Origin of the sequence: Acidovorax sp. (assembly GCF_034519795.1) — a bacterium.
GTDB lineage: Bacteria > Pseudomonadota > Gammaproteobacteria > Burkholderiales > Burkholderiaceae_C > Acidovorax.
In genome coordinates this window covers 110,665-222,600 of record NZ_JAXHOB010000014.1, presented here as the reverse complement: position 1 = coordinate 222,600, position 111,936 = coordinate 110,665, and the positions used below count along the sequence as shown (strand labels likewise).

106 protein-coding genes and 3 pseudogenes (2 of these 109 cut by a window edge) are annotated in these 111,936 nt (G+C 68.4%); 61 read left to right on the top strand and 48 right to left on the bottom strand.

Annotated elements, in window-relative coordinates; all coding sequences use genetic code 11:
• The 4 genes from U5N23_RS17730 to U5N23_RS17715 all read left to right on the top strand — a co-directional run.
• Positions 1-70 carry the 3' portion of a DUF6176 family protein gene (locus U5N23_RS17730; protein ID WP_305743670.1) on the top strand. The gene continues 263 nt to the left of window position 1, outside the view, so the window shows 70 of its 333 coding nt (coding positions 264-333); the start codon falls outside the window, past its left edge; it ends in the stop codon at positions 68-70.
• Between the two features lie 95 nt (positions 71-165).
• The gene (locus tag U5N23_RS17725; RefSeq protein WP_322594094.1) at positions 166-621 is read left to right on the top strand and encodes an SRPBCC family protein; all 456 of its coding nucleotides are present in this window, start codon (positions 166-168) and stop codon (positions 619-621) included.
• 98 nt (positions 622-719) lie between these two features.
• Positions 720-1,346 carry a LysE family translocator gene (locus tag U5N23_RS17720; protein WP_322594093.1) on the top strand — a complete coding sequence of 209 codons (627 nt, stop codon included), beginning with the start codon at positions 720-722 and terminating at the stop codon, positions 1,344-1,346.
• On the top strand, positions 1,343-1,864 hold the full coding sequence (locus U5N23_RS17715) for a GNAT family N-acetyltransferase (protein ID WP_416208641.1): 522 nt from the start codon (positions 1,343-1,345) through the stop codon (positions 1,862-1,864). Before U5N23_RS17720 ends, U5N23_RS17715 begins: the two co-directional genes overlap by 4 nt.
• A gap of 21 nt (positions 1,865-1,885) precedes the next feature.
• On the opposite strand, the gene U5N23_RS17710 is transcribed toward U5N23_RS17715, so the two are convergent.
• Positions 1,886-2,896 carry an NAD(P)-dependent alcohol dehydrogenase gene (locus U5N23_RS17710; RefSeq protein ID WP_322594091.1) on the bottom strand — a complete coding sequence of 337 codons (1,011 nt, stop codon included), beginning with the start codon at positions 2,894-2,896 and terminating at the stop codon, positions 1,886-1,888.
• Between the two features lie 102 nt (positions 2,897-2,998).
• On the opposite strand from U5N23_RS17710, the gene U5N23_RS17705 reads away from it, so the two are divergent.
• The 4 genes and pseudogenes from U5N23_RS17705 to U5N23_RS17690 all read left to right on the top strand — a co-directional run bounded on the left by U5N23_RS17705 (position 2,999) and on the right by U5N23_RS17690 (position 6,730).
• Entirely contained in the window at positions 2,999-3,925 is a 927-nt protein-coding gene (locus tag U5N23_RS17705; RefSeq protein ID WP_322594090.1) for a LysR family transcriptional regulator, read from the top strand.
• Positions 3,926-4,009: 84 nt separating this feature from the next.
• A pseudogene (locus U5N23_RS17700) lies at positions 4,010-4,618 on the top strand (TetR/AcrR family transcriptional regulator); the annotation flags it as partial.
• Positions 4,619-4,844: 226 nt separating this feature from the next.
• A pseudogene (locus U5N23_RS17695) lies at positions 4,845-6,007 on the top strand (iron-containing alcohol dehydrogenase).
• Positions 6,008-6,046: 39 nt separating this feature from the next.
• The gene (locus tag U5N23_RS17690) at positions 6,047-6,730 is read left to right on the top strand and encodes a type 1 glutamine amidotransferase domain-containing protein (RefSeq protein ID WP_322594089.1); all 684 of its coding nucleotides are present in this window, start codon (positions 6,047-6,049) and stop codon (positions 6,728-6,730) included.
• A gap of 31 nt (positions 6,731-6,761) precedes the next feature.
• Here the strand turns inward: U5N23_RS17690 and U5N23_RS17685 are convergent, their stop codons facing one another.
• Entirely contained in the window at positions 6,762-7,664 is a 903-nt protein-coding gene (locus U5N23_RS17685; protein WP_322594088.1) for a LysR family transcriptional regulator, read from the bottom strand.
• A gap of 184 nt (positions 7,665-7,848) precedes the next feature.
• Between U5N23_RS17685 and U5N23_RS17680 the strand changes: the two genes are divergently transcribed.
• The 5 genes from U5N23_RS17680 to U5N23_RS17660 all read left to right on the top strand — a co-directional run bounded on the left by U5N23_RS17680 (position 7,849) and on the right by U5N23_RS17660 (position 13,298).
• On the top strand, positions 7,849-8,574 hold the full coding sequence (locus U5N23_RS17680) for a pirin family protein (RefSeq protein WP_322594087.1): 726 nt from the start codon (positions 7,849-7,851) through the stop codon (positions 8,572-8,574).
• A 44-nt stretch (positions 8,575-8,618) separates the two neighbouring features.
• A complete protein-coding gene (locus U5N23_RS17675; protein ID WP_322594086.1) occupies positions 8,619-9,272 on the top strand; it encodes a hydrolase in 654 nt (217 codons plus the stop codon).
• A gap of 93 nt (positions 9,273-9,365) precedes the next feature.
• On the top strand, positions 9,366-11,255 hold the full coding sequence (locus tag U5N23_RS17670) for an amidohydrolase (RefSeq protein WP_322594085.1): 1,890 nt from the start codon (positions 9,366-9,368) through the stop codon (positions 11,253-11,255).
• Positions 11,255-11,665 (top strand): DoxX family protein, encoded by a 411-nt coding sequence (locus tag U5N23_RS17665; RefSeq protein WP_322594084.1) that lies wholly within the window; start codon positions 11,255-11,257, stop codon positions 11,663-11,665. Before U5N23_RS17670 ends, U5N23_RS17665 begins: the two co-directional genes overlap by 1 nt.
• Positions 11,655-13,298, top strand: coding sequence for an MFS transporter (locus U5N23_RS17660; protein WP_322594083.1), 1,644 nt, complete (start codon positions 11,655-11,657; stop codon positions 13,296-13,298). Before U5N23_RS17665 ends, U5N23_RS17660 begins: the two co-directional genes overlap by 11 nt.
• A gap of 4 nt (positions 13,299-13,302) precedes the next feature.
• On the opposite strand, the gene U5N23_RS17655 is transcribed toward U5N23_RS17660, so the two are convergent.
• Entirely contained in the window at positions 13,303-15,384 is a 2,082-nt protein-coding gene (locus tag U5N23_RS17655) for a molybdopterin oxidoreductase family protein (protein WP_322594082.1), read from the bottom strand.
• Positions 15,385-15,505: 121 nt separating this feature from the next.
• Here U5N23_RS17655 and U5N23_RS17650 point away from each other — a divergent pair, with 121 nt between their 5' ends.
• Positions 15,506-16,654, top strand: coding sequence for an ABC transporter substrate-binding protein (locus U5N23_RS17650; protein WP_322594081.1), 1,149 nt, complete (start codon positions 15,506-15,508; stop codon positions 16,652-16,654).
• 13 nt (positions 16,655-16,667) lie between these two features.
• Here U5N23_RS17650 and argE read toward each other — a convergent pair whose 3' ends face one another.
• Positions 16,668-17,825: an acetylornithine deacetylase gene (gene argE, locus U5N23_RS17645; RefSeq protein WP_322594080.1), complete on the bottom strand. Its 1,158-nt coding sequence runs from the start codon at positions 17,823-17,825 to the stop codon at positions 16,668-16,670.
• 79 nt (positions 17,826-17,904) lie between these two features.
• Between argE and U5N23_RS17640 the strand changes: the two genes are divergently transcribed.
• Both U5N23_RS17640 and U5N23_RS17635 read left to right on the top strand, forming a co-directional pair.
• The gene (locus tag U5N23_RS17640) at positions 17,905-19,113 is read left to right on the top strand and encodes a M20 aminoacylase family protein (protein ID WP_322594079.1); all 1,209 of its coding nucleotides are present in this window, start codon (positions 17,905-17,907) and stop codon (positions 19,111-19,113) included.
• Between the two features lie 95 nt (positions 19,114-19,208).
• Complete coding sequence (locus tag U5N23_RS17635; protein ID WP_322594078.1) at positions 19,209-20,306, top strand: M14 family metallopeptidase; 1,098 nt, start codon at positions 19,209-19,211, stop codon at positions 20,304-20,306.
• 1 nt (position 20,307) lies between these two features.
• On the opposite strand, the gene U5N23_RS17630 is transcribed toward U5N23_RS17635, so the two are convergent.
• Complete coding sequence (locus U5N23_RS17630) at positions 20,308-20,775, bottom strand: nuclear transport factor 2 family protein (RefSeq protein WP_322594077.1); 468 nt, start codon at positions 20,773-20,775, stop codon at positions 20,308-20,310.
• Between the two features lie 98 nt (positions 20,776-20,873).
• On the opposite strand from U5N23_RS17630, the gene U5N23_RS17625 reads away from it, so the two are divergent.
• Positions 20,874-21,449 (top strand): TetR/AcrR family transcriptional regulator, encoded by a 576-nt coding sequence (locus tag U5N23_RS17625; RefSeq protein ID WP_322594076.1) that lies wholly within the window; start codon positions 20,874-20,876, stop codon positions 21,447-21,449.
• A 6-nt stretch (positions 21,450-21,455) separates the two neighbouring features.
• On the opposite strand, the gene U5N23_RS17620 is transcribed toward U5N23_RS17625, so the two are convergent.
• Together U5N23_RS17620 and U5N23_RS17615 are read right to left on the bottom strand one after the other, a co-directional pair.
• Entirely contained in the window at positions 21,456-22,016 is a 561-nt protein-coding gene (locus tag U5N23_RS17620) for a DUF922 domain-containing Zn-dependent protease (RefSeq protein ID WP_322594075.1), read from the bottom strand.
• A gap of 4 nt (positions 22,017-22,020) precedes the next feature.
• Positions 22,021-23,514: a wax ester/triacylglycerol synthase family O-acyltransferase gene (locus U5N23_RS17615; RefSeq protein WP_322594512.1), complete on the bottom strand. Its 1,494-nt coding sequence runs from the start codon at positions 23,512-23,514 to the stop codon at positions 22,021-22,023.
• Positions 23,515-23,815: 301 nt separating this feature from the next.
• On the opposite strand from U5N23_RS17615, the gene U5N23_RS17610 reads away from it, so the two are divergent.
• Both U5N23_RS17610 and U5N23_RS17605 read left to right on the top strand, forming a co-directional pair.
• A complete protein-coding gene (locus U5N23_RS17610; RefSeq protein WP_007860945.1) occupies positions 23,816-24,070 on the top strand; it encodes an acyl-CoA-binding protein in 255 nt (84 codons plus the stop codon).
• A 147-nt stretch (positions 24,071-24,217) separates the two neighbouring features.
• Entirely contained in the window at positions 24,218-24,949 is a 732-nt protein-coding gene (locus U5N23_RS17605; RefSeq protein ID WP_322594074.1) for an IclR family transcriptional regulator, read from the top strand.
• 10 nt (positions 24,950-24,959) lie between these two features.
• Here the strand turns inward: U5N23_RS17605 and U5N23_RS17600 are convergent, their stop codons facing one another.
• Entirely contained in the window at positions 24,960-25,379 is a 420-nt protein-coding gene (locus U5N23_RS17600) for an Lrp/AsnC family transcriptional regulator (protein WP_322594073.1), read from the bottom strand.
• A gap of 129 nt (positions 25,380-25,508) precedes the next feature.
• Between U5N23_RS17600 and U5N23_RS17595 the strand changes: the two genes are divergently transcribed.
• Positions 25,509-26,615 carry an ornithine cyclodeaminase gene (locus U5N23_RS17595; RefSeq protein WP_322594072.1) on the top strand — a complete coding sequence of 369 codons (1,107 nt, stop codon included), beginning with the start codon at positions 25,509-25,511 and terminating at the stop codon, positions 26,613-26,615.
• Positions 26,616-26,723: 108 nt separating this feature from the next.
• Here U5N23_RS17595 and U5N23_RS17590 read toward each other — a convergent pair whose 3' ends face one another.
• The 3 genes from U5N23_RS17590 to U5N23_RS17580 are packed head-to-tail and all read right to left on the bottom strand — an operon-like array spanning position 26,724 to position 28,921.
• Positions 26,724-27,401, bottom strand: a complete 678-nt coding sequence (locus tag U5N23_RS17590) for a nitroreductase (RefSeq protein WP_322594071.1) — start codon at positions 27,399-27,401, stop codon at positions 26,724-26,726.
• 7 nt (positions 27,402-27,408) lie between these two features.
• Positions 27,409-27,798, bottom strand: a complete 390-nt coding sequence (locus tag U5N23_RS17585; RefSeq protein WP_322594070.1) for a polyhydroxyalkanoic acid system family protein — start codon at positions 27,796-27,798, stop codon at positions 27,409-27,411.
• The gene (locus U5N23_RS17580; protein ID WP_322594069.1) at positions 27,791-28,921 is read right to left on the bottom strand and encodes an aminopeptidase; all 1,131 of its coding nucleotides are present in this window, start codon (positions 28,919-28,921) and stop codon (positions 27,791-27,793) included. Before U5N23_RS17580 ends, U5N23_RS17585 begins: the two co-directional genes overlap by 8 nt.
• Positions 28,922-28,985: 64 nt before the next feature.
• Between U5N23_RS17580 and U5N23_RS17575 the strand changes: the two genes are divergently transcribed.
• Complete coding sequence (locus tag U5N23_RS17575) at positions 28,986-29,645, top strand: DNA-3-methyladenine glycosylase I (RefSeq protein ID WP_322594068.1); 660 nt, start codon at positions 28,986-28,988, stop codon at positions 29,643-29,645.
• On the opposite strand, the gene phnN is transcribed toward U5N23_RS17575, so the two are convergent.
• Genes phnN through phnF form a run of 3 tightly spaced genes read right to left on the bottom strand, consistent with a single transcriptional unit; the run spans position 29,626 to position 31,716 of the window.
• A complete protein-coding gene (gene phnN, locus U5N23_RS17570) occupies positions 29,626-30,216 on the bottom strand; it encodes a phosphonate metabolism protein/1,5-bisphosphokinase (PRPP-forming) PhnN (RefSeq protein ID WP_322594067.1) in 591 nt (196 codons plus the stop codon). The genes U5N23_RS17575 and phnN overlap by 20 nt on opposite strands.
• Complete coding sequence (locus U5N23_RS17565; RefSeq protein ID WP_322594066.1) at positions 30,213-30,950, bottom strand: DUF1045 domain-containing protein; 738 nt, start codon at positions 30,948-30,950, stop codon at positions 30,213-30,215. Before U5N23_RS17565 ends, phnN begins: the two co-directional genes overlap by 4 nt.
• The gene (phnF, locus tag U5N23_RS17560; protein ID WP_322594065.1) at positions 30,937-31,716 is read right to left on the bottom strand and encodes a phosphonate metabolism transcriptional regulator PhnF; all 780 of its coding nucleotides are present in this window, start codon (positions 31,714-31,716) and stop codon (positions 30,937-30,939) included. The genes U5N23_RS17565 and phnF overlap by 14 nt, the downstream gene beginning before the upstream one ends.
• A 75-nt stretch (positions 31,717-31,791) precedes the next feature.
• On the opposite strand from phnF, the gene phnG reads away from it, so the two are divergent.
• The 12 genes from phnG to U5N23_RS17500 all read left to right on the top strand — a co-directional run bounded on the left by phnG (position 31,792) and on the right by U5N23_RS17500 (position 41,501).
• Positions 31,792-32,313 (top strand): phosphonate C-P lyase system protein PhnG, encoded by a 522-nt coding sequence (phnG, locus tag U5N23_RS17555; protein ID WP_322594064.1) that lies wholly within the window; start codon positions 31,792-31,794, stop codon positions 32,311-32,313.
• Positions 32,310-32,948: a phosphonate C-P lyase system protein PhnH gene (gene phnH / locus U5N23_RS17550; protein WP_322594063.1), complete on the top strand. Its 639-nt coding sequence runs from the start codon at positions 32,310-32,312 to the stop codon at positions 32,946-32,948. The genes phnG and phnH overlap by 4 nt, the downstream gene beginning before the upstream one ends.
• Before the next feature lie 5 nt (positions 32,949-32,953).
• A complete protein-coding gene (locus U5N23_RS17545) occupies positions 32,954-34,069 on the top strand; it encodes a carbon-phosphorus lyase complex subunit PhnI (protein ID WP_322594062.1) in 1,116 nt (371 codons plus the stop codon).
• Positions 34,066-34,983, top strand: coding sequence for an alpha-D-ribose 1-methylphosphonate 5-phosphate C-P-lyase PhnJ (locus U5N23_RS17540; protein WP_416208627.1), 918 nt, complete (start codon positions 34,066-34,068; stop codon positions 34,981-34,983). Before U5N23_RS17545 ends, U5N23_RS17540 begins: the two co-directional genes overlap by 4 nt.
• Positions 34,980-35,438 carry a GNAT family N-acetyltransferase gene (locus tag U5N23_RS17535; protein WP_322594061.1) on the top strand — a complete coding sequence of 153 codons (459 nt, stop codon included), beginning with the start codon at positions 34,980-34,982 and terminating at the stop codon, positions 35,436-35,438. The genes U5N23_RS17540 and U5N23_RS17535 overlap by 4 nt, the downstream gene beginning before the upstream one ends.
• Before the next feature lies 1 nt (position 35,439).
• Positions 35,440-36,231, top strand: a complete 792-nt coding sequence (gene phnK / locus U5N23_RS17530) for a phosphonate C-P lyase system protein PhnK (protein WP_057199862.1) — start codon at positions 35,440-35,442, stop codon at positions 36,229-36,231.
• The gene (gene phnL / locus U5N23_RS17525; RefSeq protein ID WP_322594060.1) at positions 36,228-36,959 is read left to right on the top strand and encodes a phosphonate C-P lyase system protein PhnL; all 732 of its coding nucleotides are present in this window, start codon (positions 36,228-36,230) and stop codon (positions 36,957-36,959) included. The genes phnK and phnL overlap by 4 nt, the downstream gene beginning before the upstream one ends.
• On the top strand, positions 36,956-38,113 hold the full coding sequence (locus U5N23_RS17520; protein ID WP_322594059.1) for an alpha-D-ribose 1-methylphosphonate 5-triphosphate diphosphatase: 1,158 nt from the start codon (positions 36,956-36,958) through the stop codon (positions 38,111-38,113). Before phnL ends, U5N23_RS17520 begins: the two co-directional genes overlap by 4 nt.
• Before the next feature lie 92 nt (positions 38,114-38,205).
• Positions 38,206-39,069 carry a phosphonate ABC transporter ATP-binding protein gene (gene phnC, locus U5N23_RS17515; protein ID WP_322594058.1) on the top strand — a complete coding sequence of 288 codons (864 nt, stop codon included), beginning with the start codon at positions 38,206-38,208 and terminating at the stop codon, positions 39,067-39,069.
• A 67-nt stretch (positions 39,070-39,136) separates the two neighbouring features.
• Positions 39,137-40,084, top strand: coding sequence for a phosphonate ABC transporter substrate-binding protein (phnD, locus tag U5N23_RS17510; RefSeq protein WP_322594057.1), 948 nt, complete (start codon positions 39,137-39,139; stop codon positions 40,082-40,084).
• Positions 40,085-40,125: 41 nt separating this feature from the next.
• The gene (phnE, locus tag U5N23_RS17505) at positions 40,126-40,932 is read left to right on the top strand and encodes a phosphonate ABC transporter, permease protein PhnE (protein ID WP_322594056.1); all 807 of its coding nucleotides are present in this window, start codon (positions 40,126-40,128) and stop codon (positions 40,930-40,932) included.
• A gap of 11 nt (positions 40,933-40,943) precedes the next feature.
• Positions 40,944-41,501, top strand: a complete 558-nt coding sequence (locus U5N23_RS17500; RefSeq protein ID WP_322594055.1) for a phosphonate degradation HD-domain oxygenase — start codon at positions 40,944-40,946, stop codon at positions 41,499-41,501.
• A 127-nt stretch (positions 41,502-41,628) separates the two neighbouring features.
• Here U5N23_RS17500 and U5N23_RS17495 read toward each other — a convergent pair whose 3' ends face one another.
• The 3 genes from U5N23_RS17495 to U5N23_RS17485 all read right to left on the bottom strand — a co-directional run bounded on the left by U5N23_RS17495 (position 41,629) and on the right by U5N23_RS17485 (position 44,598).
• Positions 41,629-42,495: a VOC family protein gene (locus tag U5N23_RS17495; protein ID WP_322594054.1), complete on the bottom strand. Its 867-nt coding sequence runs from the start codon at positions 42,493-42,495 to the stop codon at positions 41,629-41,631.
• Between the two features lie 42 nt (positions 42,496-42,537).
• Positions 42,538-43,566, bottom strand: coding sequence for a tripartite tricarboxylate transporter substrate binding protein (locus U5N23_RS17490; RefSeq protein WP_322594053.1), 1,029 nt, complete (start codon positions 43,564-43,566; stop codon positions 42,538-42,540).
• A 111-nt stretch (positions 43,567-43,677) separates the two neighbouring features.
• Entirely contained in the window at positions 43,678-44,598 is a 921-nt protein-coding gene (locus U5N23_RS17485) for a LysR family transcriptional regulator (protein WP_322594052.1), read from the bottom strand.
• Between the two features lie 82 nt (positions 44,599-44,680).
• Here U5N23_RS17485 and U5N23_RS17480 point away from each other — a divergent pair, with 82 nt between their 5' ends.
• From U5N23_RS17480 to U5N23_RS17455, 7 genes and pseudogenes are all read left to right on the top strand, one after another.
• Positions 44,681-46,816 carry a xanthine dehydrogenase family protein molybdopterin-binding subunit gene (locus U5N23_RS17480; RefSeq protein WP_322594051.1) on the top strand — a complete coding sequence of 712 codons (2,136 nt, stop codon included), beginning with the start codon at positions 44,681-44,683 and terminating at the stop codon, positions 46,814-46,816.
• 31 nt (positions 46,817-46,847) lie between these two features.
• On the top strand, positions 46,848-47,828 hold the full coding sequence (locus tag U5N23_RS17475) for a dihydrodipicolinate synthase family protein (protein ID WP_322594050.1): 981 nt from the start codon (positions 46,848-46,850) through the stop codon (positions 47,826-47,828).
• A gap of 25 nt (positions 47,829-47,853) precedes the next feature.
• A complete protein-coding gene (locus U5N23_RS17470) occupies positions 47,854-48,345 on the top strand; it encodes a (2Fe-2S)-binding protein (protein WP_322594049.1) in 492 nt (163 codons plus the stop codon).
• A pseudogene (locus tag U5N23_RS33160) lies at positions 48,342-49,151 on the top strand (FAD binding domain-containing protein); the annotation flags it as partial. The gene U5N23_RS17470 and the pseudogene U5N23_RS33160, both read left to right, overlap by 4 nt.
• The gene (locus U5N23_RS33155; protein WP_416208640.1) at positions 49,125-49,769 is read left to right on the top strand and encodes a CoxG family protein; all 645 of its coding nucleotides are present in this window, start codon (positions 49,125-49,127) and stop codon (positions 49,767-49,769) included. The pseudogene U5N23_RS33160 and the gene U5N23_RS33155, both read left to right, overlap by 27 nt.
• 8 nt (positions 49,770-49,777) lie before the next feature.
• Positions 49,778-50,380 (top strand): 3-hydroxyanthranilate 3,4-dioxygenase, encoded by a 603-nt coding sequence (locus U5N23_RS17460; protein WP_322594047.1) that lies wholly within the window; start codon positions 49,778-49,780, stop codon positions 50,378-50,380.
• The gene (locus tag U5N23_RS17455) at positions 50,377-51,204 is read left to right on the top strand and encodes an aspartate dehydrogenase (protein WP_322594046.1); all 828 of its coding nucleotides are present in this window, start codon (positions 50,377-50,379) and stop codon (positions 51,202-51,204) included. Before U5N23_RS17460 ends, U5N23_RS17455 begins: the two co-directional genes overlap by 4 nt.
• 144 nt (positions 51,205-51,348) lie before the next feature.
• Here the strand turns inward: U5N23_RS17455 and U5N23_RS17450 are convergent, their stop codons facing one another.
• Positions 51,349-51,837 (bottom strand): Lrp/AsnC family transcriptional regulator, encoded by a 489-nt coding sequence (locus U5N23_RS17450; protein WP_322594045.1) that lies wholly within the window; start codon positions 51,835-51,837, stop codon positions 51,349-51,351.
• 70 nt (positions 51,838-51,907) lie between these two features.
• On the opposite strand from U5N23_RS17450, the gene U5N23_RS17445 reads away from it, so the two are divergent.
• Positions 51,908-52,864: an EamA family transporter gene (locus U5N23_RS17445; protein WP_322594044.1), complete on the top strand. Its 957-nt coding sequence runs from the start codon at positions 51,908-51,910 to the stop codon at positions 52,862-52,864.
• Positions 52,865-52,897: 33 nt separating this feature from the next.
• Here U5N23_RS17445 and U5N23_RS17440 read toward each other — a convergent pair whose 3' ends face one another.
• From U5N23_RS17440 to U5N23_RS17415, 6 genes are read right to left on the bottom strand one after another with little or no spacing between them, the layout of a single operon-like run.
• Positions 52,898-53,296: a RidA family protein gene (locus U5N23_RS17440; protein WP_322594043.1), complete on the bottom strand. Its 399-nt coding sequence runs from the start codon at positions 53,294-53,296 to the stop codon at positions 52,898-52,900.
• Positions 53,293-54,957, bottom strand: a complete 1,665-nt coding sequence (locus U5N23_RS17435) for an AMP-binding protein (RefSeq protein WP_322594042.1) — start codon at positions 54,955-54,957, stop codon at positions 53,293-53,295. The genes U5N23_RS17440 and U5N23_RS17435 overlap by 4 nt, the downstream gene beginning before the upstream one ends.
• A gap of 28 nt (positions 54,958-54,985) precedes the next feature.
• Positions 54,986-56,185, bottom strand: coding sequence for an acyl-CoA dehydrogenase family protein (locus U5N23_RS17430; RefSeq protein ID WP_322594041.1), 1,200 nt, complete (start codon positions 56,183-56,185; stop codon positions 54,986-54,988).
• Positions 56,186-56,188: 3 nt separating this feature from the next.
• Positions 56,189-57,043, bottom strand: a complete 855-nt coding sequence (locus U5N23_RS17425) for an enoyl-CoA hydratase family protein (protein ID WP_322594040.1) — start codon at positions 57,041-57,043, stop codon at positions 56,189-56,191.
• Entirely contained in the window at positions 57,040-57,531 is a 492-nt protein-coding gene (locus tag U5N23_RS17420; RefSeq protein ID WP_322594039.1) for a MarR family transcriptional regulator, read from the bottom strand. Before U5N23_RS17420 ends, U5N23_RS17425 begins: the two co-directional genes overlap by 4 nt.
• A gap of 3 nt (positions 57,532-57,534) precedes the next feature.
• The gene (locus U5N23_RS17415) at positions 57,535-59,886 is read right to left on the bottom strand and encodes a bifunctional salicylyl-CoA 5-hydroxylase/oxidoreductase (protein ID WP_322594038.1); all 2,352 of its coding nucleotides are present in this window, start codon (positions 59,884-59,886) and stop codon (positions 57,535-57,537) included.
• 124 nt (positions 59,887-60,010) lie between these two features.
• On the opposite strand from U5N23_RS17415, the gene U5N23_RS17410 reads away from it, so the two are divergent.
• Both U5N23_RS17410 and U5N23_RS17405 read left to right on the top strand, forming a co-directional pair.
• Positions 60,011-61,375, top strand: coding sequence for a class I SAM-dependent methyltransferase (locus U5N23_RS17410; protein ID WP_322594037.1), 1,365 nt, complete (start codon positions 60,011-60,013; stop codon positions 61,373-61,375).
• Positions 61,336-61,662, top strand: coding sequence for a DUF1840 domain-containing protein (locus U5N23_RS17405; RefSeq protein WP_322594036.1), 327 nt, complete (start codon positions 61,336-61,338; stop codon positions 61,660-61,662). The genes U5N23_RS17410 and U5N23_RS17405 overlap by 40 nt, the downstream gene beginning before the upstream one ends.
• Before the next feature lie 289 nt (positions 61,663-61,951).
• Here U5N23_RS17405 and U5N23_RS17400 read toward each other — a convergent pair whose 3' ends face one another.
• The 9 genes from U5N23_RS17400 to U5N23_RS17360 all read right to left on the bottom strand — a co-directional run bounded on the left by U5N23_RS17400 (position 61,952) and on the right by U5N23_RS17360 (position 73,251).
• Positions 61,952-62,968, bottom strand: a complete 1,017-nt coding sequence (locus tag U5N23_RS17400; protein WP_322594510.1) for a tripartite tricarboxylate transporter substrate binding protein — start codon at positions 62,966-62,968, stop codon at positions 61,952-61,954.
• A gap of 313 nt (positions 62,969-63,281) precedes the next feature.
• Positions 63,282-64,268 carry a tripartite tricarboxylate transporter substrate-binding protein gene (locus tag U5N23_RS17395; protein ID WP_322594035.1) on the bottom strand — a complete coding sequence of 329 codons (987 nt, stop codon included), beginning with the start codon at positions 64,266-64,268 and terminating at the stop codon, positions 63,282-63,284.
• A 343-nt stretch (positions 64,269-64,611) separates the two neighbouring features.
• On the bottom strand, positions 64,612-65,862 hold the full coding sequence (locus tag U5N23_RS17390) for a phenylacetate--CoA ligase family protein (RefSeq protein ID WP_322594034.1): 1,251 nt from the start codon (positions 65,860-65,862) through the stop codon (positions 64,612-64,614).
• A gap of 36 nt (positions 65,863-65,898) precedes the next feature.
• Entirely contained in the window at positions 65,899-66,708 is an 810-nt protein-coding gene (locus U5N23_RS17385; protein WP_322594033.1) for an ABC transporter ATP-binding protein, read from the bottom strand.
• A 160-nt stretch (positions 66,709-66,868) separates the two neighbouring features.
• Positions 66,869-68,200: an ABC transporter substrate-binding protein gene (locus tag U5N23_RS17380; protein ID WP_322594032.1), complete on the bottom strand. Its 1,332-nt coding sequence runs from the start codon at positions 68,198-68,200 to the stop codon at positions 66,869-66,871.
• A 130-nt stretch (positions 68,201-68,330) separates the two neighbouring features.
• Entirely contained in the window at positions 68,331-69,407 is a 1,077-nt protein-coding gene (locus tag U5N23_RS17375; protein ID WP_322594031.1) for a branched-chain amino acid ABC transporter permease, read from the bottom strand.
• Between the two features lie 29 nt (positions 69,408-69,436).
• A complete protein-coding gene (locus U5N23_RS17370; protein WP_322594030.1) occupies positions 69,437-70,366 on the bottom strand; it encodes a branched-chain amino acid ABC transporter permease in 930 nt (309 codons plus the stop codon).
• A 28-nt stretch (positions 70,367-70,394) separates the two neighbouring features.
• Complete coding sequence (locus U5N23_RS17365) at positions 70,395-71,180, bottom strand: ABC transporter ATP-binding protein (protein WP_322594509.1); 786 nt, start codon at positions 71,178-71,180, stop codon at positions 70,395-70,397.
• Positions 71,181-71,304: 124 nt separating this feature from the next.
• Positions 71,305-73,251 (bottom strand): AMP-dependent synthetase/ligase, encoded by a 1,947-nt coding sequence (locus tag U5N23_RS17360; protein WP_322594029.1) that lies wholly within the window; start codon positions 73,249-73,251, stop codon positions 71,305-71,307.
• Positions 73,252-73,486: 235 nt separating this feature from the next.
• Between U5N23_RS17360 and U5N23_RS17355 the strand changes: the two genes are divergently transcribed.
• Both U5N23_RS17355 and U5N23_RS17350 read left to right on the top strand, forming a co-directional pair.
• Positions 73,487-75,235, top strand: coding sequence for an AAA family ATPase (locus U5N23_RS17355; protein WP_322594028.1), 1,749 nt, complete (start codon positions 73,487-73,489; stop codon positions 75,233-75,235).
• Between the two features lie 5 nt (positions 75,236-75,240).
• A complete protein-coding gene (locus tag U5N23_RS17350) occupies positions 75,241-76,002 on the top strand; it encodes a general secretion pathway protein GspB (RefSeq protein WP_322594027.1) in 762 nt (253 codons plus the stop codon).
• Between the two features lie 12 nt (positions 76,003-76,014).
• Here U5N23_RS17350 and U5N23_RS17345 read toward each other — a convergent pair whose 3' ends face one another.
• Positions 76,015-77,187 (bottom strand): ABC transporter substrate-binding protein, encoded by a 1,173-nt coding sequence (locus U5N23_RS17345; RefSeq protein WP_322594026.1) that lies wholly within the window; start codon positions 77,185-77,187, stop codon positions 76,015-76,017.
• A gap of 155 nt (positions 77,188-77,342) precedes the next feature.
• Here U5N23_RS17345 and U5N23_RS17340 point away from each other — a divergent pair, with 155 nt between their 5' ends.
• Positions 77,343-78,071, top strand: coding sequence for a Crp/Fnr family transcriptional regulator (locus U5N23_RS17340; protein WP_322594025.1), 729 nt, complete (start codon positions 77,343-77,345; stop codon positions 78,069-78,071).
• 161 nt (positions 78,072-78,232) lie between these two features.
• Here U5N23_RS17340 and U5N23_RS17335 read toward each other — a convergent pair whose 3' ends face one another.
• Entirely contained in the window at positions 78,233-79,903 is a 1,671-nt protein-coding gene (locus U5N23_RS17335; RefSeq protein WP_322594024.1) for a methyl-accepting chemotaxis protein, read from the bottom strand.
• A 389-nt stretch (positions 79,904-80,292) separates the two neighbouring features.
• On the opposite strand from U5N23_RS17335, the gene U5N23_RS17330 reads away from it, so the two are divergent.
• The 6 genes from U5N23_RS17330 (at position 80,293) to U5N23_RS17305 (ending at position 87,763) form a co-directional block, all read left to right on the top strand.
• Positions 80,293-81,192 (top strand): DUF4394 domain-containing protein, encoded by a 900-nt coding sequence (locus U5N23_RS17330; protein WP_322594023.1) that lies wholly within the window; start codon positions 80,293-80,295, stop codon positions 81,190-81,192.
• A gap of 68 nt (positions 81,193-81,260) precedes the next feature.
• Positions 81,261-81,827, top strand: coding sequence for a methylamine utilization protein (locus U5N23_RS17325; protein WP_416208639.1), 567 nt, complete (start codon positions 81,261-81,263; stop codon positions 81,825-81,827).
• Entirely contained in the window at positions 81,824-84,178 is a 2,355-nt protein-coding gene (locus U5N23_RS17320) for a putative bifunctional diguanylate cyclase/phosphodiesterase (protein WP_322594021.1), read from the top strand. Before U5N23_RS17325 ends, U5N23_RS17320 begins: the two co-directional genes overlap by 4 nt.
• Positions 84,179-84,614: 436 nt before the next feature.
• The gene (locus U5N23_RS17315) at positions 84,615-85,409 is read left to right on the top strand and encodes a pseudouridine synthase (protein WP_416208626.1); all 795 of its coding nucleotides are present in this window, start codon (positions 84,615-84,617) and stop codon (positions 85,407-85,409) included.
• 54 nt (positions 85,410-85,463) lie between these two features.
• Entirely contained in the window at positions 85,464-86,723 is a 1,260-nt protein-coding gene (locus U5N23_RS17310; protein ID WP_322594020.1) for an alpha/beta hydrolase, read from the top strand.
• A gap of 104 nt (positions 86,724-86,827) precedes the next feature.
• A complete protein-coding gene (locus tag U5N23_RS17305; RefSeq protein WP_322594019.1) occupies positions 86,828-87,763 on the top strand; it encodes an exopolyphosphatase in 936 nt (311 codons plus the stop codon).
• 164 nt (positions 87,764-87,927) lie between these two features.
• On the opposite strand, the gene aqpZ is transcribed toward U5N23_RS17305, so the two are convergent.
• The gene (aqpZ, locus tag U5N23_RS17300) at positions 87,928-88,623 is read right to left on the bottom strand and encodes an aquaporin Z (RefSeq protein ID WP_322594018.1); all 696 of its coding nucleotides are present in this window, start codon (positions 88,621-88,623) and stop codon (positions 87,928-87,930) included.
• A 294-nt stretch (positions 88,624-88,917) separates the two neighbouring features.
• Between aqpZ and htpG the strand changes: the two genes are divergently transcribed.
• Positions 88,918-90,894: a molecular chaperone HtpG gene (gene htpG / locus U5N23_RS17295; RefSeq protein WP_322594017.1), complete on the top strand. Its 1,977-nt coding sequence runs from the start codon at positions 88,918-88,920 to the stop codon at positions 90,892-90,894.
• A gap of 70 nt (positions 90,895-90,964) precedes the next feature.
• On the opposite strand, the gene U5N23_RS17290 is transcribed toward htpG, so the two are convergent.
• The 8 genes from U5N23_RS17290 to U5N23_RS17255 all read right to left on the bottom strand — a co-directional run bounded on the left by U5N23_RS17290 (position 90,965) and on the right by U5N23_RS17255 (position 96,981).
• Positions 90,965-91,270, bottom strand: a complete 306-nt coding sequence (locus tag U5N23_RS17290) for a hypothetical protein (protein ID WP_322594016.1) — start codon at positions 91,268-91,270, stop codon at positions 90,965-90,967.
• A 158-nt stretch (positions 91,271-91,428) separates the two neighbouring features.
• On the bottom strand, positions 91,429-92,460 hold the full coding sequence (locus U5N23_RS17285) for a serine/threonine protein kinase (RefSeq protein WP_322594015.1): 1,032 nt from the start codon (positions 92,458-92,460) through the stop codon (positions 91,429-91,431).
• A gap of 34 nt (positions 92,461-92,494) precedes the next feature.
• Positions 92,495-93,589: a DUF2855 family protein gene (locus tag U5N23_RS17280; RefSeq protein ID WP_322594014.1), complete on the bottom strand. Its 1,095-nt coding sequence runs from the start codon at positions 93,587-93,589 to the stop codon at positions 92,495-92,497.
• Between the two features lie 123 nt (positions 93,590-93,712).
• Complete coding sequence (locus U5N23_RS17275; protein WP_322594013.1) at positions 93,713-94,093, bottom strand: DUF1304 domain-containing protein; 381 nt, start codon at positions 94,091-94,093, stop codon at positions 93,713-93,715.
• Between the two features lie 3 nt (positions 94,094-94,096).
• Positions 94,097-94,513 (bottom strand): organic hydroperoxide resistance protein, encoded by a 417-nt coding sequence (locus U5N23_RS17270; RefSeq protein WP_322594012.1) that lies wholly within the window; start codon positions 94,511-94,513, stop codon positions 94,097-94,099.
• 65 nt (positions 94,514-94,578) lie between these two features.
• On the bottom strand, positions 94,579-95,046 hold the full coding sequence (locus U5N23_RS17265; RefSeq protein WP_322594011.1) for a MarR family transcriptional regulator: 468 nt from the start codon (positions 95,044-95,046) through the stop codon (positions 94,579-94,581).
• Positions 95,047-95,230: 184 nt separating this feature from the next.
• Complete coding sequence (locus tag U5N23_RS17260) at positions 95,231-96,049, bottom strand: crotonase/enoyl-CoA hydratase family protein (RefSeq protein WP_322594010.1); 819 nt, start codon at positions 96,047-96,049, stop codon at positions 95,231-95,233.
• A gap of 83 nt (positions 96,050-96,132) precedes the next feature.
• Positions 96,133-96,981, bottom strand: a complete 849-nt coding sequence (locus U5N23_RS17255) for a 3-hydroxybutyryl-CoA dehydrogenase (RefSeq protein WP_322594009.1) — start codon at positions 96,979-96,981, stop codon at positions 96,133-96,135.
• 129 nt (positions 96,982-97,110) lie between these two features.
• On the opposite strand from U5N23_RS17255, the gene U5N23_RS17250 reads away from it, so the two are divergent.
• Complete coding sequence (locus U5N23_RS17250) at positions 97,111-98,700, top strand: choline dehydrogenase (protein ID WP_322594508.1); 1,590 nt, start codon at positions 97,111-97,113, stop codon at positions 98,698-98,700.
• A 168-nt stretch (positions 98,701-98,868) separates the two neighbouring features.
• Complete coding sequence (locus U5N23_RS17245; RefSeq protein ID WP_322594008.1) at positions 98,869-99,624, top strand: hemerythrin domain-containing protein; 756 nt, start codon at positions 98,869-98,871, stop codon at positions 99,622-99,624.
• A 73-nt stretch (positions 99,625-99,697) separates the two neighbouring features.
• On the opposite strand, the gene U5N23_RS17240 is transcribed toward U5N23_RS17245, so the two are convergent.
• Together U5N23_RS17240 and U5N23_RS17235 are read right to left on the bottom strand one after the other, a co-directional pair.
• Positions 99,698-100,453, bottom strand: a complete 756-nt coding sequence (locus U5N23_RS17240; protein WP_322594007.1) for a GGDEF domain-containing protein — start codon at positions 100,451-100,453, stop codon at positions 99,698-99,700.
• 289 nt (positions 100,454-100,742) lie between these two features.
• On the bottom strand, positions 100,743-101,189 hold the full coding sequence (locus U5N23_RS17235; protein ID WP_322594006.1) for an ATP-binding protein: 447 nt from the start codon (positions 101,187-101,189) through the stop codon (positions 100,743-100,745).
• A gap of 95 nt (positions 101,190-101,284) precedes the next feature.
• On the opposite strand from U5N23_RS17235, the gene U5N23_RS17230 reads away from it, so the two are divergent.
• The 3 genes from U5N23_RS17230 to U5N23_RS17220 are packed head-to-tail and all read left to right on the top strand — an operon-like array spanning position 101,285 to position 106,117.
• Positions 101,285-102,079, top strand: coding sequence for a hypothetical protein (locus U5N23_RS17230; protein WP_322594005.1), 795 nt, complete (start codon positions 101,285-101,287; stop codon positions 102,077-102,079).
• Complete coding sequence (locus U5N23_RS17225) at positions 102,076-104,043, top strand: hypothetical protein (RefSeq protein WP_322594004.1); 1,968 nt, start codon at positions 102,076-102,078, stop codon at positions 104,041-104,043. The genes U5N23_RS17230 and U5N23_RS17225 overlap by 4 nt, the downstream gene beginning before the upstream one ends.
• A complete protein-coding gene (locus U5N23_RS17220; protein ID WP_322594003.1) occupies positions 104,033-106,117 on the top strand; it encodes a PP2C family protein-serine/threonine phosphatase in 2,085 nt (694 codons plus the stop codon). Before U5N23_RS17225 ends, U5N23_RS17220 begins: the two co-directional genes overlap by 11 nt.
• Here U5N23_RS17220 and U5N23_RS17215 read toward each other — a convergent pair.
• A complete protein-coding gene (locus U5N23_RS17215) occupies positions 106,096-106,845 on the bottom strand; it encodes a GNAT family N-acetyltransferase (RefSeq protein ID WP_322594002.1) in 750 nt (249 codons plus the stop codon). The genes U5N23_RS17220 and U5N23_RS17215 overlap by 22 nt on opposite strands.
• Positions 106,846-106,970: 125 nt before the next feature.
• Between U5N23_RS17215 and U5N23_RS17210 the strand changes: the two genes are divergently transcribed.
• From U5N23_RS17210 to U5N23_RS17200, 3 genes are all read left to right on the top strand, one after another.
• Positions 106,971-109,589 (top strand): MFS transporter, encoded by a 2,619-nt coding sequence (locus U5N23_RS17210; protein WP_322594001.1) that lies wholly within the window; start codon positions 106,971-106,973, stop codon positions 109,587-109,589.
• Positions 109,590-109,612: 23 nt separating this feature from the next.
• Complete coding sequence (locus tag U5N23_RS17205; protein WP_322594000.1) at positions 109,613-110,680, top strand: ABC transporter substrate-binding protein; 1,068 nt, start codon at positions 109,613-109,615, stop codon at positions 110,678-110,680.
• A 94-nt stretch (positions 110,681-110,774) separates the two neighbouring features.
• Complete coding sequence (locus U5N23_RS17200; RefSeq protein WP_322593999.1) at positions 110,775-111,107, top strand: STAS domain-containing protein; 333 nt, start codon at positions 110,775-110,777, stop codon at positions 111,105-111,107.
• 19 nt (positions 111,108-111,126) lie between these two features.
• On the opposite strand, the gene U5N23_RS17195 is transcribed toward U5N23_RS17200, so the two are convergent.
• Positions 111,127-111,936, bottom strand: partial view of an ABC transporter permease gene (locus tag U5N23_RS17195; protein ID WP_322593998.1) — the 3' portion only. 36 nt of this gene lie beyond the right edge of the window; the window shows 810 of its 846 coding nt (coding positions 37-846); the start codon falls outside the window, past its right edge — the gene reads right to left on this strand; the stop codon is at positions 111,127-111,129.

Genomic DNA, 111,936 nt, shown 5'->3' with positions numbered 1-111,936 from the left:
CTTCAAGCGGGACACCTGGGCACAGGTGCGGCGGCTGGATTTGCTGCTGGACCTTGCACGCACTCCGTGACCTGGGGTTTTCCCTGGTTTGAACCGTGTCGATATCCGCCATGGTCGAACGTCGTAGGTTCTAGAGGGCCGTCCTCTGCTTCACAGGCACCAACCATGACCACCACCGGCACCGTTCGTCTCCACCGCGTGATCCGCTCCACGCCCGACCGCATCTACCGCGCCTTTCTCACGCCGCAGGCCCTGGTCAAGTGGTTGCCGCCGCACGGCTTTACGGCCGAAGTGCATGCGCTCGATGCCCGCGTGGGGGGGGAGTACCGCATGTCGTTCACCAACCACGGGGCGGGCGGCAGCCATTCGTTCGGCGGCACCTACCTGGAGCTGGTGCCCGGCGAGCGCCTGCGCTACAACGCGCGCTTCGATGACCCCAACCTGCCGGGCGAGATGACCACCACCGTCACCCTGACACCCGTGTCCTGCGGCACCGAGATGAGCGTGGTGCAAGAGGGCATCCCCGCCGTGATCCCCACCGAGTCCTGCTACCTGGGCTGGCAGGAGTCGCTGACCTTGTTGCTCCAGCTGGTCGAGCCCGATATCCCGGCCGGGTACTGAGCCGCCGCTTGCTGCCGTCCAGGCTGGCGGCAGGCTTTTTGACATACTGGCGCTTTGCATGGCCCGTGATGGGGCATGCGTCCCAAGGAGCCAACCCCATGTCCCTCGAAGTCTGGTTCGCCTTCGTCGCCGCCTGTGCGGTGATGCTCATCATTCCCGGTCCCACCATCCTCACGGTGATCAGCTATTCCATGGCCCACGGGCGCCGCGCCAATGTGCCGCTGGTCGCGGCCGTGGCGCTCGGTGACTCGACGGCGCTCGCCGTGTCGCTGCTGGGCCTGGGCACGCTGCTGGCTACCTCGGCCTTCTGGTTCACGGTCATCAAGTGGGCCGGCGGCCTGTACCTGCTGTACCTGGCCTTCAAGATGCTGCGTGCCGGCGTGGGTGTGGCGGAGATCACGGCGCCCAAGGCCCCGGGCTCGCGCTGGAAACTGTTCGCCAATACCTACCTGGTCACGGCGCTCAACCCCAAGGGCATCGTGTTCTTCGTGGCGTTCTTGCCGCAGTTCATCCGCCCCGGTGCACCCATCGCCCAGCAGCTGTGGATTCTGGCGGCCACCTTCGTCACGCTGGCGGCGCTCAATGCCACGGCCTACGCCGTGTTCGCCGGTTCGGCCAGCCGGCTGCTGGCCTCGCCGCGTGCGCAGCGCCGCTTCAACCTCGCCGGGGGCTCTCTGCTAGGGGCTGCGGGCCTGTGGGCACTGATGGCGCGCCGCCCGGCCTGAGCGCGGGGAGTGCAGTGACCGGCTTTCGCTTTGACCTGCTGCGCGCGCAGGACCTGCCCCTGTTGCATGGCTGGCTGCTGCAGCCCCATGTCGCGCAGTGGTGGGAGCCGCCCGATAGCATCGACGAGTTGCACGCGGACCTGGTAGCGGAGCAGGGCGCCCCTGGCGCCACTCTGGCCTATATCGCTTCGCTCGACGGAGCCCCCATCGGCTTCATCCAGTCCTATGTCGCCATGGGCTCGGGCGATGGCTGGTGGGAGGACGTCACCGACCCCGGCGTGCGCGGCATCGACCAGTTCCTCGCGCATGCCGACCAGGTGAACCAGGGCATCGGCCGCGCGATGGTACGGGCCTTCGTCCAGCAACTGCTGGCCGACCCGACGGTGACCCTGGTGCAGACCGACCCACGCCCGGACAATGCGCGCGCCATCCGCTGCTATACCCATGCGGGCTTTTGGCCGGTGGGGGAGGTCGTCACCCCGGATGGGCTGGCACTCCTCATGCATTGCACGCGGTAGGCGGGCACCTGCCGCGCAGCCTCAGAACCGCACGACCACCTTGCCAAAGGCCCCGCGCTCCAGGTGCGCAAAGGCCTCCGGCACCTGGTCGGCGCCATACTCGGCCGCGATCACGGGCTGCAGCGCGTTCACGTCGATGGCGCGCACCATGTCCTCCAGCGCGCGCCGGTGGCCCACGCTCAGGCCCTGGATGGTGGCCCGGCTGCGGATGGCGTCATAGGCCGATCCGCTGATCTCGCCGCCTGCCAGCACGCCGATCACCGACAGCCGGCCCCCTTGCGCCAGCGCATGCAGCGAACGGCCCAGGTTGGCGCCGCCCACGGTCTCCAGCACGTGGTCGGCCCCGCGTCCGCCCGTGAGTTCGCGCACGGCGGCAGGCCAGTCCGAGTCGCGTGCCAGCACATGGCTGGCGCCCATGGCCAGGGCCTTGTCGCGCTTGTCCCCGGCGCCCGAGACGACGATGGTCTGCGCACCGTGCATGCGGGCGAACTGCAGGCCGAACAGTGCGACGCCACCGGTGCCGTGGATCAGCACCGTCTGGCCGGCGCGCAACGATCCCTGCTCGGCCAGCGCGAACCAGGCCGTGAGTGCCGCGCAGGGCAGGGTGCTGGCCTGCGCGGCGCTGAGCGTCTGGGGCGCGGCCACCGCCCACTGGGCGTCGAGCAGCACATGCGAAGCCAGCGTTCCGGGGCCCGGGCCGCCCAGCGCGAATGCGTCGGGTGGCATGGCACCATCGATCCAGCCGGCCATGAAGGTGCTGATCACCCGCTCTCCACCGCGCCAGCGCGTGACCCCGTCGCCCACGGCCAGCACCGTGCCGGCGAGGTCGGAGCCCGGCACGAAGGGCAGCGGCGGCGTCCAGCCGTAGGCGTTGTCGGTGATCATCAGGTCGCGGTAGTTGAGCGAGGCGGCTTCCACGCGCACCAGGATCTGGCCGGGACCGGGCTGAGGGATCGGCAGCTCGGCGTGTTGCAGGTGCTGGCGGCCGAAATCGGTGATCTGCCAGCGGTGGGAAAGAACGGCGTCTGCCATGTCGGGATCCTTGCAGTTCGTGAAGAGATGGGCCATGCTATTGGCTATTTCAATTCCGCAGTGAAGCCATTCATTCCGCAGAATGGCAACCAAAAAGAACCAATGAGCGAGCGCCTGGTGGGTATCGAAGCCTTTGTCGCAGCCGTCGAGGCCGGCAATTTCGCGCTGGCCGCGCAGCGCCTGCAGCTCACGCGATCGGCTGTGGGCAAGGCCGTGGCGCGGCTGGAGGAGCGCCTGGGCACGCGGCTGTTCCACCGCACCACACGCAGCCAGAGCCTCACCGAGGACGGCCAGGCCTACTACGAGCGCTGCCGCCGCGCGCTGGACGAGCTCGACGCAGCCGATGCCGCAGTGGAGGCCGGGCGCCACGTGCCCAGTGGCCGCGTGCGCATCACGGCGCCCGAGCTGATCGGCCGGGTGCGCCTGGCGCCACTGGTCATGGAACTGGGCCAGCGCCACCCCCAGGTGGCTTTCGAGCTGGCCTTCAGCGACCGCCGCATCGACCTCATCGAGGAGGGCATTGACCTGGCGGTGCGCAGCGGCCCGCTGGGCGACAGCGCCGTGCTCGCGGCCCGGCGGCTGGGCCACCAGTGGATGGGCGTGTATGCCTCGCCGGCCTACCTTGCCGCGCATGGCCGGCCGGCGGACATGCGGGCGTTGATCGCCGAGCCGGCGGCGCACAGCTTTGTCGGCTATGCGCGCGAGACCGGGCCGCACCCCTGGCAATTCAACGACGCCGCAGGGCGTGTGGTCGACTTCATCGCGCCTTCGCGCTTTCACTTCAGTTGCAACAGTCTGGAGGTCGCGGCCATGGCGGCCACTCAGGGCGTGGGCATGGCACGCCTGCCCGCCTGGCTGGTGGCCGATGCGGTTGCCGAGGGTCGGCTGCAGAAGGTGCTGGAGGAGCCCCAGCCCTTTGGCTACGTGCTCAGCGCGGTGTGGCCGCAGGCACGGGCACTGCCCCTGAAGACGCGGGTGGTCATCGACATGCTGGCCGAGCGTTTGCCGCAGTTGCTCGATGCGCGCTAGCCCGCAAGGCGAAGACACTGCTGCCGACAAGGTCGGTGCGGCAGGGGACTAGACGACCGGTCTAATCGGCGCACAATAGCCCCCGTGACGACCGACCAACCCTCCGCCAAGACCCACATCCTTCGCTGTGGCGAGCGCCTCATCGCCACCAAGGGCTTTGTGGGCGTGGGGCTGGCCGAGATCCTGGCTGCGGCCGGCGTCCCCAAGGGCTCGTTCTACCATTACTTCAGCTCCAAGGAGCGCTTCGGCGAGGCCCTGCTGGCCAGCTACATGGAGCGCTACCTGTCCCACCTCGAGCAGATGCTGGCCCCCGATGGCCAGCCGGCCCGCGCGCGGTTGATGCGCTACTGGGCCTACTGGAACGTATCGCAGTGCGGGTTGGACGGCCCGGCCTGCGATGCGGGTGCAGGCGAAGGCAGCAAGTGCCTGGTGGTCAAGCTCAGCGCCGAGGTGGCCGACATGTCGGACACCATGCGCATCGCCTTGCGCGATGGCACCACGCAGATCGTGGCGCGGCTCGCCCGCTGCCTGCAGGAGGCCGTGCAGGACGGCTCGGTGCCAGCGGCCACCGACCCCGAGGCCATGGCGCTCACGCTCTACGAAATGTGGCTGGGCGCCAGCCTGCTGGCCAAGCTGCGGCGCGATGGCTCATCGTTCGAGCATGCGTTGCGCGCCACGGATGCCTTGCTGGGCGGCGCGGATACCGGGCCGGGCGCTCCGCTGGCACCAGTCAGGCCGCAAGCCGCACATGCGCAGGGGGCCGGGCGGCGCCTCGCGCGGGCAAAGGCAAGGCGCCGCGCTTGCCCGCCTGAAAGCCGTCGTGTCAGTATCGTGCCATGTCCATTTGAATAACTAGCCGACCGGTCTACTTTGACCGAATTCCTTCCCACCCTTCACCACCACAACCCACGGAATCCCCATGCTCAATTTCGACTTCCACAACCCGACCCACATCGCCTTCGGCAAGGACCGCATCGCCGACCTGGACAAGCTGGTGCCGCCCCATGCCAAGGTGCTGATCCTGGTGGGCGGCGCCAGCGCCGAGAAGACCGGCACGCTGGCCGAGGTGCGCACGGCACTCGGCGCGCGCCAGCACGCCACCTTCAGCGGCATTGAGCCCAACCCGAGCTACGAGACCTCGATGAATGCCGTGGTGCAGATCCGCGAGGGGGCTTCGACTTCCTGCTCGCCGTGGGCGGCGGCTCGGTGATCGATGCGGTGAAGTTCATCGCCGCTGCCGTGAAGTTCGAGGGTGGCGATCCCTGGGCCATTCTGGAGCAGCATGGCCGCAACGTCACCGGTGCGCTGCCCTTCGGTTCGGTGCTCACGCTGCCCGCCACGGGCTCGGAGATGAACAACGGCGGCGTCATCACGCACCGCGCCAAGGGGGCCAAGCTGGCCTTCGGCAGCCAGCACACCTACCCCGTGTTCTCGGTGCTCGACCCGACCAAGACCTATACCCTGCCGCCGCAGCAACTGGCCAATGGCGTGGTCGATGCCTTCGTGCATACGGTGGAGCAGTACCTGACCTACCCGGTGGACGGCGCGGTGCAGGACCGGTTTGCCGAAGGCATCCTGCAGACGCTGATCGAGGTGGGCCCACGCATTCTGGCCGCACCCGAGCCGGTGTATGCCGACCGCGCCAACCTGATGTGGACCGCCACGCTGGCGCTCAACGGCCTGATCGGTGCCGGTGTTCCGCAGGACTGGGCCACGCACATGATCGGCCACGAGCTGACCGCCCTGCACGGCATCGACCACGCGCGCACGCTGGCCGTGGTGCTGCCCTCGCTGCTCGACGCGCAGCGCGCGACCAAGGCCGCCAAGCTGCTGCAGTACGGCGAACGGGTCTGGGGCATCCGCACCGGCACCGACGACGAGCGCATCGACGCCACGATTGCCGCCACGCGCGATTTCTTCGAGCGCATGGGCATCCCCACGCGCCTGTCGGCCTATGGCGTGGGCGCGGACAGCGTGGACAAGCTGGTTGCGCAGCTCGAAGCGCACGGCATGGTCACGCTGGGCGAGCACCGCGACGTGACACCGGCGGTGAGCCGTCGCGTACTCGAAGCCGCGCTGTAAGCCTTTTCTCCTCCCTCCATCCAACCTGAAAGCCACACCATGACAAAGAAAATCCTGATGGTCCTGACCTCCCACGACCAGCTGGGCGACACCGGCAAGAAGACGGGCTTCTGGCTCGAAGAGTTTGCCGCGCCGTACTACGTGTTCAAGGACGCGGGCGTGCAGATCACCCTGGCATCGCCCAAGGGCGGCCAGCCGCCGCTGGACCCCAAGAGCGACGACCCGAGCGCGCAGACCGATGCCACGCGCCGCTTCAAGGCCGATGCCGACGCACAGAACGTGCTGGCGAAAACCGTGGTGCTGGCCAGCGTGCGCGCCGAGGACTTCGACGCCGTGTTCTACCCCGGCGGCCATGGCCCGCTGTGGGACCTGGCCGAGGATGCGCAGTCGATTGCGCTGATCGAGCAAACCTTTGCCGCCGGCAAGCCCCTGGCCCTGGTCTGCCATGCCCCCGGCGTGCTGCGCCACGCCAAGGCGCCGGACGGCAAGCCGCTGGTCGAAGGCAAGAAGGTGACGGGCTTCACCAACACCGAGGAAGAGGCCGTGCAACTGACCAAGGTAGTCCCCTTCCTCGTGGAAGACATGCTCCAGGCCAACGGCGGCCAGTACTCCAAGGGGGCCGACTGGGCGCCCTATGTGCTGACCGATGGCAACCTGATCACGGGCCAGAACCCGGCCTCGTCGGAGCAGGGCGCACACGCCGTCCTCCAGCAACTGGGCTGAAGCCCGGCCCGGGGCTTTGGCCCCGGCCGGATCAGTGCGGCAGGATCCCGGGCAGCAGCGGCCGGGCCAGCCGCTGGCGCCACCACTTGAGCGCCTCGCCCATGTGCTCGGGCCTCCAGGCCAGCCAGAAGGTTTCGTCGGCACGGGGCTCCTGCACCACCAGCTCCACCAGAATGCCGGTCTCCAGTTCGTGGCGCACGCAGGCGCGCGGCACGAAACCGTGGCCCAGGCCGGCAGCCTGGCAGGCGATCTTGGCCTGCATCGAGGGCACCGTGATGCGCCGCTGCCCCGCCAGCAGGCCCACCGTGCGGTCCGACAGCGAGCGCGCCCCGTCGCCCACCACCACGGCCGTGTGCTCCAGCAGGTCGCTGCGCGCCAGCGGGCGTTTGAGCTGCGCCAGCGGGTGCGTGGCCGTCACGCAGAACGCGAACTCCAGGCTGCCCACGGCCACCGCCTTGTAGCCACCGCCGGCCGGGCCCTCGCCTGCGGCCACCACGATGTCGGCCCGTCCTTCGCGCAGCGCCTCCCAGGTGCCCGTGAGCGCCTCGCAGCCAATGCGCAGGCGCGTGCCGCAGTGCAGGTCCTCGAAGGCGCAGATGTCGTCGTTGAAGGCGCTGGTGGGGATCAGCGAGTCGTGCACCAGCCGCAGCTCGGACTCGAAACCGGTGGCGATCTGGCGCATGCGCGATTCCAGGTGGCCCGCCGCCACCAGCAGCCAGCGCCCCTCCTTGAGCATCTCCTGCCCCGCAGGGGTCAGCGCCACGCGCGGACCGTTGCGCGTGAACAGGGCAAAGCCCAGCTGTTCCTCCAGCTTGCCGACGGCGTACGAGATGGTGGACGGCACCTTGTGCAACTGGTCCGACGCGCCCGCGAAGGAGCCGTGCCGGGCGATGGCGTCCACGAGTTCGATGGCTTCGAGGGTCAGTTTCAGCATGGCAAAACGGGTGAAATTTTCATCATCGAAATTATCGATCATGGAGTCGTTGATGTTTCAACCTAAGGCCCCCTCTGCGGCGAGATACTTTCTTCACCCGAGCACTGAAGCCCTCTAAAAACTGCCCGCAGGCAGGCCAGGAGCTCAGTGTGAACCCCATCGAATCTGAAGAAAGGACATCCCCATGCTCGACATCCGCAAAGCCCACCAACGCGGCAACGCCAACCACGGCTGGCTGCATTCGCGCCACACCTTCTCGTTCGGCCACTACCGTGACCTTAAGCAGCAAGGCTTCTCGGACCTGCTGGTGATCAATGACGACCGCGTGGCCCCTGCCAAGGGCTTTGGCACCCACGGCCACCGCGACATGGAAATCTTCTCCTACGTGCTTGAAGGCGCGCTGGAGCACAAGGACTCCATGGGCACGGGCTCGGTCATCCGCCCCGGCGACGTGCAGATGATGAGCGCCGGCACCGGCGTGGAGCACAGCGAGTTCAACCATTCGGCCGACACCTCTGTGCACTTCCTGCAGATCTGGATCGTGCCCGGCGTGCGTGGCGCCGCCCCCCGCTACCAGCAGGTGCACTTCAGCGAGGCCGACAAGCGCGGCCGGCTGCGCCAGATCATCTCGCCCGAAGGCACGGACGGCTCCCTGGCCGTGAACCAGGACGCCCGGGTCTATGCCGGCCTGTTCGATGGCGACGAGACCGCCACGCTGGATGTGGGTGCCGACCGCCATGTGTATGTGCATGTGGCCCGCGGCAGCCTCACGGTCAACGGCGAGCGCCTGTCCGAAGGCGACGGCGCCCGCATCCGCGAGCCCGAGGCGCTGCGCTTTGCCGATGGCGAGCAAGCCGAGGTGCTGGTGTTCGACCTGCGCCCCAATGAGCTGCCCGCGATGCCCCGCTGAGCTCGATCCTTTTCAACGTTTTTTTCAATTTTCAGGAGATTCCCATGACGCCCATTGCCAAGCCCACCGCCGGTTCCACGCTGCTGACCCCGAACGACCACACCCTGGTGATGATCGACTTCCAGTCGCAGATGGCCTTTGCCACGCACTCCATCGATGCGATCACGCTGCGCTCCAACGCCGGCCTGGTGGCCAGCGCAGCAGCAGGCTTCAAGGTGCCGACCATCCTCACCACCGTGGCCGAAAAGAGCTTCTCGGGCCCGATGTTCGAGGAAGTCACGGCCCCGTTCCCGGGCGAGGCGCTGCTGGACCGCACCTCCATGAACACCTGGGAGGACGTGGCTGTGATCGAGCGCATCAACGCCATCGGCAGGCCGCGCATCGTGCTGGCCGGCCTGTGGACCAGCGTGTGCATCGTCGGGCCGGCCCTGTCGGCACTGGACCAGGGCTTCGAGGTCTACGTGATCGCCGATGCCAGCGGCGACATCTCCACCGAGGCCCACAACCGCGCCATGGAGCGCATGGTGCAGGCCGGCGCACGGCCCATCACCGCGCTGCAGTACCTGCTGGAACTGCAACGCGACTGGGCCCGCACCGACACCTATGACATGACGACGGGCATTGCGAAGAAGTTTGGCGGCGGCTACGGCTTGGGCATCACCTACGCGAAAAGCATGTTCAATGCGCACGAAGGTTGATGGGCTGCGCTTTCCCCGAGTCACCCAACAGCCCCGAGGGGTGCCCGATACTGCGGCACCTCGCCATCTCCCGCCTCTGAAGGAACCCCTCCCATGGCCCAGACCAGCACGCCCGACCTGATCCTGCACCACGGCCGCTTCACCACGCTCAACCGGGCCCAGCCCACGGCCAGCGCCGTGGCCATCGCGGGCGGCCGCTTCACCCAGGTCGGCGCGGACCGCGAGATCCTGCCGCTGGCCGGCCCCGGCACGCGCGTCATCGACCTGCAGGGCCGTTCGGTCCTGCCTGGGCTCATCGACAACCACCTGCACATCATCCGCGGCGGCCTGAACTTCAACATGGAGCTGCGCTGGGACGGCGTGCGCAGCCTGGCCGACGCCATGGCCATGCTGCGCCGCCAGGTGGCGGTGACGCCCGCGCCGCAGTGGGTGCGCGTGGTGGGGGGCTTCACCGAACACCAGTTCGCCGAGAAGCGCCTGCCCACCATTGCCGAGCTCAATGCCGTGGCGCCCGATACGCCGGTGTTCATCCTGCACCTGTACGACCGCGCCCTGCTCAATGCTGCCGCGCTGCGCGCCGTGGGCTACACGCGCGAGACGCCCGCGCCCCCGGGCGGCGAGATCGTGCGCGACAGCGCGGGCAACCCCACGGGCCTGCTGCTGGCCAAGCCCAATGCCGCCATCCTGTACGCCACGCTGGCCAAGGGCCCCAAGCTGCCGCACGAGTACCAGGTCAACTCCACGCGCCACTTCATGCGCGAGCTCAACCGCCTGGGCGTCACGGGCGCCATCGACGCGGGCGGGGGCTTTCAGGCCTACCCCGACGACTACGCGGTGATACAGGAGCTGGCCGATGCCGACCAGCTCACCATCCGCCTGGCCTACAACCTGTTCACGCAAAAGCCCAAACAGGAGAAAGAGGACTTCCTGCACTGGACCGCCACCTCGCAGTACAAGCAGGGCACGGACTACTTTCGCCACAACGGCGCTGGCGAGATGCTGGTGTTTTCAGCCGCCGACTTCGAGGACTTCCGCCAGCCCCGGCCCGAGATGGGCCCGGAGATGGAGGACGACCTGGAGGGCGTGGTGCGCATCCTCGCGCAGAACCGCTGGCCTTGGCGCATGCATGCCACCTACGACGAGACCATCACCCGCGCGCTCGACGTGTTCGAGAAGGTGAACCGCGACACGCCGCTCGCAGGCCTGAACTGGTTCTTCGACCATGCCGAGACGATTTCGGAGCGCTCCATCGACCGCATCGCCGCGCTGGGCGGCGGTGTGGCCGTGCAGCACCGCATGGCCTACCAGGGCGAGTATTTCGTCGAGCGTTACGGCGCAGGCGCCGCCGAGGCCACGCCGCCGGTCAAGCGCATGCTCGAAAAGGGCGTCAAGGTCTCTGCCGGCACCGACGCCACGCGCGTGGCCTCATACAACCCCTGGGTGTCACTGTCCTGGCTGGTCACGGGCAAGACGGTGGGCGGCCTGCAACTGACCCCGCAGCGCAACTGCCTGGACCGCGAGGCCGCGCTGCGCATGTGGACCGAGAACGTGACCTGGTTTTCCAACGAGGAAGGCAAGAAGGGCCGCATCGAGGTGGGCCAGCTGGCCGATCTGGTGGTGCCCGACCGCGACTTCTTCGCCTGCCCCGAGTCCGACATCGCCGACACCACGGCCCTGCTCACCGTGGTGGGCGGCAAGGTGGTCTATGGCGTGGGCGACTTCGCCGCGCACGACGGTGCCGCACCACCCCCGGCCATGCCCGACTGGTCGCCCGTGCGCACCTTCGGCGGCTACGCCGGTTGGGGCGACCAGGAAGGTGCGCCGCTGCAGGCTGTGGTGCGCCGCGCGGCGGCCGCCTGTGCCTGCGCCAACGATTGCAATGTGCATGGCCACCAGCACGCCACGGCCTGGAGCAGCCAGCTGCCGATTGCCGACCTCAAGGGCTTCTGGGGCGCGCTCGGTTGCGCCTGCTGGGCGGTGTGATGCTGGAGGCCCTCCATTGCGCAGCGACCGCACCTTGGGTGCAGTCGCTGGCACTGCTGTGCCTGTGCGCAGCCTACCTGCAGGGTGGCCTCGCCAAGGCGCGCGACTTCGCTGGCGCCGTGGCCGAGATGCGGCACTTCGGCCTGGCACCGGCCGCGCCGCTGGCGGCTGCCACCATCGCGCTGCAGATCGGGGCCTCGGCTCTGGTGGTCTCGGGCTGGTATCGGTGGGCCGGGGCGTTGGCGCTCGCGGGCTTCACGGTGCTGGCAGCATTCCTGGCCGACCGCTTCTGGCAGGCGGCACCGGCAGAGCGCCGGGCCACTGCCAACGCATTCTTTGAACACTGGGGGCTGGCGGGCGGTTTCGTGCTCGTGGCCTGGCACGACCTGGGAGGCCTGCATGGCGCATGAACACGAGCACGATCACCCTGACACCCCTGCGCCGGCGGCCGTGCCCGCAGCGCAGTCCGGCAGCTTCGCACCGTTGCGCCTGCCGGTGTTCGCGGTGCTCTGGGCGGCCACGGTGCTGGGCAACATCGGCAGCTTCATGCGCGACGTGGCCAGCGCCTGGATGGTGACCGAGCTGTCCACCAGCCCCACCGCCGTGGCGCTGGTGCAGACGGCGGCCACGCTGCCGATCTTCCTGCTGGCGCTGCCGGCGGGCGTGCTTTCGGACATCCTGGACCGCCGGCGCTTTCTGATCGGCGTGCAGATTCTGCTGGCCGGAGTCAGCGGTGCCCTGCTGCTGTTGGCCCACACCCACACCCTCACGGTGGAGTACCTGATCGCGCTGACCTTCCTGGGCGGCGTGGGCGCGGCCCTGATGGGGCCCACCTGGCAGTCCATCGTGCCCGAGCTGGTGCCGCGCAGCGAGCTGCGCAACGCCGTGGCGCTCAACTCGCTGGGCATCAACATCGCACGCGCCGTGGGCCCGGCGGTGGGCGGCCTGTTGCTGGCCAGCTTCGGTGCGGCCGCGGCCTATGGCCTCGACGTGCTGAGCTATGTGTTCGTGGTCGCGGCATTGCTGTGGTGGCGCCGGCCGCCCGCCGTGGACACGGGGCGCAACGAACAGTTTTTCGGCGCCTTCCGCGCTGGCGTGCGCTATGCCCGTGCCAGCCGCGAGCTGCACGTGGTGCTGCTGCGCGCGGCGGTGTTCTTTCTGTTCGCGAGCTCCGTGTGGGCGCTGCTGCCGCTGGTGGCCCGGCGCATGCTGGGCGGCTCGGCCGGCTTCTATGGCGTGCTGCTGGGCGCCGTGGGGGCGGGTGCCATCCTCGGCGCTGTTCTGTTGCCCCGGCTGCGCCGCCGGCTCGATACCGATGGCCTGGTGCTCACGGCCTCGCTGCTCACGGCGTTCGTCATGGGCGCATTGACCCTGGCGCCGCCGCAGTGGGCCGCCGTGGCGCTGATGCTGGTGCTCGGTCTGGGCTGGATCATCGCGCTCACCACGCTCAACGGCGTGGCCCAGGCCGTCTTGCCCAACTGGGTGCGCGGGCGTGGCCTGGCCATCTACCTCATGGTGTTCAACGGCGCCATGGCCGCCGGCAGCCTGGGCTGGGGCCTGGTGGCGGGGCAGGCCGGCCTGGCCACCACGCTGCTCATCGGCGCGGCCGGGCTGGTGCTGGTGGCTTTCGTGTTCCACCGCGTGAAGCTGCCCGCGGGCGAGGCGGACCTGCAGCCCTCGCGCCACTGGCCCGAGCCCCTGCTGGCCGAGCCCGTCGCGCATGACCGTGGCCCCGTCATGGTGCAGGTGGAGTACCGCATCCGCAAGGAGGACCGGCCGGCCTTTCTGGCCGCCATGCAACTCGTGGCCACGGAGCGCTGGCGCGACGGGGCCTATGCCTGGGGCGTGGCCGAGCACACGGGCGAGCCGGAACGCGTGATCGAATGGTTCCTGGTCGAATCATGGGCCGAGCACCTGCGCCAGCACGATCGGGTCTCCCAGGCCGATGCCGACCTGCAGGCCCAGGCGCTGCGCTTTCACCAGGGGCCCGGCAAGCCCGTGGTGCACCACTTCCTGGCGCTGGCGCCAGGGGCTGCGGGCTGAAGGCTCAGGCCGCTGTTGCGTCCACGGCCTCCACCTCGACCAGGCAGTCGTAGAAGGTGGGCGCGCGGCCCAGGTCGGTCAGGGCCTGGCTGGTGATTTCGTTCACGTTGGTGCCGTCCAGGCCCAGCTTGCGCCACCAGATGCCCATGCCGTTGACCACGCCGGGGCGGGCACGGCGCGACACGCTGGCGTGGCAGCGGTAGCTGCCCCGGGCGTTGAACACGCGCACGATGCTGTGGTTGGCAATGCCGCGCGCTTCGGCGTCGTCGGGGTGGATCTCAAGCAGCGGCTGGCCTTCGATGTCGCGCAGGCTCTGCACGTTGACGAAGCTGGAGTTCAGGAAGTTGCGCGCCGGCGGCGAGATCATGGCCAGCGGGTACTGGGCCGAGCTGCCCTGCAGCTCGTAGTTGGGCAGGTGGTCGGGCAGGCCGTCCAGGCCCTGGGCTGCCAGGCGCGCGCTGTAGAACTCGCACTTGCCCGAGGGGGAGGGGAACTGCCCCTCGGCAAACGGCGCATCGGGCATGGCCAGCGTGGCGAAGCCCTGGGATTCGAGCAGCGCAAAGTCCACCGCATCGCCGAAGGCCTGGCGGCACAGGGTTGCGTCGTCGTCGGCAAAGCAGGCGTCGGTGTAGCCCATGCGGGCGGCCAGGTCGCGGAAGATCTGCGCGTTGGAGCGCGCCTGGCCCAGCGGCGCGATGGCCGGGCGGTTGAGCACCACATCGGTGTGGCCGTAGGACAGGTGCACGTCCCAGTGCTCCAACTGCGTGGTGGCCGGCAGGATGTAGTCTGCATAGTCGGCCGTGTCGGTGTGAAAGTGCTCCAGCACCACCGTGAACAGATCCTCGCGCGCAAAGCCCTGCACCACCTTGCCCGATTCGGGCGCCACGGCCACCGGGTTGCTGTTGTAGACCACCACGGCCTGCACCTGCGGGCCGAAGGCCGGCGAGGCCGCGCGCAGCAGGTCGTCGCCGATGGTGGACATGTTGATGGTGCGTGGTTGGCGGCCCGCGAGCAGGTCGGGGCGCTGCAGCACGGCGCGCTGCACCGGGTACTGGCCGGAGCTCGACAGCAGCATGCCGCCCGCACGGTGGCGCCAGGCGCCCGTGAGCGCGGGCAGGCAGGTGACGGCGCGCACGGCATTGCCGCCGCCGCGCACGCGCTGCATGCCGTAGTTCAGGCGGATGGCGGCGGGTTGGGTCGTGCCGTAGTCGCGGGCCAGTTGGCGGATCTGCTCCACGGGCACGCCGCAGACCTCGGCCGCGCGCTCGGGCGGCCATTGCAGGGCGCGCTCGCGCAGGCCCTCCCAGCCCAGGGTGTAGCGGGCGATGTAGTCGTGGTCCAGCCAGTCGTGGGCGATCAGTTCGTGCATCAGCGCCAGGGCCAGCGCGGCATCGGTGCCGGGGCGCAGGGCGATGTGCTCGTGGCACTTGTCGGCCGTCTCGGTCTTGCGCGGGTCGATGCACACCAGCCGGGCGCCGTTGCGCTTGGCCTGCTGGGCGTAGCGCCAAAAGTGCAGGTTGCTGCCGATGGAGTTGCTGCCCCAGATCAGGATCAGCTGCGCCTCGGCGAAGAACTCCACCTTCATGCCCACCTTGCCGCCCAGGGTCTGCACCAGGGCCTCGGCGCCGGCCGAGGCGCAGATGGTGCGGTCCAGCAGCGAGGCACCGAGCTGGTGGAAGAAGCGCCGGTCCATGCTCTCGCCCTGCACCATGCCCATGGTGCCGGCGTAGCTGTAGGGCAGGATGGCCTGGGGGTCGTGCGCTGCAATCGCCGTCAGGCGCTGCGCGATGTCGCCCAGGGCTTCGTCCCAGCTGACGGGGGTGAACTGCCCGCTGCCTTTGGGGCCGCTGCGCTTGAGCGGGGTGAGCACCCGCTCGGGGTGGTAGCTGCGCTCGGTGTAGCGCGAAACCTTGGCGCACAGCACGCCGTCGGTGTGCGCATGTTCAGGGTTGCCCTGGACCCGCGTGGCCACGCCGTCGACCACGGTGGTGATCAGCGCGCAGGTGTCGGGGCAGTCGTGGGGGCAGGCGCCGCGGACCCCGATGGGCTCTGGCGCAGTGGGGGCGGCTTCGGAAGTCGTGGGCATTTGTAAGGCTGGTCGTTAAACTGGCATGCAGGGCTTGGGGGGAACGCGCTCGTGGCGCGGGCCTTCCGGGGAGCATCAAAGGCACAGAGCCCTTGGATTTTCTTCAAACCGGGATTTCACCATGAACCACGCTGTATTGGGGCGCAGGCAATTTTCCGCAGGCTTGGGCGCCGTAGCGCTCGCCGGCTTTCAGACCGCTCGGGCGCAGGGCGAAGGGCGCATCGTGCTGGGCCAGTCGGCCGCCTTCACCGGGCCGGCGGCGCAACTGGGCATCCAGTTCCACCAGGGCGCCAAGCTGTTCTTCGACCAGCTCAATGCCCAGGGCGGTGTGGGCAAGCGGCAGATCGAGATCCGCACGCTCGACGATGGCTACGAGCCCGACCGCTGCGCCGAGAACACCAGAAAGCTCATGGCCGACGATGTGTTTGCGCTGTTCGGCTACATCGGCACCCCCACCAGCCTGGCCGCGCTGCCGCTGTTCACCAAGGAGAAGGTGCCGTTCTTCGGCCCCTTCACGGGGGCCGAGGCATTGCGCCAGCCGTTCAACCGGCTGGTGTTCCATGTGCGTGCCTCGTACTACGACGAAACCGCGCTCATCGTGCGCCAGCTCACCAACCTGGGGATCAAGAAGATCGCGGTGTTCTACCAGAACGATGCCTACGGCAAGGCCGGGCTCGACGGCGTGGTGCGTGCGCTGACCGAGCAGAAGCTGGCGCCCGCCGCCACGGCCACGGTGGAGCGCAATTCGGTGGACGTGAAGGCCGCGGTGGACAAGCTGGTGGCCGCCAAGCCCGACGCGGTGGTGCAGATCGCCGCCTATGCGGGCAGCGCCGCCTTCGTGCGCGCCGCGCGCAAGGCGGGGTTTGGCGGCACGTTCTACAACGTGTCCTTCGTGGGCACGCAGGCCCTGGCCGACGAACTGGGCAAGGACGGTGCCGGGGTCGTGGTCTCGCAGGTCATGCCCTCGCCCTACCAGCCCTCGCGCCAGATCACGCGCGAGTTCCTCGAAGCCATCAAGAAGGGTGGCGACAAGGTGCAGGCCAACTACTCCAGCATGGAAGGCTATGTCGCTGCGCGCGTCTTTGCCGAGGGCCTGCGCCAGGCCAATGGCAGCGGCAAGATCACCCGCGATGGCCTGATTGCCGGGCTCGAAGGCCTGGGCTCGCAGGCCATCTCGGGCTTTCAGGTGTCGTACAGCGCCACGGACCATGCCGCATCGCATTTCGTGGAAATGTCGATGCTGACCGGTGATGGGCGCGTGAGGACCTGACCGCCTTGCTGCTTCAGCCGAAGGCCTTGGTGCGTGCCAGCCCCTGCATGAAGGCCTCGCAGCGGCCCAGTTGCTCCAGGCTCACGTACTCGTCGGGCTGGTGCGCCTGCTGGATGCTGCCGGGGCCGCACACCACCGTGGGGATGCCGGCGTTCTTGAACAGCCCGGCCTCGGTGCCGAAGGCCACCAGCGTGGTGCCCTTTTCGCCGCTGAGCTCCTGCGCCAGGCGGGTCACTGCGTCGTCCTTGCTGCCCAGAAAGCTCGGGATCTCGCAGATCGTCTCGAAGCTGAAACCGGTCTGCGGCGCCACCTTCTGCATGGCGGGTTCGAGCGAGCGCGCATAGGCCAGCACCTCGGACTGCATCTGGGCGGCGTTGGCCGTGGGCAGGTCGCGGAATTCATAGCGGAACTCGGCGTCGCGCGGCACCACGTTGTCGGCAATGCCGCCATGGAACTGGCCCACGCTGGCGGTGGAAAACGGCACGTCGAAGCCCTCGAAGCGCGGCTCGCTGCGCTCGAAGCCCTCGGCCATGTCGCGCACCCGGCCCACCACACGCGCTGCCATCTCGATGGCGTTGACCGATTGCGGCGTGAGCGAGGAGTGTGCCTCCTTGCCGCGCACGCAGCACTTGTAGCGGTACACGCCCTTGTGGGCGATGGCCGGCACCATGCTCGTGGGCTCGCCCACGATGCAGGCCAGCGGGCGGATGCTGGCGTCGCGCAGGTCGGCGATCAGCTCCTTGACGCCGAAGCAGCCCACCTCCTCGTCGTAGCTGAAGGCAAAGTGCAGGGCAAACGGCGCGTCGCTGGCCAGGAACTGCTCGGCATGCGACACCGCGATGCCGATGAAGGCCTTCATGTCGGCACTGCCGCGGCCGTACAGATTGCCGTCCTTGACGAGGGCGCTCAGCGGGTCCATCGTCCAATCCTGGCCATCCCATGGCACGGTGTCGGTGTGGCCCGAGAGGATCACCCCGGCGGGCTTGCCCTCGCCCAGCGTGGCGAACAGGTTGGCCTTGGTCTTGTCGGCGTTGTAGGTCAGGCGGCTTTTCACGCCCAGTTGGCCCAGGTGGTCGCGGATGAAGTGGATCAGCTCCAGATTGGAGTTGTGGCTGACGGTGTTCATGCGCACCAGGGTCTGCGCAAGTTCGAGGGCGTGGGAGGAAATCATGGGCGTGGATTGGTGAATAACCCGGGTTGGCACATAGGTTGCTCTCGGGCTAGACTGTGAAATCGTAAGGACACATATCATGAACGTTATCGACTCCATCGTCACCCAGGCGGCCAGTATTGCAGCGGTGCGCCGGGACATTCACGCCCACCCCGAGCTGTGCTTCGAAGAGGTGCGCACGGCCGACGTGGTGGCCAACAAGCTCACCGAGTGGGGCATTCCCATCCACCGCGGCCTGGGCACCACGGGCGTGGTCGGCATCGTCAAGGGGCGCGACGGGGGCGCCAGCGGCCGCGCCATTGGCCTGCGCGCCGACATGGACGCGCTGCCCATGCAGGAGTTCAACACCTTCGCCCATGCCAGCAAGCATGCCGGCAAGATGCACGCCTGCGGGCACGACGGCCACACGGCCATGCTGCTGGCGGCGGCGCAGCATTTCGCCAAGCACCGCAATTTCGACGGCACCGTGTACCTGATTTTCCAGCCGGCCGAAGAGGGCGGCGGTGGCGCGCGCGAGATGATCACCGACGGCCTGTTCGAGCAGTTCCCCATGCAGGCCGTGTACGGCATGCACAACTGGCCCGGCATGCCCGTGGGCCAGTTCGCCGTGAGCCCCGGCCCGGTGATGGCGTCGAGCAACGAGTTCAAGATCACCATCCGCGGCAAGGGCAGCCACGCGGCGCTGCCGCACAACGGCATCGACCCGGTGCCGATCGCCTGCCAGATGGTGCAGGCCTTCCAGACCATCATCAGCCGCAACAAGAAGCCGGTGGATGCGGGTGTGATCTCGGTGACCATGGTGCACGCCGGCGAAGCCACTAACGTGGTGCCCGACAGCTGCGAGCTGCAGGGCACGGTGCGCACCTTCTCCATCGAGGTGCTGGACATGATCGAAAAGCGCATGAAGCAGGTGGCCGAGCACACCTGCGCCGCGCACGACGCCACCTGCGAATACCACTTCCACCGCAACTACCCGCCCACCGTGAACTCTGCGCCCGAAGCGGATTTCGCCCGCAAGGTGATGGCGAGCATCGTTGGCGAGGCCAATGTGCTGGTGCAGGAGCCCACCATGGGCGCGGAAGACTTCGCCTTCATGCTGCAGGCCAAGCCCGGCGCCTACTGCTTCATCGCCAACGGCGACGGCGCGCACCGCGAAATGGGCCATGGCGGCGGGCCCTGCACGCTGCATAACCCGAGCTACGACTTCAACGACGACCTGATCCCGCTGGGCGCGACCTACTGGGTCAAGCTGGCCGAGGAGTGGTTGGCGCAGCCCACGACGGCCTGACACCCCTGTTGTCCTCTCTTTCCTGAAGCCCCGGGTGCCCTCGCGCGCCCCGGGCTTTCTTTTGCTACCGACCCCATCCACGAAAGCAACCGCCCATGATCGGCATCGTCGACGCCTTTTCGCCCAGCTACGCCCAGGCCCGCAAGAAGTTTCTGGAGGGCGCGGCGGCGGCCGGCCTGCCCATCGAGTCGCATGCCCATCCGCTCAAGGGCCGCGACGGTGAAGACCTGGCCATGGACGTGGTGCGCGACGGGCCGGCCGATGCGACCAAGCTGCTCATCGTGAGCAGCGCCTGCCACGGCGTGGAAGGCTACTGCGGCACTGGCGTGCAGGTGTTTGCGCTGCATGACCAGGAATGGCGCGACAAGGCGCATGCCGCGGGCGTGGCCACGCTCTACATCCATGCGCTCAACCCCTACGGTTTTTCGCACGTGCGCCGCTTCACGCACGAGAACGTGGACCTGAACCGCAACTTCCAGGACTTTTCCAAGCCCCTGCCCGTGAACGAGGCCTACCGCGAGGTGCAGCCCCTGCTGCTGCCCGAACAGTGGCCGCCGTCGGCCGACAACCTGGCGGCCGTGCAGCGGTACATCGACACCAAGGGCGAGGGCGCCTGGCAGGCCGCGATCTCGCGCGGCCAGCATGAATTTCCGCAGGGCCTGTTCTTTGGCGGCACCGAGCCCACCTGGAGCAACCGCACCCTGCGCCAGGTGCTGCGCCAGCACGGCGCCCGCGCGGCGCAGATCGCCTGGATCGACCTGCACACCGGCCTGGGCCCGAACGGCCACGGCGAGCGCATCTACGCGGGCAAGGACGACGCTGCCTCGGTGGCCCGTGCCCGCGCCTGGTGGGATGGCGGCGGCGCCACGCCGGTGACCTCGATCTACGATGGCTCCTCGACCTCGGCCTTCCTCACCGGGCTGATGTGGAACGCGATCTACGACGAATGCCCGCACGCCGAAAGCACCGGCATCGCCATGGAATACGGCACGGTGCCCGTGCTCGACGTGATGAACGCCATCCGCGCCGAGCAATGGCTCAACCTGCACCCGGATGCGTCGGCCGAGCAGGCGAAGCAGATCAAGGCGCAAATGCTGGAAGCCTTCTACACCGACACCGACGCCTGGAAGGGCCAGATCGTGAGCCAGGCCCGGCAGTCCATGTTCCAGGCTATCGACGGCCTGAGCCGCTGACTCAAAGGCCCAATTCGGTCAGACCCGGATGGTCGTCCGGGCGCCGACCCTGGGGCCAGTGGAACAGGCGGTCCGCCGCCTTGATCGGCTGGTCGTTGATGCTGGCGTGGCGCACGGCCATCAGCCCGGCGTCGTTGAACTCCCAGTTCTCGTTGCCGTGGCTGCGGTACCAGTTGCCGGCATCGTCGTGCCATTCGTAGGCAAAGCGCACCCCGATGCGGTGCGAGCTGAACGCCCAGATCTCCTTGATGAGCCGGTAGTCGAGCTCGCGCGCCCATTTGCGTTCGAGGAGCTGCTGGGCGGCTGCACGCCCGACCGGAAACTCGGCGCGGTTGCGCCAGCGCGTGTCTTCGGTGTAGGCCAGCACCACGCGGGCCGGGTCGCGGGAGTTCCAGCCGTCTTCGGCCAGGCGGACTTTCTGGATGGCGGTTTCCAGGGAGAAAGGGGGCAGGGGCGGGCGGGATTCCATGGGCGGTACCTCGGTAGGGTCAGGTCGGTTGAATGTAGACAGGTCTGTCTACATCGCAATCATACACGCATGTAGACAGACTTGTCTACAATGGCGCCATGCTGCTTGCTCCCCTCCCCGAAGTCCACGATCTGCCTGCGCGCGAGCGCTTGCTGCACACGGCACACCGGCTGTTCTACCGCGAGGGCATCCGCGCCACCGGCATCGACAAGGTGATCGCCGAATCGGGCGTGACCAAGGTGACCTTCTACCGCCATTTCCCAAGCAAGAACGACCTTGTCTGCGCCTACCTGGAGATGCGACACACGCTGTGGATGGCATGGTTCGCCGATGCGCTGGCGCGCCATGGCAAGGCCGGCACCGGATTGGCGGCCCTGGCGCCTGCGTTGGGCGAGTGGTTCACCCGTGAGGACTTCCGGGGCTGCGCCTTCATCAACAGCGTGAGCGAGCTCGGCCACACGGTGCCCGAGGTCAACGCCATCGCCCGCCGCCACAAGCAGGACATGACAGACCTGTTGGCCATGCTGTTGCCGCCATCGGCCACGCAGGCGCAGGATGCCCAGGCGCTGACCCTGTTGGTGGAGGGTGCCATCGTGCGGGCGCAGCTGGGCGAGCCCGTGCCTGCGGTGTTGGCCAGCGTGTCGCGCCTGTTGGCCGCTCTGGGGCCCCTATAGCGGCCCTCAGTCCAGGCGTGCGCCCTGTGAAGTGCCATGGCCGGTGTCGCGGTCGTACTGCTTTTCGCGCTCTACATGCTCCTGGAGCAGGCGGCGGCCCAGCGCGTCGGCGTTGCGCTCCAGCGTGGCGCAATCGGCGGCTGCCGGTAGGCGGGCAATGCCCTGGTCGATGGCCTGGGCCGCATCGCGACCCACTTGAACATGGCCCTGCTCATGCTGCGACAGCGCGCGCAGGTAGCGGTCAAAGGTCGCCTGCTGCTGGGGCGTCGCGCCACGCAACTCCGGCAACTGCACCTCCGTGGTCAGTCGCGTGGTGACTTCGGTGATGGCGCAGCGGCCCGAGGCCTCGCGCCACCAGCGGTAGTTCCAGCGCACATTCCAGCGCGTGTAGCCGTGAAAGCGCCGGCCGTCCACCACGATGGGCGTGGCGGCCTGCAGCGCCTGGCGCAAGGTCTGCCCGGGCGCTATCGGAACGGGGTAAGGGCGCTGGGAGTGCTCCTGGAGCACGGTGGCGCTGGCGGGTACTTGCAGCAGCAAGACCAGCGCCGAAACGGCGAACCAGCGCAAGGTATCAGTCTCCCCAAGGGAGCATCAGGGTGAGCAGCGACAACTGGTCGAACTCGGGTGCGAACGCATCGATGATGCGCTGCGGCTCGGGGCACAGCGTGGTGTCGGTGATCACGCCGAACTGCACGCCGCCGCCGTAGCTCAGAATGGAGACCCCCAGGCCGATGTCCCCCGACTGCGGCACCCAGAACATGCACTGCGTGACGCGCGCGCCGCACAGCGTGAGCTGCTCCTTGGGTCCCGGCACGTTGGTCATCACCGCCGTGGTCTTGCGGCCGAAGAGGTTGAGCAGCGCGTCCTGCGCGGGCTTGATCATCAGGCCGGCCACGGCCAGCATCGCGAACGCGAGGATGGGCTGGGTGCTGCCCTTCAGGGCATTCATGCGCCGGCGCACTTCGTAGACGCGCTCCACCGGGTTGGCCACGCCGATGGGCAGCACCAGCGGCACCAGGCCGAAGCGGTTACCGAGCTTCCAGGCCTCCTCCATGGGGCGCAGGTTCACCGGGATCATCGCGCGGATCTCCTGGCCCGCCGGGTCGTCGCCCTGGCTGCGCAGATAGCCCCCGATGGCACCGGCCACGCAGGACATCAAGACATCGTTGATCGAGCAGTTGAGCGCCTTGCCGATGGCCTTGACCTCTTCGAGCGGGATCGGCGGGCACCAGGCCACACGCTTGGCCTGGCCGGGCTGGCCCTTCAGGCGCGTGGGCGAATCGTCGGGCATCAGCGCCAGGGCGGCCGCGTCGCTCACCAGCTGGTAGGCCACGCGCGCCATGTCCATGGTGCCAGCCAGGCCGTGCTGCATGGCCTTCTCGGGGTCGCCCAGCACCTTGAACGAGCGCGCCGCGCCATCGCCCGCCAGGTCCAGCGCCTTCACGGTGAGGCCGGCCAGCGGCTTGATCAGCGCATCGGCGATCCAGTCCTCGGCCGTCGCGGCGGCCTCGCGCTCCTTGCGGCTGCGCTTGGGCGGCTCGGAGCCTCCGTCCACGATGGACATCGTGACCGAGATCAGGGCGATGCCGTCGGCGATGCAATGGTGGATGCGCACGATGAGTGCGCTGCCCTGCTGGCCGTCGTCGCCCGTGAAGTTCTCGACCAGGTGCATCTGCCACAGCGGGCGGCGCGGGTCCAGCGGCTGCATGGCCAGCTCTCCCACGCGGTCCTGCAGGGCGCGCTGCATGCTCTGGCCCGGTTCCTGGGGCAGGGTCTCGCGCAGCACGTGGGCAGCAATGTCGAACTGGCGGTCTTCGACCCAGGTGGCGCCGGCCGCGTCCTCCACCACGCGCTGGCGAAAGCGCGGGTACTGCAGCAGGCGCTGCTGCACGCGCTCGCACAGGGCCTCCCAGCCGATGCCGGGGGCCAGCGTCCACACGCCGTTGATCATCATCAGGTTGCTGCCCGAGTCCATGCGCAGCCAGGCTGTGTCTACCTTGCTCATGCGCTCGCCCGACAGGCCGAGCATGCCGGTGGCGGCGCGGCGCACGTTCTTCTGCACCATGCCCGCAGCCTTGCGCGCAGCGGGTGGCAAGGCCTGGGCGGCTGCTGCGGTGGTGGCCCGCGCCTTGCGGGCGACCGTGGATGCCGCGTTCAGCGAATTGGCGAGGCCCTCCGGGCGGGCGGTGGTTGGAGCAGCAATGCGGGTCACCATCGGATGTACACCTGTTGTGGTTGTTTTGGGGGCTTGCCTCTATGGATTGCACAGCGCAGGGCCTTGTGCAGACCGTAAGATACAACGCCGCAAACCATTGCCGACACCGTTCTTTCCCTCCCCCATCTTTCGAACCCCAAGGAGCAACCCCATGGCCGACCTGAACGCCGCCTTCGAAGCCGCCAAAGCCAATTCCGAGAACCTGAGCGAGCGCCCCAACAACGCCACGCTGCTCAAGATCTACGCGCTGTACAAGCAGGCCACCGTGGGCGACAACACCGAAAAGAAGCCCAGCTTCTCCGACATGGTGGGCCGCGCCAAGTGGGATGCGTGGAACGCGCTCAAGGGCACCGAGGCCGATGCCGCCAAGCAGCAGTACATCGACCTGATCACCGAGCTCAGCTGATCCGGGCCATGCCCCGCGACTGACCGAGCGGCCTGCGGGCCGCTTTTTCATGGGCGTTGCGGCACGGGCTGGACGGGTGGGGGCATCAATGTTTCAATAGACAGAACCTCATTCTCTTGGGCGATTCCTTCGCGCACCCTGGTCTCCATGCCCCGCAAAGCCGTTTCCGAATCCGTTGCCGATGCCGATGCCGCCCCGGGCGGCGCGGCTGCGGTGGACCGCGCTCTGAGCCTGATGGCGGCTTTCCGCCAGGGCGACGGGCCGCTGGCTCTGACCGAGCTGGCCACGCGCACCCGGCTGTACAAGAGCACGGCGCTGCGTCTGCTGGCCTCGCTCGAGCATGCGCGCTGGGTGCAGCGCCTGGACGACGGCCGCTATGCCATCGGGCCCGAGGTGGGGCGGCTGCATGCGCTGTATGCCGCCTCGTTCTCGCTCGACCGTGTGGTGCTGCCCGTGCTGCGCGAGCTGGTGGCCGCCACGGGCGAGAGCGCGGCCTACCACGTGCGCCAGGGCGATGCGCGGCTGTGCCAGTTTCGCGTGGACTCGCCGCACCCGATCCGCGACCACATCCGTGCGGGCGACCTGCTGCCGCTGGACCGGGGCACGGGCGGGCGGGTGCTGGTGGCCTTCGACGGCGCGCTGTCCAACTCCCTGGGCCGGCACGACCGCGCGCTCTACGCGCGCATCCGCGCCGACGGCTACCTGGCCAGCGTGGGCGACCGGCTCAGCGAGGTGGCGGGCATCTCGGCACCCGTGTTTGCCGCCGATGGCACCGTGGCTGCTGCCGTCACGCTGACCATGCCGGCCCACCGCTACGACGAGCGCTACGTGAAAAGTGTGCTCGAAGCAGCGCGCAGCCTCAGTGGGCAGATAGGGTGAAGCTATTTCTTCAACGGTAGGTGGTGAGGTGGATATTGGTCTCGGTGCCCCGGATGCCCGAGATCAGCCGGATGCGTTCGAGCACCTGTGCCAGCTCGGCCATGCTGCCTGCCTCCAGCTCGGCCAGCAGGTCCCAGCGGCCGTTGGTGTCGTGCAGCGTGGCCACCCCGGGCTCACCCAGCAGGCTGGCCACGACCTGGCGCGACTGGTTGCCTTCGACCAGCACGCCCATCCAGGCACGGATGCGGTCGGGCTCGGCTTCGGGCCGCAGCTTGACGGTGTAGCCCACGATCACCTGGCTGTCTTCCAGCTTGCGGATGCGGTTGGTCACGGTGCCTCGGGAGACGCCGAGCTTGTGCGCCAGGTCGGCGACGTTCATGCGCGCATTGCCACGCAGCAGGGCAATCAGGGAGCGGTCGAGTTCATCCATGGTGGTGATGCAGAAAGTGAGCAATGTCTGCCATTTTGACAATCAACCACGCATTTCGGTACATTTTTGCCGATTCACATTGCCTCGTGCCCGCTGGACACTGGATGCCACCGAACCGGAGACACCACCATGCGACACGACGCCACCCCCCACCACGCCAGCGCATCCACCCTCTACCTGAGTGCTCCTGAAGCGGTGGAGCTGATCCGGCGCAAGGGGCTCGCGGTCTGCCTTGCTGGCATTGCCGCCAACATCACCGAGGACTTCCTGCGCTGGGAGAGCTTCGACAAGTCGGCCCGGGTGGCCAGCTACTCGCCCGATGGCGCGATCGAGCTCATGCCGATTGCCGACGATGTGACCTACACCTTCAAGTACGTCAATGGGCACCCCAAGAACACGCGCCTGGGCCTGTCCACCGTGATGGCCTTTGGCGTGCTGGCCGATGTGGCCACGGGCACGCCGCAACTGCTCAGCGAACTGACCCTGACCACGGCCTTGCGCACGGCCGCCATGTCGGCCGTGGCCGCCAAGGCGCTGGCGCGGCCCGGCAGCCGGGTGATGGCGCTGATCGGCAATGGCGCGCAGAGCGAATTCCAGGCCCTGGCCTTTCAGCACCTGGTGGGCATCACCGAGGTGCGGCTGTATGACACCGACCCTGCCGCCACCGCCAAGCTGCAGGCCAACCTGCAGCCCTCGGGCCTGGTGGTGAAGGTGTGCGCGAGCACGGCCGACGCGGTGCGCGGCGCCGACATCGTGACCACCATCACGGCCGACAAAGCGCGCGCCACCATCCTCACCGCCGACATGGTCGAGCCCGGCATGCACATCAATGCCGTGGGCGGCGATTGTCCCGGCAAGACCGAACTGCAGGCCGAGGTGCTCACGCGCGGCCGGGTGTTCGTCGAGTACCCGCCCCAGACCCGCATCGAGGGCGAGATCCAGCAGATGCCGGCCGACTTCGCCGTGACCGAGCTGTGGCTGGTGCTGGCAGGCCGGGAGGCCGGCCGCGCGAGCGATGCCGAGGTGACGATTTTCGATTCGGTGGGTTTCGCCCTGGAGGACTTCTCGGCCCTGCGCTTCATGCGCGATGCAGCGCTGGAATTGGGCGTGGGCGAGCGCATCCAGCTGATCCCCGATCTGGCCAACCCCAAGGACCTGTTTGGCACCTTGCGCCAGGCCGGAGCAGGTGAGGCTGTTGTGCAGAGCTCGACGCACCGGCTTCAGGCCGTTGCCTGAGGCGACGAAAGCCTCACCAGCCCAGCGGCACCGGAGCGGATCCGGTGACCGGCGGGCTGCTCGGTGGAGGGTAACAGGCGAGGCCCAGTCCTGCCCCGGGGCCGCCGCTCAGTCGCGCCAGACCACGCTGCTGGCCGGGTCGGCGCGCGTGGTGCGGAATTGGTTGGCAGGGTGCGCCGGGTCGGCCAGGCCGAACGAGATGCCACAGACGATGGTGCGGTCCTCGCCGATGCCCAGCACCTCGCGCAGCACGCCCGGGTAGGAGGCCAGTGCCGCTTGCGGCACCGAGGCCACGCCCAGGCTGTGTGCGGCCAGCAAAAAATTGGCGACGTAGGCGCCGCAGTCCACCGCCCCGTAGACACCCAGCGCCTCGTCGCTGCTCACGATGGCCACGTGGGGCGCGCCGAACATGCTGAAGTTCTCGGCCGCCTGGCGCGCCGATGCCGCGCGGTCGCCCTTGGCGATGCCCAGAGCGTCGTACAGGCCGTAGCCGCATTCGCGCCGGCGCTCCTGGTACACGCCGCGGTACTCGCGCGGCCAGGGCAGGTCGGGCGCTGGTGGTGTGCTGGCAATGCGTTCCTGGAAGGCGGCGCGCAGGCGCGCGAGCGTCTCACCGCTGGCGATGTGCACCTGCCAGGGCTGGGCGTTGCACCACGATGCCGTGCGCTGCGCTGTTGCCAGGATGCGCTCTGTGGTGGCGCGGGGCAGTGGCTCGGGCAGGAAGGAACGGCAGCTGTAGCGTGTGCTCAGCAGCTCGTGCAAGGTGTCGGAGGCGGGCGTGGCCATGGAGGGATCAGGCCTTCTTTGCCTTGGTTTTGGCTGTGGGGGCCTTGGCGGGGGCTGCATCGTCGGCTGCCTTTTTTTTCGGCGCGGCCTTTTTGGCGGCGGGCGGGGGGGCGTTCAGCAGGGCATCGAGCTGTTCGCCGATTTCGCTCTCGATGCGGTCCTTGAACGCGCCGAACAGAAAGCCCAGTTGCGCCTTCATCTCGAACTGGTTCGCGTCCACCAGCAGCGTGCCCTTCACGCCGGAGCGGCTGAAGTGCAGCGTGTCCTCGGTTTCGCCCTCTTCGTAGGTGCATTCCATGTCGAATTTTTCCTCGGCCTTCTCGGCCCAGGAAAAGGCGACTTTGCGGGCCTGCTTGAAGCCTAGTTGGTGTTCGCGGTGGATATGGATGTCAGGCACCGGGGGTCTCCTGGTTGGGTAGCAATTGGCGCAGCGCTTCGTGGCGCTGTGCCTGGGGTTGTTCACTCAGTACACGGACCGCATCATAGAACCGGTGCCAGTCGCGCCCCTCGCGCTCGAAGATGGCTTCAAAGGCGGGCACGAGCTCGTTGTAAGCCGCCTGGGCCGCAAAGCTGGCATTGTTGGCGCTGGCCACCCAGCGGTCGTAGCCGGCCGTCTGGGCCGGCGTGGCCTGCCAGCGCTCGCGCAGGGCCGCATAGTCGGCGCGAAAGGACTGCATGGCAGCGGCTTTTTGTGCCTGCCGGTCGGGTGCATCGCCCTGCGCATAGATCCTGGCCAGGCGTTCGCGTGTGGCCTGGGTCAGTGCGCGGAACTCGCGCCGGCGCGCCTCGCTGGCCACGAAGGCGGTGCTGGCCTGGGGCGTGGCCTGCTGGGCCAGCCAGCGTGCGCTGCCCAGCCGCTCCACGGCGGTGGCGAACGATTCATTGAACAGGGTGTCGCCCTTGGCGTAGACCACCTGGTGCGCCAGCTCATGGAACAGCAGGCGCACGAATTCGCCTTCGGGCCAGCCGATGAAGGTGCTCAGCAGCGGGTCGCCCCCGGCCCAGTTCATGTAGCCCAGGGTGGAGTAGGCCGGCACGCCATAGACCTCGACCTCCAGGCCCTCCTGCGCCAGGCGTGCGGCTTCGGCCTTTGCATCGGCCTCGTCGAAGTAACCCCGGTAGCCGATGCAGCCCGTGACCGGGAAGCACCAGGTGTGCAGCGTGAGCGAATAGGGCGGCGCGGCCACCACATTCCACACGGCGGCGGGCCGCTTCAAGTCCGCATAGCGGCGGTAGCTCGGGTTGTCGGGCAGGCCCAGTTCGGTCACCGCGAAGGCGCGGGCGCGCTGGGCCAATTGCAGGCGCTCGCGCAGCGGCAGGGGGATGTCGGTGCGCGCGATCCAGTCCTCCAGCGGCTCGGCCGAGCGCATCAGCTGCACATGGCCGCGCACCGATTGCCAGTAGTAGCCTAGGGCATGGCCCTGGCTGGCGCAACCGGCCAGGGTCAGGCTGGCAATGAGTGCCGACAGGGCGGCCCAGGGGCGGGTCCGGAGGGAGCGGGGAGCGAATGGCTGTGGCATATCCTTGTGGACCAGTTTAGGGCCTGTCAGCAGCATGGCGGATGGAATTCCTAGAATCCCGTCCATGACCGAAGCCACCGCCACCCCCGAGATTCCCGACGGCCTGTTCGCCGACGACGCAGGCTGCCCGCGCTGCACCTGGTGCCAGGCCACGCCGGTGTACCGCCACTACCATGACAACGAGTGGGGCTTTCCGGTGGCGGACGACCGGCGCCTGTTCGAGAAACTGTGCCTGGAAGGCTTCCAGTCCGGCCTGAGCTGGCTCACCATCCTGAACAAGCGCGAAGGCTTCCGGGCCGCGTTCGCGCAGTTCGATGCAGTGCAGGTCGCAGAGTTCACCGAGGCTGATGTGGAGCGCCTGGTGCAGGACGCAGCCATCGTGCGCCACCGGGGCAAGATCGCCTCGACCATCAACAATGCCAAGCGCGTGCTGGAGCTGCGCCAGGAATTCGGCTCGCTCGCCCACTACGTCTGGCGCTACGAGCCGGCCCCAGGCGAGCGGCCTGGGCGCATCACGCGCGAGGTGGCGCGCACCTTCATCACCTCGCCCGGCTCGGTCGCCATGTCCAAGGACCTCAAGAAGCGCGGCTGGAGCTTCGTCGGCCCGACCACGGTGTATGCCTTCATGCAGGCCATGGGCCTGGTCAACGACCACCTCGAAGGCTGCCATGCGCGCGAAAAGGCGCTCAAGGCGCGAGCGGATTTCACCCCGCCGGGGCGCTGACCAGGCCCGGCCAGCCTGGCAGCCTTTCCAGGGCCTGCAGCAACTGCCGGCCCGCCGCGTCCAGGCTGGTGTCGTTGCGCACCTCGATGCCGGCCGTGCCCGGCGGCGCCAGAAAGCGCAGTGCGCGCTGCACGCGCTGCTCCACCTCGTCGGCGTTTTCCCGGCCCCGTGATTGCAGGCGCTGGCGCAGCACCTCGGGGCTGGCCGTGATGTGCACGGCCACCAGGTCCGGGTAGCGCGCCAGGGCTTCGGGCAGGTAGGCGCGCGAGCCATTGACCATCAGCCAGCGGCCCTGGACCAGTGGCGCCATCTCGGCATGGCGCACACCGTAGGCCAGGCCGTTGGCCTCCCAGTGCAGGGCAAACGCACCGGCGGCGCGCAGTGCGGCATGGGCGTCGGGCGTGGTGCTTTCATGCGCCTCGCCGCCGGGGCTGGCCGGGCGGCTGATGGTGCGCCGCGCCCACTGCACAGGCAGGCCGGCGGGCAGGTGCTGGCGCAGCCAGTCGAGCAGGCTGTCTTTGCCGGCACCCGAGGGGCCCATGAAGTACAGCAATTGCGCCGTGGTGCTCATGCGCCCAGCTCCAGGTGGTCCAGCAGCACGAAGTCGGCGCCCGGCGTGGGCTCAGCGAACAGGGCCAGGCTGCCAAAGCGCAGCGGCGGCAGGTCGGCAAAGAACTGATCGGCAGCGTCCTGCAACAGCTCCACGGTCTCGTCGTCCGCGTCCGCGAGCGAGCCGGTGAGCGACATGTGGAAGCGGAACTCCTCCAGCACGAAAGGGTAGCCCCACTGCTGCAGCAGTGCATCCTGCCGGGGCGTGAGCCCGGCGGCGCGTCGGCGTGCCAGGTCCCCGTCCGACAGCGCTGCGGCCAGGGGCTGCAGCTGCGTCACGCAGGCCGCAGCGGCAGCCTGGATCTCGGCGTTGGCCGGATGCGACGGCGTGGGCACCAGCGCCAGGAAATCGTCGATGCGCTCGACCTGCATGGGCGGCATGCTGAAGGGGCGCAGGCTGCTGGCCAGGGTCTGCACCGCATGGTGCAGCGTGAGCCAGTCCGCCCCCGGTGCGAGCGCGAATGGCGCCTTGAGCGTGGCGTGCCAGCCGTAGCGGCGTGGCGCGGCGGTCAGGCGTTCCAGTTCGTCCCGGGCCACGCCGTGGATATCCAGTTGCTGCATGGGCTGCAGCAGGGCGGCGCAGCGGCCCAGCCAGTGGCTGCCCGCAAGCCAGGCCAGGGTGCCGGGGTTGGGCGCGAAGTACACCGCATAGCGGTGGTGGGCGGCGGTGGGGGAGGGGGTGCTACTCGTCGTCATGGGTGATGGTGAGTTTGACGCGGTCGCCCGCAAACCAGGCGCGTGCCCATTCGATGGGCGTGCCGGCCAGGTCCACGTTCAGGCTCTCGACCAGCAGCACCGGGCGCGTGGCAGGCTGGCGCAGCTCGGCGGCCACGGCGGCATCGGGCAGCTCGGCCGTGATGCGGCTTTCGCGCCGGGTGTAGTCGGCCACGCCGTGCGCGGTGAAGCCGGCCGTGATGGAGCCGGTCTCGCGCACCACGGCGGCCAGGCCCTCGAAGCGGGGCAGGGGAAAGTAGCGCTCGCTCACGTGCAGCGGCTGGCCCTCGGCCTGGCCGATCACGCGCAGCTGCAGAAGCGGGCTGCGGGCGGGCACCTGCAAGGCCGTGGCCAGTGTGGCCGTGGCACGCACCGTCTGCTCCTGCAGCACCACCAGGCTGCCGCGCAGGCCGGCCTGGGCCAGGCCCTGCTGGTGGCGCACGCGCTTGCCCAGCGCCAGGTCCACCGCGAAGTCTTCCACATAGGTGCCACTGCCCTGGGTGATGCGCACCAGCCCCTGGCTGCACAGGCTGGCCAGCGAGCGGCGGATGGTGTGGCGGTTCACGCCGAACTGCTCGGCCAGTGCGTGCTCCGAGGGCAGGCGCTGGCCCGGGGGGTAGATGCCGCTGCCGATGGCCTCGGCCAGCTCGGCCGCGATGCGGGTCCAGAAGCTGTCGCGTGCCGGGCGTGCCGTGCGTGCGGTAAGGGCGGGATTTGCAAGAACTTGTGTGCTGGTGGTGGCTGTCATGAAACCTACATGCGCGCTGTCTAAGCTGGCGCCAGTTGTTCAATTTGTCTATACAACTTAAAGAGTACCACCTCCATGTTTCAAGCCTTTGACAATCCGGGCCCGGGCCGCCCGCTCTCGCGGGCGCACTGGATGGCGCTGCTGGCCCGTGCGCCCATCGACATCCTGGAGCCCGCGCTGCATGAGCACGCCGCACTGCCCGCCCGCTGGCTGCGTGCCCCCGAAACCGGGCTGATGATGGTGCAGGGCCGCGCTGGCGGCACCGGCGAGCGCTTCAACCTGGGCGAGGTCACGGTCACCCGCTGCGCACTGCGCGTGGAAGTGGATGGAGCCGATGGCGGCGAGCCCACCGTGGGCGTGGCCTACGTGCTCGGCCGATCGCACCGCCAGGTGCAACTGGCCGCCCTGGCCGATGCGCTGCTGCAGGACCCTACGCGCCAGGCGGCGCTCGACACCAGCCTGCTCGACCCCATCCGCCGCCAACTGGCGCAGGCGCAGGCCGAGCGCCAGGCCCGCACGGCCAGCACGCGGGTGGACTTCTTCACGGTGGCCCGCGAAAGCGGCAGCAACGACGACAGCGACGAGGACCAGGAATGAGCGCCACCCCCACCACTTCCCTGTCCGCCCTGGGTGCGGGCTTCTCCAGCGAGGCCCTGGGCAGCCAGGGTGTGTTCCGCGCCGTGCTGCAGGCCCTGTCACAGCCAGGCGCCCCGGTCGCCATCGTGCACGATGCCGAAGTGCCCGCCACCGGGCACGCGGCCTCGGCCGCCGTGCTGCTGGCCCTGCTCGACAGCGAATGCACGCTGTGGCTTTCGCCCCGGCTCGCATCCAGCCAGGCCGGTATGTGGCTGCGCTTTCACACCGGCTGCGTGCTGGTCGATACCCCCGAACAGGCGCGCTTTGCCTGGGTGGCTGCGGGCGATGCGGTGCCTGCCCTGGCCCGCCTGCAGCGCGGCAGCGACGAATACCCCGACCAGTCCGCCACCTGCGTGATCGACGTGGCCGTGTTGGCCCCGGCCGTCGAGGGCGCGGGCGCCTGGCGCCTCACGGGCCCCGGCATCCGCGGTGCGCAGCACCTGCACGCCGCCGGCCTGCCAGAGGAATTCTGCGCGCAGTGGGCTGACAACCACGGCGCCTTCCCGCGCGGGGTGGACGTGGTGCTGGCCACGGCCAGCCACATCACCGGCCTGCCGCGCACCACCTGCATCGAACCATCCACCGTAGAGGCCTGAAGCGCATGTACGTTGCCGTCAAGGGCGGGGAAGCCGCCATCCTCAACAGCTACCGCCTGCTGGCCGAGCAGCGCCGGGGCGACACTGCCGAGCCCGAGCTCTCGGTGGCGCAGATCCGCGCGCAGCTCAAGCTCGCCGTGGACCGCGTGATGACCGAGGGCTCGGTCTACGACCCCGAGCTTGCGGCGCTGGCCATCAAGCAGGCCTCGGGCGACCTGGTCGAGGCCATCTTTTTGCTGCGCGCCTACCGCGCCACGCTGCCGCGCCTGGGCACCACCGAACCGCTGGACACGGCGCGCATGGTGCTCACCCGGCGCATCTCCGCCACCTTCAAGGACCTGCCTGGCGGCCAGGTGCTGGGCCCCACCTACGACTACACCCAGCGCCTGCTCGACTTCACGCTGCTGGCCCGGGGCGATGCGGCGGCTGCGGCGGGCGCTCCCGCGCCGCTGACCGATGCGCCGGCCACCACCCCGCGCGTGGTGGACCTGCTCAACCAGGAAGGGCTGATCGAGACCCGTCCCATCCCCGAAGGCGACCCGGCCCCTGCCGACCTCACGCGCGAGCCACTGCGCTTTCCGGCCAACCGCGCCACGCGCCTGCAGAACCTGGCACGCGGCGACGAGGGCTTTCTGCTGGCCATGGCGTATTCCACGCAGCGCGGCTATGCGCACTCGCACCCCTTCGTGGGCGAGCTGCGCCTGGGCACGGTGGCGGTGGAGATCGTCCCTGAAGAGCTGGGCTTTGCCATCTCCATCGGCGACATGGAAATCACCGAGTGCGAAATGGTCAACCAGTTCGCGGGCAGCAAGCACCAGCCGCCGCAGTTCACCCGTGGCTACGGCCTGGCCTTCGGCCACAGCGAGCGCAAGGCCATGGCCATGAGCCTGGTGGACCGCGCACTGCGCGCCGACGAACTGGGCGAGCCGGTGGAGTCGCCCGCGCAGATGCAGGAGTTCGTGCTCTCGCACAGCGACAGCCTGGAGGCCTCGGGCTTCGTGCAGCACCTGAAGCTGCCGCACTACGTGGACTTCCAGTCCGAGCTGGAACTGGTGCGCCGCATGCGCGCCGCCGCGGCGGCCAACCCCTTTGACGAAACCACCTTGGGAGACGACGCATGAACGCGCCCCACGAGCCCGCGCTGATGGGCCTGCCCGCCGATGCCGCGCCCACCGACGGCCATTTCAACTTCGCCTACCTGGACGAGCGCACCAAGCGCATGATCCGCCGGGCCATCCTCAAGGCCGTGGCCATCCCCGGCTACCAGGTGCCCTTCGGTTCGCGCGAGATGCCGCTGCCCTATGGCTGGGGCACGGGCGGCATCCAGGTCACGGCGGCCATCATCGGGCCGGACGACTGCCTCAAGGTCATCGACCAGGGCTCGGACGACACCGTCAATGCGGTCAACATCCGCCGCTTCTTCGAGCGCACCACGGGCGTGGCCACCACCACGCGCACCACCGAGGCGACGCTGATCCAGACGCGCCACCGCATCCCCGAGACGCCGCTGGCCGAAGGCCAGGTGCTCGTCTACCAGGTGCCAGTGCCCGAGCCCATGCAGCGCCTGGAGCCGCGCGAGACCGAGACGCGCACCCTGCACGGTCTGGCCGAGTACGGACTCATGCATGTCAAGCTCTACGAAGACATCGCGCGCTACGGCCACATCGCCACCACGTACGACTATCCGGTGCTGGTCAACGGCCGCTACGTGATGGCGCCGTCGCCCATCCCCAAGTTCGACAACCCCAAGATGCACATGAACCCGGCGCTGCAGCTCTTCGGCGCAGGCCGCGAAAAGCGCATCTACGCCGTGCCGCCCTACACGCCGGTGGAGAGCCTGGGCTTCGAGGACCACCCCTTCGAGGTGCAGCGCTGGGATTGCGCCTGCGCCCTGTGTGGCGCCACTGACAGCTTCCTCGACGAGGTCATCACCGACGACCAGGGCACGCGCATGCACGTGTGCTCCGATTCGGACTATTGCCAGGAGCGCCAGGCTGCAGCGGTGGCGAGCGCGTCCGAAGGGGCTCCGGCATGAGCACGGTGACCCTGCGCGAGGCCACCGAGGCCGACCTGGACGAAGTGCTGGCCTTGTACCAGGGCATCGAGGACAGCCCCGAGCAGGTGCTCAGCCTGGCCGAGGCCAGGGCCCTGCTCGCTCAGTTCCGCGCCTACCCGAGTTACCGCCTCTGGGTGGCCTGCGAGAGCGCCGAACCCGGTGCCGATGTGGTCGGCACCTATGCGCTGCTGGTGATGCACAACCTGGCCCACCGGGGGGCCCCCTCGGCCGTGGTCGAGGACGTGGTGGTTGCCGCCGACCGCAAGGGCCAGGGCATTGGCCGCCAGATGATGGCCCACGCCGTGCAGCAGGCGCGCGAGGCCGGTTGCTACAAGCTGGCCCTGTCGTCCCACCGCAAGCGCGCCGATGCGCATGCCTTCTATGAATCCCTGGGCTTTGCGCAGCACGGCCTCAGTTTCTCGATCGAGCCTTGACATGGACGCCACCCTTTCATCCCCCACCCCCCTGCTCAGCGTGCGCGGCATCAGCAAGCGCTACGGCCAGCGCGTGGCGCTGCAGGACGCCTCGTTCGACCTGTGGCCCGGCGAGGTGCTGGCCGTGGTCGGCGAGTCCGGCTCGGGCAAGTCCACCCTGCTCAACGCCGTGGCCGCACGCAGCCGGCCCGATGCAGGCAGTGTGCAGTTCCAGGGCCGCGATGGCAGCCTGCAGGACGTGCTCGGCATGAGCGAGGCGCAGCAGCGCCTGCTGGCCCGCACCGACTGGGGCTTCGTGCACCAGAACGCGGCCGACGGCCTGCGCATGGATGTGTCGGCCGGCGCCAACGTGGGCGAGCGCCTCATGGGCCTGGGCGAGCGCCACTACGGCCGCCTGCGCGCCACCGCCACCGAATGGCTGCAGCGCGTGGAGATCGATGCCAGCCGCATCGACGACGCGCCGCGCGCTTTCTCCGGCGGCATGCGCCAGCGCCTGCAGATCGCGCGCAACCTGGTCACCCAGCCGCGCCTGGTGTTCATGGACGAACCCACGTCGGGGCTCGACGTGTCCGTGCAGGCGCGCCTCCTGGACCTGCTGCGCCAGCTCACGCGGCAGATGCAGCTGGCGGCCATCGTCGTCACCCATGACCTGGCCGTCGCCCGCCTGCTGGCGCACCGCATGGTGGTGATGCAGCGCGGCCGCGTGGTCGAGTCGGGCCTGACCGACCAGGTGCTCGACGACCCCCAGCACCCCTACACCCAGCTCCTCGTTTCCTCGGTACTGCAACCATGATGATGAACACCCACCCCCCCATCCTGGAGCTCAAGGGCGTGGCCAAGCGCTTCACCCTGCACCACCAGAACGGCATCGAGCTGCCCGTGCTCGGCAATGTGGACCTGACCGTCGGCGCGGGTGAATGCGTGGTGCTCGACGGCCCCTCGGGCATGGGCAAAAGCACGCTGCTGAAAATGATCTACGCCAACTACCGCGCCAACGCGGGCAGCATCACCGTGCAGCCCGCCAGCGGCCCGGCGGTGGACGTGACCCAGGCCAATCCGCGCGCCCTGGTGCAGCTGCGCCGCGACACGGTGGGCTACGTGAGCCAGTTCCTGCGCGTGATACCCCGTGTGAGCGCGCTCGACGTGGTGGCCGAACCCCTGGCCGAAGACGCGGGCGACGACGCCCACGCACTGGAAGCCGCGCGCGAGACCGCGCGCCAGTGGCTCACCCGCCTGAACATTCCCGAGCGCCTGTGGCACCTGCCGCCCGCCACCTTCTCGGGCGGCGAGCAGCAGCGCATCAACATCGCGCGCAACATGATCAAGCCCAAGCCCTTGCTGCTGCTCGATGAGCCCACGGCGTCGCTCGACGCGGCCAACACCGACACGGTGATCGCCCTGGTCCGCGAGGCGGTGGAGCGCGGCGTCGCGCTGGTCGGCATCTTCCACGATGCGCATGTGGGCGCCGCCGTCGCCACGCGCCGCGTGAACGTGGGTGACTTCCGCGGGGTGGCAGCATGAGCGCTGCTGCCGTCTTTCACAACGCCCGCATGGTGCTGCCCGGCGAGGTGGTGCAGGGCTCGCTCTCGGTGCAGGGCGGGCGCATAGCCGCCCTGGCCTCGGGCGGCACCGCCGCGCTGCAGGGCATCGACCTGGGCGGCGACTACCTGCTGCCCGGCCTGGTGGAGGTGCACACCGACAACTTCGAGCGCCACCTGATGCCGCGCCCCAAGGTGCAGTGGGCCGAGATGCCGGCGCTGCTGGCACACGACGCCGAGATCGCCGCCGCCGGCATCACCACCGTGCTCGACGCGCTGGGCGTGGGCGAGGCCGACGTGGACAGCCTGCGCGGCAGCGCCTGGAACCGCGTGCTCGACACCATCGACACCTGCACCGAGCGCAACCTGCTGCGCGCCGACCACCACCTGCATGTGCGCTGCGAACTGCCCGCGCCCAACACCATCGACCTGTTCGGCCCCTTCCACGGCCACCCGCGCCTGTCGCTGATCTCGCTGATGGACCACACCCCCGGCCAGCGCCAGTGGGAGAACATCGAGCAGGCACGCACCTACTACACCGGCAAGAAGGGCTGGAGCAGCGAGAAGTTCGAGCGCCAGGTGCAGCATGCCGCCACCCTGCAGGCGCAGTACGCCGAGCCGCACCGTGCCTACTTCGTGGACTACTGCCGCACGCACGGCATCGCGCTGGCCAGCCACGACGACACCACGGTGGCGCATGTGGAGCAGGCCCATGCCGAGGGTGCTGGCATGTCCGAGTTCCCGACCACGCTGGCGGCGGCCCAGGCTGCGCGCGAGCGCGGCCTGCTCACCGTCATGGGCGGGCCCAACGTGGTGCGCGGCGGCTCGCACTCGGGCAATGTGGCGGCGGCCGACCTGGCGCGCCAGGGCCTGCTGGACATCCTATCGTCCGACTACGTGCCCGGCAGCCTGCTGAGTGCCGTGATGCGCCTGGTGCACGACGGCATCCTCACGCTGCCCGAGGCCGTGGCCACCGTCACGCGCAACCCGGCACGCGCTTCGGGCATGCCGGACCGGGGCGAGTTGTCGCCTGGCCTGCGTGCCGACCTGGTCCAGGTGCACATGGCCGAGTTGCCCGACGGATCGCAGCAGGCCGTGGTGCGCGGCGTCTGGCGCGAAGGGCAGCGCGTGCTCTGAACGCAGCCCGACATGCAAATTTCCCGCAACTGTCAAAGCACTGTCACAGCCATCTTCCACACTGCACTTGTATAGACGACTTGGAATCTGCCATGCCCATCGCCCTGCGTATCGAACAACTGAACAAGCACTTCGCCAACGGCAAGCACGCGCTGCGCGACATCGATCTCACGGTGCATGCCGGCGAGATGGTGGCGCTGATCGGCGCCTCGGGATCGGGCAAGTCCACGCTGCTGCGCCATGTGGCCGGCCTCGTGGTGGCCGATGGCGACAGCCGCTCGCTGATCGAGGTCGATGGCCGCTGCGTGCAGCAGGGCGGTCGCATCCACCGCGACATCCGCAAGGTGCGCTCGCAGGTGGGCTTCGTGTTCCAGCAATTCAACCTGGTCGACCGCTTGCCCGTGATGATGAACGTGCTGGTGGGCATGCTGCACCGCACGCCGAAGTGGCGCGGCTGGCTGCGCGTGTTCCGCCCGCACGAGCGTGCCCTGGCACTCGAGGCCCTGGCCCGCGTGGGCATTGCCGACTGCCATGCGCAGCGTGCCTCCACCCTCTCGGGCGGGCAGCAGCAGCGCGCCGCCATTGCGCGCACCCTGGTGCAGGGCGCCAAGGTGGTGCTGGCCGACGAACCCATCGCTTCGCTGGACCCCGAATCCTCGCGCAAGGTCATGGACATCCTGGCGCGCATCAACCGCGAGGACGGCAGCACCGTCGTCGTCTCGCTGCACCAGGTGGACGTGGCCATCAAGTACTGCCCCCGCGTGGTCGCGCTGCACCAGGGCCGCGTGGTGTACGACGGCCCCTCGGCCGCCCTCACACCGGCGCTGCTGCGCGAGCTCTATGGCGTGCAGGCCGATGAAATCCTGGCCGGCGCCTTGCCGCTGGCCGCAGTCCCCACACCCGCGCAGCAGCCAGCTGCCGGCTGGGCGCAGCAGCCCCTGGCCCAGGCCGCCTGAGGCGCATCCGCTTTCCCCCTCCGCTTTCGCTTTCCTTCCAACCGCTTTCACCCTTCAGGAGCCATCCATGATCAAGAAACTGTGCACAGCCCTGGCCCTCGGCCTGGGCATGACCACGGGCGCCTTCGCCCAGGACATCAACTTCGGCATCATCTCGACCGAGGCCACGCAGAACCTCAAGGCCGACTGGCAGCCCCTGCTGGACGACATGGCCAAGCAGACGGGCCTGAAGGTCCGCGCCTTTTTCGCCCCGGACTATGCCGGCATCATCGAAGGCATGCGTTTCAACAAGGTGCAGGTGGCCTGGCTGGGCAACAAGTCGGCCATGGAAGCCGTGGACCGTGCCAACGCCGAAGTGTTCGCGCAGATGGTGAACGCCGACGGCACCCAGGGCTACTACTCGCACCTCATCGTGCACAAGGACAGCCCCCTGGCCACGCTGGACGACGTGCTCAAGAACGGCAAGTCGCTGAGCTTCGGCAATGGCGACCCCAACTCCACCTCGGGCTTCCTGGTGCCCGGCTACTACGCCTTTGCCCAGAACAAGATCGACGCCAAGACCCATTTCAAGGTCGTGCGCAGCGCCAACCATGAGACCAACGCCCTGGCCGTGGCCAACAAGCAGGTCGACGTGGCCACCAACAACAGCGAAAACCTCGACAAGATCAAGGACCGCCAGCCTGAGAAGTTCAAGGACATCAAGATCGTCTGGACCTCGCCGCTGATCGCGCTCGACCCGCTGGTCATGCACAAGGAACTGCCCGAGGCCACCAAGACCAGCCTCAAGAACTTCTTCTACAACTACGCCAAGACCGATGCGCGCGAGAAGGAGATCGTCATGAAGATCTCCAAGCTCTCGGGCTTCAAGCCGTCGACCAACGCGCAGCTCATGCCCATCCGCCAGCTCGACCTGTTCGGCAAGCGCAACAAGATCGAGGCCGACGCCACCCTGGCCGATGGCGACAAGAAGACCCGCCTGGCCGAGATCGACCAGCAACTGGCCTCCCTGAAGTAAACAAGTAAGCAAACACGCAACGCGTCCGGCCAGCCCTCACCATGTCTTCTGCACTGACCCCCTCGCTCGCGACCCTGGCGAGCACCACTGCGCCCAAGCGCAGCCTCGCCTGGTACCTGTCCTGGGGCATCCTGCTGCTGGTGTTGGCCGCGTCCTGGGAGGGCGCCGACATGCGCCCGCTCGATCTCATCAAGGACTCGGGCAACATGGCCCGGTACGCGTCCGAGTTCTTCCCGCCCAACTTTGGGCAGTGGCAGATCTACGTGCAGGAGATGCTGGTCACCCTGCAGATCGCGCTGTGGGGCACGGCGCTCGCGGTGGTCACCGCCGTGCCGCTGGCACTGCTGGCCTCGTCCAACATCGCGCCCTGGTGGGTGAACCAGCCGGTGCGCCGCGTGCTCGACGCCTGCCGCGCCATCAACGAGATGGTGTTCGCCATGCTCTTCGTGGTGGCCGTGGGCCTGGGCCCGTTCGCCGGCGTGCTGGCGCTGTGGATCCACACCACGGGCACGCTGGCCAAGCTGTTCTCCGAAGCCGTGGAGGCCATCGACCCGCAGCCCGTGGAGGGCATCCGCTCCACGGGGGCGAGCGCCCTGCACGAGATCATCTATGGCGTGATCCCGCAGGTGATCCCGCTGTGGATCTCCTACACGCTCTACCGCTTCGAAGCCAATGTGCGCTCGGCCTCGGTGGTTGGCATGGTGGGGGCCGGTGGCATCGGCGTGGTGCTGTGGGAGATCATCCGCGGCTTCCAGTACGCCGAGACCTGCGCCGTGATGCTCATCATCGTGGTGACTGTGAGTCTGATCGACCTGGTCTCCGCCCGCATTCGCAAGACCATGATCTGAGGCTTCCCACCATGGCACTGACCCAGCACGACATCGCCCTGCTGCTCACCGAGCGCGGCCAGAAGCAGTACGGCCGCGAGGCCGTGAGCCAGCTCGACCATGCGCTGCAATGCGCCCACCTGGCCGAGGAAGCCGGTGAGACTCCCGCTACCGTCGTCGCGGCCCTGTTGCACGACCTGGGCCACCTGCTGGCGCCCGCCGCGGCCGAGCACGAGGCCCGTGCACCGCGCCACGACGACCTGCACCAGTACGTGGCCCTGCCGTTCCTGCGCGGCGTGCTGCCCGAGGCGGTGCTGGAGCCCATCCGCATGCACGTCGACGCCAAGCGCTACCTGTGCGCGGTGGATACCGGCTACTGGGCCTCGCTCTCACCCGCGTCGCAGCACAGCCTGGAGCTGCAGGGCGGCGCCTACGGCCTGGTCGAATGCGCCCGGTTTGCCGAGCAGGCCTTTGCGCAGGAGGCCATCCGCCTGCGCCGCTACGACGACCTGGCCAAGGTGCCCGGCCGCGCCACGCCGCCGCTGCCGCACTACCTGGCGCTGATGGAGCGCGTGGCCTCTGCGGAGTGAGCAACGAAGGCGACGGGTGCCTTCTACGGATTTGCATTCGGCCGTATAACTAGGCGGGGAGCCGCAGACAGTGCTTTGGCACGGCAAGGCGAACCAACGACATTAGACGGTTGAAGGCAAATCCGTATCAGCGGAATTCCGGAATGTCGGGCACCGATCCCCACATGCAGAACGACGTGGGGTGGAACGGGAACTGGCGCGGCGGCGCATCCGGGTCGGTGACCATGCGCACGCCGCTCGAAAACTCGTAGACCATGCCGTCCGGCCCTTCGAAGTAGAGAAACATTGCGCCCGAGGTCGGGTGCTTGCCCGGGCCGAACACCACGCGCACGCCGCGCGATTGCAGCAGATACCAGGCGCGCATCAGGTCGTCGATCGACGCCACCTGGTGGTTGATGTGCTGCACGCCTGCGTAGGCCGACGGAAACAGCGCGATCTTGTGGTGCACCTCGTCGATGCGCAGCAAGGGGGCGGCGCCGATGCGGTCGCTGACCTTGGCGCTGAGCACCGTGGTCCAAAAGCGCTCGTCGCGCGCCGGGTCGGTGCTACGCAGCCCCACGTGCGAAAAACCGGTGTTGCCCGTGTCGCGCGTCGGAAAGAAGCGCACCCCGCTGTGGAAGGGCGCGACCGCCAATTCGATGGCGTTGCCGCTCGGGTCCTTGAAGCCGATGAAGGCCTGCACGCGGCGCTGCTCGCACTCATCGGCCCGGCCCTCGCGCACCGCATGGCCCAGGCGTTCGAGCTCGGCGGCGGCGGATTGCAGCGCGTCCATGGACGCGACCTCGAAACCGGTGGTGTGGTCCGCAGGGTCGCCGTCGAAGTACACCAGCGTCTGCTCGCGCGCATCGCTGCGAAAGCCCACCGCCCTGCCCTGCCGGGGCGGCCCGTAGCGCTGCCCTTCGCGCAGGCCCAGGATGTCGCTGGCGTAGCGGCAGGCGCCATCGAGGTCACGCGTGCCCAGGCGCACGTAGCTGATGTCCTTGAGTGCAATCATTGTCGTTCTGTCTCCGTCATTCTTGTGCCAACCAGTGCGTTGCTAGTCGAGCTTCAACTTGGCATCGGCGATCACGCGGCTCCACAGCTGGGTCTCCCGGCCAATGTACTCGCCGAACCCGTCGGGCGTCTGGTCGAAGCGGTTGTAGCCCAGCGTGCGGTAACGGTCGGTGAGGTCCGGTGTGGCCAGGATCTCGGTGATGTCCGCCGCGATCTTCTCGCGCAGGGGTTTGGGCGTGTTGCGTGGCGCGAACAGGCCGAACCAGGCGTTGGCCACGAAGGCCTTGGCCTGTGCCGAGGCGGCCATGCCGGGCACCCCGGGCGCAAACGGTGAGGGCTGCGGCGCCGCCACGCCCACGAAGCGGATGCGGCCCGACTTCTCCATGGGCCCGGCGCTGGCGATGCTGCCCAGCGCCCACTGCACCTCGCCGGTGGCCACGGCCGCGAACAGCTGCGGGATCTCCTTGTAGGGTACATGGGTCATGCGCGTGTTGGTGGCGGCCAGCAGGCGCAGCGCGCCCAGGTGGCCGGGGCTGCCCAGCCCCCACGAGCCGTAGGTGACGCGCTCCGGCGCGGCCTGGGCGGCCTGCACGATGTCGTCGATGGACTTGAACGGGCTGTCCTTGGCCACGGCGACGAAGAAGTCGGTCTGCAGCGTGGGGCGGATCGGGGCGAAGTCGCGCTGCGGGTCGTAGGGCAGGCGGCTGTACAGGTGCACGTTGGAGGTCAGCATGCTGCTGTCCAGGTGGATCAGCTCATGGCCGTCCGATGCGGCGCTGCGCGTCGCGTTGAAGGCCACCACGCCGTTGCCACCGGGCTTGTTGTCGACGATGACCGGCTGGCCCCAGCGGCGCGACAGTTGCTCGGCCACCAGGCGCAGCGAAACATCGGGCCCGCTGCCGGTGGAGGCTGCGGTGGTGATCTTGATGGGCTTGGAAGGCCAGGTGTTCGCCATCGATGGCGTGGCGTGCAGCCAGGCGGCGGTGCTGCCGGCGCCCAGCACCAGGGCCTGGCGGCGGGACAAGGGGGAAGAGGGGGCCTGGGTTGGGCTGGCGCCGCAAAGGGGTTTCATGGATCGGTTTCCTTGTGTGTGCGCCGGGACATGTGAGGGCGCCTTACTTTTGTACTGGTGCACTGCCCTGCTGAACAGAGGCAACACCAGCAAAACCGATTGAAAAGCCGCTTAAATCGTGCCCTGGTCCGCGTATTTTGTGAACAGCTTCAAGAATGCTTCAGCGGCCATTGAAAATGGCCGTGCGCGGGTGCACAGCGCGACGATTTCACGCGTCACCACGGGGTCGGTCAGCGGCACCGAGACCACGCGCTGCCCGTCGACCCGCGACAGGCTGTAGGCCGGCAGCACCGAGACCCCGAGGCCCGCCGCCACGAGTCCTACGGCGGTCTGGATGTTGGCCACCTCGAACGCGGGCTTCAGGCGCAGCGTGAGCTGGCCCAGGGTCTGGTCGGCCAGCCGGCGCAGGCCCGTGTTCGAGGTCAGCAGGATCAGGCTCTGGTCCGTGAGGTCGCCCCAGCTCGCTTCGCGGCGCTCGGCCAGCGGGTGATCGGGGCTGCAGGCCAGCACCAGCGTGTCCTTGTAGAGCACCTGCGAGACCAGGTCCGTCGAGGCCAGGTCGGCGGTGCAGATGCCGAAGTCCGACTTGCCCTCGCGCACGTGCGCCACGACCTGTTCCACGGGTGCATCCACCAGGGTCACCGTGACGTTGGGGAAATGCTCGCGAAAGCGCGCAATGACCTCGGGCACCAGGCTGGCCGCCAGCAGCGGCGAGGTCACGACCGAGAGCCGCTCGCTCTTGCGCCGCTTGCTTTCCTGCAGCGTCTGCAGGCCCGAGTCGAGTGCAAAGAACACGTCGCGCACCGTGGGCAGGAACTGGCGGCCGGCCTCGGTCAGCTCGATGCGGCGCGTGGTGCGCTCGAACAGGCGCACGCCGAGTTCTTCCTCCAGCGTGCGCACGAGCATCGACAGCGCCGATATCGTCAGGTGCATGCGTGCCGCAGCCCGGGTCATGGTGCCTTCATGCGCCACGAGCCAGAAGGCGCGCAGCTGGCGCAGGCTGAGGTTGGAGGGGTTGTCCAGAAGATCCATGGCGCGATTGTGTCGGCAAACTTCAAAGTCCTTCAAAATTATGCGATTGCCCGGCGAGGGGTGCCTCGGTCTAATCCGATCCATGCTGAACCAGGCCTTTACCCCCCTTCGCCGCGAAGACACCGCCCTGCTCACGGGCCGTGGGCAGTACACCGGCGACGTGGTGGCCGAAGGCGTGCTGCATGCGGTGTTCGTGCGCTCACCCTCGCCGCACGGCCGGTTGCGGTCCATCGCGACCGGCGCGGCCGAGCAGTCCGACGGTGTCGTGGCGGTGCTTACGGCCGCATCCCTGCTGGCCCCGTCGGATGCCGGCCGCGTGGTCCACATGCCCCCGCCCAACGCGCTGCTGCCCGTGGCCAGCGTTCCTCGCATCGGGCCGCTGGCGCGCGGCGAGGTGGTCTATGTCGGCCAGCCCGTGGCGCTGGTGCTCGCCCGTTCGCTGGCCCAGGCGCAGCAGGCTGCGGCGTGCGTGCAACTGGACATCGAACCGCTGGCACCCGTGCTGGATTTCGATGCTGCGAGCCCTGTGACCGAGGTGGCGCACCACTTCGAAGCCTCGGGCAGCCATGCTGCCGTGGCCTGCGAGGTCCATGCCGCGCTGGAGGTGCCGCGCGTGCTGGCCCTGTCGATGGAGCCGCGCGGCATGCTCGCGCACTGGCATGGCGATGCCGATGCGGCAACAACCCGCCTCACGGTCCACCTGGGCACGCAGTCGCCGACCCGGGCGCAGGCCGACATCGCCGCCGCGCTCGGCTGGGACGAAGCGCGCGTGCGCGTCATCACCGGCAACGTGGGCGGTGCGTTCGGCGCCAGGTCTTCGCTGTGCCCTGAGGACATTGCCATCCCCCTGGCCGCGCGGCGGCTGGGTGCCTCGGTGCGCTGGATATCGACGCGCTCGGACGAATTCACTTCCGGCATGCATGGCCGCGGTGCGCGCCTGGCGGGCCGGCTGTCCGTCACGGCGCAAGGGCGCTTTGCTGCGCTGCAGGCCGAGCTGCATTTCACGCTCGGTGCCTGGTTGCCGTTCTCGGCCGTCGTGCCGCTGCGCAACACGGCGCGCATCCTGCCCGGGCCCTACCGCGTGGCGCGGCTCGATGTGCAGGGCCGTGCCGGCCTGGCGCACACGGCACCGGTCACGATCTACCGCGGCGCGGGCCGGCCCGAGGCCGCACTGCTGATGGAGACCCTGGTCGAACAGGCGGCGCGCGCGGCGGGCATCGACCCCGTGGAACTGCGCCGGCGCAACCTGGTGGAGGCGGCGGACATGCCCTACACCACGCCCACCGGCGAGGTGTTCGACAGCGGCGACTACCGGCGTGCGCTGGAGCTGGCCTGCGAGCGCTTCGGCTACGAGGCGCAGCGTGAATTGCAGCGCCAGCGCCGCGCCGATGGCGAGGTGGTGGGCATCGGCCTGGCGCTCTACGTCGAGCCCTGCGGCGTGGGCTGGGAATCGGCGCGCGTGGACTGGCACGCAGACGGCCGCGTGACCGTGGCCACGGGGTCGCCAGCCCAGGGCCAGGGCCATGGCACTACCTATGCGCGCATCGCTGGCGAAGCGCTGGGCCTGGCCGAAGAGGCCATCACCGTGGTCTACGGCGACACGGCCCTGTGCCCCCCGGGCGTGGGCGCACTGGCCAGCCGCAGCACGGCCATCGCAGGCAGCGCCATCGTGCAGGCCTGCCGCGACCTCCTGGCGCGGCGCGCGGCGGGCGAGGCGCTGCCCTTGTCTTCGGAGGGCCGCTTCACCGCCGGTGAGGCCTGGAGCTACGGCTGCGTGATCGCGCGCATGGCGGTCGACCGCGACACCGGCCGCCCCACCATCGAGCAGATCACATGGGCCGACGACGCCGGCCACATCGTCCACCCCACGCTGGCCAAGGGCCAGTTGATCGGCGGGCTGGCCCAGGGCCTGGGCCAGGCCATGCTGGAGCGCCTGGTCTACGACGGCGCCGGCCAACTCGTGACCGGCTCGCTGATGGACTACGCCGCACCGCGCGCCGACGACATGCCGCCCTTCATCGACATCGAGAGCTTTGCCACGCCCAGCCCGCACAACCTGCTGGGCGCCAAGGGCGTGGGCGAGGCCGGCTGCATCGGCGTGCCGGCCGCGCTGATGAACGCGGCGCGCGATGCGCTGGCGCCACTGGGCGAATGCGCGCTGCAGTTTCCCCTCACCTCCGAACAGTTCTGGCGCGCGATGAGCGGCCAGGCTGCCTGAACCGAACCCATGTCTTGAAAGGAAAAACACCATGGACTACAAGAAATCAGAAGCCAAGGAATACGCCCGCGAACATTTCGTCGGCGTCTGGGCGGCCAACCTCACCCCCTTCGACGAGGCACTGCGCATCGACGAGAAGGCGCTGCGCCAGAACATGGACCACTGGATCCGCGACCTCAAGCTCGGCGGCCTGTTCATCGCGGGCAAGCAGGCCGAGTTCTTCGCCATGTCGGTCGAGGAGCGCAAGCGCCTCATCACCCTGTCGGTCGAGGCCGCGCAGGCCGCGGGCGACCGAGGCGGCATCGGCCGCTGCGGCATCATCACCTCGTGCTCGGACACCAACCTCGACGTGGTGCTCGACCTGGCGCGCCATTCGGCCAACGCGGGCGCCGACTACGTGATCGTGCACAGCCCGGTGCTGCACTTCGGCGCCGACACCGAAGAGACCATCTACGAGTACTACCGCTACCTCTCGGAGCAACTGGACATCGGCATCGCCATGTGGAACCACCCCGACTGCGGCTACACCATGAGCCCCGAGCTGTGCAACCGCATCGCCGACCTGCCCAACATCGTGGCCATCAAGTACAGCGCCGACCGCGCCCGCTACAAGCGCCTGACCGAACTGGCCGGCCACAAGATCCAGGTGAGCAACCCCTCCGAGGAGGATTGGCTGGAGAACATCATCGAACTCAACTGGAAGCTCTACCTGTGCTCGACACCGCCCTTCCTGCTGCAGACCAAGGTGGACCAGCGCATGAACGAGTACACCCGGCTCGCGTTTGCCGGCCAGCACGCCGAGGCGCGCAAGGTGCGCGACAGCCTGGAGCCGGTGCGCACCGCGTTCCGCGCCAGCAAGCCCGCCGGCAAGCCGCAGGCGCACGGCAAGGCCTGGCAGGAGCTGCTGGGCCAGCATGGCGGCCCGGTGCGCCGGCCGCTGCTGAACATGACCGACGCCGAGATGGCCGCCACGCGCGAAGCCTTTGCGGGCTGTGGCCTGCGCCTGGCCTGATGCGCGCACCCGAATGAGCCAGAGCATGCCGATCCAGCTGCAGGTCAATGGCAGCGCATGCAGCGTGCAGGTCGATTCCAACACCCTGCTGGTCGACTGCCTGCGTGGGCCGCTGGGCCTGCGCGGCACGCACCAGGGCTGCGACACGGCCCAGTGCGGCGCCTGCACGGTGCAGGTGGATGGTCGGGCCGTGAAGTCGTGCAACGTGCTGGCCCTGCAGGTGCAGGGCAGGGCGGTGCGCACGGTCGAGGGCCTGGCCCCCGCGCCTGACCAATTGCACCCGATGCAGCAGGCCTTCAGCCGGCACCACGCGTTGCAGTGCGGCTTTTGCACGCCGGGCTTTCTGATGCGCGCGGTGGCCATGGCCGACGAGCCCGAGGCTGCTGGCGAATCCATCGACCCGCACTGGGTGCGCCATGCCCTGGGTGGCAACCTGTGCCGCTGCACGGGCTATGAAGGCATCGTGAAGGCGGTCTGCGAAGGACTCACTGCCATGCGCGGAGCGGAGCCGGCATGAACGCACTGGACTTTGAGCGCCCCACCTCGCTGGCCGAGGCGCTGGCGCTGATGACCCCCACGCCGGAAGGCAGCCAGGCCTGGCTCGCGGGCGGCCAATCCCTGCTGGCCGCGATGAAGCTGGGCATGGCCACGCCATCGCTGCTGGTCGACCTGCAGGACGTGCCGGGCCTGCGCGACATCCGTGTGGAAACCGGGCCGGACGGCGCGCCTGCGCTCTGGATCGGCGCCATGGCCACACACGCCAGCGTCGCGGCCAGCGCCACCGTGCGTGGCTTTGCGCCCGGCCTGGCGGCCCTGGCCGGCGGCATTGCCGATGCGCAGGTGCGCAACATGGGCACCCTCGGCGGCTCGCTCGCACACAACGATCCTGCGGCCTGCTGGCCAGCGGGCGTGCTGGCAGCGGGTGCCACCATCGTCACCTCGCGGCGCGAGATCGCGGCCGATGCCTACTTCCAGGGCCTGTACACCACGGCGCTGGAACCGGGCGAGCTGATCGTCGGCGTGCGCTTTCCTCAGATGGCGGGCCTGCACTACCTCAAGTTCGAGCAACCGGCCTCGCGCTTTGCGCTGGTCGGCGTGGCCGTGGCACATACCGGGGCGGGCCAGGTGCGCGTGGCCGTGACCGGGCTGGGCGTGGGCGTCACGCGCTGGCCCGATGCCGAAAAGGCGCTCAGCGGCCAACTCGGCCTGGTAGCCCTGTCTGCCGTCGCACCCGATAGCCTCACGGCGCTGGGCGACCTGCATGCCTCGGCCGGCTACCGCTGCCACCTGGCGGGTGTGCTCGCCCGGCGCTGCGTAGCCGCCCTCACGGGCGAGGCGCAGCCGCGCCATGCGCCACTGGCACCACTGGCTGACCAGCAGGCGCCGGCAACGTCAGACAGCGAAGCAGCGCCCAAGGATGGCTTCGGTGGCCGGCAGTTGCTGGCGGCACCGCCGGCCCAGGTCTGGCAGGCCATCCTCGATGCACAGAACCTGCAGGCCAGCATCCCTGGCTGCGAGGCGCTGGCTCAGCGCAGCCCCACGGACTACGAGGCCACGGTCAAGGTCGGCCTGGGCCCGCTGTCGGTGCGCTTCAAGAGCGATGTGACGCTGCACGACCTGCAGCCGCCCCGGTCGCTGACCATGGTCTTCGTCGGCCAGGCGGGCGCCCTGGGCAGCGGCCAGGGCAGGGCGCGGGTGCGCTTTACGCCCACGGCCGATGGTGGCACGCTGCTGCACTGGTGGGTGCAGGTGCAGCTCAGCGGGCGCCTGGCGCAGTTCGGCAACCGGCTGGTCGAGGCCAGCTCGCGCAAGCTCAGCGAAGAGTTCTTCGCGCGTTTCGGCCGGGTGCTGGGCGTGCCCGCCGATCGCCCGCCTCCCCTTTCCCCGTGGCACAGGCTGCAGCGCCTGCTGGCACGCTGGATTTCCCTGTTTCGAAAGTGAGTGTCCCCATGCCCTACCAACCGGCCGAGCTGGCCTACGACCACTACAGCCAACCCCTGAACTTCCAGCACTGGCTCGATGCCCACAGCGCGCGCCTGCAACCGCCCGTGGGCAACCAGCAGATCTGGCAGAACGCCGACCTGGTCTGCACCGTGGTGGGCGGCCCCAACGAGCGCACCGACTTCCACGACGACCCCTACGAGGAATACTTCCACCAGTTCAAGGGCAACGCCTCGCTGCTGATCGCCGACCGCGGCAAGTTCGAGCGCGTGCACCTGCGCGAGGGCGACATCTTCCTGTTGCCCGCCCACGTGCGCCACTCGCCCCAGCGCCCCGAGCCAGGCAGCCTGTGCACGGTGGTGGAGCGCAACCGGCCCGTGGGCTCCATCGACGCCTTCGAGTGGTACTGCGCGGCCTGCGGTGGTCTGGTGGTGCGCAGCGAGTTGCAGCTGCAAAGCATCGTCGAAGACCTGCCGCGCACCTACACCGCGTTCTACGATTGCGCACCGGCCGAGCGCACCTGCGCGCACTGCGGCGAGGTGCACCCGGGCCGTGACTGGCGCCGCTGGCATGCGCGCTGTGGGGAACATTTCCCCGGCACCGCCGCATGACAGGGCACCGCACACCGCTGCGGCTTGCCGTGGTCGGCTTTGGGGCCATCGGCCAAGCCCTGGCGCAGGAACTGGCGGGCGATGGCCGTGTGCACCTGGCGCAGGTCATCGTGTCCCCGGCGTCCCTCGCGGCCGCCCAGGTGGCCTGCGTGGCGCTTGCGCCGGAGGTGCGCGTGGCCAGCACGCTGGATCTCAGGCCGGGGCAGCGCCCCGATCTGGTGGTCGAATGCGCGGGCCATACCGCGGTGCTGGCCCATGTGGTGCCCGCGCTGCAGGCGGGTGTCCCCTGTGCCATGGCCTCGGTCGGCGCCCTGCACGATGCGGATCTGCTCGCACGGCTGGAGGCGGCGGTCCAGGAGGGTGGCACCCGGCTGCAACTGGTGGCCGGCGCCATCGGCGGTATCGACGCCTTGGCGGCAGCGCGTTTCGGCGGGCTCGACGAGGTGATCTACGTAGGGCGCAAGCCGCCGTTGAGCTGGGCGGGCACGCCGGCCGAGCTGGCGTTCGACCTGGCGCGGCTGGCAGTGCCGCAGGTGGTCTTTCGCGGCAGCGCGCGCCAGGCGGCTGCCCAGTTTCCGAAGAACGCCAACGTCGCCGCCACGGTGTCGCTGGCCGGGCTGGGGCTGGACCGCACCCAGGTGGAGCTGGTGGCCGATCCGGGTGTGGTGCGCAACCTGCACACCGTCATCGCGCGCGGCGCCTTCGGCCGCCTTGAGCTGCAGATGGAGAACCTGCCGTTGGCGGCCAACCCCAAGACCTCGGCGCTGACGGTCTACAGCCTGGTGCGCGCGGTGCGCAATGCCCTGCCGGGCATCGCCATCTGACCTCTCGGCTATCCATAGCGAGCGGCGGATGGAACGGACGTGCCCGAGGCGAGTGCCACCGTGCAAGGGCCGCCCCGCCGCACCGGGGGCGTCCCCCTCCCAGATTGCGAAGCAATATGAGAGAGGGGGAAGGCGCGAAGCGACTCAGGGGGTGCTCTTTTCATTCATCCAGTTCAGGTCCAGCGGGCGGTCCTCGAACTCGGTGTTGAGCACCACGGTGCTGGTGGTTCGGGCCACGCCGGCAATGGCCTTGATCTCGTAGATCACGTCTTCGAGCGCCCGCGCATGCGTGGTGCGTATCTTGGCCAGGAAGTCGTATTCGCCGGCCACGCTGTGCAGCTCTTCCACCTGCGGCATGGCGCGCAAGCGCGGCGCCACGTCGCGGCAGTGGATGCCGCCATCGTTGCGGATGGCGACGAAGGCCGTGAAGTTCAGCCCCACGCGTTCATGGTCCACGCTGATCGAGAAACGGCGGATCACACCCTTGTCCAGCATCTTCTTCACCCGCTCATGCACGGCAGCCGTCGAGAGGCCCACTTCGGCCCCGACGTCGGCGTATGAACGTCGGCCATCGGTGCCCAAGGCAGAAATAATTCTGGCGTCTATCTCATCTGTCTGAATATTTGCTTGCATAAGCGCATGAATTTGGTAAAAATTCCGAAATCCCTGTGATTTCCATAAATTTTCCGGTCAGGTGAAGAATATGCCGACATTTTTCAATGCGCAAGCAGGCAAGCACCGTGTGTGGGCTATCGCCATCGCCTTGTTGCTGGTCTACGTGGTCTGGGGCACGACCTATTTCGCCATCGGCATTGCAGTGCAGACCATGCCGCCGCTGCTGATGAACGCCATCCGCTTCCTCTGTGCGGGCGCCATCATGCTGGCGGTGGCGCTGTGGCAGGGCCATGCCCTGCCCACGGCCGTGCAGTGGTGCAACTCGGCCGTCGTCGGCGGGTGCATGGCGTTCCTGGCGATGAACCTCATGGGCTTTGCGCAGAAGATGGGCATCGGCTCGGGCCTGATGGCCACGGTGGTCACCACCATGCCCATGTGGCTGGCGCTGTGGTCGCGCTGGGGCGGTGAGCGCGTGCCCGCGACCAGCTGGATCGGCCTGGGCCTGGGCGTGGTGGGGGCGCTGCTGCTGGCGATGGAGGGTGACTTCTCGGCCACCTGGCTGGGTGCGCTGCTGGCCTTTGGCGCGCCGCTGTGCTGGAGCATCGGCTCCTACGCATCGCGCCGGCTGTCCTTGCCTGCACCCGCCATGGCCTCGGCAGCGCAATGGTTCACGGGCGGTGCCATGGGCCTGGTGGTGGCGCTGTGCTTCGAGCCGGTCAGTGCACTCGGCCAGGTCAGTGCGAAGTCCTGGGCGGCCTGGGTGTACCTGCTGTTCTTCGGCACGCTGGTGGCGCTCAATGCCTACCTGTGGCTGCTGCAGAACACTTCGGCTGCGCTGGCCGGCAGCTATTCGTTCGTGAACCCGGCCGTGGCCCTGCTGGTGGGTGTGGCGCTGGGCGGCGAGCTGCTCACGGGCTGGGTGTATGCGGCTTTGCCGCTGATCGGCGCGGCGCTGGTGTTCATCCTCTACGGCAAGGCGCTCATGGAACGTTGGGGGCGCCGTGCGCCAGCCGCGCTGGAAAGCGGCGCAGGCCAGGCGGGATAGGGCTTGTTGACAGGCCCGGCGCGCCCTGAGCGGTCATGCGTCGGGCACTACGGCCGTGGCCTCGATCTCGATCTTGGCGCGCTCTTCCATCAGGCCGGCCACCTGCACGCAGGCCATGGCCGGGAAATTCTTGCCCAGCACCTCGCGGTACACCACGCCCAGTTCCTTGAGGCGGGCGTTGTACTCTTTGCGGTCCACCACGTACCAGGTCAGGCGCACCAGGTGCTCGGGGCCGGCGCCGCCGGCTTCGAGCACGGCGCGCACGTTGAGCAGGGTCTGGCGCGTCTGGGCGATGAAGTCATCGCTCTCGAACTGCTGCTCGGCATTCCAGCCGATCTGGCCGCCGGTGAAGATCATCGTGCCGCGCGCGGCCACGCCGTTGGCGTAGCCCTTGGGCGTGACCCAGCCAGGGGGTTGCAAGTGGGTGTTCATGGTGTCGTGTTCGATGGGGGGTTGGCAGCGGCTGCAGCGGCTTCGCGCTGGCGCAGCCGAAAGCGCTGGAGTTTGCCCGTTTCCGTGCGCGGCAGGGTGGTGGCGAATTCCACGAGGCGCGGGTATTTGAAGGGGGCGATGGTGGCCTTCACATGGTCCTGCAAGGCCTTGGCCATGGCGGCGTCGCCCGTGTGGCCGGGCTTGAGCACGCAGAAGGCCTTGACCACCATGCCGCGCTCCTCGTCGGGCACGCCGATCACGGCGCATTCGGCCACGGCCGGGTGGCGCAGCAGGGCGTCTTCCACCTCGGGGCCGCCGACGTTGTAGCCCGCAGTGATGATCATGTCGTCGTCGCGCGCCTGGTAGAAGAAGTAGCCGTCCGCGTCCTGCACGAAGGCGTCGCCCGGGTAGTTCCAGCCGTTCTTCACGTACTTGGCCTGGCGCGGGTCGTCGAGGTAGCGGCAGCCGGTGGGGCCGACCACGGCGAGCTTGCCCACCGTGCCGCGCGGCAGCTCCTTGCCCTGGCCGTCCACCACCCTGGCCTGGTAGCCCGGCACCACCTTGCCGATGGCACCGGGCCGGCTCTCGCCACCGGCGGCCGAGATGAAGATGTGGAACATCTCGGTGGCGCCGATGCCGTCGGTCATGTCGATGCCGGTGGCCTCCTTCCACAGCTGGCGCGTGGCATCGGGCAGAGCCTCGCCTGCGCTCACGCTGGTGCGCAGCGTGGGCAGGCCCAGCTGGCGCGCGAACGGCGCCATCTGGCGGTAGAAGGTGGGGGCGGTGTAGCAGATGGTCACCCCGGCCTCGCGCATCAGGTGCACCATGGTCTCGGGCGTGTAGGGCTGGTCGGGGAAGTAGATGCTGGCGCCGGCCCACATCGGAAAAATCAGCAGCCCGCCCAGGCCGAAGGTGAAGGCCAGCGGCGGCGAGCCGGCCACGATGTCGTCGGGCTGGGCGCGCAGCACATGGCGCGGCCAGGCCTCGCAGGCGGCGAGCACGTCACGGTGCGTGTGCACGGCCGCCTTGGGTGCGCCCGTGGTGCCTGAGGTGAAGGCCATCAGCGCCACGTCGTCGACCGACGTGGGACAGGCCGGCAGGGTGCCCGGCACGACCTGGGCGCGCACCAGCAGGTCGCCCGCATCCGGCGCGGTGTGGAAGGGGATGACGGTGGCGAGCGCCGGGTGCTCCGCCTGGGCCATCTGCAGCTCGGCCAGCAGCCGGCCATCGCACAGCGCCAGCGTGGGCTGGGCCCGCTCGATGATGCTGCCCAGCTCCACCGCGCGCAACAGCGGCATGGTGGCCACCGCCACCAGCCCTGCGTGCACAACACCCAGCCAGGCCAGCGCCATCTCCACCGTGTTGCCGCCGCGCAGCAGCACACGGTTGCCGGGCACCAGGCCATGTTCCTGTGTCAGCAGCTCGGCAATGCGCGCGGCCTCGGTGCGTGCCTCGCGGTAGCTGTAGCTGCGCTGCGGGCCGCGCAACAGGGGGCGGTCGCCATGGCCGGCGCGCTCGGCCTGGTCGAACAGGGCCTGCACCAGGTTGGCCTGGTCGGCGATCTGCAGCTCGGGTGTGTCGTAGTGGAACGCAGGCAGGGCCTCGCGTGCGGGCAGGCGGTCGTGCACGAACTGGTCGGGCTGGGCGCTGGGGTGGGCCATGGAATGATCCTTCCTTGTGGGCTGCGGGTCAGGATGCCTGCAGGGCGGCCTTGCCGATGATGAGCTGCTGCACCTCGGTGGCGCCTTCGTAGATGCGCAGCGAGCGGATGTCGCGGTACAGGCTTTCCACCTTGCTGCCCACCTCCACGCCGCGCCCGCCATGCAGCTGCAGCGCCATGTCGATCACGCGCTGGGCGTTCTCGGTGGCGGTCATCTTCGCCATGGCCGCCTCGGCCGTCACGCGCGCACCGCCGTGTTTTTCGCCCTCGTCGCGCAGCCAGGCAGCGCGGTAGGTCAGCAGCGCGGCGCTGTCCACCAGCGCGGCCATCTCGCCAATGCGCGCCTGCGTGAGCTGGAAGTCCGCCAGCGTCTGGCCGAACATCTTGCGCTGGCGCGCGTGGTGCACGGCCTCGGCCAGGGCCCGGCGGGCCATGCCCAGGGCGGCTGCGGCCACGGACGCGCGGAAGATGTCCAGCGTGCGCATGGCCAGCTTGAAGCCGCCGTTCAGCTCGCCCAGCAGGGCGGTGGCGGGCACCTGGCAGTCCGTGAAGGCCAGCGTGGCCAGCGGGTGCGGTGCCATCACGTGGATGTGCTGCGAAGTGTCGAGGCCCTTGGCCGTGGCATCCACGATGAAGGCGCTGATGCCGCGCGTGCCGCCGTCCGGCGCGGTCTTGGCGAACACGCAGTAAAAGTCGGCGATGCCGCCATTGCTGATCCAGGTCTTGCTGCCGTTGAGGGCGTAGGCGCAGCCGGCTGCCGGCAGCGCCGTGGTGCGCATGGCGCCCACATCCGACCCGGCCTCGGGCTCGCTCAGCGCAAAGGCCGCGATCAACTGGCCGCTGGCCACGCCCTGCAGGTAGTGCGCCTGTTGCGCGGGGCTGCCGGCCAGGGTGATGGCACCGCTGCCCAGGCCCTGCATGGCAAACGCGAAGTCCGCCAAGGGCGAGTGGAAGGCCAGGGTTTCGCGCAGCAGCACCAGCGCGCGCGAGTCCAGCGCGGGCAGGGCGCCGCCGTGCGCGGCCGGCACGCAGTAGCGCAGCCAGCCGCCCGCGCCCAGGCGCTGCACCCAGTCGCGGCAGGCGGCGCGGTCGTCGGTCTCGTCCACGTCCTGGGCCGCAGCCCAGGGCACCAGGCCGCGCGCCAGCGCGCGGTGCACGTCGTCGAAGAAGGGCAGGGCCAGGTGGGCCGTCGAGGGCGCGCAAGGCGCCGGTGGGGTGGCTACGTGCATGGTTCAGTCCCCTTCGAACACGGGTTTCTGCTTGGCCGCAAAGGCCTCGTAGGCGCGGCGAAAGTCCTGCGTCTGCATGCATATCGCCTGGGCCTGGGCCTCGGCTTCGATGGCCTGGTCGATGGTCATCGCCCATTCCTGGGCCAGCATGGTCTTGGTCATGCCATGGGCAAAGGTGGGGCCGCTGGCCAGCGAGCGAGCGGTTTCCTGCACTTCTCGCAGCAGGTCGGCGGCGTCGTACAGGCCGTTGAAGAAGCCCCAGGCCAGGCCTTCCTGTGCGGTCATCGCGCGGCCGGTGAACAGCAGCTCCGAGGCGCGGCCCTGGCCGATGAGGCGCGGCAGCAGCGCGCAGGCGCCCATGTCGGCGCCGGCCAGGCCCACGCGGGTGAAGAGAAATGCCGTCTTGGCCGCCGCCGTGCCGTAGCGCATGTCGCAGGCCAGGGCCATCATGGCGCCCGCACCGGCGCAGATGCCGTCGATGGCGCCCAGGATGGGCTGCGGGCAGGCGCGCATGGCCTTGACCAGGTCGCCCGTCATGCGCGTGAACTCCAGCAGCTCGGGCATGCTCATCGTGGTCAGCGGGCCGATGATCTCGTGCACATCGCCGCCAGAGCAGAAATTGCCGCCCGCGCCGGTGACCACCACGCACTTCACGTCGGTGGCAAAGCGCAGCGCGCAGAAGAAGTCGCGCAGCTCCGCATAGCTCTGGAAGGTGAGCGGGTTCTTGCGCTCGGGCCGGTTCAGCGTGACGGTGCCTACGCCATCGGCAAAGCTCCAGGCGAAATGCTGGGCCGCGTAAGAGGCCTTGGGTTCGAACTGTGCGCGCATGGGGTTGGCCGCGCCGATGTTGTGCTTCATTGCTCTGTCTCCACAGGGTGTTGTTGGGTGTGTTCCTTGACCCTGCCCAGCAGCCGGTGCAGGGTGGCGATGTCGCGCTCGCCCAAAGCGGCAAAGGCCTCGACGATCCACTGCTCGTGCTGGCGCGCCATGTCGTTGAACTGCTGGCGGCCCTGGGGCGTCAGGCGCACGCAGTAGGCGCGGCGGTCGCCCTCCACGTCCACGCGTTCCACCAGGCCTTCGGCCACGAGCTGGTCGGTGATGCCGGTGACGTTGCCGCTCGTGACCATCATGCGGCGCGACAGGTCCTTCATCTTCAGGCCGTCGGGCGCGCGTTCGAGCTGTGCCATCAGATCGAAGCGCGGCAGCGTGGTGTCGAACTGCGCGCGCAGGCCGGCGCGCACCTGCTTTTCGATCAGCTGCGTGCAGGTCAGCATGCGCAGCCACAGGCGCAGGGCCTCGGGGTGCTCGCTCGGCGCGGCGCCGTGCAGACGGGCTTCGAGGTCCATGGCCTAGCCCTCTTCCTCGTTGGAACCGCGCTTTTGCTGCGCTTCCAGCGCGGCCTGCAGCTGCTTTTGCTTGCCGATCTCGCGCAGCATCTGGTCGCGGCCGCTGAGGTACTGCACGGGCCAGTCGGTGTGGGCTGCGGCCACGGGGCTCAACTGGGCCGCGGCGTGCAGCGTCCAGGCCGGGTCGGCCAGGTGCGGGCGGGCAATCGCGCACAGGTCGGCGCGGCCGGCCGCGATGATGCTGTTGGCGTGGTCGGCCTCGGTGATGGCGCCCACGGCCATGGTGGCGATGTCCACCTCGTTGCGGATGCGGTCGGCAAACGGTGTCTGGTACATGCGCCCGTAGACCGGCTTGGCGCTGCGCGTGGTCTGGCCCGAGGAGACATCGATCAGGTCGCAGCCCGCCGCCTTGAACAGGCGCGCAATCTCCACCGCGTCGTCGGGCGTGGTGCCGCCGGGCGCCCAGTCGTGGGCCGAGATGCGCACGCTCATGGGCTTGTCCGCCGGCCACACGGCGCGCAGTGCGGCGAACACTTCGAGCGGGTAGCGGCAGCGGTTGGCCAGGCTGCCACCGTAGTCATCGCTGCGCTGGTTGGTGATGGGGCTGATGAAGCTGGCCAGCAGGTAGCCATGCGCGCAGTGCAGCTCCAGCCAGTCGAAGCCGCAGGCAGCGGCGCGGCGCGCGCTGTCGGTGAAGGCTGCGGTCATCGCATCCATGGTCGCGCGCGTCATGGCCGTGGGGGTCTGGTTCTGGGCGCCATAGGCCAGGGGGCTGGCGGCCAGCAGGGGCCAGTTGCCTTGTTCGAGCGGTTCGTCCGTGCCCTCCCAACCCACGCGGGTGGAGCCCTTGGGGCCGCTGTGGCCCAGTTGCATGCCGATCTTGGCGCTGCTGCTGCCATGCACGAACTGCACGATGCGCGTGAAGGCCGCTTGCTGCGCGTCGTTCCACAGCCCGGTGCAGCCGGGGGTGATGCGGCCCTCGGGCGTGGGGCTGGTCATCTCCACCATCACCATCGCCGCGCCGCCCAGGGCGCGTGCCCCCAGGTGCACCAGCAAAAAGTCCTGCGGCACGCCATCGACCGCGCTGTAGGTGGCCATGGGCGAGACGACGATGCGGTTCTTGAGCGTGAGATCCCGCAATTTGAACGGTGTCAGCATGGGCGGTATGGCCGCCTTGCAGCCCGCCAGCCACGCCTCGTACCCCTCCAGCCACTGCGCATCGCGCAGGCGCAGGTTTTCGTGGCTGATGCGCTGGCTGCGCGTGAGCAGGGAGTAGGCGAACTGCTCCACCTGCATGCCGGTGTAGCGCGTCACGTTCTCGAACCACTCGGTGGAGTTGCGCGCCGCGTTCTGGATCTTGAGCACCTCCACGCTGCGGCGCGCCTCGTAGTGCTGCAGCACCTCGTCGATGGGCAGGCCGGTGGCGAACTCGTTGGCCAGGTCGATGGCGTCTTCGAGCGCCAGCTTGGTGCCGCTGCCGATCGAGAAGTGCGCGGTGTGCGCCGCATCGCCCATGAGCACGATGGGCACGGGCCTGCCGCCGATGGTTTCGCGGTGCACCCAGGTGTTGCAGATCACGCGCGGAAAGCGGATCCAGTTGGCCGAGCCGCGCAGGTGCGTGGCATTGCTGATCAGCGCATTGCCGTCCAGGTACTTGCCGAACAGGCGCTCGCAAAAGGCAATCGCCTCGGGCTGCTCCATCTGGTCCAGGCCATGGGCCTTCCACACCTCTTCAGGGGTTTCCACGATGAAGGTCGAGGTGTCGGCATCGAACTGGTAGGCATGGGCCTGGAACCAGCCATGCTCCGTCTGCTCGAAAGCAAAGGTAAAAGCGTCGAACTTCTTGTGCGTGCCCAGCCACACGAAACGGCACTGGCGCAGGTCGATGTCGGGCTGGTAGGTGGTGGTGTAGCGCGTGCGTATGCGGCTGTTCAGGCCGTCGCTGGCGATCACCAGGTCGGCCCCGTACTTCGCTGCGGCCTCCTGGTCGTCCTGCACATCGGCCTCGAACACCAACTCCACCCCCACCGCGATGCAGCGCTCCTGCAGGATGTTGAGCAGCCGCTTGCGGCCGATGCCGCAAAAACCATGCCCCCCCGAGCGCACGCTGCGGCCCTTGAAGAACACCTCGATATCGTCCCAGTGGTTGAACGCATCGCCGATCTGGCGCGCCGTGGCGGCATCGGCCGCCTGCAGGTTGGCCAGCGTCTGGTCCGACAGCACCACGCCCCAGCCAAAGGTGTCGAACGGGCGGTTGCGCTCCAGCACCGTCACGCGGTGCGCCGGGTTCTGCTGCTTCATGAGCAGGGCGAAGTACAGACCTGCGGGGCCGCCGCCAATGCAAAGGATGTTCATGGGAAAATAGTTTAGGCTTAAACAAATTGCTGTCAATGGGGCCATCCCGGAAAAGCCCTGGGACGGGCTTTGCGCTCCGGGCGGGGTGTTGACGCACTGCAGCACAGAGCCAAGAATGGTCGGCATGAAGCACCTGCTGCATGCTCTGGAAGGGCGGCTGGCTGCGCTGCCCGTGCCGATGGCGGTCCAACTGCCAGCGGGCCGGCAGCTGGGCGCCAGCAAGCCCGCTGTGACCCTGCGGTTTCGCGACCGCATGGCCCTCGTCGCCCTGGCCACGGGCGAGATCGGCAAGGTGGGGGCCGCCATCGTCGAGGGCCGCGTGGCGCTCGAAGGGGGCATGCGCGACCTGATGGCCGCCGCCGCCGGCCTGCTCACCCGCGACCCCGCGCACGGGCAGCAGCACCGCTGGTGGCACCTTGCCCTGGCGCGCGCCCGCTCCATGGCCGTGCACACCCTGGGACATGACGCCCGGCACATCCAGTTCCACTACGACCTGTCCGACGATTTCTATGCCCTGTGGCTGGACGAGTGGCGCGTGTACTCCTGCGCCTACTACCGCGATGCCGCCATGGACCTGGGCCAGGCGCAAGAGGCCAAGCTCGAGCACATCTGCCGCAAGCTGCGCCTGGCACCCGGCGAGCGCTTTCTGGACATCGGTGCCGGCTGGGGCGGCTTGCTGCTGTGGGCGGCCGAGCACTACGGCGTGGACGCCACGGGTATCACCCTCTCGCGCCACCAGCATGCGCATGTGCAGCGCCTCATCGCCGAGCGTGGCCTGCAGGGCCGCGTGCGCATGGAGCTGCGCGACTACCGCGAGCTGCGCCCGCAGCAACCCTTCGACAAGATCGCCTCGGTGGGCATGTTCGAGCATGTGGGCCGCGCACAGATGGGCCGCTATTTCGATACCGTGCACCGTCTGCTGCGCCCGGGTGGCCTGCTGCTCAACCATGGCATCACCACTGGCGCGGTAGACGCCACCCAGATGGGCGCCGGCATGGGCGATTTCATCGAGGAATACATCTTCCCCGGTGGCGAACTGCTGCACGTGAGCGTGGTCCTGGAACACATGGCCCGCGCAGGCCTGGAAATGGTGGACACCGAAAACCTGCGCCCGCACTACGCGCGCACCCTGTGGGCCTGGTCCGACAGGCTGGAGGCGCAACTGCCTGCGGCGCGCGAGGTGCTGGCCGCACAGGCGGGCGGCGGGCAGGGCGATAAGGTGCTCTGTGCGTACCGCCTGTATCTGGCCGGGAGCGCTCTGGGATTCGAGCGCGGCTGGATGGCATTGCACCAGATGCTGGCCATGCGGCCCGATGGGGATATGGCAACGGGCACCATGGCCGGCGCACAATCGGACTACCCGTTCACGCGGGAGTACATCTACAAGAACCAGACGACATCACAGGCAACTGCGACAACCACAGCCAACCCGAGAGACCACCGCACACCATGCTTTACAAATTCAAGTCCAAAGCCGCCGCCGACCTGATCATGCTAGAACCCCAGGGCCGCCAGATCCTGGAGATCATCGGCAAGACCCCGGGAAACAACGGCATCGTGACTGCGGCGCAGATCCCCGGCGCCATCTCCGCGCTGGAGGCGGCCGTCGCTGCCAGCGAGGCCCAGCCTCCCGTGCAGGAGGGCCTGGAGGCCGAGGATGAAGACGATCAAGGCAAGCGGGACGAAACGGTGAAACTGCGCCAGCGCGCGGCGCCGTTCATCGAGATGCTGCGCAAGAGTGCTGCGGAGCAGGCGGACGTGGTCTGGGGGGTATGAACCGCCGCGGCGCTCGGTTGCCATGACAGACAAGAAGGCCCGCTTGCGCGGGCCTTGTGCATTTCGAAAGTCTGTTACTGCCAGACCTGCCGGCAATCGCTCCTCAATGGGGCAGCGCCGCGAGGCTCAGAGGCTGAGAATTTTTTGACCGTGCCCGAGAGGCGCGCCACAACGCCCTGGATCTAGGCGCAAAGCGCCGCCATAGCTCGGGCTATGGCGAGCATTTGCTTTCGACGAGCCTGGGTGTTTTGGCGTGCAAGGCGGGCATGGACGAAAGATTCTCAGCCTCTCAGTCCACCTTGGCCCCCGACGCCTTCACCACCTGCGCCCACTTCTTGTGCTCGGCATCGATGTGCTTGGCGAATTCGGCTGGCGTGTTGCCGCCGGGGATCGCTCCTTGGGCTATCAGGCGCTCCTTCATCGCGGGTGAGGCCAGGGCCTTGGCGACCTCCTGCTGGATGCGGTTCACGATCTCGGGCGGCGTGCCGGCAGGGGCCAGCAGGCCGAACCAGGAGCTGGCCTCGTAGCCCTTGAGCGTGGGGCCGCCGGCCTGCTCCACCGTGGGCACGTCGGGCAGGGCGCTGGAGCGCTGGCTGCTCGTCACGGCCAGGGCAGTGAGCTTGCCGCCCTTGATCTGCGCCATGGAGGACGGCAGGTTGTCGAACATCACATCGGCATTGCCGCCCACCAGGTCCATCAGTGCCGGGCCGGAGCCGCGGTAGGGCAGGTGCAGCATGAAGGTGCCGGTCATGCTCTTGAACAGCTCGCCCGCCAGGTGGATGGAGGTGCCATTGCCGCTCGATGCCATGTTGAACTTGCCGGGGTTGGCCTTGGCGGCGCGGATGAAGTCCTGCACGTTGGTGATGCCCATGGACTTGGCCTTGTCCACGTTCATCACCATCACGTTGGGCACGGCGGCGACCAGGGTGACGGGCGCGAAGTCCTTGATGGGGTCGTAAGGCAGCTTGGCGTAAAGCGCGCGGTTGATGCCATGGGTGCCCACGGTGCCCATGAGCAGGGTGTAGCCATCGGCCGGGGCCTTGGCCACGATCTCGGCACCCACGTTGCCGCCGGCTCCGGCCCGGTTGTCGACCACGAACTGCTGGCCGAAGACGCGGGACAGGTCGGGCGTCAGCGCGCGGGCCAGGATGTCGGTGGTGCCGCCGGGCGCGAAGGGCACGACGATGCGCACGGGTTTGTTGGGCCAGCCGCCAGGGGTGGCCTGGGCGTGGGCAGACCGGGGCAGCAGCAGGGCGGCTGCGGTGGCGACCGCCAGGGCGCCGAGCGCGCTCAGCGTGAAGGCCATGGCAATGGCCTTGCGCCGGTTGCGGGTCTGGACCTTGGTGGCAATGTCGGGGTTGCGCGGCAGGGGGCGGGGGGCATGCTGGGCCATGGATTGCGTCCTTGTCTGTCGGATCGGGTGATATGCCCCGGTTCTACGCGCACAGGCGCATCGAGGGCAGATGGATTACCCGAAGGCCGGTACGCCATTGCGACAGCTGTTGACCTGAGGCAACACCTGGGCGAACCGGAAGGGTGGAAAAAAGCCACCAGGCCCCAGGGGGCGTGGTGGCTTCGCGGCAGAGAGTTGTGTACGCGGTGCGCGGAGTTGCGGCCGATCAGTCGGCGTAGGTGCCCGCTGCCTTGATGACGGCGGACCATTTGTCGATTTCGGCCAGCACGAATTTCTTGTGTTCGGCGGGTTCGACGCGCTTGTCGGTCACGACCACGGCGCCCAGGCCTTCCTGTTTCTTGATGAACTCAGGATCCTTCAGGGCCACCTTCAGGGCGTCGTTGATCTTCTTTTGCACGTCGGCGGGCGTTCCCTTGGGGCCGTACAGTCCGTGCCAGATGGTCACTTCGAAGTTCTTCACTCCGGATTCAGCCAGGGTAGGCAGGTCCTTGAGCGCTGGGGTGGTCAAACGCTTGGCCGTGGTCACGGCATAGGCCTTGACCTTTTTCGATTCGATCTGGCCCGTGGTGTTGGTGGTCTGGTCGCACAGCAGGTCGATCTGGCCACCGATCAAGTCGGTGATAGCGGGAGCCGTGCCCTTGTAGGGCACAGGGGTCATGTCGATCTGCACCGAACTCTGGAACACCAGGCCGCACAGGTGCGAGGCAGAACCCAGTCCGGCGTTGCCCAGGTTGATCTTGCCCTTGTTCTGGGCGAGCCAGGCCGACAGTTCCTTGTAGTTGTTCGCAGCCATGGTGGGGCGCGCGATCAGCGTCATGGGCACGTCGTTGACCATGCCCAGGTACTCGAAGTCGTTGGGCACACTGAAGGCCAGCTTGCGGTACAGCGCAGGCATGGTGGACATGCCGATGTGGTTGAGCAGCAGGGTGTAGCCGTCCGGTGTGGCCCGAGCGACGCGGGCGGCGCCAATGGAACTGCCGGCACCGGCGGTATTGTCCACCACCACGTTGGCGCCCAGCGGCTTGCGCAGGGCTTCGGCCAGGTCACGCGCCACACGGTCGGTAGGGCCGCCGGCGGCGAAGGGCACCACGATGGTGACCGTCTTGTCCTTGGATGGATATTCCTGCGCTGCGGCGCCGAAGGTGGCTGCTGCCGCTGCTGCGACAAGGGCGAGTTGGATCAGTTTTTTCATGAGTGCTCCTCTGTAAAAGACGGGCCATGATATCCAGCGACCCTTTCGCCAGTATTGCGGGAATTACGTACCATGCAGGGGGTAGTGGCTTTGAGCTAAAAGGGGCTCAAGGGCAATGGATTCGTTGAATCAATGCTATTGATGGGATAGCAACTTAAGGGTAAACACTGGCGCCGGAAAGGGGCAGCGTTTTCCCTTGGATTGACCTTTGTCAGGGGTTTGGGAGGGGCTGGAGAAAATGGGGCTCCACACCTTTTCCATATGCACAGAATATGCAGATACAGGGGGAATATGGGATGCTCCGTTAATCCCCATGGGACCCATGGATTCGGTGGAGCCCGCTTCAGCGGTAGCTGCGCGCATCCTCGATCACACGCCCATCGTTGGGCAGGCTGCCTGGCGGCACCATCTGCACCTCGCCGCGCAGTTTGGTCACTTCGCGGATGGCGTCGCCCAACTGGCGCGCCAGGCCTTCGGCGGTTTCGGTGGTCTCCACCTGCAGCAGCATCTGGTCGTTGGCCATCTCGCCGCTGACCACCAGGCGTGCGCGCAGCACTTGCGGAAAGCGGCGCACGATGGTGGCCACCTGGCCGGGGTGCACGAACATGCCGCGTACCTTGGTGGTCTGGTCCGCACGCCCCATCCAGCCCTTGATGCGGCTGTTGGTGCGGCCCGTGGGACAGGTGCCGGGCAGCACGGCCGAGAGGTCGCCGGTGCCAAAGCGCACCAGCGGGTAGTCGGGGTTCAGCGTGGTCACCACCAGCTCGCCCACCTCGCCCTCGGGCACAGGGTCGCCGGTGCCGGGGCGCACGATCTCGACGATCACGCCCTCGTCGAGCACCAGGCCTTCCCGTGCGCTGGTCTCGTAGGCGATCAGCCCCAGGTCGGCCGTGGCATAGCACTGGTAGCCGGCGATGCCGCGCTCGGTGAACCAGTCGCGCAGCGAGGGCGGAAAGGCCTCGCCCGAGACCAGGGCCTTGGTCACGGTGGGCAGGGCCACACCCATCTCGGCCGCCCGCTCGACGATGAGCTTGAGGAAACTGGGCGTGCCGATGTAGCCTGCAGGCTGGAGTTCGGCCATGGCCTGCACCTGCTGCTCGGTCTGGCCGGTGCCGCCGGCGAACACGGTGCAGCCCAGGGCGTGGGCACCGGTCTCCATCATGGAGCCAGCGGGCACGAAGTGGTAGCTGAAGCTGTTGTGGATCAATTCGCCCGGGCGAAAGCCCGCGCCGTACATGGCGCGCGCCATGCGCCAGTAGTCGCGTCGCGTGCCCTCGGGCTCGTAGATGGTGCCGGGGCTGGCGAACACGCGCGGCATGGCAGCACCGAAGTGGAGGGCGCTGAAGCCGCCGAAGACATTGGTGGCGCGGCCGGCCTGCTGGCGTTCCAGCAGTTCGTGCTTGCGCGTGACGGGCAGCTGCGCCAGGGCAACTCGGCTGGTGATCGCGGAGGCGTCAACTCCCGCGAGGATGCCGGCAAATGCCGGCGAAGCCTTCTGGGCGTGGGCCACCTGAGCGGGCAGGGCGGCGAGCAGGGCTGCTTCGCGTGCCTTGGGATCACGGGCTTCAAGGTCGTCGTAGTAGGCAGCGGTCATGGAATGCTTTCTGGTGCGATCAATGCAAGGAAGTGCTCAAGCCAACCAGCGCTTGCGGCGCTTGTAGCTTTTCACGTCCTTGAAGCTCTTGCGTTCGCCGCCACCCACGCCCAGGTAGAACTCCTTGACGTCCTCGTTGTTGGCCAGGTCGCTGGCAGCGCCATCCATCACCACGCGCCCGCTCTCCATGATGTAGCCGTAGTCCGAGTACTTGAGTGCCATGTTGGTGTTCTGCTCGGCCAGCAGAAAGGTCACCTGCTCCTTGGTGTTCAGGTCTTTCACGATGTTGAACACCTCTTCGACGATCTGCGGCGCCAGGCCCATGGAGGGCTCGTCCAGCAGCACCATGCTGGGGTTGGCCATCAGCGCGCGGCCGATGGCGCACATCTGCTGCTCGCCGCCCGAGGTGTAGGCCGCCTGCGAGGTGCGCCGGGTCTTGAGGCGCGGAAAATAGTTGTAGACCTTCTCCAGATTGGCCGCGATCTCGGCCTTGCTGGTACGGGTGTACGAGCCCGTCATCAGGTTTTCCTCGATGGTCAGGTGCGCAAAGCAGTGGCGCCCCTCCATGACCTGGACCACGCCGCGCTGCACCAGGTCGGCAGGCGAGAGGTTTTCGATGCGCTCCCCGCGCAGTTCGATGCTCCCCTTGGTGACCGCGCCGCGCTCGCCCTGCAGCAGGTTGGAGACGGCGCGCAGCGTGGTCGTCTTGCCTGCCCCGTTGCCCCCCAGGATGGCCACGATGGAGCCCTGCGGCACCTGCAGTGAGACGCCCTTGAGCACCAGGATCACGTGGTTGTAGATGACCTCGATGCCATTGACGTTGAGAACGATGTTTTTCGGTTCCATGGTGTTGCCTTCGCTGTGCCAATCGGGAAGGTTGCACACGCAACCCTCTCGGCTGGCGGCTGTGGTTACAGCCGGTTGAAACGGGCGCGGCCCCGCCCAGGGACACCGCGCAAGGCCCACCCCGCAGCGCCGGTGTGGCGCTGCAGGGGGCGGGTCTTGGTCAGGACTGGCAGTCGGCCGGAGTGCGTGGTGTGAGTTTCTTCTCAGCGGCGTACTTGGCGGCGATGGACTTCACCAGTGGCTTGAGGATTTGCTCGTCAGCCTGCAGCCAGTCCGACGTGAACTTCCATGCCTTGCCGTCCCAGGTGTGGATGCGGGCCCAGGCGGAGCCCATGTGGTCGGTGCACGAGGTGCTGATGGGGCGCATCACGCCCGCAAAGCCCAGGGCATCCAGCTTGGGTTGCGTGAGGTTCAGGTTTTCCAGGCCCCAGCGCACTTGTTCCCCGGTCATGACCTTGCCCTTGCCAAAGCGGTCTTGCGCAGAACGGATGCCCTCCACACCCAGCATCGCGCTCATGGCGCCGCGCATGTACAGCACCTGGCCCACTTCGTCCTTGGGGCCTGTGCCCTGGCCCTTGTCGTGCAGCATGGCCAGCACGTCCTTGACCAGCTTGGACTGCGGCTCGGCACCGTGCTGCATGGCCACAGCGTTGTAGCCCTTGGCACCGTCGCCCAGGTCCCTCACGTCGGGCTCGGCGCCAGACCACCACGCTCCATACATTTTCTCGCGCGGGTAGCCGGTGGCCTGGGCTTCCTTGATGGCGGTGGAGTTCATCACGCCCCAGCCCCACAGGGCGACGTAGTCAGGGCGCGACTGGCGGATCTGCAGCCAGGTGGATTTTTGCTCCACGCCGGGGGCAGTCACCGGCAGCAATTGCAGCTCAAAGCCGTGCATCTTGGCCCGTTCCTGCAACATGGGGATAGGTTCCTTGCCATAGGGGCTGTCGTGGTAGACCAGTGCAATCTTCTTGCCCTTGAGCTTGTCAAGGCCGCCTTCCTTTTTGCCAATGTCCTGCACGATGGCGTCGGCTGCTACCCAGTAGTTTCCGGCCAGCGGAAAATTCCATTTGAATATGGTGCCATCTGCCGCTTCGCTGCGGCCATAACCGATAGTCACAAGAGGAACTTTATCGGAGGGGGCCTTCTCGGTAATAGCGTAGGTTGCGCCAGTTGAAAGGGGCTGCACCAGCGCGGCACCGCCGTTCTTGCCCTTCAAGCGCTCATAGCATTCCACGCTGCGCGCCGTGTCATAGCCGGTTTCGCACTCTTCAAACGTCAGCTTCACACCGTTGATACCGCCACGGGCGTTGACCAGCTTGAGGTAGTCCACGTAGCCATTGGCCCAGGGCGCGCCGTTGGGGCCGTAGGGGCCGGTGCGGTACGACAGCACGGGAATGAATTGTTCTTTGGGCTGCGCGAAGGCGCTGGTCGATACGACCGATGCACCGGCGGCCACGGTGGCCACGGCCAGAACCAGGGTACGAAGCTTCATGGTTGTCTCCTGTGAATAAAGATAGAAGCACTGCGAAATCACATGGGCCTTGAGTCAACGAACAACCGGTGCGCAATGCATCGGTGTTTGCCGGCAAGCCTCTTCGTGGATGAGGAAAAGAAACGGTCAATCAATGCGGGAACGGCCACAGGCGCAGTTTCTGCTTGCCCATGGACCACAGCTTGGCCAGGCCATGGGGTTCCACGATGAGGAACCACACAATCAGGCCGCCAAAAACCATGAGCTCCGTATGCGAAATGCCGGCGGTGGAAATGGAGATGCCGAACAGGCCCAGGAACACCGGCAGGAACTGGTTGAGCGCAATGGGCAGCACCACGATGAAGGCCGCACCAAAGAAGCTGCCCATGATGGACCCCATGCCGCCGATGATCACCATGAACAGCAGGCGAAACGACATGTCCACCGAGAATGCGCCGGGCTCCCAGGCTCCCAGGTACACAAAAGCCCACAGGCCACCGGCCACGCCGATGATGAAAGAGCTGACAGCAAACGCGCTGAGCTTGGCGTACATGGGGCGGATGCCGATCACTGCCGCTGCCACATCCATGTCGCGGATGGCCATCCACTCGCGGCCAATGGCGCCGCGCACCAGGTTTTTGGCCAGCAAGGCCATGACGACCAGGATGGCCAGGCAGAACAGGTATTTGCTGGTGGCGCTCTCAATGGGCATGCCAAACACCTGAAGGTTGGACACCGATATCGCGCCCGAGGGCGTATCGAGCGTGAACCACTTGATGCGCAGGAACATCCAGTCGCTGAAGAACTGCGCCGCCAATGTGGCCACCGCCAGATACAGCCCCTTGACGCGCAGGCTGGGCAACCCGAACAGAATGCCGAAGAACGTGGCGCACAGGCCACCCAGGATGAGCGCAGGGATCAGCGGCAGGCCTGGCAACCGCATGAAGAAGTTGTAGGCGCCATAGGCCCCCACGGCCATGAAGGCACCCGAGCCCAGCGAGATCTGGCCGCAGTAGCCCACCAGGATGTTCACCCCCAGCGCCGCCAGGGACATGATCACGAACGGGATCAGGATGGCGCGAAAGAAGTAGTCGCTGGCCAGCATGGGGACAGCCACAAAGGCTACGGCCAGCAGCAGCGCGATGGCAATGCGGTCCTGCGCGATCGGGAAGATCTGCTGATCGGCCCGGTAGCTGGTTTTGAACTGGCCATTTTCACGGTAGATCATGTGGTTCTCCTTGTAGTTCTTGTGACGGCTTACACACGGTCAATGATCTTCTCGCCAAACAGCCCCTGGGGCCTGAACAGCAGGAACACCAGCGCCAGTGCATACGCAAACCAGATCTCGATGCCCCCGCCGACAAACGGCCCCAGATACACCTCGGACAGCTTCTCGCCCACGCCGATGATGAGTCCGCCGATGATGGCGCCCGGCACCGACGTAAGGCCGCCCAGGATCACCACCGGCAGCGCACGCAGCGCCACGGTGGCCAGCGAGAATTGCACACCCATCTTGCTGCCCCAGATCATCCCGGCCACCAGGGCCACCACACCGGCCACACACCACACGATCACCCAGATGCGGTTGAGCGGGATGCCGATGGACTGGGCGGCCTGGTGGTCGTCGGCCACGGCGCGCAGGGCGCGGCCGGTGGAGGTCTTCTGGAAGAACAGGGAGAGGGCCACCACCAGCGCGGCGGCGATGGCTGCGGCGATCACGTCTTCCTTGTTGATCAGGATGCCGCCGGGGAACAGGTTGTCCAGCGCGAACAAGGGCTCCTTGGGCATGCCGATGTCGATCTTGTAGATGTCGCCACCAAAGATGGTCTGGCCCAGGCCCTCCATGAAGTAGGCAATGCCCAGCGTGGCCATGAGCAGCGTGGCGCCTTCCTGGTTGACGAGGTGGCGCAGCACCAGGCGTTCGATCACCCAGGCCACCACAAACATCACCGCGCCTGCCAGCACGAAGGCGATCAGATTGGCTGCGATCCTGCTCTCCAGCCCGGTCCACTTCGGGATCCACTCGGAAAAACGCGCCATCGCGAGGGCCGCGAACAGCACCATCGCGCCCTGCGCAAAGTTGAACACGCCCGAGGCCTTGTAGATCAGTACAAAACCCAGCGCCACCAGCGAATACAGCATGCCGGCCATGAGGCCGCCCAGCAGAGTTTCAAGAAAAAATCCCATGTCTTTGTCTCCTGCGCTTTCTGTGGCTTCAGTGCGAGGTGCCCAGATAGGCACTGATCACGTTTGCGTTGTTGCGCACTTCGTCGGGGGTGCCGTCGCCGATCTTCTTGCCGTAGTCGAGCACCACAACGCGGTCGGAGATGTCCATCACCACGCCCATGTCGTGTTCGATGAGCACGATGGTGGTGCCGAACTCGTCGTTCACGTCGAGGATGAAGCGGCACATGTCCTGCTTTTCCTCGACGTTCATGCCGGCCATGGGCTCGTCGAGCAGCAGCACCTGCGGCTCCATGGCCAGGGCCCGGCCCAGGTCCACGCGCTTTTGCAGGCCATAGGGCAACTGGCCCACGGGGGTCTTGCGGTAGGCCTGGATTTCGAGGAAGTCGATGATGTGCTCGACGAACTCGCGGTGGCGGATCTCCTCGCGCTCGGCCGGGCCAATGCGCAGTGCCTGCAGCAGCAGGTTGCTTTTGATCTTGAGGTTGCGCCCGGTCATGATGTTGTCGATCACGCTCATGCCCTTGAACAGCGCCAGGTTCTGGAACGTGCGCGCCACGCCCATCTCGGCCACCTGGCGCGAGTTCATGTGCGAGAAGGTCTTGCCGCGGAAGGTGATGGAGCCGTCCTGCGGCGTGTACACACCGTTGATGCAGTTGAGCATGGAGCTCTTGCCTGCGCCGTTGGGCCCGATGATGGCGCGGATCTCGTGCTCCTTGACGTTGAACGAGATGTCGGTGAGCGCTTTCACGCCGCCGAACCGCAGGCTGATGTTCTTGACGTCGAGGATGACGTCGCCGATCTTCTTTTGGTTCATGGTGGGGTGCAGTTGCTTTTCGGGCGGGTAGAGCGCGGGCTTCATGCGGCGGCCTTGACGGGTGTGAAGGTCTTGGTTACGGCATAACTTGCTTCGCAAGTGAGCCTTCTCTGAAACGATCCCATCATGCGGCTCTCCGCATGCTGGGATACGTTTTGGTGTCCGACAGCTTGAGCGTGGCGCTCACGCTGCCGGTGCGGCCGTCCTCGAACTTGACCTGGGTCTCGATGAACTGCTCGGTGCGGCCCGCATAGAGCGCCTCGACCAGCACGCCGTACTTGTCGGCGATGAAGCCGCGGCGGACCTTGTTGGTGCGCGTGAGCTCGCCATCGTCGGCATCGAGTTCCTTGTGCAGCACCAGGAAGCGGCTGACCTGGCTGCCGGCCAGAAGGGCGTCGCTCGCCAGGTCGGCATTGACCTTCTCCACGCACTCGCGGATCAGCTCGTACACCTCGGGCTTCTGCGCCAGGTCGGTGTAGCCGGCGTAGGGCAGGTTGCGGCGCTCGGCCCAGTTGCCCACGGCGTCGAAGTCGATGTTGACCATCACGCACACCTTCTCGCGGCCGTCGCCCAGGGCGACGACTTCCTTGATGTGCGGGAAGAACTTGAGCTTGTTCTCCACATACTTGGGCGCGAACATCGCGCCGTCGTTGGCACCGCCCTTGATGCGGCCCACGTCCTTCACACGGTCGATGATCTTCAGGTGGCCATGGGCGTCGAGGAAGCCCGCGTCGCTGGTGTGGTACCAGCCGTCGGCCGTGAGCACCTCGGCCGTGGCCGTGGGGTTCTTGTAGTACTCCTTGAGCAGGCCGGCGGACTTGACGAGGATTTCGCCGTTCTCGGCCACCTTGATCTCCACGCCGCGGATGGGCACGCCCACGGTGTCGGCGCGCGCCTGGTTGTCGGGTTGCAGGCAGACGAACACCGCAGTCTCGGTGGAGCCGTAGAGCTGCTTCAAGTTGATGCCGATGGAGCGGTAGAAGGTGAACAGGTCGGGGCCGATGGCCTCGCCCGCCGTGTAGGCCACCCGCACGCGCGAGAAGCCGAGGTTGTTGCGCAACGGGCCATAGACCAGCAGGTTGCCGAGGGCGTACTTGATGCGGTCGAGCGTGCCCACGGGCAGGCCGTCCATGAGTGCCGGGCCGACGCGCTGGGCCACCGCCATGCAGGCCTGGAACATCTTGCGCTTGAGGGTGCCGGCGTCCTCCATGCGGATCATCACGCTGGTGAGCAGGCCTTCGAAGATGCGCGGCGGCGCGAAGTAGTAGGTGGGCCCTACCTCTTTCAGATCGATGGTGACGGTGCTGGCCGACTCGGGGCAGTTGACCACGTAGCCGCAGGCCAGCCACTGCGCGTAGCTGAAGATGTTCTGGCCGATCCAGGCCGGGGGCAGGTAGGCCAGTACCTCTTCGCTGCCGGTGAGCTTGTCGAACTCGGCACCGGCCGAGGCGCGGTCGAGCAGGGTGCTGTGCGTGTGCACCACGCCCTTGGGGTTGCCGGTGGTGCCCGAGGTGAAGAACATGGCGGCCACATCGCCGGGCTGCACCTTGGCCACCTCGTCGCGGAACCACTGGGGGTGCTGGGTGGCGAAGGCCTTGCCCGCCTCGATCAGCGCATCCAGGGACGACAGGCCCTCTTCCTGGTAGTTGCGCAGGCCGCGCGGGTCGTCGAAGAAGATGCGCGCGATCAAGGGGCATTGCTCGCGGATCTCAAGCAGCTTGTCCACCTGTTCCTGGTCTTCCACCAGGCAAAAGCGCACCTCGGCGTTGTTCAGCGGAAAGATGCACTCGGCGCCCACGGCATCCTGGTACAGCGGCACCGGAATGGCGCCCAGCGACTGCGCGGCCAGCATGGTGGCGTACAGGCGCGGGCGGTTGGCGCCGATCACCACCATGTGCTCATGGCGCTGCAGGCCCGCCTGGTGCAGGCCGGCCGCCACATGCTCCACCAGCGTCGCCAGGTCGGCCCAGCTGTGGGCCTGCCAGATGCCGTATTCTTTTTCGCGCAGGGCCGCAGCCGTGGGGCGCTCGGCGGCATGCTGGAGCAGCAGTTGCGGGAACGTGGTCTTCATTCCGGTTCCTAAAAAATGAGGGGATGTCCGCCCGGTGACAGCCGGGAGCGCGGCCTTGTGGCTGCGTACGGGATGAATGCTAGGACCGACTTTGACGTCGTCTTGTCTTGCCGACGACAATTTACGGGAAACTACTCCTCGGGTTAAACCCTGACGCACTGCGAATGGCCGTTGGGCGGGGGCCGTGGACGGGGTGTCGGGGGGCATGTCGCGGTGGGGCGGTATCCTCACGGGCATGTACGCCCCGTTTTTCGGTCTCCAGCACCCGCCGTTCTCCATCGCACCCGACCCGCGCTACCTGTTCATGAGCGAGCGGCATCGGGAGGCCCTGGCCCACCTGCTGTACGGCCTGGATGCCGGAGGCGGCTTCGTGCTGCTCACGGGCGAGGTGGGCGCGGGCAAGACCACGGTGTGCCGCTGCTTCCTGGAGCAGATTCCCGAGCACTGCAACGTGGCCTACATCTTCAACCCCAAGCTCACGGTGGGCGAGCTGCTGCGCTCGATCTGCGACGAGTTCGGCGTGCCTCACAAGGCGGCGGTGCCGGGCCACGAGACGGTCAAGGACTGCATCGACCCGCTCAACGCCTCGCTGCTGGCGGCCCATGCCAGCGGCCGCAACAACGTGCTCATCATCGACGAGGCGCAGAACCTCGAAGCCGACGTGCTCGAGCAGTTGCGCCTGTTGACCAACCTGGAGACCGCCGAGCGCAAGCTGCTGCAGATCATCCTGATCGGCCAGCCCGAGTTGCGCAGCATGGTGGCGCGCCCCTCGCTGGAGCAGCTCGCGCAGCGCGTGATCGCGCGCTTTCACCTCGACGCGCTGAGCCCGCAGGAGACGCAGCAGTACATTGCGCACCGGCTGGCCATCGCGGGGCTGCAGGGCCCGGTGCCGTTCAGCCGGCGCGCCCTCCGGCGCGTGCACACGCTGTCGCGCGGCATACCGCGGCGCATCAACCTGTTGTGCGACCGCGCGCTGCTGGGGGCCTACGCGGCCGGCATGCGCGAGGTGAGCACGGCCATCGTCGAGCGCGCAGCGCGCGAGGTGTTCGGCGCGCCGGTCTCGGGCGGTGCCGCAGAGCGCCGCAGCCTGGCGGGCATGCCGCGCTGGGCAGTGGCTGGCGTGGGCGGGGTGGCGGGCGCTGCGATCGTGGCGGCCGCCGCGTGGACGCTGGGGGTGCGCCCGTCGCAGCCTTCGCCCGGCGCTGCACAGACGGGCCGCCCGATGGCTGCAGCGCCGCAGCGCCCCGCTTCTGCTGCGGCGGCAAAGGTGCCCCAGGCGGGGGCCTCGGTGCCGGTGCCCGCGCTGGCGGCTGCTGCACCAGCATCTGCCGCTTCTGCTGCCGCGCCGGCCCCGGCCCCGGCCTCCGGGCTGCAGCAGTTCCTGCTGGCGCAGGCCCCCAACGATGCCTCGGGCTGGCAGGTGCTGGCGTCGGCCTGGGGGGCCGCCTTGCCCGAAGGCGCCGATGCCTGCGCCACGCTGCCCCGCGATGGGTTGCGCTGCTACCGCAACCGCCGTGCGGGGCTGAACCTGATCCGCCTGATCGACCGCCCGGTGCTGCTCACGCTGTTCCCCTCGGAGGAGGGAGACAGCGCCGTCTCGGCGGTGTTGCGCAGTCTGGACGACGATATGGCCACGCTGGAGAGCGGAGGCCGTACGCTGCACGTACCGCTGGCCGACCTGGCGCAGGTCTGGCGCGGCGACATGGCCACGCTGTGGCGCGCGCCGCCCGGCATGCCCGACAAGGGCGAGATCACCGACAGCCCGGCGGGAGCGGCCTGGCTCGATGCGCGCCTGGCCTCCAAGGCGGCCGGGGGCACGGGGCCAGGCAGCCGGCCGGTGACGCCTGCGCTGCGCCAGTCGCGCATCCACCGCTTCCAGCTGGCCCAGGGCGTGACGCCCGATGGCCGGGCTGGTCCCCTGACCCTGATGCTGCTCAACCGCGCCGCCGGCGTGAAAGAACCGCGCCTGCGCACCGGAGCCTGATCCCCATGTCCTACATCCTTGATGCGCTGCGGCGCGCAGAAGCCGAGCGGGGCCGGGGCGCCGTGCCAGGCATCCATACGCAGGCCATGCCCACGAGCGGAATGCCTGCAGAGCGCCCCAGTTCGGGCAATGTGCTGGTCATCGGCACGGCGGTGGTGGCCATCGCCGCGCTGGCCGCGGGCGGAACCTGGTGGGCCATGCAGCGCACCGTCGCCACGCCCGCCGGCAGCGCGGGTGTCGTTGTGGCACCGCCAGCCACGCCTGTACCGACGCCTGGGCCTGCGCCCATGCTGCCCCCGACCGTGGCTGCGCCGGCTCCCGCTCCCGCCCCTGCAGTCGCCACGGTTGCCGCAACGCCGGCGCCAGCGATTGACCAGCCTCTGGTCCCCTCCACGGCGCAGCCGCGGCCGGTGGCGCCCAAGCGCGTGGCCGAGCCGGTGCGCGAAAAGCCCGCCCGCGAAAGCGAGGCAGTGCGGCGTGAAACGGTAGCCACCGCCCCCCCCGCAGCCGCACCCCCTGCCGCACTTCCCAACAGCCCCGTTTTCGCACAGAACGAGCTGCCACCTTCGGTGCGCGAGCAATTGCCGGTGCTGCAGGTCACGGGCGCCACGTACTCCAGCAATCCCGCGCACCGCATGGCCATCGTCAACGGCCAGGTGCTGCAGGAGGGTGACCAGGCCGCGCCGGGGCTCAAGCTCGAGCGCATCGAGCAGGGGCGCACCGTCTGGTCGTTCCGCGGCTACCGCTACGCGGTGGCGCCGCAGTAGCCTGGCCTTGCATCAGCGCAGAAAGCGCCCGTCCCGGCCGATCAGGGTGAGCTCGACGAAGCGCGAGGCATTGCGCTCCGGCGTGCTGGCGTTGATCTCGAAGCCGCCCAGGTCCCATTTCTTGAGGGCCCAGGTGGCGTCGATGAACGCGGCGCGCGTCGGGTTGCGGCCGGCGCGCTGCAGGGCCTCGGCGAACACCCGGGCGTTCAGGTAACCCTCCAGCGCCAGGTGCGAGGGCTCGGCCGTGGCGCCGGAGGCCTTCCACGCGGCCTGGAAGTCGCGCACCACCGGCATCACCACGTTGGACGGCAGGGGCACGACCTGCGAGATGGCCATGCCCGTGGCGTCGGCGCCCAGCGCCTTCACCGTGGCGGGCGTGCCCATGACGGACAGCGCATACAGCGTCACGCCGCGCTTGAGGGCGCGAAAGGCCTTCACGAACTCCAGGGTGGGCTTGCCCGCCAGGCCGATGACAATGGCTTCAAGGTCGGCACCCGCCAGTTTCGCGGCGGCAGCGCCTGCGTCCGAGGCATTGTTCTCCACCGTCACCGTGACGGCGGCAGGCAGCTTGAGCTTGCCCATGGACTGCTCTGCGGCTGTGAACACCTCTTTGCCGAAGGAGTTGTTCTGGTAGACGATGCCGATGCGCTGGATGCCGATGGTGGACAGGTGCTGCACCAGTTTCTCGGCCTCGTCGGCGTAGCTGGCGCGGATGTTGAACACGCTGCGCGCGTCCTTCGTGCGGCTCAGCTGGGCGCCGGTGAAGGGGGCGAAGAAGGGGACGCCGCTCTGGACCACCTTGGGCAGCATGGCGTCGATCATGGGCGTGCCCATGCAGTTGAAGAGGGCGAAGTTGCCCGGGTCGGCCAGGAACCTGTCCACGTTGGCCAGGGCCTTGGGGACCTCGTAGGCGTCGTCCAGCGTTGTCAGCTCGATGCTGCGGCCATGGACGCCGCCCTTGGCATTGATGCTGGCGAAGGCCGCCTTGGCGCCCTGGTGCATGGCCGAACCCAGGTCGCCCAAAGGCCCGGTGAGCGCCGTGGACTGGCCGATGCGGATCGGTCCCTCCTGCGCCGTGGTGCTGCGGCTCCAGTGTGCCAGCGGCAGGGCGATGGCGCCGGCCAGCAGGGTGCGTCGGCGAAGTGCGGGCTTGGGGGTGTGGATGCCGCCTGTGGCTGTGTTCATGGGGTGGTGTCTCCGTGCTCTTGGAATGGGGGCCCTGTGCCCCTCGGACGGCCATCATCCCCAGCCGATTGGCGAAAATCTATCGTTGCGGCGACAATTCGGATCGTGGTATTCCCGCACGCCTTGTGCCACCCCCGTTCCCGCCACCGAGTTCCATGAACCAGGATTTGTCACTGCACCAGCGCCGGCGCCTGCCCTCGCAGGCCGAGTTGGCCAACATCCCTTGGCTGACACAGCTGCAGCCCGCCGAGCGCGAACGCGCCGAGGCAGCGCTGCTGGTGGGCGACGCGGCGCCCGGCGACTACGTGTGCCGTGTGGGCCGGCCCGTGACCTACTGGTTCGGCGTGGTGGAGGGGCTGCTCAAGATGAGCAGCGACAACGCGCAGGGCCAGACCATGACCTACACCGGCGTGCCACCCGGCGGCTGGTTCGGCGAGGGCACGGCCATGAAGCGCGAACCCTACCGCTACAACATCCAGGCGCTGCGCAAAAGCATCGTGGCCGGCCTGCCGATCGACACCTTCCACTGGCTGCTGGACCATTCGATCGGCTTCAACCGCTTCGTGATGAACCAGCTCAACGAGCGCCTGGGCCAGTTCATTGCCGCGCGCGAGATCGACCGCCTGAACAACCCCGACGTGCGCGTGGCGCGCAGCCTGGCCTCCCTGTTCAACCCCGTGCTCTACCCCGGGGTGGGGGAGGTGCTGCGCATCACCCAGCAGGAACTGGCCTACCTGGTGGGGCTGTCGCGCCAGCGCGTGAACGAAGCGCTGGCGGCGCTGGAGGTGGAAGGTGCCATCCGCGTGGAGTACGGCGGATTGCGCGTGCTGGACCTGGCGGCGCTGCAGTCCAGCATCTTCCAGCGGCTGGCGGAACCGCGCTAGGAACCTGTCGGACTTGGAGCGTCGAAAGCGAAAATCGGCCCCAGCGAGGACAGTTTTTGCCGGATTTGCAGCCCCATAGCCAGGCCATGGGGCAAAAAGACGGTGAAAAATGGACCGCTGCGGCCGATTTGCAGCCGACGATTTCCCAGTCCGGCAGGCTCCTATGCGCGCGGCAGTGCAGGCAATCCGGCCGTGGGGGTTGGCATGGGGGCTTCGGCATCGGGTGCGCCCTGCCATTCGCGCTCGTCGGTGCGGTCGCGGCTCAGGCGGAAGGTGTGCACCATCTGCGTCAGGCGGCCGGCCTGTTCCTTGAGGCTGTCGGCTGCGGCGGCGCCTTCTTCCACCAGTGCGGCGTTCTGCTGCGTCATCTCTTCGAGCGCGCCCACGGACTGGCTGACCTCCCCGATGCGCTGGCTCTGCTCCTGTGTGGCGGCGGTGATCTCGCCCATGATGTCGGACACGCGGCGCACGGACATCACCAGCTCCTCGATGGTCTTGCCCGCGTGGTTCACCAGGGTGCTGCCCTCCTGCACATGCTCGGCGCTGGCGCTGATCAGTGTCTTGATTTCCTTGGCGGCCTGGGCGGCGCGGCCGGCGAGGCTGCGCACCTCGCTGGCCACCACGGCGAAGCCCCGGCCTTGTTCGCCGGCACGCGCGGCTTCCACCGCCGCGTTCAGGGCCAGGATGTTGGTCTGGAAGGCGATGCCGTCGATCACGCTGGTGATGTCGGCGATCTTGCGCGAACTGCCGCTGATGGTGTCCATGGTGCGCACCACCTGCGAGACCACCTCGCCGCCGCGCGTGGCGGCGTCCGAGGCCGAGGACGCCAACTGGTTGGCCTGGCGCGCGGCGTCGGCGCTTTGCGACACGGTGCCCGTCAGGTCGGTCAGGGCATTGGCGGCGCCTTGCAGGTTGTGCGATGTCTGCTCGGTGCGCTGGCTCAGGTCGAGGTTGCCCGAGGCGACTTCGGAGCTGGCCACGAGGATGGATTCCGCCGTGCCGCCGATGTCACCCACCAGGCTGCGCAGCCGGTCCTGCATGGCCGCAATGGCTTCGAGCAGGCGGCCGGTTTCGTCGTGGATGCGCACCTCCACCTGCGAGGTGAGGTCGCCGCGCGCAATGCGCTCGGCCACCACCACCGCACGGCCGATGGGGGCGGTGATGCTGGTCGTGATGCGCCAGGCGATCAGGGCTCCCAGGCCGATTGCCAGCAACACCAGCGCGCCACCCGTCCAGCGCGCCTGGCTCTGTGTGACCTCGGCCGAGGCCGTGGCCTGGCTGTTCAGGGTGTTCTGCAGTTCGATCAGCTCGGCCAGCTTGCCGCGCCAGGCGGCCTCCAGCGGGGCGACCTTGGTCATGAGGTTCAGCGTGGCGCTGACGGTATCGCCATCGTCGGCCGCCTTCATCGCGGCATCCAGCTCGGGGCGGCTCTTGCGGCCTAGCTCCTGGACCTCGCCGAGCAGCTTGCGCTCGGCCTCGGTGGTGCCGTCGGCCTTGAGCAGCTCCGACAGGCTGGCCTCCTGGCGGGCATAGGACTGCACGGATTTCTCGGCGTTCTTGATCTGGTCGCGGGCCTGCTTGGGGTCGATTTCGTTGAGCATGGCCGCCGAGCGGCTCTGGATGCCGATGGCGCTCACGCTGTCCAGCATCTCATTGACCAGCCGGGTCTTGGTGGCACCGGTTCCGGTCACCTGCTGCAGGTGCTCGTGCAGCTTGCCTGCCGAAAGCTGGCCTACGGCCGCCACCGCGATCAGCAGCACCAGCAGGCAGCCGAAGCCCAGGCCCAGGCGGCTGGAGATCGACAAAGATTTGAGGGACGAGGCGGCCGGCATGGAGGTCCTTGGCTGTTGAATTCGATGGATGGCACGAAGCAATAACGATGCCCAGGCAGGCGGGGGGGCCCCTCGCCACCGGGCGCGGGGTGGGCGCACCCAGTGTAGGGACAAATGTCACAAAGTGTTATGAGGCTTCAGGATGGCCCCATGCATGGCGCGCATGCCGCTGTTACAAATGGCCTGCTTCCTCCGGGTGGGCAGATGGACCGGGGAGAACCCTCGCATGGGTGCCGATCCACAGACCATGAAAAGACTCCTGTTACATATATCGCAATGGATGGGTGCTATCTTTTTTGAAAAATAACCACCTGGACAAGTTGACTCTAATGCAGCATGCCGAAGCCCTATCGGGTATAAACCCGTTACAGTTTCAGCAAAGGTCCTCCATGAGCCGCTTCCACACTTTCCGCCATCTGCGCGGTGTCCTGGGCACGATGGTGCTGCTGGGCCTGGCAGCATGTACCGGTGGGCCCATGCCCGACGCATCGGAGCGCCGCGAACGCCTCGTGGCCGTGACGGCGGACCACGAACTCATCGTGTTCGATGCGCGCCGGCCCGATACGGTGCTGGAGCGCCGGCGCGTGACCGGCCTGGCTTCCGGCGAGCGGCTGGTCGGCGTGGATTTCCGGGTGTCCAGGGGCGTGCTGTATGCGCTGTCACAGACCGGTCGCCTGTACACGCTCGACATCTCCAGCGGGGCATTGGCGGCGGTGGGCTCCGCGCCGGCCGCTCTGCAGCTCACGGGGGCATCGTTCGGCCTCGATTTCAATCCGGCGGCGGACCGCATCCGCGTGGTGTCCTCGTCCGGGCTCAACCTGCGCCTGCACCCCGATACCGGCGCCCTGGTCGATGGCGACCCTGCCCAGCCGGGTGTGCAGCCCGATCCGGTGCTGCACTACGTGGCCGGTGATGTGAACGCAGGCCGTGTGCCGGATGTGGTGGGAGCCGGGTACACCTACAACCCGCAGGACAGCAAGGTCACCACCAACTACGCCATCGACCGCGCCCGTGGCGCGCTGGTGATGCAGGGCTCGCGCGAAGGCGCCACGCCCGTGGTCTCGCCCAACACCGGCCAACTGCGCACCGTGGGGGCCCTTGGCCTGGGGCCGCTGTCCGATGCTTCGTTCGACATTTCCGACGTGGGCAATGTGGCCTTGCTGGCCACGCGCACATCCGGCGATCCACGCTCGCGCCTGTACAAGGTGGACCTGGCGTCCGGCCGCGCCGTCTCGCTGGGCGTGATCGGCAACGGGGCGGCACTGGCGGGAATGGCCATAGAACCATGAGCACGCAGCCCACCATGGCACGACGGCTGCTGGTACACGGACATGTGCTGGCGGGCTGTGTGGCAGCCATGGCGGGCATGGCGCAGGCTGCCTCCGTGCAGGTGGACCTGACCGACGCGGCGGGCAAGCCGCTGGCCGGTGCTGTGGTGTTCCTCGAATCGGCCGAGGCCAAGCGCCTCGTCAAACCCCAGCCCGGGGTGGAGATGGCGCAGGAAAAGCGCCAGTTCGCACCCGCGATGATGGTGGTGCCCGTGGGCACGGAGGTGCTGTTCCCCAACCGCGACACGGTGCGCCACCATGTCTATTCCTTCTCGCCTGCCAAGAAGTTCGAGCTCAAGCTCTACACCGGGACGCCCAGCAAGCCCGTGCTTTTCGACCAGGCCGGGGTGGTGGTGCTGGGCTGCAACATCCACGACCAGATGACCGGCTGGATCCTGGTGGTGGACACGCCCTACTACGCCAGTTCGCCCGCAACCGGCAAGGCCCAGATCGACAACGTGCCCCCGGGCAGCTACAAGCTCAGGGCCTGGCACAACCGGCTGCCGGTGGGCGCCCCGGCCCTGGAGCAGGCGCTGACCGTGCCGGCCACTGGCGTGGCCAACGCCTCGGTGCGTATGGCGGGGTTGCAGCCTTGACCCTGTCCCTGCTGCGGCGCAGCCTCCTCCTGAGGCTGGTGGGCATCTCGCTGCTGTTGCTGCTCATCGTGCAGGCGGCTGGTTTTGCGGTGGTGCGGGCCTCCATCGAGCGCAATGCGCGCAGCCAGATCGCGCGCGCCCTTGACACCGACGAGAACGTCTGGCGGCGCCTGCTGGACCAGAACGCGGACAAGCTGCGCCAAGGCTCGGCCCTGCTGGCGGCCGACTACGGCTTCCGCTCGGCCATCAATTCCGATGACGAGGAGACCATCCAGTCCGTGCTGGAGAACCATGGCAACCGCATCGGCGCGGCCGTGACGGCGCTGTTGGGCACCAACCTGGAGTTGCGCGCGGCCAGCCTGTCGGACGACATGCTGGATTTTCCCGCCACGCTGCGCCAGGTCGTGCCGCCGCTGGCGGCCCAGCCCCAGGGCAGCCAGGTGGCGATGATGGCGGGCGTGCCCTACCAGTTCGTGATGGTGCCCATGCGGGCTCCGGTGGTCATCGGCTGGGTGCTGATGGGCTTTCCCATCGGCCAGCCGCTGGCCGAGGAGATGCGGCGGCTGCTGTCGGTGCAGGTGGCCGTGGTGGTCAAGGCGGCGGATGGCCGCATGTCGGTGCCCGTGACCACGCTGTCGGCACCGGCGCTGGCCGGCCTGCATCGCCAGGGCCTGCCGCTGGCCGAGCTCAAGACCGCCGAGGGGACGCTGCTGGTGCGCGAGGCCCCCTTGGGCAACGCGGGCAACGAGGTGAAGACGCTGCTGCTGCGCTCGGTGGACGAGGTGGTGGCGCCGTACCAGCAACTGCAGGTGCTGCTGGCCATCATCACCATCGCCGGTGTGCTGCTGTTTGCAGCCGGCACCGGGCTGGTGGCCACGCGCCTGACCACGCCCCTGCGCTCCCTGCTGGCGGCCACGCAGCGCCTGTCGCGCGGCGAGTACGGGGTGCCCCTGGGGCATACCGGGCGCCAGGATGAGATCGGCAACCTGGCCCGCTCCTTCGACCGCATGCGCCTTGATATCGGCAGCCAGCAGGCCGAGATCCGCCGCCTGGCCTACTGGGACCGGCTCACGGGGCTGCCCAACCGCGAGCGTTTTCGCGAAGCCGTGGTGCACGCCATCGCCGCGCAGGAGGACGGCGCAGAGCAGCCCCTGACCGTGCTCACGCTCGACCTGGATCGCTTCAAGCACGTCAACGACGTGCTCGGCTATGCCTTCGGCGACCGATTGCTGCAGGCCGTGGCCGAGCGCCTGCAAAGGCAGGTGCCGGGCGACAGCGACATGGTGGCCCGCCTGGGCGGCAACGAGTTCGCCTTGCTGCTGATGCGCACCGATGCACCGGGTGCCCAGGCCGTGGCCCAGCGCATCAACCAGTCGTTCGAGCAGGCGCTGGCCTTCGAGGACCAGACCGTGGACCTGAGCGCCGGCATGGGGTTTGCATGCTGGCCGAGCGATGCGCAGGATGCCGACACGCTGCTCAGCCGCTCCGAGATCGCCATGTATGCCGCCAAGCGCAAGCTCAGTGGGGCGCTGCGCTATGACGCCTCGTTCGACTCGGCCAGCAGCCAGACCCTGTCGCTGCTGACCGAGCTGCGGCACGCCGTGGAGCACAACGAGCTGCGCCTGTACCTGCAGCCCAAGGTGCCGCTGCACGGGCAGGGGGGGCTGGCTGCCGAGGCCCTGGTGCGCTGGCAGCACCCCCAGCGCGGCCTGGTGCCTCCCATGGACTTCATCCCCTTTGCCGAGCAGACGGGCTTCGTGCGCCAGCTCACGCTGTGGATGTTCGAGGAGGTGGCGCGCCTGCTGGCCGATCCGCGCACGGCGGACCTGCCGCTGCGCATCTCGGTCAACCTGTCCACGCGCGACCTGCTGGACCCGGAACTGAGCGCGCGCCTGGCCACCATCCTCGCGCGCCACGGCGTGCAGGCCAGCGCCTTCTGCCTGGAGATCACCGAGAGTGCCATCATGGACGACCCCCAGCGTGCCGAGGCCATGCTCAACCGCCTGTCGGAGCAGGGCTTCAAGCTCTCCATCGACGATTTCGGCACCGGGTACTCGTCGCTGGCCTACCTCAAGCGCCTGCCGGTGGACGAGCTCAAGATCGACAAGTCCTTCGTGATGGGCATGGAGACCGGTGAGGACGATGCGATGATCGTGCGCTCCACCATCGACCTGGCCCACAACCTGGGCCTCACGGTGGTGGCCGAGGGGGTGGAGAGCCTGGTCATCCTGGACCGGCTGCGCGCCCTGTCCTGCGACGAGGCGCAGGGCTACCACATCAGCCGTCCGCTGGGTGCCGAGGACTTCCTGGCCTGGCAGTCGCGCCAGATCGCCAACGCCACCACCCCATGACGGCTGCGGGGCCTCCATTTGGTGCCCGCTTTGCAGGCTTGCCCGCCCAAATGCCTGCGCAGAGGTGAAAATACGGGCAATGCCTTCTTCCCGTCCTCCTGCCTCCCCTGCCGCCGAGCCCGGTGACCAGCCGCCCCGGCGCGCCGTGTTGCGCCGGCCCGCCGCGCCGCCTGTTTCTTCTTCGTCACCCGCTGCGGCCATATCCCGCGCCCCTGCGCCTGGTGCTGCCCGGGACAAAGCGCGGCCAGATGCGCGGCCAGATGCGCGGCCAGGTGCGCGGCCAGGTGCGCGGCCAGGTGCGCGCCCGCCCTCTCGCCCTGCCGCTGCAGCGTCCTCGGCACGCGGCAACGTGTGGCGAGCAGAGCCCGCGCCGCCGGCCGCCCCGCGTGGTGCCGCGTCTGCCACGGGCGCCCGGCCGCCTGTCCCCGCTGCCCCCGTGCGCCCGGCGGTGCCGGTCAAGGCCACCGCGGCCGCTGCGGGCACCTCGCGCCTGAACAAGCGCATGGCCGAGCTAGGCCTGTGCTCGCGCCGCGAGGCCGACGACTGGATCGCCCAGGGCTGGGTCAAGGTCAACGGCGAGGTGGCGCCCATGGGCCTGCAGGTGCTGCCGGCCGACCGCATCGAGGTCGACAAGCGGGCCCAGGGCCAGCAGGAGCAGCAGGTCACCATCCTGCTGCACAAGCCCATGGGCTATGTGAGCGGACAGGCCGAGGACGGCCACACGCCCGCCGTGGCACTGATCAACCCCCGCACCCACTGGCGCGACGACCCGGGCCGCATGCGTTTTTCGCCGCCGCAGCTGCGCGGCCTGGCGCCGGCCGGCCGGCTGGACATCGACTCCGTGGGCCTGCTGGTGCTCACGCAGGACGGGCGCGTAGCGCGCCAGCTGATCGGTGAGGATTCCACCGTGGACAAGGAGTACCTGGTGCGCGTGCAGTACGGGGATGTGGCGCTCGACGTGCAGGCGGCGTTTCCGCCCGCACAACTGGCACGCCTGTGCCATGGCCTGGAACTCGATGGCCAGCCCCTCAAGCAGGCCCGTGTGGAATGGCAGAACCCCGAGCAGCTGCGCTTCGTGCTCACCGAAGGCAAGAAGCGCCAGATCCGCCGCATGTGCGAGCAGGTGGGCCTCAAGGTGGTGGGACTCAAGCGCATCCGCATCGGCCGGGTGACGCTGGGCAACCTGCCGGTGGGGCAATGGCGCTACCTCCTGCCGCACGAGCAGTTCTGACGCTGGCGCGCGAGCGTGCGCCATTCCCACCCATCGTTTCGAGGAGCCTGCCGCATGCCATCCAAGCCACCGCCGTCCCGCAGCACCGGGCCTGCCAAGGCACTGCGCCAGTTGCGGCCCTCCGATGTGCGCGGCGTGGCCCGCCTGGCCACCCAGGCCACCGCCAGCATCAGCCGCGTGGCCGAAGGGGTGCACCAATCGGTGCTGGGCACCATGGGCCTGCCGGGCGGCCCCACGCCGGGCCGCACGCGCGGCCTGACCGGCATGGTCTATGGCGGCGTACGCGGCATCACCCGCCTGGTGGATGCCGGCCTGCAGGCGGCCTTGCTGCGGCTGGAACCGTTCATGGGCGTGCCTGAAGAGGCGCAGGACGTGCCGCGCGAACGCCAGGCCGTGCTGGCCGCGCTCAACGGCGTGATGGGCGACCGCCTGGCCGAGGATGGCAACCCGCTGGCCACCGCCATGGGCTTTTACCAGCAGGGCCGGCCGCTGAACCCGGCAGCCCTGGGGGCGGCGGGCACAGCATCGGGCCACCTGCTGGTGCTGGTGCATGGCCTGTGCATGAACGACCTGCAGTGGCAGCACGAGGGCCATGACCATGGCGCCCACCTGGCGCAGGCGCTGGGCTGCACGCCGGTGTACCTGCGCTACAACACGGGGCTGCACACGTCCACCAACGGTGGCGAGCTGGCGCGCCAGCTGCAGGCGCTGGTGGCCGCCTGGCCGGTGCCGGTCACGCGCCTGGGCATCGTGGGCCACAGCATGGGCGGGCTGGTGGCGCGCAGCGCCTGCTGGCAGGCCGAACAGTCCGGGCTGCCCTGGCGCGCCCTGTTGCGGCACCTGGTGTGCCTGGGAACACCGCACCATGGTGCGCCGCTGGAGCGTGCCGGCCACTGGGTGGACGTGCTGCTGGGCAGCACCCCGTATTCGCGCCCGTTCGCGCGCCTGGCGCAACTGCGCAGCGCCGGCATCACCGACCTGCGCCATGGCCATGTGCTGGATGCCGACTGGCAGGGGCGCGACCGCTTTCGCAAGAGTCCGGACCTGCGCACCCCTGTGCCGTTGCCCGCAGGCGTGCTCTGCTGTACCGTGGGCGCTACGCTGGCTGCCCAGCGCAGCCCGGTGGCGGAACGGCTGGTCGGCGACGGTCTGGTGCCGCTGCACAGTGCCCTGGGCTGGCATGATGACGCTGCCAGGCGGCTCGAATTTGCCCGGGCGCAGCAGTGCGTGGTGCACCGGGCCGGGCACCTCCAAATGCTGGGGGATGCCCGGGTGGCCCGACAATTGGTGCGCTGGCTGGCACCGGCAGGCTGAGCCGGGGTGCCGGCTGTCGCCTTTATTTGCACCGCTAGGCCAACGGGGGCGCGGGCATTGCTACCATCGTGCCATTCGCGCCGCATGTAACAAGGAGAAACACAGTGAGCGACAAAAAATACCGCCTCGTGACCCGCAGCGACTTTGACGGCCTGGTGTGTGCCGTGCTGCTCAACGAGCTGGACCTGATCGACGACATCACCTTCGTGCACCCCAAGGACATGCAGGACGGCAAGGTACCCATCACCGAACGGGACATCACCACCAACCTGCCCTACGTACCGGGCGCACACCTGGTGTTCGACCACCACGAATCGGAAACCGTGCGCAACTCGGGGCGGCGCGACAGCAACCACATCATCGAGGCGCATGCCCCCTCGGCGGCGCGCGTGGTCTACAACCACTATGGCGGCAAGGCGGCCTTTCCGCGCATCACCGACGAAATGATGGCCGCGGTCGACCAGGCCGACTCGGCCCAGTACTCGCGCGAAGACATCCTGAACCCCGAGGGCTGGGTGTTGCTCAACTACCTCATGGACTCGCGCACCGGCCTGGGGCGTTTCCGCGAGTTCCGCATCAGCAACTATGCGCTGATGATGGACCTGATCAAGTACTGCCGCGACCACACCATCGAAGAGATCCTGGCGCTGCCCGACGTGCAGGAGCGCGTGGCGCTCTACCGCGAGCATGCGCCCAAGGCCAAGGATCAACTGCTGCGCTGCGCCATCAAGATCGGCAACCTGGTGGTGCTGGACCTGCGCGACGAGGAAACCATCTGGGCGACCAACCGCTTCATGATCTACGCGCTGTTCCCCACAGCCAACATTTCGATCCACATGATGTGGGGTCTGCAGAAGCAGAACACCGTGCTGGCCACCGGCAAGTCCATCCTGGACCGCAGCAGCCAGACCCACGTGGGCAACCTCATGCTGGAATTCGGCGGTGGCGGCCATGCCGCCGCAGGCACCTGCCAGGTGGCCAATGACAAGGCCGACCTCATCCTGCAGGCGCTGATCCAGCGCATCACGCTCGACAGCTGAGTTCAGAGGCTGGGAGTTTTTTGGCCGTGACCGAAAGGCGCGCCACAACGCCCTGGATCTAGGCGCAAAGCACAGCCATAGCTCGGGCTATGGCGAGCATTTGCAACGACGAGCCAGGGTGTTTTGGCGTGCAAGGCGGGCATGGACGAAAGATTCTCAGCCTCTCAGTCTTCCCCGAACAGGACCCGGTACAGGGCTGCGCCCAGCAGCGCGCCGGCGATGGGGGCGGCCCAGAAGACCCACAATTCGGACACGGCATGCTCCGGCCCGAACAGGGCGGGGCCGGTGCTGCGCGCCGGATTGACCGAGGTGTTGGTCACCGGGATCGAGACCAGGTGGATCAGCGTCAGGCACAGGCCGATGGCCAGCCCACCCACCCCTTCGGCGGCCCGGCGCGAGGTGGCGCCCAGGATCACGATGAGGAACACCGCCGTGAGCACCACTTCGGTCACCACGGCGGCCATCAGGCCGTAGCCGCCCGGGGAATGCTCGCCATAGCCGTTGGTGGCAAATCCGCCGATGTCGGCCCCGGGCTTGCCGGTCGCGATCAGGTAGAGCGCGCCTGCCGCCACGATGGCGCCCAGCACCTGGGCGGCGATGTAGCCTGGCAGTTCGGCCGCCTTGAATCGGCCCCCGATGACCAGGCCGACCGACACGGCAGGGTTGAAATGCCCGCCCGAGATGGGCCCGAGCGCGTAGGCCCCGGTGAGCACCGTGAGACCGAACGCCAGGGAGACGCCCAGAAAGCCGATGCCCAACTGGGGAAACGCGGCGGCCAGCACGGCACTGCCGCAGCCGCCGAAGGTGAGCCAGAAAGTGCCGAGGAACTCGGCGGACCATTTTTGCAGGGAGGTAGGCATGGGGGTAGTCCTGAGGCACGGCTGGCGGCGCCCGCCGCAGCACGAGGCGCATCTTATGGCGGCAAAATGGGCATTACCAGCGCCAACGGCCTGCCAATTGTCAACAATGCGCGGTAAGCTCGCCGGCGTGCCGCCGCTGGCCGACCCGTATGGGCGAGCTCCCGCAGGCGGCAGACCTTGAAATCGGCGCCTGCGCCCCGAGCTGAGCACCCGCGAGCGTCGTTTGCACTGCGGGCCTCCCGCGTGCCGCAAGGCGCTCCCCCAAAGACCGTACGACAGCAACTCCAAGACACCATGAGCAACAAACAAACCCTGTCTTTCCAGGCCGAAGTGGCCCAGCTTCTGCACCTGGTCACCCACTCGCTGTACTCCAACCAGGAAATCTTCCTGCGCGAGCTGATCTCCAATGCCTCGGACGCGTGTGACAAGCTGCGCTTCGAAGCCCTGAACAACAATGCCCTGTACGAAGACGCGCCCAACCTGGAAGTGCGCGTGTCCTTCGACCAGGCCGCCAAGACGCTGACCATCACCGACAACGGCATCGGCATGACGGCGCAGGAGGCCATCGACCACCTGGGCACGATTGCCAAGAGCGGCACCAAGGACTTCATGGGCAAGCTCTCGGGCGACCAGAAGGCCGATGCGCAGCTCATCGGCCAGTTCGGTGTGGGTTTCTACTCCGGCTTCATCGTGGCCGACAAGATCACGGTGGAGTCGCGCCGTGCCGGCGTGCCCGCCGAAGAGGGTGTGCGCTGGACCAGCGGCGGCACCGGCGACTTCGAGGTGGAGGCGATCACCCGCTCCCAGCGCGGCACCAGCATCATCCTGCACCTGCGCGACGATGCCGAGGAATACCTCAACGCCTGGAAGCTCAAGTCCGTCATCGCCAAGTACTCCGACCACATCAGCCTGCCCATCCTGATGGAAAAGGAAGAGTGGAAGGACGGCGAGCTGATCAACCCTGCGGATGAGAATGGCGGCCGCCAGCCCGGCGGCATGGCCAAGACCGGTGAGTGGGAAACCATCAACAAGGCCAGCGCCCTGTGGACCCGCCCCAAGAAAGACGTCACCGAAGAGCAGTACCAGGAGTTCTACAAGGCCATCAGCCACGACCACGAGGCTCCGCTGACCTGGGCGCACAACCGCGTGGAAGGCAACACCGAGTACACGCAGCTGCTGTACATCCCGGCCAAGGCGCCGTTCGACCTGTGGAACCGCGACAAGAAGGCCGGCGTCAAGCTCTACGTCAAGCGCGTGTTCATCATGGACGACGCCGAGGCGCTGATGCCGACCTACCTGCGCTTCGTCAAGGGCGTGATCGACTCGGCCGACCTGCCGCTCAACGTGAGCCGCGAGCTGCTCCAGGAAAGCCGCGACGTGCGCGCCATCCGCGAAGGCTCGACCAAGCGCGTGCTCTCCATGCTCGAAGACCTGGCCAAGCACGACCGGCATGAAGCGGCTGCGGGTGCCGACGGCGTGACCGATGTGGTCGATGCCGACGACAAGGCCAAGGAGGGCAAGTACACGGCCTTCTACGCCGAGTTCGGCTCGGTGCTCAAGGAAGGCCTGGGCGAGGATTTTGGCAACCGCGAGCGCCTGGCCAAGCTGCTGCGCTTTGCCAGCACCACCAGCGACACGGCCACGGTCAGCTTTGCCGACTACAAGGCACGCATGAAGGAAGGCCAGGAGGCCATCTACTACATCACCGCCGACACCCTGGCCGCAGCCAAGAACAGCCCGCAGCTCGAAGTCTTCAAGAAGAAGGGTATCGAAGTGCTGCTCATGACCGACCGCGTGGACGAGTGGGCGCTGAACTACCTGCACGAGTTCGACGGCACGCCGCTGCAAAGCGTGGCCAAGGGGGCCGTGGACTTGGGCAAGCTGCAGGACGAGGCCGAGAAGAAGGCCGCCGAAGAGGCCGCCGAGGCCTTCAAGCCGCTGCTGGCCAAGCTCAAGGAGGCGCTGAAGGACAAGGCCGAAGACGTGCGCGTGACCACCCGCCTGGTCGACTCACCGGCCTGCCTGGTGGTCCAGGACGACGGCATGAGCACCCAGCTGGCACGCATGCTCAAGCAGGCCGGCCAGCAGGCACCCGAGTCCAAGCCCGTGCTGGAGGTCAATGCCGAGCATGCCCTGGTCAAGAAGCTCGAAGGCAGCGTGCACTTCCATGACCTGGCGCACATCCTGTTCGACCAGGCACTGCTGGCCGAAGGCGGCCTGCCCGCCGACCCGGCGGCCTACGTCAAGCGCGTGAACGCCTTGCTGGCCTGATGCCTGCGCGTGCGGCCGCCTGGGGCGGCCGCACCGGGGCGCGAATCGCCCCGGCGAACGGGGGTTGCCTTCACTCCTCCTTCGCCTTGGCCATGATGCGGGCATGGACAGCGTCGCGCTCGGTCGGTGCCGCATCGATCAACTGCTTGAGCAGACCATCGGGCAGCTCGGTGTACTGGCGGCGGTCGTTCTTGACCGGCACATTGCGCCAGCCCGACAGCACCATCCAGCTCCACAGGTCGCGCGAGATGGGCTCGGTGACGGTCATCTTGACGTCGCCACGGATGATGGCGACACCCACCGCTGGCACGCTGCCCACCGGGGCCGGCTTGCGTTGCTGGCGGATCGAGAGAAGGTTGCGGAACAGGTCTTTCATGGTGCGGGCCAGTGTGCAATAGCAAAGATGGCTTCAAGCATATACGAGGCCTGTCCGCGCCCCAAGCACCTATGCGCCGCGCGACCTCCGCAGGGCGGGCAGCAGACTCGGCTTTCGCGCCAGTATCTGCTCCTGCCTGGGCAGGGGGGACGTCTTCTTCAGGCGCTCAGCGGCTCTTCGCCCATGGCCTCGCACTGCTCGATCAGCATGTCCACCTGGCCGCGCCAGTAGTCGCTGCTGCCGAACCAGGGGAAGGTGGCCGGGAAGATCGGGTCCTCCCAGCGCCGCGCCAGCCAGGCGCTGTAGTGGACCAGGCGCAGCGTGCGCAGCGGCTCGATCAGGGCCAGCTCGCGCCGGTCGAAGCTGCGGAACTGCTCATAGCCCTCGACCAGTGCGCCGAGCTGCTGCGTACGCTGGCGCCGGTCGCCGGACAGCAGCATCCACAGGTCCTGCACGGCCGGGCCCATGCGCGCGTCGTCCAGGTCCACGAAGTGCGGGCCGCCGCCGGGCAGGTCGGTCGGCGTCCAGAGGATGTTGCCGGGGTGGCAGTCGCCATGCAGGCGGATGGCCCTGGCATCCCCGAGGCCGCTGGCCGCCACCAATGCGAGCGCCTTGTCGCACTGCTCGCGCCAGGCCGATTGCATGTCCAGCGGAATCATCTCGTGGCCCAGCAGCCAGTCGCGCGACGCCGTGCCAAAGCCCTGCAGGTCCAGCGCCGGGCGGTGCACGAAGGGCCGGGCCGTGCCCACGGTGTGGATGCGCGCGAGAAAGCGGCCGATCCATTCGAGCACGTCGAAATCATCGAGCTCGGGCCCACGCCCGCCGCGCCAGGGGCTCACGGAAAAGGCAAAGCCTTCGTGGGTGTGCAGGGTGCTGCCGTTCAGCGCCATCGGGCCCACGGCGGGCACCTCGGCCGCCATCAGCTCGGCGGCAAAGGCATGTTCTTCGAGGATCTGTGCGTCCGTCCAGCGGCCGGGGCGGTAGAACTTGGCCACCACGCGCTGGCCATCTTCGAGCGAGACCTGGTACACCCGGTTCTCATAGGACGACAGGGCCATGAGCCGGCCGTCTCCGTACAGGCCCACGCTGGCCAGGGCGTCGAGCACCTGGTCCGGCGTCAGGCGCGCGTAGGGGTGCAGGTCGGAGGCGCTGGGGGCGGTGGAGGTGTCGGTCGGGGGCAGTCGGTTCATGCCCCATTGTCTCCCGCGCTGGAGCCCCCGCCGATCAGGAGGGCTGAAGGCTGGCCATGTGGCCGCAGCGGGGGTCGCCCCCGCCCGCCAGAACGGTGGCAAACAGCGCCTGCGCGGCCTCGGGCCCCTGGTGCTGCTGCACCTGCAGCCAGGGCGCAGGTGGCGCTTGCACGGTGGCTGCGAAGGCCTGCCAGGCGGCCACCAGCCGCTCGTTGAGCACCTGCGCGCCCCAGTCGTCGCGGCGCTTCTTGATCTGTGCAGGGGCAAAGAACATGGTGGGGCGAGGGCCGGGCAACTGGCCGGCCCCGCCCAGGTCGTTGACATGGCTGGCGCCCACGGCGCAGCTGTAGGCCAGGGCGGAAAAGCGCTGGTGGATGGCCTCGCGCACGGCCACGCTGCCCGCAAAATCGATGTAGATGCAAGGCGTGGCCGCGTCGATCTGCTCCAGTGCGTCGTAGGCCACCACCCGGTCGTAGCAGCCCAGGCTCTCGCAGAAGGCCACGTTGCCGGGCGAGGTCAGGCCGATCACCTCCAACCCGCCGCGCTGTGCCAGCTGGAAGGCCGTGCCGTAGGCCGTCTTGCTCGACGCGCTGGACAGCAGCAGGCGCTTGGCCCCGAAGAACTGCTGGTCGGCCATGAAGTCGTCGATCAGCCAGGAGGTGATGAACAGGGGGCGCAGCAGCGCCTGCACGTCCTCGGTGCCGGGCGTGTAGAACGGGTCGGTGCCAGTGCGCACATACTGGTTGTACACCGCGTGCAGCTTGGCGCGGTGGGCCGCGCCATCGTAGAAGCCGGCCTCGGTCAGCCGTGCGGGCGCAAGCACAGCGTGGGTGGACATGGGCCAGTAGCCGTAGAGCCGCTCGCCCACGGCCACCCCCGGGTGCAGCGACTGCACCACCGAGCCGAAACCCCATACGGGCACGATGCCCCAGCCGGTCTCGTCCGAAGGGAAGAACTGCCAGTATTCCAGCATGCCGCCCAAGGCCGCATAGGTGATGTTGTTGGCCGTGAGCGCAAAGCGCTCGACGCGCACGCGTACCTGGCCATCGGCCAGCGGAACATCCTGCGTGGTGCGCAGGGCGGTATGGGCCAGGGCGTCCTGGCGCACGAGGAGGGTGGTGGTGCTCATGGCCGCACGCTAAACGAATCCGCCGGGCCGCTCAAGCGGCCCAGGGCGCCTGCGCGACAGCTCCATGGCAAAACGGCCCACCGACGCAAGGTCGGCGGGCCGCTTCGGGCAGGCTGCAAACGCTCAGGCCGTGCGTGCCTGGGGCTTGTCCAGGGCCAGCACCAGTGCCAGCGCAATGATGGCGGGCAGTGCCTGGGTGTAGAAGATCTTGGGCACGGCCGTGGCTGCGCCGAAGACGCCGGCCACGATCACGCAGACCAGAAAGAAGATCTTGAACAGGCGGTTGCCGGTGAACAGGCCCCAGAACAGCCCGGCCGCGAGGAAGCCGTTGTACAGGCCCTGGTTGGCTGCCAGCACTGTGGTGGCATCGGCCAGTTCCTGGGTCAGGTTGAAGGTCTTCAGGCCCAGGGGCTTGTTCCAGAAGAACATCTCGAGCACCAGGATGTAGGCATGCTCGATGGCCACCAGGGCCACCGCGATGCGGGGGAGCAGCAGCCGGCCCATGGCTTACGCCAGCGTGATGGTCACGTCGATGTTGCCGCGCGTGGCGTTGGAGTAGGGGCAGACCTGGTGGGCTGCGTCCACCAGCTTCTGGGCCGTGGCGGAGTCCAGACCCGGCAGGCTGATGTTCAGGCGGGCGGCGATGCCGTAGGCGTTCGGGATGGGGCCCAGGTCGACTTCGGCGTCGATGGACACGTCCTGGGGCACGGGGATGCCGATCTTGCCGCCGACAGCCTTCATGGCGCCGATGAAGCAGGCTGCGTAGCCCGAGGCGAACAGCTGCTCGGGGTTGGTGCCGGTGCCGGACGTGCCGGGCGAGGACAGCTTGACATCCAGCCGGCCGTCGTCGGTCTTGGCGGCGCCATCACGGCCACCGGTCACGTGGGCCTTGGCGGTGTAGAGGACTTTTTCGAGTTGCGTCATGGTGTCTTCCTTTGGGGTGAATGTCCTGAAAGCGGACGGGGTGGGAACGAACGGTGAAGAAAAAATCAGCGCGCCGGGTTGATCCGGTCGCGGAAGGTCTTGAGCTGCCCGGTCAGGGCGGTCAGCTCGGGCAGGGTGCACTGGCTGCTTTCGAGCACGCAGGGCGGAATGGCCTCGGCCTTGTCGCGCAGCGCCCGGCCCGGGGCCGTGAGGCTGATGCGCACGCGGCGCTCGTCCTGGGCGTCGCGGATGCGGGCGATCAGGCCCGAGGTTTCCAGGCGCTTGAGCAGGGGGGTGAGCGTGCCCGAGTCGAGGAACAGGCGCTCGCCCAGTTCGGAGACGGTCACGCCATCCTGCTCCCACAGCACCAGCATCACGAGGTACTGGGGGTAGGTCAGGCCCACGGTTTCGAGCAGGGGCTTGTACAGCTTGGTCATCGCCAGCGAGGCGGAATACAGCGCGAAGCACACCTGGTTGTCCAGGCGCAGCAGGGCCGGGCTGGGGGTGTGGGTGGAGGGGTTGCTGCGTGCCATGGGATGAATTGTGCCGGGAAATTTAATTGCGTGCAATTGAATTGTGTAATCTTTTGTTGCTAGCTCGGTCTTGTCGCAGGATGGAGCCCGTTTCAGCCGAAGCGTGCTACTCACGCACGGCGCACGTGCGTGCGCAAGGCAATGGTGGCAGACCTGCGTGACAGGTCCATTGCCGGGTTGGCTTTCAGCGCCCGGTGAAGCGGGCAGGGCGCTTCTCGACGAAGGCGCGCACGCCCTCCGCCGCATCCTCGCTGTTGGCCAGTTGCTGCTGCACGGGGATGAAGTCGGCTACAGCGGCCGCCTGGCCCTGTTCGATGGCCTTGAGCACGTTGAGCCGGGTGGCCACCACGGCCTTCGGGGCCTGGGCCTCGATGCGCCGTGCGATGGCCAGTGCCTCGTCGAGCACCTGGGCGGCGGGCACGACCTTCTGCACGAAGTTCAGGCGCAGCGCCTCGGCGCTGCCGAATTCGTCGGCGGTCAGCAGGTGCAGCAAGGCGTTGCCGGTGCCGGCGCGCTCGGCCATGCGCAGCGTGGCGCCGCCGGTGGCCATGATGCCGCGCTGCACTTCCATCTGCGAGAAGCGGCAGTCGTCCGCCGCGACCACGATGTCGGCGCCCAGCATGAGCTCGATGCCCACGGTGAAGCAGATGCCCTTCACCGCCACCACCATGGGCTTGGTGCGGCGCCGGTAGCCGGGCAGGCCGTAGTCGTGGGGTTCCACCAGGCCCGGGGGGATGGCCTTCTCGCCGCGCTGCATGTAGGCGCTCACCGCTGGCAGGTCCAGGCCCGCCGTGAAGTGGTCGCCAAAGGCATGCAGCACGCCCACGCGCAGGTCCGGGTCATCGTCCAGCCGGGTGTAGGCCTCGGCCAGCTGGCGGAACATGGACGGCGTCCAGCCGTTGCGCTTGGCCGGGCGGTTGATGCCGATCAAGAGGACATGGCCGAGCACCTGGGTGTCGATGCAGCCTTCGGCCGGGGGCGTGGTGGGGGTGATGCTGGTCATGGACGCGGATGTCTCCTTGCCCAGGATTGAAAACCCAACGCGATGGGCGCGCCGTCCCCGGGGGGACAGCGCGCACGGCCGCATCAGTAGGTGTACACGCCTTGACCGGTCTTGCGGCCCAGGCGGCCGGCGGCCACCATTTCCTTGAGCAGCGGGCAGGGGCGGTACTTGCTGTCGCCGAATTCGGTGAGGTACACGTCCATCACGGCCAGGCACACATCCAGGCCGATCATGTCCGCCAGCGCCAGCGGGCCGATGGGCTGGTTGCAGCCGAGCTTCATGCCGGCGTCGATGTCCTCGGGTGTGGCCAGGCCTTCGGCCAGCACGAAGAAGGCCTCGTTGATCATGGGCACCAGGATGCGGTTGACGACGAAGCCAGGGGCGTTTTTCACGGTGATGGGGCTCTTGCCCAGGGCCTCGGCCAGTGCCTTCACGGCGTCGTGCGTGGCATCGCTGGTCTGCAGGCCGCGGATGATCTCCACCAGCGCCATCATGGGCACCGGGTTGAAGAAGTGCATGCCGATGAAGCGGTCCGCACGCGAGGTGGCGGCGGCCAGCTTGGTGATGGAGATCGAGGAGGTGTTCGATGCGATCAGCACCTCGGGCGCCACCAGTGCATCCACCTGCTTCAAGATCTTGAGCTTGAGCTCGTAGTTCTCGGTGGCGGCCTCGATCACCAGTTGCGCTGCCTTGAGGTCGTCGTAGCTCGTGGAGACCTTGATGCGCGCCAGCGCCGCATCCTTGTCGGCTGCCGTGATCTTGTCCTTCTTGATCAGGCGGTCCAGGCTACCCGACACCGTGGCCAGGCCTTTTTGCACTGCAGCATCGGAGATGTCCACCATCACCACGTCGATGCCCGAGACCGCGCAGGCCTGCGCAATGCCGTTGCCCATGGTGCCCGCGCCGATGATGCCAACCGTTTGAATCGTCATATAGAGAGCTCTCTTCAAAGTGAAACAGACGGGCAGCATGGTAAGCCGAATCGCACGCCCGTTCGGTTATGGTCCATCGGGTCCGTGCGCGGCAAAGGCTCTGCGCATGGCCTGGAGACAAAAAACATGTTGTTCGACTACATCGTGATCGGGGGCGGCTCGGCTGGCTCCGTGCTGGCCGGCCGGCTCACCGAAGACCCCGCCGTGCGCGTGTGCCTGCTCGAAGCAGGGCCTGCCGACAAGAGCGTGCTCATCCACTGCCCGGCGGGCCTGGCCGTGATGGCCAAGTTCGAACTCAACGGCTGGGGCCAGAGCACCACGCCGCAGGCCGCGCTCAACGGCCGCCAGGGCTACCAGCCGCGCGGCAAGGTGCTGGGCGGCTCGAGCTCCATCAACGCCATGGTCTATATCCGTGGCCAGCATGCCGACTACGACCACTGGGCCGAGCAGGGCAACCCGGGCTGGGGTTGGGAGGACGTCAGGCCCTACTTCCTCAAGGCAGAGCACAACGAGCGCGGTGCCGACGCCTGGCACGGCCAGGGCGGCCCCTTGAACGTGGCCGACCTGCGCTCGCCCAACCGTTTCAGCCAGTTCTTCAACGAGGCCGGCGTGCAGGCCGGCCACCCGCACAACACCGACTTCAACGGCGCCACGCAGGAAGGCGTGGGCATGTACCAGGTGACGCACAAGAATGGCGAGCGCCACAGCGCGGCCAAGGGCTACCTCACGCCGCACCTTTCGCGCAGCAACCTGCAGGTGATCACCGGCGCGCACGCCACGCGCATCCTGTTCGAGGGCCGGCGCGCCGTGGGTGTGGAGTACCGCCAGGGCGGTGCGCAGCACGAGGTGCGTGCCAGCCGCGAGGTGCTGCTCAGCGCGGGTGCACTGCTCTCGCCGCAGTTGCTCATGCTGTCGGGCGTGGGGCCGGGTGCCCACCTGCAGCGCCATGGCATCCCGGTGCTGCACGACCTGCCGGGCGTGGGCCAGCACCTGCACGACCACCCGGACGTGGTGCAGGTGTTCAATGCGCCAGAACTCAAGGACCTGTTCGGCATTTCTCCCGCGGGCATGTGGAGCCAACTGCTTGGCGTGCTCGAATGGCGCCGCAGCCGCACCGGCATGCTGACCACCAACTTCGCGGAGGCTGGCGGCTTCATCAAGAGCGACCCGGCCGAGGCCGCGCCCGACCTGCAGCTGCACTTCGTGATCGGCAAGCTCGTGGACCATGGCCGCAAGACGGTATTGGGCCATGGCTACTCGGCCCACGTGTGCCTGCTGCAACCACGCAGCCGGGGCTCAGTGGCGCTGGCCACCAAGGACCCGATGGCCCTGCCGCTGGTGGATCCGCGCTTTCTGGAGGACGGCGACGACATGCAGCGCATGGTGCGCGGCTTTCAGCGCCTGCGCGAGATCCTGGCGCAGCCGGCGCTGGCGCGCTTCGGTGCGCGCGAGCTGCCCGCATCGGCCGGTGCGCAGACCCCCGCGCAGATCGAGCAGTTCATCCGCCAGTACGCCGACACCATCTACCACCCGGTGGGCACCTGCCGCATGGGGCCGGGCGAGCTCGATGTGGTGGACGCCCAATTGCGCGTGCACGGCCTGCAGGGCCTGCGCGTGGTGGATGCGTCCATCATGCCGCGCATCGTGAGCGGCAATACCAACGCACCCACGGTGATGATCGCCGAGAAGGCGGTGGACATGCTGCGCGCCGCAGCGTGAGGAATGTCACGCAGGGGCGCACCGCAGGCCGCTGAAAGCGGAAGTTGTTCACACGCGAAAACGCCGCGCTTTCCTAGACTTCATTCATCGGGTGCACGGTGCATCCGAACACCGCAAGAGACGGTGTGGCAACGGCCCGCAAGGGCAGCATGAAAGAAGACGACTGCGATGAACATCGACCCCCGCGAAATCTCGGCCCTGATCTCGGCCCATTCCGATCCATCGACCTGCACCGGCGCGCCGCGCGTCGACATGTATGCCGGTATCCACAAGGCGCTGCGCGCCCTGATGTCCGACACCCTGCTGGCCCTGGGCCGCATGGACGTCACCGACGACCTGGAGTTCGCCACCCACTGCGAGCGCGTGATGGAGTTGCTGGATCTGTGCCGCTCGCACCTGCAGCATGAGAACGAGTTTTTGCACACCGCCATCGAGGCGCGTGCGCCCGGCGCTGCGCGGGTGCTGGAATGCGAGCATGGCGAGCACGAAAAGGCCATCACGGCGCTGGCCGCCGGCGTCACGCAGCTGCTGGGCTGTGCCACGGCGGCGCGCCCCGCAGCGGCGCATGCGCTGTACCGGCAACTGGCGCTGTTCATCGCCCACAACTACGAACACATGCATGCCGAGGAAACCGGGCACAACAGCGTGCTGTGGGCCCACTACAGCGACGAGGAACTCGTCGGCATCCACAACGCGCTGGTGGCCTCCATCCCGCAGCCGGAAATGATGGCCATCCTGCGCTGGCTGGTGCCCTTCATGTCACCGCCCGAGCGCACCGCGATGCTGGCCGACATGCGCGCCCATGCCCCGGCGCCGGTGTTCAAGGCCGTGCTCGACAGCGTGAAGTCCCACCTCACGCCCTACGAGTGGATCAAGCTCATGCGCAGCCTCAACCTGCCGGCCGAGACGGCGCCACCGTACTGAGGTCCCGTCCCGAGGGGGTGCAGCGCCGGTGCGTGATGCCCAGCTCGGCCACGCTGGTCAGGCTCTCAGCCCCTCAGGCCGCCGCAGCGCCGGCCGGTGCGTAGCACCAGCGGTTGCGGCCACTGCGCTTGGCCTCGTAGAGCCCGGCGTCGGCATGGGCGATCAGCTCATCCACGCCACGCCCATGCTCGGGGAAATGCGACAGGCCGATGCTGGTGCCGATGTCCGCACCGCCGACGGCGAGCTGGAAGCGGTCGGTCAGCGCCGCCACCATGCGGTTGGCCACGCTCTGCGCATCGTCGGCGCTGGCGCCGGGCAGCACGCACAGGAACTCGTCGCCGCCCAGGCGTGCCAGGGTGTCGCCCTCGCGCAGGCAGCCGCGCAGGCGCTGCGTCACTAGGCACAGCAGCTCATCGCCGGCGGCATGGCCCATGGTGTCGTTGACCTGCTTGAACTTGTCCAGGTCCAGGAACAGCACCGTGAGCAGCCCCTGGCGCGTGCTGGCGTCGGTCAGGGCCTGGCGCAGCCGGTCGCGCGCGATCATGCGGTTGGGCAGTCCGGTCAGCGGGTCCAGGTTGGCGGCCTCCAGTTCGCGGCGGGTCTGGTCCAGGTCGGAAATGCGGCACTCTAGCTCGAATTCGCGCGCTTCCAGCTTGACCACCATGTGGGCGAAGGCCTCGGCCAGGCGGGCCTGCACGCTTTCCTCGGGGCGCTCGCCCGTCATGTCCATGAGCGGGCCGATGGCGCGCAGGTCACCCTGCTGGGCGATGCGCTGCATGACGTCGCACAGGCGCTGCAAAAAGAGGTCGTCGGTCTCGGCAGGGGTCACAGGGAGTTCTCCTCATTTGCGGCAGGCCGCATGTTCAGTGGGTGCCGCAGGCGCCTGCCAGTCCGTGTGGTCTGTCGCGCAGCACGGCCAGGGCCGGCGTCCCTGGCCGGGCCGGGCGAGTCTCTCCACCACGGGGCCGCCGCCGAGCCGCAACCGGCGCAGTCCCGCAGGCCCGGCCGCGATGCGTGCAATCAAGGCTTCTTCGGGATCAGAAAAAGCCCGGGGCGAGGCGAACAAACGACAGCCGTGCGGCGGGCACAATGATACGCTTACACACTTTGTTAACAATTCAATGCGATTGCGCCGCCCGAGCCGCTGGCAGGCAGCGCGACACCGTGACTTCGTTGACCTCACCGTCGCGCCGATACTCGAACCGATCCGCCAACCTCTGCACGAAATGCACGCCCAGGCCACCCATGTCCCGATCATCGAGCGAGGCGCCCACATCGGGCGCCGCCAGGGTGGTGGGGTCGAATGCCCGCCCATGGTCGCGCAACACGGCCAGCAGGCGGGCCGGCGCATCGAAGCGCACGCTCACCTCCACCAGGCCGCCCTGTCCCGCATAGCCATGCATGGCCACATTGGTCAGCAATTCGTCGAGCATCAGCCCGAAGGACGAGGCCAGGGGCATGGGCACGCCATTGTCGTCGGCCCAGGCCTCCAGCCGCTCGAAGAAAGCGGGAAGCTCGGCTACGGTGCCGTTCAGGGTCTGCTGCCATTCGAGCGGTGGATTCATAGGTGTCTGCGCGCTGAAACCTGGGGCTGCACCTGCGGGCGCCGTCTGCGCCGCGGTCCGGTGGGTCGCCAAGGCATTGTGGCATGAGCCGGACCATGCCAACGCTTTCGTCGCCCCCATCGCCGCAGGCTGCCGGCACTGCCGTGGCGGCCAGGCCCACGCTCTCCGCACTGTGGGAGCTCGGCGGACTGTGGCTGCTGATCGTGCTGGCCGGCATCGCGCTGATCGCCAGCCTGCTGCTGGATGTGCGCGCACAGGAAGAGGCGCAGATCCAGCGCTCGCGCCTGTCGCTGACCCTGGTGGAACTGCAGGACGCCATCGAGGGCGACCTGGCGCTGGGCTTTGACCTGCCCGATCACCGCGGCATCCAGCCCCGGCTGGAGCGGGCCTTGGCCAGTGACACCCAGCTGTACGCCATCGATGTGGTGGACCGCGCCGGCATCGCCCTTTTCAGCACCGACCGGGGCGCCATCGGCGAGGCACTGCAGCCCCGTGCGGCGCGCGCGGCCGAGGCCGGCGCGCGCCAGGACCGCATCTGGAGCGCAGCACTCACGGGCGAGGCCATCATGGGCCTTCCCCTGCACAATGCCTTCGGCGAGGTCGTGGGCCATATCAGCGCCACGTATGCGACCCAGCCGGTGCGCTTTCGGCTGGCCGTGTGGCAAGCCGATGGGCAGACGCTCACCCTGGGCGCCATGGCGGTGCTGGTGCTGGCCATCGCCGGCCTGCTGGGCTGGCTGGCGACGCTCTGGGCCCTGCAGCCGCAGTCCGCCCGGCTGCGCGCCGAGTGCCAGCGCACCCAGACGCGGGCCCTGGCGCGCAGCGCCCAGGTACGCCAGCGCATGGACGAATGCCTGGTGCGACTGGACGAAAGCGAGCGCACCGAATGAGCGCGCGCGGCCCTTTCGCTCCTGCCACCCGCCTGGGCATCGCGGCCGTGCTGCTGTTGCTGCTGGCGGCCAGCCTCCTGTCCATCTACACCTATGACCAGTTGCGCGACATGCGGGCCGCAAGCGACCGCACGCGTTCGCAGCTGATGGCGCAGTCGCTCAGCCTGCGCATCACCCATGCCGTCGAATCCGGCATCCCGCTGCGCAGCCTGGTGGGTGTCGAGGCGCTGTTCCAGCAGCGCATGGCTTCGCAGTCCGACATCCAGGCCTTGGCGCTGGTGCTGCCCGACGGCAAGGTGCTCTGGCAGGCCACGCGCGACGCAGGCGACGCCGGTGCCACGGCCGAGGCGCCGGTGCAGGTCCACGGCGCTCCCGTCGCCATCCTGCGCCTGGCCTTGCACGACAGCGGTGCCGCCACCTTCGCCCGCGCCACTGCGGCCATGCTGCTGCCGGCCATCGCGCTGCTGGCCCTGCTGGCCTATCTGGCCGCGCGCTTTTCGCAGGCCCAGGGCATCGAATTGCGCAACCACGCCGCCTGGCGTGCGCGCCGCGCCATTGCCCAGGGGCGCTACGACCAGGCCGTGGTACTGCCGCAACGCCGCGGGTTCGACCTGCGGGTGCAGCAGCTCGGCCATGCGGTGCGCGGAGTGCACGAAGGGCTGGTGCGCGTGCGCCGCCTGATCGCCTCGCTGCGCCAGACGGAACCCCAGCACCTGCGGCGCGAACGCCTGGACCAATTGCTGGCCAAGGCCGAGGCCGACGACCGCTTCGCCGAGCACGGTATCGCCCAGGTGCGGGTGGTCGCTGCCGAGGCGCAGGCGTTCTGGATCGCGCTGCTGGTGGCCCTGAGCGCGCTGGCGCTGCAGACCCTGTGGCTGCGCAGCCTGCACCTGCAGGGCGAAACTCCCTGGCAATGGCAGGGCCTGGCACCGGCACCTGCCGCCAGCCTGGCGGCCTTCTTCGTGGCCTGCACGGCGGCCTGGTGTGTGACACGCTGGCGGCGCTGGCCAGCGCCCACCGTGGTGCTGCCCGCCTGCATCGCCCTGCTGGCCACGGCCATGGCCTGCGCCAGCGGCCTGCCGGCGAGCCGGCCCTGGCCCCTGGCCATGGTGGCGGGCGCGTGGCACGGTCTGGTGGTGGGGGCGGTGCTGGCCGCCTGCCAGGCCGTCGAACAGGTGCCGCGCACCCGGCCCGAATACGCCTACGCCCGACCGCGCTGGCGCGCAGCGACCTGGAGCGCCTGGACCGTCACGGCCGTCTGGCTGGGGCCGGCGCTGGGCAGCCTGGCGCTGGACGCCCTGGGCCCGCTGCAGGGCGCCTATGCGCTGCTGCTGCCGGCAGCGTGTGCGGGATTCTTCGTGGTGCGCTGGAACGGGCCGCGCAGCCCCTGGCGCAGCCGCACGGGTGTGCACGGCAACCCCCTGATCGGGACGGACCGGCCCCACGCCGAGCGCCTGCGGGCGCTGGGCCAGTCCGGTGCTGCCGGCCTGCTGCTCGGCCTGGCGCTGGCCGCGCATGCGCTGGGCCAGCCCGCCCTCTGGGCACCCATGCTGGGGCTGGGCATGGCTGCCGGGTTGTTCCTGCGCAGGCGCCTGCCGTCCCCGGGTGCGCTGGCGGCCATGGCCACCGCAGTCTCCCTGCTGGCCCTGGCCATCGCCGTGGATGGGCTGTCCATGGGGCGCGCCCTCCAGGACGCGGTGCTGGCGCTGGCAGCCCTGCTGGCCGGTGGCGCGCTGGGCCGCCTGGCGCGCACGGCCGAGGGCGAGTGCCGCTTGCCCGTGCTCTCGACGGCCCAATGGGCCGCGATGGGCGTCGGCGCGGTGTGTGCCAGCGGCGCTCTGGGCGTTCACCTGCACGGTGGCTGGCCATTGCTCGCGGCCGTGTCGTTGCTGCTGGTTTGCGGCGGGCACGGCCCGCGCGCCGCCGCGGATGCGGATCGCACCGGAGGCCCGCATGCACCTTAGGCACCGGCTGATCGCCATCCTGCTGGCCGCCATGGCCCTGCTGGTCGCGGCCTTCTCCGCGATAGGCTGGCTCAGCGACCAGCGCTGGTCGCAGCGCTACGACGAAGTGCTGCTGCAGAACCAGCGCATCGCCTGGGACAAGCTGCAGAATGAAAACCTGGACCGCCAGGACATGCTGGCCCAGCAACTGCTGCAGGATGCCGCCCTGCGCGATCTGGCGGTGCAGGGCGCCTCGGCCCGCCTTGACGCCCTGCTGGCGGCCGCGACGCGGCGCGCTCCGGGCCTGCGCATCGATGTCTTCGACCGCCAGGGCACGCTGGTGGCCACCACCGAGCCCGGCATCGATCCGCAGCCAATGGCCGAAGTCCGCTGGGTGGCCACGGCCGGCGGCCAAAACGGCGCCGTGCGCGGGCTCAGCCAGGTGGCGGTGCGGCAGTACCAGTGGGTGGTGGTGCGCGGCTTCGACGGCGGCGCGCTGGCCGTGGGCCAGGACGTCGCTCCCAAGCTGTCCGAGCTGGCCACCTACCTGGGTGGTGACATCTTCCTGGCCAACATGCGTGGCGCCGAGTCCGTGGGGACCCGCGCAGGTGTGCTGGCCGCCACCGACACCCCGATCCCCGTGCGCTCCAACCAGGCGGTCACCGTGCAGCTGGAAGGCCAGGATGATCGGGCGCGCGCCCTGCGCATCGTCAGCCAGCCCGTGCGCAACCCCGATGCGCGCATCGTCGGCGCCCTGGTCTGGATGCAGGACGTGAGCGCCGCGCACTACGCCGACCGGCTGTTCTCGCGCACCACGCTGGCTGCGGCGCTGGCGTTCGCCGCCCTGCTGGCGGCAGGCCTCGTGGTCTACCTGCGGCATGCGATGGAGCCGCTGTCGCGCTCCGTCGGCGTGCTCAATGCGCTGGCGCGCGGCGCTACCGACGCCTCGCTGGACCAGGGGGAGGAAGACGCCGAGGACGAGTCCGGGGAGATCGCACGCGGCGTGGTGGCCATCCGCTCGGAGCTGCTCAACCTCGAGACCCTGCGCCAGGAGCGCATCCGGACCCGGCAGCAGCAGGAACGCCTGATCCGCGGCCAGTTGCGCACCCTGGCCGACAGCCTGGACCCGGCCTCGCGCGAGGAGATCCTCGTGGCGCTCGGTTCGGGCTCCGAGGCGCAGGCCAGCCCCACCGTGGCCGAAGCCGGTGCTGCACCGACCAACCACCTGGCCGAGCTCGCCGGTATTTTGGGCCGCATGTCCGGCCTGGTGACCAACCAGCAAAACCGCCTGCTCAAGCTGCTGCGCGAGCTGCAGGCAGCGGTGCAGACCGAGGCCACCCTGGCCAGCCTGCAACAGGAGCTGGAGATTGCGCGCCAGATGCAGCTGTCCATCCTGCCGCGCTCGGCGCCCGACGTGGACGAAGTCGACATCGCGGCCACCATGATCGCCGCCAAGGAAATCGGGGGCGACTTCTACGACTACTTCCCGATCGACGACGAGCACCTGGCCGTGGTCGTGGCCGACGTGTCGGGCAAGGGCGTTCCGGCGGCGTTCTTCATGGCGATCTCGCGCACCCTGCTCAAGAGCAATGCGCTGTTCCTGCGCGAGCCCGGCGCCACCATCCGGGCCCTCAACGACCAGCTGTGCGCCGAGAACGACCAGATGATGTTCGTCACCGTGTTCTACAGCGTGCTGCACCTGCCCACCGGGCGACTGGTGTACGTGAATGCAGGCCACAACCCGCCAGTGCGCCTGACCGATACGGGTGCGGCGCTGTTCCCGCGCGGCAGGAACATGGCGCTGGCCGTGATGGAAGGGCAGGAGTACATCGAGGGCGAGGTCATGCTCGCGCCCGGAGAAACCGTGGTGCTCTACACCGATGGCGTGACCGAGGCCACCAATGCAGAAAACGCCCTGTTTGGGGACGATGCCCTGCTTGCGGCCATGGCCGCGATTGGCAGCGACCCCCGGGGCGTGGTCACGGCGCGCATTCCCGACCAACTGGTGCGTTCGGTGCGCGGCTTCGAGAACGGCGCCGCCCAGGCCGACGACATCACGGTGGTGGCGCTGACCTACCGGGGGCGGCGGTTGTGACCCAGATGGCGCGCATAGCGCAACGACACCGCCCCGTCGGGTGCGCGCACCTCGCCCACGCAGGCGTAGCCGGCCAGCGCAGCGGCGCGCAGCGCCTCGTAGTCCAGGCTGGGCAGCAGCAGTTCACCCTCGGTCGCAAAGTCCATGCCCTGCTCCAGGTCGATCATGGCCACGTGGCGCTGCAGGCCATCGATCAGGCCGGTCCAGACGACACGCAAGCCCTGGCGCAGCATGTTGTGGCGGCTGCGGTGGTTGAGCAGGGACACCATGGCCATGCACAAGGGACGTCCGTGGGCCTGTGCCAGGCCCAGGCGCGCCGACAGCAGGGTGCGCTGCAGCTGGCGGCCGCGCCACTGCGGCAGCACCATGCAGCTCGACAGGTGCGCCACCAGGCCCTGCTGCGCCGGGTCCAGGCCGATCACATGGCCCAGGTTGTGGGGCTGCTGTTCGCCCGGCAGTTCGATCATGGCGTAGGCGACCAGGGCGTCGTCCATGAACACGCCGATGGCTTCGCCGCCCGGGTACATGTGGGCCTGGAAGAAACCCTCCTCGTCATCCTCGCGCACGTAGAAGTCCGGATCGGGCAGCGTGCCCAGCACCGTCTCGCGCAAGGCCAGCCATGCGTCGAAGTCCCGCGCCTCCAGCAGGCGGATGTGCGCGTGGGGCACATGGCCCAGCGCTGCTTCGGGCAGCAGGACGGGCGGGATGGTGGGCAAAAGGCTGAGCACGATGGACGGTTTGGCGCACACTGCGCGCAACGGGTCGAAAGGGTTGAAAGGGTTCGTAACGACGCCCCGACTATAGAACAGCTGCACGACATCCGACGAAACCGGTTTACCGAGGAAGCACTTCCATGACCGACATGACCCGCACCACGCCCGGCCCTGACATCGATGTGACCGCACTGCAGCGGCGCCTGCGACGCGAATCGCTGATGTTCGCGTCGATCTTCGCGCTGGTGCTGTTTGGCCTGTCCCTGGTCCTGATCGCCTGGCGGACCGAGCAACTGCTGACCCAGCTCGAACAGGACCGCACCGTGCGCCTGCTGCGCCAGGTGGCCGACGAGGCCGAGTCCGGGCTGCGCTTCGGTGTCTCGGTGGCCGACCAGACCGTGTTGCCCGAACGGGTCACGCGCCTGGGTGCAGCGGGCAGCCCGCTGCGCGGGGTCTTCATCGACACCGACCGCGGCGAGGCCGTGCTGCGCTCGGGCGACGCGGCGCTGCATTCCACCATAGCGCCGCGCTGGAGGCAGGCCGTCATCGACGCCGGGCCGGGCCATGTCCCCGTGGTGCGCAACACCGGCCGTTACGCGTGGATCGGCGCGGCCATTTTCGACTCCACCGGCGCGCCGGCCGCCACCCTGTGGGGGGCGCTCGACCCGGCCGAAGTGCGCGCCCAGGCCCGGGGCGTCGCGCTCGACATGGTGCTGCGCGCCCTGCCGCTGATGCTGCTGGCCCTGGTGATCACCTGGTGGCTGCTGCTGCGCTGGAGCACGCGCGTCATGACCTCGATGCGCGGCATCGGCCATGGCAGCGGGGCACAGGCCAGCCCCAACTCCGCCCGGAAACTCTGGCTGGCCGTGGTCTTCAGCGTGCTGGTGGCACCCGCCGCCATGCTGTGGATCGCGCGCGAGGCAGCGCGCCCGGCCGTCACGGCGCAGATCCAGGAGAACGCCGACGCCGTGGGCCGTGCGCTGTCGGGCCAGGTTGCGCGCGCGCTGTCGCTCGGTGTGCCCTGGACCGCGATGAACGGGGTGGACGCGCTGTTTCGACAGCAGTTGGTCGAAGCGCCCGAGCTGAGCTACCTGGCGCTGCAGCCGCCCGGCGGCCCGGCGCAAAATTCCACCTGGGGCAGCGACGTGCCCTCGCAGGCCCGCGACAGCATGTCCGACTTCCCGCGCCGCACGCTCACGGCCGGCGACGGCGCCGTGGTCGTTGGCTACCCGGCCGACTTCGTGGACCGGCAGCTCGCGGGCATGCTGATCGACCTGGTGCTGGCCCTGGTGATCGCCGCCGTGCTGGTGCGCGAACTCGCGCGCGGTCTGTGGCGCCGCTCGCTGCTGTTCCCGCTGGCCGCGTATGTGCAGGCCCGGTTGTGGCAAGGGCTGCAGCGCCGCTGGCAAAAAAAGCACGCTATCGACCAGGAAAGCGCCCAGGCACATGACCGCGACGCGGACGAATGCCGGGCGCAGCTGATGCGTGCAGCGCGCAGCGACGGCGCTACAGCCGAGGCGCCCCAGGTCGGGGCCCAGCTCACCTTGTTGCGCCTGACGGTGTTCCTGGTCGCCCTGTCCGAAGAGCTGTTGCGCCCCTTCTTTACCGTCTTCGCCAGCGAGGTGCGCCCCATCGATGCCGCCCTGTCGCCCACCATGGTGGCCGGATTGCCCGTCGCCGCCTTCATGGCCACGCTGGCTTTGGCCCAGCCCGCCGGCCCGGCGCTGGCGCGGCGCTTCGACCTGCGCTGGAGCCTGATGCTGGCGGCCCTGGTCGGCACGCTGGCCCTGGCCGCCACGGCCTGGGCGACCGATGCCTGGACCCTGATCGGCCTGCGCGCCCTGGGGGGGGCTGCCTACGGCCTGGCACTGATCCTGGTGCAGACCGCCATCGTGCGCATCACACCGCCGAAGCAACGCGCGCGGGGCCTTGCCGAGGTGGCTGCGGCCATCGTGGCGGCGGGCATCGTCGGCCCGCCCTTCGGCGGCATGATCGCCGCGCGCGCGGGCGACGGCATCGGCTTCCTGGCCTGCGCGCTGTGCATGGTCGGCGCCTTGCTGGCCGCCCTGCGCCTGTCGCTGCCCGTGCCCGAGGGCAGCGCCGCAGCCCAGCGTGGCCTGGCCACCTCGGGCGGCTGGCGCGGTTACATGGCGGTGCTGCGCGAGCCGCGCGCCATCTGGGTGATCCTGGGCGCCGCCCTGCCGGGCCGCCTGGTGGCGGTGACGATTCTCTCCGTGGTGGTGCCCCTGTACATGAACGAACTGCAGCAGCCGCCCGCAGTGGCGGGCCGGGTGCTGCTGCTGTACTTCCTGTGCTTTGCCCTCTCCGCCTCGTTGGTGGCGCACTGGTCGGACCTGCTCGGGCAGCGCAAGCCCTTCATCGTGGCGGGCGGCGTGTTCAGTGCGCTGGCCTGCCTGTCGCTGCCGGCATTGGGCGGCGTCTGGGGCATGGCCGCCTGCTGCGCCCTGTTGGGCCTGGGCCAGGCGCTGCAGTCCTCGCCGCAGATCGCGCTGACCACCGAGGCCTTCGAGGGCGTGGATGCGAGCCGCGCAACTGCCACGCCCGAGCAGGCGCTGGCGGCGTTCCGGCTGATCGAGCGCGGCGGCAGCATCGTCGCGCCCTTTGTCACTGCGGTCGCCGTGACCGCCTTCGGTTATGCCGGCGCAGTGGTGGCCGTGGGCCTGCTGCTGTCGGTGACGACCCTGAGCCTGGCCGCCGGCCTGCGCAACCCCCGTACCCAGGCCGCTGCGGCTGCCTGAAGACGATCTCCTGGAGAACTCCGATGAACCTGCGCCGCATCCTCATCGCCGCCGGGGCCACCTGTGCCCTGCTGGGCACCTCGGCCGCTGTCGCCCAGAGCGCCACCAACGCGGCGGCCGCTGGCGTGGCCGCCGCCACCAAGCGCTTCACCGTCGCCATGGTGCTGCCGCGCGATGACCAGAACATCGAGGCCGGCTTCACCGGCTACCTGCAACGCCAGGATGTGCCCGTGCAGTACGTGAACATCCGCTTCTCGGGCCGCAGTGAGGACATTCCCGAGCTGCGCGCCAAGGTGCGTGCGGTGCGCCCCGACCTGATCTACGCCTGGGGCACGCCCACCACCCTCGCCCTGGCGGGCCGGCACGACCAGGCAGGCAAGGACGATGCGATCCGCGACCTGCCCATCGTCTTCACCGAGGTGACCGACCCGGTGGGCGCGGGTCTGCTGCGCACGCTCGACGACCATGGCCGCAACGTCACGGGTGTGAGCCACGTGGCGCCGCTGCCGGTGCAGCTCAACGCCATCCGTGCCTACCGCCCCTTCACACGCCTGGGCTACCTGCACAACCCTGCCGAGCCCAACTCCGGCCTGATCCGCGACCGGCTCAAGGAACTGGCGCGCACGCAGAACTTCGAGGTGGTCGAGGCCAGCCTGCCCCTGCTGCCCCAGGGCGGCCCTGACCCCGCGCAGATCGCCCCGCAGATCCAGACCCTGGCCGAACGCAAGGTCGACTTCCTCTACGTCGGTCCCATCACCTTCCTCGCCTTCACGCACCGCGATGCCGTCACAAGCGCCGCGTTGCAGAACAAGCTGCCGACCTTCTGCGCGACCGAGAGCATCGTGCGCCAGTCGGGCTGCCTGTTCGGGCTGTTTTCCAATGGCGCCAACATCGGCCGTTACGCCGGCTCCATGGCGCGCCAGATCCTGGTCGAGAAAAAGCCGCCCCAGTCGATTGCGGCCTCTACGCTGCAGCGCTTCTCGCTGCTGGTCAACATGCGCACGGTGCAGGCGCTGGACCTGTATCCGCCCATGCTGCTGCTGAACGTGGCCGAGGTGATCAACGTGCCCAAGCAGGCTGCTGCGAACTGATGCGCCGGTCGCGTGCTGCGGTGCGGCCCCTACAATGGGCCGAGCCTGAGTTCCAGGATTTCTTTTCCCAGCCACGATTCAAAGGATTGCGCCCATGAACCTCGAACAGGAGCGCCGCGACGACATCTTGATCCTGCGCCCGCGCGGTCGCCTCGACAGCAGCAGCTCGCCCGAACTCGAGCGCGTGGTTACCGAGCAGCTCGAAGCGGGCACGCAGCGCGTGGTGTTCGATCTCTCCGCACTGGACTACATCAGTTCCGCAGGCCTGCGCGTGGTGCTGCTCGCGGGCAAGAAGCTGCGCGCCAGCAAGGGCAAGCTGGTGCTGGTCGGCCTGAGCGACATGGTGCGCGAGGTGTTCGACATGAGCGGCTTCCTGACCCTGTTCGCCGTCACCCAGACACTGGACGAGGGCCTGGCGAAAGTCTGAGCGGGCCCACCGCCCCAGATTAGCTGCGAAAGCGCCGGCGCGTCAGCGCCAGTGCCACCCAGAAGGCCGCCACCGTGGTCACCACCAGCACCAGGCCATGGCGCCAGGGGTTGGCGGGCCACTGGTCCATGAACAGCGGGCGCACCAGTTCCACGGCATTGGTCAGCGGCAACCAGTCCGAGATGGCACGCACGATGGGCGGCAGTTGCTCACGCGGGAAGAACACGCCCGACAGGAACATCATCGGCGTGAGCACCAGCGTGAAGTAGTAGGTGAAGAAGTCGTAGCCCTTGGCCAGCGCGTTGAAGATCAGCGCAATGCTCGAGAACATGATGCCCACGCCCAGCAGCACGGGCCAAGCTACGAGCAGCTTGGGGCTGTGGCTGATGCCCAGCGCCAGCATCACCCCGAGGATGGCGGTCACGGTGAACAGCGCCTTGAAGGCTGCCCAGAGCATCTCGGCCAGCACCACGTCATCGAGCCGCACGGGCGCGTTCATGATGCCGTCCCAGGTCTTTTGCACATGCATGCGCGAGAAGGCCGAGTACAGTGCCTCGAAGCTCGCCGCGTTCATGGCGCTCATGCAGATCGAGCCGCTGGCCAGGAACAGGATGTAGGGCACCTTGGTGGCGCCGCCCTCCGCGGCCACGCTCACCTGCCCCACCAGCGCTCCCATGCCGTAACCGAAGGCCACCAGCCACATCAGCGGCTCGGCGATATTGCCCACTAGGCTGGGGATGGCCAGCTTGCGCCAGACCAGCAGATTGCGCAGGAACACGGGCCACCAGCGCGCGGACAGCGTGGGCGGCATCCACACGGACGGCGTGGG

Coding starts and splice junctions, on each gene's coding strand:
- U5N23_RS17675 (WP_322594086.1), top strand. CDS start 8,619: ATGACGCCCATTGCCAAGCCCACCGCCGGTTCCACGCTGCTGACCCCG.
- U5N23_RS17575 (WP_322594068.1), top strand. CDS start 28,986: ATGACCGAAGCCACCGCCACCCCCGAGATTCCCGACGGCCTGTTCGCC.
- U5N23_RS17685 (WP_322594088.1), bottom strand. CDS start 7,664: ATGCTGAAACTGACCCTCGAAGCCATCGAACTCGTGGACGCCATCGCC.
- U5N23_RS17385 (WP_322594033.1), bottom strand. CDS start 66,708: ATGGAACCGAAAAACATCGTTCTCAACGTCAATGGCATCGAGGTCATC.
- U5N23_RS17690 (WP_322594089.1), top strand. CDS start 6,047: ATGACAAAGAAAATCCTGATGGTCCTGACCTCCCACGACCAGCTGGGC.
- U5N23_RS17650 (WP_322594081.1), top strand. CDS start 15,506: ATGAACCACGCTGTATTGGGGCGCAGGCAATTTTCCGCAGGCTTGGGC.
- U5N23_RS17380 (WP_322594032.1), bottom strand. CDS start 68,200: ATGAAGCTTCGTACCCTGGTTCTGGCCGTGGCCACCGTGGCCGCCGGT.
- U5N23_RS17255 (WP_322594009.1), bottom strand. CDS start 96,981: ATGACGATTCAAACGGTTGGCATCATCGGCGCGGGCACCATGGGCAAC.
- U5N23_RS17605 (WP_322594074.1), top strand. CDS start 24,218: ATGCCCCGCAAAGCCGTTTCCGAATCCGTTGCCGATGCCGATGCCGCC.
- U5N23_RS17270 (WP_322594012.1), bottom strand. CDS start 94,513: ATGACGCAACTCGAAAAAGTCCTCTACACCGCCAAGGCCCACGTGACC.
- U5N23_RS17330 (WP_322594023.1), top strand. CDS start 80,293: ATGAGCCGCTTCCACACTTTCCGCCATCTGCGCGGTGTCCTGGGCACG.
- U5N23_RS17220 (WP_322594003.1), top strand. CDS start 104,033: ATGCACCTTAGGCACCGGCTGATCGCCATCCTGCTGGCCGCCATGGCC.
- U5N23_RS17615 (WP_322594512.1), bottom strand. CDS start 23,514: ATGGTGCAGAAGAACGTGCGCCGCGCCGCCACCGGCATGCTCGGCCTG.
- U5N23_RS17610 (WP_007860945.1), top strand. CDS start 23,816: ATGGCCGACCTGAACGCCGCCTTCGAAGCCGCCAAAGCCAATTCCGAG.
- U5N23_RS17710 (WP_322594091.1), bottom strand. CDS start 2,896: ATGGCAGACGCCGTTCTTTCCCACCGCTGGCAGATCACCGATTTCGGC.
- phnC (WP_322594058.1), top strand. CDS start 38,206: ATGCCCATCGCCCTGCGTATCGAACAACTGAACAAGCACTTCGCCAAC.
- phnF (WP_322594065.1), bottom strand. CDS start 31,716: ATGACAGCCACCACCAGCACACAAGTTCTTGCAAATCCCGCCCTTACC.
- U5N23_RS17625 (WP_322594076.1), top strand. CDS start 20,874: ATGCTGCTTGCTCCCCTCCCCGAAGTCCACGATCTGCCTGCGCGCGAG.
- U5N23_RS17460 (WP_322594047.1), top strand. CDS start 49,778: ATGCCCTACCAACCGGCCGAGCTGGCCTACGACCACTACAGCCAACCC.
- U5N23_RS17245 (WP_322594008.1), top strand. CDS start 98,869: ATGAACATCGACCCCCGCGAAATCTCGGCCCTGATCTCGGCCCATTCC.
- phnK (WP_057199862.1), top strand. CDS start 35,440: ATGGACGCCACCCTTTCATCCCCCACCCCCCTGCTCAGCGTGCGCGGC.
- U5N23_RS17425 (WP_322594040.1), bottom strand. CDS start 57,043: ATGAAGCACAACATCGGCGCGGCCAACCCCATGCGCGCACAGTTCGAA.
- U5N23_RS17520 (WP_322594059.1), top strand. CDS start 36,956: ATGAGCGCTGCTGCCGTCTTTCACAACGCCCGCATGGTGCTGCCCGGC.
- U5N23_RS17725 (WP_322594094.1), top strand. CDS start 166: ATGACCACCACCGGCACCGTTCGTCTCCACCGCGTGATCCGCTCCACG.
- U5N23_RS17265 (WP_322594011.1), bottom strand. CDS start 95,046: ATGGCACGCAGCAACCCCTCCACCCACACCCCCAGCCCGGCCCTGCTG.
- phnL (WP_322594060.1), top strand. CDS start 36,228: ATGATGATGAACACCCACCCCCCCATCCTGGAGCTCAAGGGCGTGGCC.
- U5N23_RS17225 (WP_322594004.1), top strand. CDS start 102,076: ATGAGCGCGCGCGGCCCTTTCGCTCCTGCCACCCGCCTGGGCATCGCG.
- U5N23_RS17455 (WP_322594046.1), top strand. CDS start 50,377: ATGACAGGGCACCGCACACCGCTGCGGCTTGCCGTGGTCGGCTTTGGG.
- phnG (WP_322594064.1), top strand. CDS start 31,792: ATGTTTCAAGCCTTTGACAATCCGGGCCCGGGCCGCCCGCTCTCGCGG.
- phnD (WP_322594057.1), top strand. CDS start 39,137: ATGATCAAGAAACTGTGCACAGCCCTGGCCCTCGGCCTGGGCATGACC.
- U5N23_RS17440 (WP_322594043.1), bottom strand. CDS start 53,296: ATGAACACCCACTTGCAACCCCCTGGCTGGGTCACGCCCAAGGGCTAC.
- U5N23_RS17490 (WP_322594053.1), bottom strand. CDS start 43,566: ATGAAACCCCTTTGCGGCGCCAGCCCAACCCAGGCCCCCTCTTCCCCC.
- U5N23_RS17545 (WP_322594062.1), top strand. CDS start 32,954: ATGTACGTTGCCGTCAAGGGCGGGGAAGCCGCCATCCTCAACAGCTAC.
- U5N23_RS17400 (WP_322594510.1), bottom strand. CDS start 62,968: ATGGCCTTCACGCTGAGCGCGCTCGGCGCCCTGGCGGTCGCCACCGCA.
- U5N23_RS17600 (WP_322594073.1), bottom strand. CDS start 25,379: ATGGATGAACTCGACCGCTCCCTGATTGCCCTGCTGCGTGGCAATGCG.
- U5N23_RS17495 (WP_322594054.1), bottom strand. CDS start 42,495: ATGATTGCACTCAAGGACATCAGCTACGTGCGCCTGGGCACGCGTGAC.
- U5N23_RS17500 (WP_322594055.1), top strand. CDS start 40,944: ATGGCACTGACCCAGCACGACATCGCCCTGCTGCTCACCGAGCGCGGC.
- U5N23_RS17290 (WP_322594016.1), bottom strand. CDS start 91,270: ATGAAAGACCTGTTCCGCAACCTTCTCTCGATCCGCCAGCAACGCAAG.
- U5N23_RS17350 (WP_322594027.1), top strand. CDS start 75,241: ATGTCCTACATCCTTGATGCGCTGCGGCGCGCAGAAGCCGAGCGGGGC.
- U5N23_RS17470 (WP_322594049.1), top strand. CDS start 47,854: ATGCCGATCCAGCTGCAGGTCAATGGCAGCGCATGCAGCGTGCAGGTC.
- U5N23_RS17720 (WP_322594093.1), top strand. CDS start 720: ATGTCCCTCGAAGTCTGGTTCGCCTTCGTCGCCGCCTGTGCGGTGATG.
- U5N23_RS17200 (WP_322593999.1), top strand. CDS start 110,775: ATGAACCTCGAACAGGAGCGCCGCGACGACATCTTGATCCTGCGCCCG.
- U5N23_RS17235 (WP_322594006.1), bottom strand. CDS start 101,189: ATGAATCCACCGCTCGAATGGCAGCAGACCCTGAACGGCACCGTAGCC.
- U5N23_RS17635 (WP_322594078.1), top strand. CDS start 19,209: ATGATCGGCATCGTCGACGCCTTTTCGCCCAGCTACGCCCAGGCCCGC.
- U5N23_RS17415 (WP_322594038.1), bottom strand. CDS start 59,886: ATGAACATCCTTTGCATTGGCGGCGGCCCCGCAGGTCTGTACTTCGCC.
- U5N23_RS17655 (WP_322594082.1), bottom strand. CDS start 15,384: ATGCCCACGACTTCCGAAGCCGCCCCCACTGCGCCAGAGCCCATCGGG.
- U5N23_RS17410 (WP_322594037.1), top strand. CDS start 60,011: ATGAAGCACCTGCTGCATGCTCTGGAAGGGCGGCTGGCTGCGCTGCCC.
- U5N23_RS17480 (WP_322594051.1), top strand. CDS start 44,681: ATGCTGAACCAGGCCTTTACCCCCCTTCGCCGCGAAGACACCGCCCTG.
- U5N23_RS17405 (WP_322594036.1), top strand. CDS start 61,336: ATGCTTTACAAATTCAAGTCCAAAGCCGCCGCCGACCTGATCATGCTA.
- U5N23_RS17205 (WP_322594000.1), top strand. CDS start 109,613: ATGAACCTGCGCCGCATCCTCATCGCCGCCGGGGCCACCTGTGCCCTG.
- U5N23_RS17670 (WP_322594085.1), top strand. CDS start 9,366: ATGGCCCAGACCAGCACGCCCGACCTGATCCTGCACCACGGCCGCTTC.
- U5N23_RS17275 (WP_322594013.1), bottom strand. CDS start 94,093: ATGGGCCGGCTGCTGCTCCCCCGCATCGCGGTGGCCCTGGTGGCCATC.
- U5N23_RS17360 (WP_322594029.1), bottom strand. CDS start 73,251: ATGAAGACCACGTTCCCGCAACTGCTGCTCCAGCATGCCGCCGAGCGC.
- U5N23_RS17565 (WP_322594066.1), bottom strand. CDS start 30,950: ATGACGACGAGTAGCACCCCCTCCCCCACCGCCGCCCACCACCGCTAT.
- U5N23_RS17430 (WP_322594041.1), bottom strand. CDS start 56,185: ATGCACGTAGCCACCCCACCGGCGCCTTGCGCGCCCTCGACGGCCCAC.
- U5N23_RS17395 (WP_322594035.1), bottom strand. CDS start 64,268: ATGAAAAAACTGATCCAACTCGCCCTTGTCGCAGCAGCGGCAGCAGCC.
- phnE (WP_322594056.1), top strand. CDS start 40,126: ATGTCTTCTGCACTGACCCCCTCGCTCGCGACCCTGGCGAGCACCACT.
- U5N23_RS17260 (WP_322594010.1), bottom strand. CDS start 96,049: ATGACCAGCATCACCCCCACCACGCCCCCGGCCGAAGGCTGCATCGAC.
- htpG (WP_322594017.1), top strand. CDS start 88,918: ATGAGCAACAAACAAACCCTGTCTTTCCAGGCCGAAGTGGCCCAGCTT.
- U5N23_RS17340 (WP_322594025.1), top strand. CDS start 77,343: ATGAACCAGGATTTGTCACTGCACCAGCGCCGGCGCCTGCCCTCGCAG.
- U5N23_RS17630 (WP_322594077.1), bottom strand. CDS start 20,775: ATGGAATCCCGCCCGCCCCTGCCCCCTTTCTCCCTGGAAACCGCCATC.
- U5N23_RS17375 (WP_322594031.1), bottom strand. CDS start 69,407: ATGATCTACCGTGAAAATGGCCAGTTCAAAACCAGCTACCGGGCCGAT.
- U5N23_RS17475 (WP_322594050.1), top strand. CDS start 46,848: ATGGACTACAAGAAATCAGAAGCCAAGGAATACGCCCGCGAACATTTC.
- U5N23_RS17210 (WP_322594001.1), top strand. CDS start 106,971: ATGACCGACATGACCCGCACCACGCCCGGCCCTGACATCGATGTGACC.
- U5N23_RS17660 (WP_322594083.1), top strand. CDS start 11,655: ATGGCGCATGAACACGAGCACGATCACCCTGACACCCCTGCGCCGGCG.
- U5N23_RS17595 (WP_322594072.1), top strand. CDS start 25,509: ATGCGACACGACGCCACCCCCCACCACGCCAGCGCATCCACCCTCTAC.
- U5N23_RS17445 (WP_322594044.1), top strand. CDS start 51,908: ATGCCGACATTTTTCAATGCGCAAGCAGGCAAGCACCGTGTGTGGGCT.
- U5N23_RS17540 (WP_416208627.1), top strand. CDS start 34,066: ATGAACGCGCCCCACGAGCCCGCGCTGATGGGCCTGCCCGCCGATGCC.
- U5N23_RS17580 (WP_322594069.1), bottom strand. CDS start 28,921: ATGCCACAGCCATTCGCTCCCCGCTCCCTCCGGACCCGCCCCTGGGCC.
- U5N23_RS17310 (WP_322594020.1), top strand. CDS start 85,464: ATGCCATCCAAGCCACCGCCGTCCCGCAGCACCGGGCCTGCCAAGGCA.
- U5N23_RS17325 (WP_416208639.1), top strand. CDS start 81,261: ATGGCGGGCATGGCGCAGGCTGCCTCCGTGCAGGTGGACCTGACCGAC.
- U5N23_RS17365 (WP_322594509.1), bottom strand. CDS start 71,180: ATGAACCAAAAGAAGATCGGCGACGTCATCCTCGACGTCAAGAACATC.
- U5N23_RS17450 (WP_322594045.1), bottom strand. CDS start 51,837: ATGCAAGCAAATATTCAGACAGATGAGATAGACGCCAGAATTATTTCT.
- U5N23_RS17705 (WP_322594090.1), top strand. CDS start 2,999: ATGAGCGAGCGCCTGGTGGGTATCGAAGCCTTTGTCGCAGCCGTCGAG.
- U5N23_RS17535 (WP_322594061.1), top strand. CDS start 34,980: ATGAGCACGGTGACCCTGCGCGAGGCCACCGAGGCCGACCTGGACGAA.
- U5N23_RS17345 (WP_322594026.1), bottom strand. CDS start 77,187: ATGAACACAGCCACAGGCGGCATCCACACCCCCAAGCCCGCACTTCGC.
- U5N23_RS17665 (WP_322594084.1), top strand. CDS start 11,255: ATGCTGGAGGCCCTCCATTGCGCAGCGACCGCACCTTGGGTGCAGTCG.
- phnH (WP_322594063.1), top strand. CDS start 32,310: ATGAGCGCCACCCCCACCACTTCCCTGTCCGCCCTGGGTGCGGGCTTC.
- aqpZ (WP_322594018.1), bottom strand. CDS start 88,623: ATGCCTACCTCCCTGCAAAAATGGTCCGCCGAGTTCCTCGGCACTTTC.
- U5N23_RS17590 (WP_322594071.1), bottom strand. CDS start 27,401: ATGGCCACGCCCGCCTCCGACACCTTGCACGAGCTGCTGAGCACACGC.
- argE (WP_322594080.1), bottom strand. CDS start 17,825: ATGATTTCCTCCCACGCCCTCGAACTTGCGCAGACCCTGGTGCGCATG.
- U5N23_RS17285 (WP_322594015.1), bottom strand. CDS start 92,460: ATGAACCGACTGCCCCCGACCGACACCTCCACCGCCCCCAGCGCCTCC.
- U5N23_RS17280 (WP_322594014.1), bottom strand. CDS start 93,589: ATGAGCACCACCACCCTCCTCGTGCGCCAGGACGCCCTGGCCCATACC.
- U5N23_RS17435 (WP_322594042.1), bottom strand. CDS start 54,957: ATGGCCCACCCCAGCGCCCAGCCCGACCAGTTCGTGCACGACCGCCTG.
- phnN (WP_322594067.1), bottom strand. CDS start 30,216: ATGAGCACCACGGCGCAATTGCTGTACTTCATGGGCCCCTCGGGTGCC.
- U5N23_RS17680 (WP_322594087.1), top strand. CDS start 7,849: ATGCTCGACATCCGCAAAGCCCACCAACGCGGCAACGCCAACCACGGC.
- U5N23_RS17355 (WP_322594028.1), top strand. CDS start 73,487: ATGTACGCCCCGTTTTTCGGTCTCCAGCACCCGCCGTTCTCCATCGCA.
- U5N23_RS17485 (WP_322594052.1), bottom strand. CDS start 44,598: ATGGATCTTCTGGACAACCCCTCCAACCTCAGCCTGCGCCAGCTGCGC.
- U5N23_RS17640 (WP_322594079.1), top strand. CDS start 17,905: ATGAACGTTATCGACTCCATCGTCACCCAGGCGGCCAGTATTGCAGCG.
- U5N23_RS17230 (WP_322594005.1), top strand. CDS start 101,285: ATGCCAACGCTTTCGTCGCCCCCATCGCCGCAGGCTGCCGGCACTGCC.
- U5N23_RS17390 (WP_322594034.1), bottom strand. CDS start 65,862: ATGACCGCTGCCTACTACGACGACCTTGAAGCCCGTGATCCCAAGGCA.
- U5N23_RS17335 (WP_322594024.1), bottom strand. CDS start 79,903: ATGCCGGCCGCCTCGTCCCTCAAATCTTTGTCGATCTCCAGCCGCCTG.
- U5N23_RS17420 (WP_322594039.1), bottom strand. CDS start 57,531: ATGGACCTCGAAGCCCGTCTGCACGGCGCCGCGCCGAGCGAGCACCCC.
- U5N23_RS17370 (WP_322594030.1), bottom strand. CDS start 70,366: ATGGGATTTTTTCTTGAAACTCTGCTGGGCGGCCTCATGGCCGGCATG.